A 111,726-nucleotide genomic window follows, 5' to 3' on the forward strand; every position below is an offset into this window, starting at 1 on the left:
GACCTGGATCGTGAGATGTCCCGTCTGGTGGAGAACAACATCCGCTATCGCTCCACCGTGGAGATGATGATGCGTAAGGTGGCGACCCTTCGGGATGCCATCGGTGAAGGGGTGAAATAAAGGAAGGGGAATGACCATGGATCTTCTGGGAGCCATTAAAGTCAGCAGCTCGGCTCTGACAGCCCATCGAACCAAGATGAATGTGGTGGCGGAAAATATTGCCAACTCTGAGACCACGCGTACCGCCGAGGGCGGTCCTTACCAGCGCAAGATGGTGGTCTACGAAAAGCAGACGCCTGAAAGTTTCGATTCGATGCTCAAAAACGAAATGACCCGGGGCGACAGGGTGAAGGTGACCGAGATCGTCAGCTCCCCGGATGACTTTCGCCTGGAGTACAACCCGGCCCATCCGGACGCGGACCCGGAAACGGGCTACGTGAAAATGCCCAACGTGGATATTCTCTCTGAAGTGGCCGACATGATGGTGGCCAGGCGTTCCTACGACGCCAGCGCAACGGCCGTCGAGAACTCAAAAAATATGATCATGAAAGCCCTGGAGATCGGGCGCTGATAGGTGAAAGGTTTTTAGATGAAGATTTCCCAGCTCACATCGGGCGCCTCCGCCCTGCAACCGTCGGACACCGCGTCTCCCCTGTCTGGACCCTCCTTTGAAGATCGCTTTAAAGGGGCCGTGGCAGAGGTCAACGCCAAGCAGCAGGTGGCCGATGGCGCCGTGGAGCAGGTCGTGGCCGGAAAAATGGGTATCCATGAAGGGATGCTGGCTCTCCAGGAAGCGGACATCTCCATGAAGGCTCTGCTTCAGGTCCGTAACAAGGTCATCTCCGCCTACAATGATGTGATGAAGATGCAGGTATAACCTCTCCTTCTGCTGTCTGGCCGCCCCTCCCGTGATGCTGTTCTATTCTGATCGAGGAGCCCGTTTTACGCCGTCTGCCACGAGGTAACCCGCAGATGTTCCAGTTTTTCCAACAGATTCGTTCCGTTCTCGATAAGATGCCCCTCTCGCGCAAGATTGCGGTGGGCGCCCTCCTTTTTTTAGTGATCAGCCTCTTTGCCGGGATTATTTTCTGGAGCAACATGGTGGAGTATCGCCCGCTTTACAGCGGCCTCTCCCCGGAAGATGCCTCCCAGGTGGTGACCCGTCTGAAAGATCTCAAAATCCCTTACAAGCTGGAGAATGGCGGCGCTGGTGTTTCGGTGCCGGAAGATAAGCTCTATGACCTGCGCCTGACCCTGGCTGCCGAAGGCCTGCCCAAGGGAGGTGGGGTGGGGTTTGAGATTTTCAATAAGACCGAATTCGGAACCACGGAATTTGTGCAGAAACTCAATTTCCAGAGAGCCCTTCAGGGAGAGCTGGCCCGCACCATCCGTGAAATTGACGAGGTGCGTGATGCCCGGGTGCTGATCGTGATGCCCAAGGACTCCGTCTTTGTGGAGGAGTCCAAGCCTCCTTCGGCCTCCGTCCTCCTCAAATTACGCAAGAGCCTGCCCCAGGGCCAGGTGGATGCGGTCGTGCATCTGGTGGCCAGTTCGGTGGAAGATCTGACGCCGGATCGGGTCACCGTGGTGGATTCTCGGGGAAAGATTCTCTCCAGTGGCACCCCGGAGGATGCCGACAAGCAGCTTCTGAATTCCCAGCTGTCATACAAACTCGCGTATGAGCGCAACGTGACCCAACGTATTCAAAGTATGCTGGAGCGGATTGTCGGCCAGGGAAAATGCATCGTTCGTGTGACGGTCGATATGGATTTCTCCCGTGTGGATGTCAGCGAAGAGCTCTTCGACCCCGATGGTCAGGTGGTGAGGAGTCGGCAAAATGTTGCGGAAAAGAGCGACAAGACCAACCTGGGTCCGGATAAGATCTCCAGCGTAAACCCTCTGGCGGATCTGGATCCCAATCGGCGTACCGAGAGCCGCGAGAAAAACGATGATACGATTAACTATGAGATCAGTCGGACCACCCGTCGGACCACCCGCCCCCTGGGGGAGGTGAAGCGTCTCTCCGTCGCGGCGGTTCTTGACGGAACCTATACGATTGAAACCGCAGAGGACAGCACCCGCAGTCGAAAATATCACGCAAGAACCCCGGAAGAGATGAAGCTCTTCTCCACCATCGTTCGTCAGGCCATGGGGTACAGTGAAGATCGGGAAGATCAGGTCTCGGTGGAGTCGATTCCCTTTACCATGGACGATGGCTGGGAGTTGGAAAAAGTACCGGCAACCGGTGTGGATAAGCTGGTGGAAGATTATGGCAAGGTGGGGCTCAATCTGCTGGCCATTCTTTTGGTCTTTCTCTTTGTGGTTCGCCCCTTGATTCGTGCCCTGCGGGAGGCGGGACAAGGGGATACCGATGAGTTGTTAGAGGAAGAGGATGACGGCGTCACGGTCTCCATCGGCGCCGAAGCCCTGGCTGAGTCAGGGGTTCGGGAAGGCACGGCCCAGGAGCGGGCCATGCGTCTGGTGCGTGAGGATGTGGACAAAGCGGCCAATATCATCAAGGGCTGGCTGGGGGAGGAGTAACAATGGCTGGAGAGAATGCACAAGTCGGTGAGAAGAAGATGGCGGGTCCCATGAAGGCCGCGATCTTTCTACTTTCACTGGGCGAAGGCCGCGCTGCCGAGGTGTTTAAAAAATTGAGTGATGCGGAGATTCGGCAGGTGGCGACGACCATGACGCAGATTCGAGAGATTCTGCCCGAAGACCTTGCCGCCGTGGCCGAAGAATTTATTGAACGTTTTGAAGGGGATACCAAGCTGATGGTCGAGTCCGGCGATTTCCTCCGGAATGTCATCAAAAATACCTTGCCCGCAGATCGGGCCGAGGAGATCTTGAAAGAGATCGAAGCCCTGCAGCGAGACAAGCCCTTTGGCTGGAGTCGTGACGTGAACGTCTCGGCCCTGTCCACGGCCCTGCTCCTGGAACACCCCCAGACCATCGCCATGATTATGGCCCATCTGCCCCCGGATATTGCCGCGGACGTTTTGATCTCCTTTCCCGAGGAGATGAAAGGGGATGTTGCCTTGAGGGTGGCCCGCATCGGCCAGATCCCCGAGGAGATCGTCCGAGACGTGGACGGTGCCCTTAAAGATGAACTCAAGAATATGGTCAGCTCCGGCGGCAAGGTCGGCGGGCTCCAGGTGCTGGTGGATATTATTGGTGGCGTGGACAAGGCCACCGAAGACACCGTGATGGAGATGATCGAAGAAGAAGACATGGAGATGGCCATGAACGTTCGGGACATGATGTTTGTCTTCGAAGACATGGTGGGCGTCGACGACCGGGGCATGCGCGAAGTGCTGAAACGGGTGGAAGGGGCACAGTTGACAATCGCCCTGAAGACCGCCAGCGAAGAGATGAAGAACAAAATCCTTGGCAACCTCTCTTCTCGAGCCGCCGAGATGATTCTGGAAGACCTCGAGGTGATGGGGCCAGTGAAGCTCTCCGAGGTGGAGGCATCGCAGCAGGCCGTGGTGCAGGCGGCCAAAGATCTGGAAGCCGAAGGCACCATTACCCTGGCCGGCAAAGGCAAGGACGATGTGTTGGTGTAAAGGGGCTCCTGCCAGTGGCGGGTAGACGGTTTGGGGACACGGTTCACGGGAAGGGAGGTCCTTCTCGGCCGGGTCCTGTGGCAGAGCATGGTGTCCCGTTGGGGATGGAATCATAAGACCTTTGAGGGGCTGCAAGGTCACCGGCAGGGTGTGGAGAGGGTATGGCAGAGGACGGATTTCGCCCCTTGGTGAATGTCTCTTCGGGCGGGTTTGAGAAAAAAGCCAACGCCGGGGGGGCCGATCGTTTTAACCGGCTGGAGTTCAAACAGGAAGAGTCCCCGGAGTTCAAGCAGGAAGCCCCACAGCCTGAGGCTTCGGAGGCGAGTGAGTCCGTCGAGACGGCTCCGGAACCCTGGGCCGATATGGTTTACGAAGAGGCCCCGTCTGCACCTGAAGAGGGGGCTCTCGTTTCTGAGCCGGGCTCTCCTGCGACTGAAGAGACGGGCCTGGCAGTGACCGATGCGGCCCCTGTCGAACCGGATCCCGGTATTCTTGAGGTGGAACGTCAGGCCTTTGAGATGGGGTTTGAAAAGGGCGAGCGGGAAGGATTCAGCAAGGGGGAAGAGCGGGCCATGGAGATGCTGGTTCGTTTGGAAAATCTGATCCTCGGTTTTGAAGGCGCATGGCGCCGGAGCTGTGAGAATCGTGAACAACAGCTGGTGAGCCTGGCTCTGGTGGTGGCTGAAAAAGTGGCCCTGGCCAAAGCCGATCGGGATGACGAAATGGCCGCTCGGGCTCTGGTGGAGGCTCTCGCTGCCCTGGAAAACCCGGGGACCTGTACGGTGCGCGTGCATCCCGACGATTTTGATTCGGTGGAACGCCTTCGAGGAGACCTCTTTCAACGGGTCGCAAATCTTCAGGAGATTACCATCCTCCCTGACAGCGCGGTAGATGAGGGGGAGGTTCGACTGGAAAGCGATAACGGCTGGCTGGAAACCGACGCCAGAAAACGCCTGGATGAGGTGCTTTCCCGCGTAGGGGAAGCGGCCGGACTCTCGAATTTTGGGGCCGGGGAGGCCACCGGTGGAGAATAACGCAGGGCCCTGGGAGGCCATGGAAGAGGCGGCAAAACAGACCCGTCTCTTTTCGTCGGAAGGCCGTGTCGAACAGGTCCTGGGGCTTGTGGTGGAAGGCCGCGGCCTCAAGGCCGGTATCGGGAGTCTTGTGACCATTCTCTCTTCCTCCGGTCACGCCCTGACAGGGGAAGTGGTGGGCTTCCGTGAGGGACGCGTCGTGGTCATGCCCTATGGAGATATCGCAGGGGTGTGTGAAGGGGACCGAATCCGCCTGTCAGAAGCGGAACCCGCAGCCAGTGTGGGCGATGGTTTTTTGGGCCGCGTGGTCGATGGCTTGGGACACCCCATTGATGGCAAAGGCCCCCTGGGGCCTTGTGTGGATTACCCTCTTTATGGCAAGCCCATCAACCCCATGCAGCGGCGTGCCGTGGATGAGTTCCTGGATGTGGGGATCTCCGCCATTAACCTGATGACCCCGGTGGGCAGGGGACAGCGAGTGGCCATTATGGCGGGCTCCGGCGTGGGTAAAAGTGTGCTCATGGGCATGATGACCCGCTACACCGAAGCCGAGGTTGTGGTCATTGGTCTCATTGGCGAGCGTGGCCGTGAAGTGAAAGATTTTGTGGACAAAACCCTGGGGAAAGAGGGGCTGGCGCGGGCCGTGGTGGTGGCCGCGACCTCAGACAGCCCGCCCCTGGTACGCATGCGTGGCGCGTATCAGGCCACAGCCCTGGCGGAATACTACCGCGATCAGGGCAAAGACGTGCTCCTGATTATCGATTCCATTACCCGTTTTGCCATGTCTTCCAGAGATGTCGGCCTCTCGGCCGGCGAGGCTCCCACCAACCGGGGGTACACCTCCTCTTTTTTTGTAAAAATTCCTGTGTTGCTGGAACGCGCCGGAGCCGTTGAAGGCAAGGGCTCCATCACCGGATTTTATACCACTCTGGTGGAAGGGGACGACATGAACGACCCCGTGGGGGACACCGTTCGATCCATCGTGGATGGCCACATCGTTCTCTCCCGAGACCTGGCCAATCGGGGGCATTATCCTGCCATCGAGGTTTTGGGCAGCGTCAGCCGTGTGGCAAACGATGTGGTGGGGCCGGATCACCTGGCCCTGAGGCGTCGGCTCCAGGGGCTTATGTCCACCTATCGGCAGTCGGAAGACATGATCGCCATTGGTGCCTACAACCAGGGCAGCAATGCCCAGATCGACGAAGCCATCGCCCTGAAACCGAAGATCGACGAGCTGCTCTGCCAGAACGTGGAGATGAAATGCAGCTATGGCGTCTCTCTGAATCGGTTGAAGGCCTTGTTTATGGCTTAGCGCCACAGGTTCGCGAATGCTCTCACCCTTCGTTTCCCAGGGTGATCACTTTCGTAGATGGCGCAGCCCGTGGCCCAAGAGGCCACCGCTTCGATGGCTGATTAAAACCTGTTTGTCAAACGTTTCAAAAGTTTGGCCCCCGGCAGGGCCGCCGGAGGCCTTTTTTATGAAAAAATTTACATTCAAGCTGGATTCGGTGCTTTCCCTGCGCCTTCACAAGGAGCGTCTTGTCATGCAGGAGGTGGGGGCGCTCACCCAGGAGCTGGCACGTGTGAAGGCTGTGATGGCGGCGCTGGAGAAGGAGCGGTTCGAGGTCGAAGGGAACCTGGCCCAGCGCATGAGCGGTGGGATGAGCGGTGCCGAGCTTCAGGGGGTTCAGGCTTACATTAAAGGGATTGCGGGGCAGTGGGGAGAGGAGCTGGCTCTGTGTGACAAGGTGCAGCTTTATCTTGATGCCAAGCGGGGTGAGTTGGCCCGATGCGCCGTGGACCGGAAAGCCATGGAGACCCTCCGGGACAGGCAGCGCGAGGCTTTTTTACGCGAGCAGGACGCGGAACAGCGCAAACAGGACGAAGAAACGGTCCTGGTGCATCGGGCTGCCATGGCCCGAAACAGGAAGTGAGACGTGATGAAGGCGATGAAACAGGTGATGATGGGTGTGGTGATTGTTCTGGGGCTTTTCGGCTCCGCGTGGGGGGCCGATTCTCCCCCGGAGGACACGGCCGGTGTGGAAGAAAAAGCCGCGGCTCCCGCTCCAGAGACTCCCGAGGTGCTTTTTCGGGGGCTTGAGGCCAAGCGTCTTGCCCTGGAAGAGCGGGCCGAAGCGATTCGCCTGGAGGAGAAGAAGCTCAAAGAGCTCAAGGCCGAGCTGGAGGAGAGCCGTGAGGCGTTGGAAACACTTCGGCAACAAATCGAGACCAGCCTGAGCCGACTCGAAGTGAAAGAGAAGGCCGTCAATGAAGTCCAGCGTTTGGAAGAGGCCAAGAGAATCAAGCAGCTCGTCAAGCTGTATTCCAGCATGAAACCCAAGCAGGCCGCGGCCATCGTGGACAAAATGGATATCGTCATTGCAGAGCGTCTCTTCATGAACCTGAAAGGGGAGGTGGCCGGTAAGATTTTAGCGTATGTCGAGCAGCCCAAGGCGGCCCGCATCAGCGAACGTCTGGCTGAAACCCTGGATGACCTTCCAGAGGTGAAGTAGGGATAGGCAAAAAACAATCTCTTTAAAAATAGTCAAAGGGTCGCGATTTTCGAAATCGGGACCCTTTTTTTATGCTTTTGATGGTGCCTTAGAGCTTAAAAGTGGAAGGTTTTGTCGATGGTTTTGATGTAGAGAATGTTGTTTTCCTTTTTGACGAAGACGTTGATTTGAAGATCCTGGCCCTTTTCTTTCAGGAGTTCTTCCAGTTGGAGTGTGGCCTTGTTGTCCGTGAGAAGGCGCTTGATCCGTTCCGAATCAGGAAATTGCAGAAGAATTTCTTCATGGGCGGCCGGTTCCACTTCGCCACAGGGGATGATCTTCCCGGAGTTGCCGATGAGCCGTCCCATCTCTTCTTCACTTGCGTTGGCGTAGATTTTAGCCACCAGGTAATCCACGGCACCCAGCCCGTATAACGGCAGTTCACACAGGGCGATGATAAACCCTCTGGGGCGTTTGCGTGAGACCTGAATCTTTTCGACGGTCTCCTTGCAGTAGGGCTGCCGAGTCAGGGTGTAGATGCCCTTCTCTTCTTCGAGCATGTAGACGACGTTGATACGATCGCCCATCCCTTTTTCCCCCTCAGTGATCTCCTCAACACGCGGTGCGACCATGGTGAGGCCAGACGCACATCCCATGGCAAAGAGGAGGCCTGCGAGGCAGATGAGGCTGATGATTTTTTTCAGTTGCATGGTGTTCTCCCGTTGTTCAGTTGTGGGATGAGGCTCAGGGATCAATCGACGAGGGGGGTGAGGCCCAGATGTTTCATGTTCTCCCGAACTTTTTCGGACAGGGAGTAGTTAAGGACTTCACGAATAACGCCAGAGGGCTGGCCACGGGTGATCAGGGAGAAGGTCTGCATGTAGGGGTATTTCTTGCTTGTGGGCTTCATGCCGTCGACGGAAAAGGTTTTTATGTTGCTGTACTTGGAGACCACGCTACGCGTGGCAAAGGAGATCGCCCCGGGAATGTGGCTCACCGCTTCCACGGCCGTGGAGGCTTTAGCGGCCTGGTAGTCGAATTTCATCTGTGAGGCCCCCATGGCTTGCCTGACAAAGTTGACATAGGCCGCCGTCTCTTGGATGGGCGTGATAATGCGGACCGGCAGGTCGGGTCCTCCCACCTCTTTCCAGTTGGTGATGTGGCCGCTGAAGAGCCGCCTCACCTCGGTGAGAGAGAGGTTGCTGACGGTGATCTCTTTGCAGGCGATGACCACCATGGGGTCTTTGCAGATGGGAATGGCCACGAGCCCGCTTTTTTTATCCTCGGGAGACAGCTTAAGGGCTGATGCGGCCAGTTCACAGAAACCGTTTTTCAATCGATTGACCGAGATCTGGGACGAGAACACGTGGAGGGTGACACCAAGGCCTGTGGTTTTTTTGAAGTCGTCTAAGACCACTCGGCCGAAGGCCTCGGCGATTTGTGAGGAACAGCTGGCGTTGACCACCCCCTGGGCAAGAACCGCAGGGGGCAGTGCACAAGCAAGGGCCGTAAGTAAAACGAAAAGAGCTTTTTTAGGGGTTGTCATGGCGTCTCTCTGGGTAGAAGGTTATGATTTTATAATTCTAAAAATGAAAATTCTTTTTGTGTGCGTGACCGGGAACAACGATACGTATAAACAGAGATAAGGTAAAGAGTCAATGTTTCGGCTCTGCTCATATGAGGAAAAAATGAGCAGAGCAGATCCCCTGAGGGGATCCATGTGTCATGCTCGTATACCACCTTGAACATCGATCACAGAGGAGATGGGTGGTCATACAATTTTGTTGACAGCAAAAAAGAGAACAGCCTATACTTTTTGGTAATGCTATACAGGGTTCGGCCATGACGAACAATCGTCGGTCTGGTCCGGGACCCATTTCATTTTCATACCTCGGGGACGGTTTTTTTTCGGATGCCCGGTACGTCGTGACGAGAGGGGGACCACCATGCAGGTTCGAGGAGGAAAGGCGTTGGTCAGTGAGGTCCAGGAAAAGGGCCTGTGCGTCGACTGTGGGGGCTGTGTGGGGCTCTGCCCCTATTTTCGAAGCCACCGGGGGCGTGTGGCCATGCTCTTTGACTGTGGCCTGGACGAAGGCCGGTGCCATGCACATTGCCCCAAGGTGGAGGTCGATTTGGATGCGGTCAGTCGACAGATCCCGGGCGTTCCCTATACCGAGGCACCTGCCGGTTATTTTCGCCGTATGGTCAAGACCCGTGCCGGGGAAAAGATGGTGGGACGGGCGCCCTATCAGAATGGCGGAACGGTCTCTTCTCTTTTGGCGCTGGCTTTTGATTCTGGATTGATTGATGCCGCTGCTTTAACCGATCGGGAGGGGCTGATACCTCGGCCCCGGGTGGTCACCGATGTGGCCGGGGTGCTGGCCTGTGCGTCATCGAAGTACATGGCCTCCCCCACGGTGTCTGCGGTTCATGAAGCGATTGCGGCAGGTTTTCAGCGCATCGCTTTTGTGGGGACCCCCTGCCAGGCGACCTCTGTGGGGCAGATGCGGTGCCAGATCCCTGGCCACAGCGAAAACGGCCCCATCGCCCTGACCATCGGCCTGTTCTGTACCTGGGCCCTGGACGCCAGGGCATTGACCTCCATGGCGTCAGCAGAGATGGATCTTCAGGCCATTACAGGGATGGATGTTCCCCCGCCCCCTGCCTCGGTTTTTTCCTTTAAAACTCAAAACGGGTCCGTGGATATCCCCCTTGAGCGCGTGCGGGAAGCGATTCCCGAGGGCTGTCGGATCTGCCCGGACATGACCGCCGAATTTACCGATCTGTCTGTGGGTGCGCTGGAGGGAGACACCACCTGGAACAGCCTCATCTGCCGAACGGCGGCCGGTGAAGCCCTTTTCGATGCGGCTCTTAAAAAGGGGTATCTGGAAGCGGCCCCCATGGATCCGGCCCAGGCAGCAGGGCTTCTCAAGGCCTCCGCCGTTAAGAAGGCCCGGGCCATGGCAAGGGCTCGGGAAGAGGGGCTGTTGAATAATGCAGAAGGGGCTTCGGCTCTCCGGGTGGAGCCCGCGGTTGTGGATCGGATTCTGGGAGGGACAGGCCAGTGAGCGGGGAACCCACCGCGTAAGTTTGCATCTCAGGAGGTGGTCTTACCGCCGAAGTTATTCCGATTAACACCCCTCTCTGAATTGAAACCGGCGTACCCACAGCCTGTGGGTGTGGGGCGCAAGTGGTCGGCCCTCAGGCTCCGCGCGAATGCGCAGGCAGTACCGCTCGAAGTAACGACGTCCCTGTCGCATTCGCAAACCCGCTTTCAAGGTGGCACACCTTGCCACCGGAGGCTGCTTTTTTCACGTCCATCAGGGAGGAGAGATGAGCCATCTGCATGAGGAGAAGCCGGGGAATCGCCGGCTCTGTATGGGAAACGAAGCCATCGTCAGAGGAGCCCTGGAGGCCGGTGTTGCGGTGGCGGCGGGTTATCCTGGGACCCCAGCATCCGAGATCATCGAGACGCTTTCGGCCCTGGCCGGTCCGATGAACCTTTATGTGGAATGGTCTGTCAACGAAAAGGTCGCTTTGGAGGTGGCGTCCTCCGCATCCTTTGCGGGGCTTCGAAGTCTGGCGGTTATGAAGCAGCCCGGGCTGAATGTCGCCTCTGATTACCTGCTTCATTTGTCGGGTTCCGGCACCCGCGGGGGGATGGTGCTGGTCTCAGCAGACGATCCCGGAGCGCTCTCCAGCGTGAATGAAGGGGAGACCCGCCCCTATGCCAAGCTGATGGAAGTGCCGCTGCTGGAGCCGGGGGATTTTCAGGAGGCCAAGGAGATGACCGTCTGGGCCTTTGAACTCTCTGAAACCATTCGGAATGTGGTGCTGCTGCGCACCGTGACCCGGCTCTCCCATGCCAGCGGGACCGTCGTGATGGGGGAACTGCCCGAGACGGAGAAGCAGGCACGCTTTAAGCACGATGGCTTTATCATCGACCCCATGGAAGGGGTGGTGATGAGCCCGCCGGTGGAGTGGAAACACAGCCAGCAGCAGGAAAAGCTGAAACAGGCTCAGGCTCTTTTTGAAACCTCTCCCTTTAATACCTACGAAGGCCCGGATGCCCCTGAATTGCTGATTATTACCAGCTCGGTCTGCACCCTCTACTGCAAAGAGGCCGTGGCGCTTCTGGATGTGGGGGAAAGGGTGGGGATCCTGAAACTCGGCACCACCTGGCCCCTGCCTGAAAAGTGGGTGAAGAAACACCTGGCCACATCCGACACGGTCCTGGTGGTGGAAGAGGTGCTCCCCTTCCTCGAAGGCGAGATCAAAATCCTTGCTGCTGAGTCCGTGGCTGAAATCGGCGCGAAAACGTTTTACGGCAAAAAAGAGGGAAGCCTTCCCACCACCGGTGAGATGAACCCGGATCGCGTGGTGGCCGCCCTCTCCACCATTCTGGGTGTTGAGTACATCGGCCAGGAGGCCGCCTATGCCCAGAGGGCCAATGAGATCTCTTTTGCGGGGGCGCCCAATCGGGAAGCCACCTTTTGCCCGGGTTGTCCCCATCGGGCCTCATTCTGGTCCATCAACACGGCTCTCTCCATGGACAACCGGAACGGGTTTGTCTGCGGGGATATCGGCTGCTACTCCATGGCGGTCCTCCCGGCAGGCTTCTCCACCCTTAAAACCCTCCACGCCATGGGCTCGGGCACCGGGGTGGCCAGTGGCTTCGGGAAACTCTCACCCTTCGGTATGGACCAATCCGTGGTCGCCGTCTGCGGGGACAGCACTTTTTTTCATTCGGTCCTGCCCCCCCTGGTCAACGCCATTCACCACCAGTCAGATCTTACCCTCATCGTCCTGGATAACAGCGGCACTGCCATGACCGGCTTCCAGTCCCATCCGGGCCTTGCTGCCAACGCCATGGGGGAGATTGCCGCCGTCATCGATATCCCGACCGTCTGCCAGGCCCTCGGCGCCAGGGTGAAGGTGGCCGATCCCTTTGAGGTCATGAAAACCCGGGAACTTCTCTTGGGACTGCTCGATGAGAAAGGCGTGAAGGTCCTGGTCCTGAAGCAGGCCTGCGCCCTGAGCCCTGAAAAGAAACACAGCAAAGCCTGGGAGATGACCATTGATGAATCCATCTGCCTGGGAGACACCTGCGGCTGTAACCGCTTCTGTACCCGCATCTTCGCTTGCCCCGGCCTTGTCTGGGATAAAGAAAAAGGCAAAGCCCACATCGATGAGGTGGTCTGTACCGGCTGCGGCGTCTGCGCCGAGATCTGCCCAGTGGGCGCTATCGGAAAAGGGAGGGCAGAGAAAAAGGGAAAAAAGCGTGCCTCCGGCGGCGAGGTGAGCCACCTCGAAAGCTGATTGCCCCTGCGCTTTCTCCTTCGTTCCTCAGGAAAAAGCGCAGGGGCGTTCGCCGCGGGCTGTGCCCGCCACCAAAGCGGGTGACTGTCCGGGCATTGTGACAAGCTCTGTGAGGGTGTGGACTCGGTGTCATCACTTAGTCGACATTGTTCGGAGTATGAAGTGCTCTCGGTGTTCCCCGGCTCATGCGCTTGTGACATACGTTGATTGGCCTCAAACTTAGCGCGAATGCGGACGCATTTCAGCCCGGAGTTACGACTCCCGATGCGCATTCGCAAACCAGCTTTCAAGGTGGCACACCTTGCCGCCGGAGGCAGGCTTTTACCCGGACAAGGAGACGAGAACCTATGGAGACCATTGGACTTCCTCATGATCCATACAATTTGATTATTACGGGTGTGGGCGGGCAGGGGAATGTGATGACTTCGCGGACCCTTGGGGGCATGCTGGCCTCCCAGGGGCTTTTTGTTACCATCGGGGAGACTTTCGGGGCGTCCCAGCGGGGCGGGTCGGTGATGAGTCATCTGCGTTTTTCCAGGCGATCGAGCTGGTCCCCGCAGATTCCTTTGGGGCAGGCGCATATGGTGGTCTCCATGGAGCCCTCAGAGGCCATTCGGGTGCTCAAGGATTTTGGGAACCGCGGGGTGAAGGTGATCACCAACACGCGGCCGTTTCTGCCGGTGGGGGTGATCTCGGGGCAGCTTAACTATCCGTCGGAGGATGAGATCCGGGACTGGGTCAATGAGATGACGGAGGCCGCCTGGTTTCTTAACGCCACGGAGGAGGCGGTCAAGATCGGGGCGCCGGTGCTGGGCAACGTCATCATGGCGGGTGCCTTGGCGGGATCAAAGGCGCTTCCCCTGCCGAGGGCCCTATTTGAAGGGGCGGTGCGTGAGCGATTTGAAGGGGAGAGACTGGCGCAGAACCTCGCAGCATTTGATGTGGGGTACGCGGCCGTTGCCGGCTGAGCACCCCGCATCATGCTGTGAACGATAGGAGAGTGTGATGAAGAAACTCCCTGTGTGGGGGAGTGGTTTGGTATATTACACGGACCGTGCCAGAAGAGGATAAAAAAAGGATAAGCCCGAAACACAGGGGTTTTATCGTATTTTCAAGGGAGGGTGCTGGCCAGGAAATGTGGCGGGGAAAAATCAGATGGATCCAAAAGAGTCATTGTGCGCCGGCCTGTGGGAGAAAATACCACACAGGCCGGTGTTTTGTTTTTTTATAACTATTCAGATAGTGCCTCCGGCGGCCCTGCCGGGGGCTAAATTTTTGCATAATTTTATAAAGAAGGGTTTAACAAACAGGTTTTAAAAAATTCTTCTTGAATGAATTTTGTTTTAAATGCGGATGTGATTTGACCCGAGGAACGAGGGGCAAAGCGCATCCGCAACCTGCTTTCAAGGTGGCACACCTTGCCGCCGGAGGCTTTTTTTGGAGCTGAACCGTTACGTTTTTTTTAACGGAATGAGGCCATCGGTGAAAACGGTCACAGCGCCAGGGTGCGCCCCACTTCAATGGGTTGGTAGGCATCACCAAAGACCTCGCGGAACCGATTCAGGCTCCAGTCACAGCTGTCATGGGGGGAGAGCCCCACGGCGGTGACACCGGCCTGTTGGATGGCATCCATGCCGCGCTGGACATCCTCTTCGGTAAGGCCGTTCCACGGCATGCGATCAGACCCTACAAGCTTTTGCAGATTGAGGGGGCCAAGCATCATTCGTCCCCCATGGATGGGGTAGTGCAGGCCACCGATCACAGCAAAGATGGGGTGGGGGAAAAGGGCCTGGCATCGTTCGAGGAGGCGTTCGATGGTGGGGTGCCCGCATCCGATGATCAGCGCCATGCCTTTGCCCTCAACGTGGATGGCCAGGGCCTGTTCTACAGTATAGCCCATAATAAAAAGGGACCGCCCCATGGGGCCCAGGGACCAGACACCCGGAGCGAGCTCGCGGGGTGCCGTGACGGTGACGGCATGGCACCCCGTTGGGAGGGCACCGGTCAGGGTCTCCGGGGTGTAGACGGGAAGGTCAGAGCAGGGGGAGGCTCCGGGCGAAAAGGAGAACCGTTTCTCTTTTTCTTCGGGGATGCCTCCCACATGATCCCGATGGAGATGGCTGAGCACGAGGGCGTCCAGACTGCCCAGGTCCACGCCGAGTTTTTTTGCGTTGGCGAGCAGGGGCGAGGGATCCTCGCATTTTTCGTTGGCGCCCACGTCAAGAAGGATCCGGGTGTCGCCCGCTGTTACGAGATAGGAGACTCCCGCCTCGGTGGCGAGGGTCTCATCGGCGGCGTGGAAATCCACCAGGGGGAGGATGGAGAGGGTGGGGACAGACCCTGAGGAGTCGAGTTCCGGGGGAAGGAAGGCTGCGTCTTCCTGCTCCTGGCGATGGATGCCCCGGACCAGTTTACGTTTGAGCAGCGACAAGGGGGCGATAATGACGAGGGCGAGAATCAACATGAGGTAGGCCATGGGTTTCTCCGGCTAAGGGTGGCAGTATCTGTAACAAAAAGTGCCTCCGGCGGCGAGGTGAGCCACCTCGAAAGCTCATTTGCGAATGCGTATCGGTTGTCGTTAATCTCAGCACCTCGCGTCCGCATTCGCGTGAAGGGTGAGGGGCTGCAACGTTCGTCACAAGTGCACGAATGGTCGGTGCTTCCTTGCCAACTCACGGGTTGACATTAACCGGAATAACTCCGGCGGCAAGGTGTGCCACCTTGAAAGCTGGTTGCGAATGCGCTTTGCCCCGCGCTTGTCGCGCCGGAGGCATGTTCGCTTTTTTCTTAGATCTTCACTACCTGATCCAGCTCGATTCCTTTGCGGCCCTCTTTGACGGTGGCCGCGGCGACGGTGGGGTCGTGTTCGAAAAAGAGCGTCCAGTTCTTGGCCACGGCTTGCTTGAGGACCCCTTCTTTTTCGGACATAATGAGCAGGGGCTGGTTGTCGTAGCCCATGTGCCAGGGGATGGGTATATGGGCTGAGGTGGGGATCAAATCGCCGCAAAAAAGAAGGGACTCGGTCTCTCCCGTGATAAGGGGGAGCTGCTGGCCGCAGGTGTGGCCGTCGGAGAAAAGCAGTTCAATGCCATCAATGGGGAGGTTGTTGCCGTCCAGGACCCTCAACTGTCCGTTTGTTTCCATGGGGGTCCAGTTTTCGGCAAAGAAGCTCGCCCGGTCCCGCAGGGTGGGATATTTGGCCCAGTTAAGCTGACGTTTCTGAATGTAGTAGGTGGCGTTGGGAAAGGTGGGGACGGCGTTTCCTTCTTTGAGAAAGGTGGTGCCCCCTGCGTGATCGAAGTGGAGATGGGTGAGGATGACGTCGGTGATCTCGGCGGTGGAGAGACCGTAATCGCGCAGCGCCTCATCGGGACTGCGGGTGGCGGTGACGCCGTAGATGGCCAGCTCTTTTTCGCTGAATTTCGTGCCGCAACCGGTGTCGATCAGGATATTGCGTCCGTGCCCGCAAAGCAGCAGGGAGCGTGACTTTAAAGGGATGCGATTCTTGGCATCCGACGGGATCTTACGGTCCCAGAGCGGCTTGGGAACCACTCCAAACATGGCCCCTCCGTCCAGAAGAAAATCACACATCTCCACCGCATGGCATTTGTATCCACCCACGTCCATTGTTGCCTCTCCCTCGTTGAAAGATGAACCCCAACATCCCGGCCCAAGCCTGCCACACTTTTTCTCAAGAACGGTATCCTACTTGATTTAACCTGTAAATACCTGAATATTCGAGGTGGACAATGTTACCGGAAGGGGCGGGAGAGAACGCGAGGTCTGTCTCCGGGATGTTTTTAAGCCGCCTTGCTCAGTTGGTCGATGCGTCGGTCTTTCTCTTCCCAGACGCCGTTGATCCAGCTCTGGAAGTGAGCGCGGAAGTCTGGGTCGTTTTCATAGGAGCCGATGATGTCGTCGGTGACCTCCATATGTTCTACATGAACTTTGACGGCATCGATCTTGCCGCAGAGGTATTCCCAGAAGCTTTTCGTTCCCTTGGGGTAGACGATGGTGACGTTGACGATCCCGGTCATCAATTCGCCCATGGAGCCGAGGACAAAGGCGACACCGCCGGCTTTGGGTTTGAGAAGGTGGGTAAAGGGGGAGTTCTGCCTGCTGTGTTTGCCCGGAGTGAATCGGGTGCCCTCGACAAAGTTGACGATGGAGACCGGAATGGTTTTGTATTTTTCGCAGGCCTTTCGGGTGACTTCGGTATCTTTTCCCCTGAGGTGGGGGTTTTTCTTCAGGAACTCTTTGGAGTAGCGCTTCATGAAGGGAAAATCCATGGCCCACCAGGCCAGCCCCATAATGGGCACCCAGATGAGTTCTTTTTTTAAAAAGAATTTGAGAAAGGGGATTTTTCGGTTGAGGACCCGCTGGAGGATGAGGATGTCGACCCAGCTTTGATGGTTGCTGATGACGAGGTACCACATCTCTTTGCTCAGGCCCTCGGTTCCGGTGATTTCGAGGTCGAAATCCTGCATGAGCCACATATTGAAGGTGTTCACGTCGATCCATGTGGTGGCGAGCACATCCAGGATTTTTCGGGAGATGAGTTGCCAGAAGGAGAAGGGGATCAAAAACTTGGTGACGGCGATGATCACAAGGGGGACAACGATGACAACGGAGTTGAGAAGGTAGAGCAGAAAGGCGAGCGCTCCCCTGACTGGACGGGGCAGAAAGGATCTCATGGTGGGTGATCTCCGTGCTTGTGTGATGAATGAAATAAATAACCGGTTTTGGAAAAGACGCCGTCCCCATTGTGACGGCCCCTGCGGTGGTGATGTTTGGGTCTGTCCGTTTTCTTAGCCGGTTGGTTTTGCGAAGATTGTAAGCAAACATCATGCCTGGATATAAAACAAGGCAAAAGTGGCTGTAACTACAGGCTTCTTGGTTTTTGTGGGGGAAGGCACCTTCAGGGAGAGAGGGCCGGGGTGTGCAAATCAAGCCCTCTGAATCGCATGATTTGTACATGGTCCCGCTGGTTTTGGCAGGCCCGTCGCAGGGCCCTTGCCGGGAGGCTGCCAGCGATCACAGGCGAGGCAGGCCTCACAACAGCTCCGGCAGGGGCGCCGGGGGGGACTTTTTTAAGCGCTTGGGGGCCTAACCCGGCTCGCCCGAAGGGTGAGAAAATCAGACAGAATACAGTGGATCACATTTTGCCTTTTTGAAACGACTGAAAATATGACTGCGAAGAACTGTCATTACAGATTATTCCTTGGCTCTGGTTGTTTTCTCATGAAATAGCCGGGCTAAGCGTTGTCACGCTGAGTCATCGCCTCGTAGGTGAGGGCGGTTCCACCGAAGATGTCCAGGGCACTGCCCACGGTAAAGTCGATGGCCCCTTTGCCCAAAAGCCCGATGGTGTCGATATCGGAGAGGGACCGAATCCCTCCGGCATAGGTTACCGGGTGCTGCCCCCACTGCCCTAAAAGGGCCACCAGAGGCTCTTCAATACCGGAGACCATGCCTTCTACGTCCACCCCGTGGATGAGGAATTCGTGGCAGGATGTGGCCAGTCGGTCGAGCAGGGGGAGGGTAATCACTTCCTTCGTCCATGTCTGCCATCGGTCGGTGACGATGCGGTAGCCCTCTGAGCTTCGCCTGCAGCTTAAGTCCAGGACGAGGCGCTCTTTTCCGACCGTTTTTACCAGCCGGGAGAGGCGCTCTTCATCAATTTTTCCGTCATGGAAGACGTGGGAGGTGACGATGATGGACGCAGCCCCCCGGTCGAGCCAGTCACCTGCATTTTCACAGGTGATCCCACCCCCGATCTGCAGGCCGCCGGGCCAGGCAGCCAGGGCCCCCCGGGCGGCGTCCTGGTTCCCGGCGCCCAACTGAATGATGTGACCGCCGGTGAGGTTGTCTTTTCTGTAGAGTTCGGCAAACCACGACGCCGGGTGGGTGGCAGAAAAGTTGGTGGTGGGCGCCGCGTCTCCGTCCGTTAACGTGCCGCCCACGATCTGTTTGACGACCCCCTGGTGGAGGTCGATGCAGGGTCTGAATTTCATGGTGTCTCGTCCCGAAGGCGTCTTCAGCCAGTGATGTAGGTGGCGCATGAGTTTTCAGATTCCCAGGCCGAGACACGGGAAATCCGGATGCCGTCCACGTCGATGCGGTGCTCCAACTCTTTGGCGATATACATGGCAATGTGCTCAGATGAGGCGGGGACATCTTTAAAGATCTCCAACTCATTGAGAAAGGTATGATCCAAGGTGTTGATGACCTCTTTGAGCTCTGTTTTGATGATCCCAAAGTCCATGAGGACCCCGCCTTTGTCGAGCTTTTCACCCTGAACGTAGACCTCAATGTGCCAGTTGTGGCCGTGGAGATTTTCACACTTTTTTCCCACCATGGTGAGTTTATGTGCCGCCGCAAAACGAGTGGTGACTTTCAATTCAAACATGCGCCCTCCTTTTTAGTAACCTGAACCCTTGAGTAGGTTTTTCAGCCTGTTGGTGAACTTTTCCGAGTCGAGTTTTTCAAACTCTCGAAGTAATTTCTCCTGCTTTTTGGAGAGTTTCTTCGGGGTGGTGATCTCCACCTGAATGATCTGATCGCCTCGTCGACCTCCTCGCAGGGAAGGAATGCCTTTGCCGGGGAAACGCAAAGTGTCTGCGTACTGTGTCCCGGCCGGGATCTTGAGGCTCTCCTCACCTTCCAGGGTGGGGATGGGGATGGTGGCCCCCAGGGCCGCCTGAGTGAAGGAAATTTCCACCAGGCAGATGATGTCGTTTTCGCTGCGCTGGAAGTGCTTGTGGGGACGCACGCTGATGAAGACGTACAGGTCACCGGCGGGGCCTCCGTTGGGGCTGGCCTCTCCTTCACTGGTGAGGCGCAGGCGGGAGTCGGTGTCCACGCCGGCAGGAATCTTTAAAGAGACGGTTTTGCTGACGGCGATCTGGCCACGGCCCCGGCATTCGGGACAGGGACTTTTAATGGACTTTCCAAGGCCCTGGCAGGCAGGACAGGTGGAACGCACCGTGAAAAATCCCTGGCTCTGGGTGTGCTGGCCTGTGCCTTTGCAGAGGTGGCAGACTTCGGGCTCGGTACCGGGCTTGCAGCCGTTGCCCTTGCACGTGGGGCAGGTCTGGCGTTTGTCCAGGTGGATCTCTTTTTCCGTGCCGAAGGCGGCCTCTTCGAAGGTGATGGTGAGATCGTACCGAAGGTCGGCGCCACGTTGAACACGACTTCTGCCGCGTCCCTGGCCCCGGCCACCGCCTCCTCCCATCCCGAAGAAGCCTTCGAAGATGTCCCCAAAGTTGGAGAAGATATCGTCAAATCCACCGGACCCGGAGAATCCATTGCCCTCAAGGCCCTGGTGACCGTGCTGGTCGTAGATCTGTCGTTTTTTGGCGTCGGTGAGGACATCGTAGGCTTCAGCAGCCTCCTTGAACTTGTCTTCAGCTTCCTGGTCGCCCGGATTTCGATCGGGATGGAATTTCAGTGCCAGCTTGCGATATTTTTTTTTCAGTTCCTCGGCACTTGCCTCGCGATCGACGCCGAGGATTTCGTAGTAGTCTCTTTTCGTCGTCATGTATATTTCCGATACGCTTCCAACAGGTTGTCACGATTGACCAATTGTGATATTTTTCATGGCTTGGTCCTGCGATGCGCCCCAGAGGGGCACGGGATCATTATTAAAGGCTGCCCAAAACATGCGGCAAGGCCATCGGCGTGGTTCCGCCACTACTTAAGGTGATGTTCATAAAGGGCGCACCCCTCCCATGTCGGCAGAACCATGGACTAAATTAATTCAGAATCTGGTGTTGTCAATGAATAATGTAGAGCTTCCCTTTATTCGGGAGATGTTTGACGCCATTGCCCCGAAGTATGATTTTTTGAATCGAAGCCTGAGTTTGTACCAGGATGTGATCTGGCGACGCCGGGCCATTGCCTCTCTCGGGCTTGGAAACGGGCGCGGAAAAAAAATGCTCGATGTGGCCTGTGGCACCTGCGATATGGCCATTGAAGCGGCCCGACGAACCCAGGGGCGACTCACCGTCACCGCCACCGATTTTTCCTTTAACATGCTGGCCTTAGGGAACATCAAGGTGGCCCATGAGCCCCATGGTAAGGCGATTTCCCTGGCCCAGGGCAACGGCCTGGCTCTCCCCAGCTTCGATGCGGCCTACGACGCCGTTACCATTGCCTTTGGTATCCGCAATATTATGGACCGCAAGGGCGCCCTCCAGGAGTTTCACCGTTGTCTCAAAAATAACGGCCGCGTGGCCGTTCTGGAACTCACCACCCCCACACATACATTGCTCCGGAGCCTCTATCTCCTCTATTTCCAGAAAGTCCTCCCCCTCATTGGCGGGCTCTTCTCCAAAAATCGAGGGGCTTACACCTACCTCCCCGAGTCGGTCCTTAAATTTCCCAGCCACGCCGAATTCAAGGCCATTATGACCGACGCGGGCTTCACCGAGGTTCAGGCCCGTCCCATGACCTTTGGAATCGTCACCCTCTTTACCGGGAAGAAAGCCTGAGAAGAGAGGCTCCCCTGATTCTTTCATGACGGTGTTGACTCAAAGAGTCGGAGACAGACGAAACGAGCCGTGGACAGATGTGTTCACGGCTCGTTTTGTTTCTATCGGTCGGTTTTGGGAGCGGTTTAGGGCCTCGTCAGCAGATTTTTAGCGGTGCTGATCTCCACAAAGGAAGCGCCATTGGTGGCGCCGAAGTGGCCGGCCAGGACGACGAGGAGGTCCTCTTCGGTGAAGGCGCCCTGGGCCATGAGGCCGGTCAGCGTTTTGTGGAGGAACTCGTTGGTGGTCTGGTTGAGTTTCATGTAGCTGCCGTGGACGCCAAAGGAGAGGGCGAGCTCGCGCATGGTGCGTTTGCTGTAGCACTGGGCGTAGATGGGGTTTTCTCCCCGGTAGGCGGCCAGGCCCCTTATGGTGCGTCCGGTGAGGGTGTCAGCGACAATGGCTTTGGTCGGAAGGCGCAGGGCGGCTTTGACGGCAGCCTTGGTGAGGTAGTCCGTGGTGACGCTCTCCGGGGTGTACGGGGTGTCGTTGAAGGTGCTTCGGCTCTCTTCGACTTCCAGGGCGATGCGGGTCATGGTCTGGACCGCCTCCACCGGGTATTTGCCGTTGGCCGTTTCTCCGGAGAGCATGATGGCGTCGGTGCCGTCAAGGCAGGCATTGCCCACATCGGAGACTTCCGCTCGGGTGGGGCGTGGGGCGTGGATCATGGAGTGGAGCATCTGGGTGGCAATGATCACGGGTTTTCTTTTCTCCACGCATTTTTTTACCAGTCTTTTCTGGATGAGGGGGATCCGCTCCGCCGGAATTTCGATGGCCAGATCACCCCGGGCGATCATGGCACCGAAGGCGCAGTCCAGGATCTCATCGATGTTGTCGAGCCCTTCCTGATTTTCGATTTTGGCAATAATCTTTGCCTGGCTTCCCTGGGCGTCCAGGATCGCCTGAACGTCCAGAATGTCCTCTTTCTTCCGCACAAACGAGTGGGCGATGAAGTCGACGTCCTGTTCGGCCGAGTACTTGATGAACGCGATGTCTTTTTCCGTGAGGGCGGGCAGGTTGATGGTCACATCGGGGATGTTGATGCTTTTTCGGCCCTTGATGGCCCCATCGTTTTCTACCCGGCAGTGGAGGGTTCGGTCTGTCTTTCCGATGACAGACAGGGCGATGTCGCCATCGTCGATGAGGAGCTGGCTTCCCACGGGGACATCGGTGGCCAGTTTGTCGTATGAGACGCAGAGGAGGCCGGGCTTCGAGGCGCCGGTGGCGTCACCTCGGACATCGATGGCATCTCCGGCGGTGACCGCCAGCTCGCCTTCCATGGGCACGGTACGAATTTCAGGGCCCTTGGTGTCGACCATGATGGCGAGGTGTTCAGAGACGGCACGCACATTGTCGATGACCTTCTGGGCATCGTCTGTGGTCATGTGGGCCGTGTTGAGGCGTACCACATTCATCCCGGCAGCAAAAAGCTCATTTAAAAAATCAACATCACATTTCAGGTTGGAAATAGTCGCTACGATTTTTGTCTTTTTTTCCAAGGGTCATCCGCCTTATTCGTCATCTGGGTTCCGCCGCAATCCGAGGCATCCAGCATCTTTTGGGATGATTGCAGATCGTCAAAGACGCGGTTGCGGCCGCCTTGATTCCATGGGTTACTCTACAGGAAGCGTTATCAAAATAAAACGGTTCATTCCGGCGGGACAGATTTGGGTTCCCGTGTGCGGCGGGGAGGTCTCGATGCCGGGATACCCTTCGGATTATGCTATGGGGCGCGCTCCAGGTATGATATAAAAAGAAGTGTGTTTATCGTTACTTGTGGAGAACCTCCCTTCCTTTTGTCTTGTTTTTGTTTCTTTTTGAGCCCTGGGCACACAGGGTTACCAGCGAAATATCCCAGAAAAAAAAGAGTTCGCAGGCATTGGCTCTGATGGCCGACTCCGGTGCCGCCTTTCACTTAAACAATCCAATCAGAGAGACAAGCCGATGAATGTATTGGTCGTGGATGATGAGATACTCTCCGTGGAACTCCTTAAACAGGCGCTGACCACCATGGGATATCAGGTAAGCGTTCGTGAAAACGGCAGTGAGGCCCTTGCCTACCTTCGGGATCATGGGGATTGCCGGATCATGATCACCGACTGGGAGATGCCGGACATCGATGGGCTGGAGTTGACCCGCCGGGTTCGTCAGGAGAGCCTGGGCCACTATGTTTACATCATCATGGTGACCAGTCGGGGGGGGACCGCCAACGTGGTGGAGGGGCTGGAGGCCGGGGCAGATGACTTTATGTCCAAGCCTTTTCATCCGGCCGAGTTGGAGGTGCGATTGCGGTCGGGGTTGCGCTTGATGGCCCTTGAGGCGAGCAACATGACGATTTTCGCGCTGGCCAAGCTTGCGGAATCCCGGGATCCGGAAACCGGGGCGCATCTGGAACGGGTCCGCGGCTACTCCCGGGCGTTGGCGGCTCATATGGCCTCGAACAGCCCCTGCCGTCACGAGATTGATGCTACCTTTATTGAAAATATTTATCTCACCGCCCCGTTGCACGATATCGGCAAGGTGGCGATCCCGGATCATGTGTTGCTCAAGCCCGGACGTCTGACCGATGCGGAGTTCGAAATCATGAAAAGGCATACCACCGAAGGAGCGGCCACGTTGAATTCGGTTCTGGAGGTCGCGCCCCATGCCTCCTTTCTCAAGGTGGCACGGGATATTGCCTTGTGTCACCATGAACGCTATGACGGCACCGGGTATCCACGGGGGCTGAAAGGGACGGATATCCCTCTTTCTGCCCGTATCTTCAGTGTGGCCGATGTCTATGACGCCTTGATCTCCAAGCGTGTCTATAAATCTGCCTTCAGCCATGACGTGGCGAAGAGTTTGATCATGGAAGGCGACGGGACCCAGTTTGATTCACAGGTTGTGGCGGCTTTCTTGGCTTTGGAAACGACCTTTCAAACCATTGTGAAAACTCAGGCGGAACCCTGACTCACCTCCCCTCTTCAAGATGTGTGATGAAGTGTTCGACGCCCTTTTCAATGGCGGCCACCTGCTCTCTGCTTGCCTCGATGTCACCGGCTTCCGAAGCGCTTTGGAGTCTGGTGGCCAGATGTTCCAGCCTTTTGGCAGAGATGTTGGCAAAGTATCCTTTCATTTTGTGGGCCTGGGCGCGGACGCGTTCGAGGTCGTTCTCTTCGACAGCCGCCCGTAACAGGCTGAGTTCGTGGGGGGTCTTGTCGATAAAGAGGGCGATGAGTTTGTCCAGAAGCCGGGTGTTTCCCTGGATGCGTGAAAGGAGTTCCTTTCGGTCAAACAGGGGGCGTTCTCCGGAGGGCTCGGAGGCTTTCGGGGAGGTTAGATCCTGGGCCTTTTCGGTGTGCGGTGTGGTGTCGGAGGGGCTGAGGAGATAGGTTTGCAGGGCCTGGTAGACCGCTTCGGGCAGGATGGGTTTGGCGATGTGATCGTTCATGCCGGCTTTCAGGCATTTTTCCCGGTCGCCTTCCATGGCATTGGCGGTCATGGCCACGATGGGGACCTCGTGTCGCTTTACGTTGGACAAGGGGTCCCGGACAATACGGGTGGCTTGAAAACCGTCCAATTCCGGCATCTGAAGGTCCATGAACACCAGGTCGTAGGCCGTCTTTTCCATGGCGAGGATGGCCTGTCGGCCGGTTTCCGCCACATCGGCTCGGAATCCGAAGCTCTCCAGAATGCCAAGGGCCACCTCTTGATTGATGGGAAAGTCCTCGACCAGGAGGATGCGGTGGGTTCGGCGTTTCATCTCTGCCATGGTGTGGCGGGTGATGAAGAGCTCCCGGGGTTCGGTCTGGATGGGCTCGGCTCCCCGCAGGGTGGCAATGCAGTTGTAAAGTTGGGACCGCTTGTAAGGCTTGGTGAAATAGGCGTCAAAACCGGCCGATTTATAACGGTTGGCGTCTCCCCGTTGCCAGAGAGTGGCCATGAAAATAAGGGACAAGGATTTAAAGGCCTCCTGCTTTCGAATTTTTCTTCCCAGGGTTTCACCATCCATGTCCGGCATGTCGCTGTCGATGATGGCGATGAGATAGGGGTCCCGGTTGGCGGCCGCTTCCAGGAGCATGCTGAGGGCCTCTTCGGCGCCGGGGGCCTCCCCGGTGCGGCAGTGCCAGGCCTCTATTTGAATTTTAAGGGACAGGCGGCTGCTTTTATTGTCGTCTACAAGAAGAATCCGGCTGCCCCGAATATCGGTGGCTGGTGTCATGCAGACGGCACCTTCCCGTGAGCCGCAGGCGAGTATGGCGGTAAACCAGAAGGTGCTGCCCCGTTCCACGCCACTCTCCACGCCGATTTCCCCCCCCATCAATTGGACCAGCTGTTTTGAAATAGAGAGCCCCAGGCCGGTGCCTCCAAAACGTCGTGTGGTGGAGACATCGGCTTGGGTGAAGGGTGAAAACAGGTGACGGGAGGTATCCTCGGCGATGCCGATGCCTGTATCGGACACGGAAAACCAGAGGGGGACCCTCCAGGGCGTGTCGGTTTCCCCTTCTTTGAAGCGGGTCACGTGGATCAGAATTTCCCCTGAGGCGGTGAATTTGATGGCATTACCGATCAGGTTTACCAGGATCTGCCGGAGGCGGGAGGGGTCCCCGGAAACCCGCAGCGGGACATCGTGATCCATGCGGAATATGTACTCCAGCCCTTTGGTCTGGGCCTTGATGGCCATGATTTCATTGATATTTTCCAGCATGGTCAGCAGATCAAAATCGAGGGTTTCCAGGTCCAGCTTGCCTGATTCTATTTTTGAAAAGTCCAGGATGTCGTTGATGATGGCAAGAAGGGCGTCGGCACTCTTTTGAATGATGTTGACCCGATGGGCTTGTTCTTCCGAGAGGGGGGTGCCCAGCAGGAGCCGGGTCATGCCCATGACCCCGTTCATGGGGGTACGGATTTCATGGCTCATGTTGGCCAGGAATCGGCTTTTGGCCCGGTTGGCCGCTTCGGCGGCCCGCGTGAGTGTTTTGGCATTGTTGATGGCATCCCGAAGGTGAAAGTTGGCGGCTTCGGTGGCGGCTTGGGCGTCTTTGAGATCCGCGACGGTCTGTCTGAGTTCGGTGGTGCGTGAGGCAACGTTCTCTTCCAGGTGCTCGTGTTGCCTGAGGAGCTCACCGTCGCGGCGTTGGATCTGGCCCAGCATTTCGTTGAAGCCTTCCATGAGAAGGCCAATTTCGTCGTCGGTCCGTTTTGTGGCCCGGACCGTGTAATTTTTCTCTCCAGAGACCTGGTTCATCATCCCCGTGAGTTCGAGGATGGGGCCGGAGACGATTTCCTGGAGGCGTGATGAAATGGTGTAGGCCGCAAAGATGGAGAGGACGAGAACGACTCCGGCCGCGGCAAGATAAAAGAGGAGGCGTCGGTAAATCTGGCTCATGTCGGCTTGGAGGTAGACCGTTCCGAGGGTCTCTCCGTCAAAGCGGATCTCTTCCAGCACTTCGATATGTGTATCAAGCAGAGGGATCCCTTCCAAAAGGCGGCTGGGGCGGTTGGTCGTGCCCCGGTGGTCGGGCTTGGGCAGAGGGTTCCGTTGGTTCCTGTACTGGGCAAACATGCTTCCGTCATGGCGGTAAATGCGGGCAAGGTTCAGGCTGGGCTCAACGGAGAGGCCCTCCAGGTTTTCCCGGGCCACCTCGGCGTCATTAAAGGTGAGGGGGGCCACGGAGTTGTACCCGATGATGCGAGCCAGCATGGAGAGGTTGTTGCTCATCTCCCGCCGGGAGGTGAAGGCCTCCGTCGCCACCAGAAGCAGGGTGGAGAGAATCAGGATCGTTCCCGAGATGAGCATCATGAGAGCGATGAGTTTTTGACGAAGGGGAAGAGCCTTGAAAAGTCGGAGCATGGCATCACCTGACTGAGGTTTAGGGCACCAACCGGGCGAGCTTAAGCAATCGGGAGCTGATGGTAAGCCCGGCCATTTGGGTGGTGGAGAGGTTGACTTCAAAACGGATTCTGTTTTCTGCCTTTATAAAGGTGAGCATGCCACCCCGCAGGGAGAAATCGGGCAAGCTGCTGACGGTCAGGATAGGGCGGCTTGCAAGGGCAGAAAGAACCTGCGGGAGATCCGGGGATTTAATTTCGCCGACAAAGAGCATGTGACAGGCAGGCAGGTCGGCAAGGGTGTCGATGTGTTGGATCACCAGGGGGCGGTCCTGGACCCGTTTGTATTGGATGGTGGGGAGAGCGGAGTCGATGGAATCTTCCCCCAGGACACAGAGCACAATGGGGGAGACGCTGCTTTCGAAGGCCACATCCGGCCAGGTCACAAACCGGGCAAAGTTCAAGAGGTAGGCGGCTTTGATCCGGCTTTCAGTGGCAGGCTCGGCGTGCAGAGGAGGCGGGACGCCGCCGTGCAGTGCGATGCTGAAAAGAAGCCCTGTGATGACGATGAGTCGCTTGATGGTCATGGTCCTTGGGTCGGATCGGAGGGTGAAGGCAGCGGGGCAGGGAGTGCCAGGCTGCCGGATGGGTTTAAAACGACAGCGTTGCCTGGGCGTGGACGGACCTCTCCACCTCGGTGGGTTCGATCCATACCAGGGTTTCAATGAACTCTGGGTGGCTTGTATGCAGAAGGTTTTGCCCGGTGAGGGAGAGCTCCAGCCCCTTGCTGGGTCTCCAGGCGATGCGGGCATCCAGTTCGGTGTAGGCATCGACGCGATTTTCCTGGATGTCGTCTACATAGCGGAGCCAGAGGTCCAGGGTGACCTGGCGGGGCAGGTCAAAGCCAGAGCGCAGGGAGAGCTGGTGGGTGGGAGCCGCATTGTCGGAGTATTGGGCGGTGGCATCGGCGTATCCGCTCTTAAAGGTTAAGTCGGCCTGAAAGAGGCTGTAGGCGCTCTGGAATCGCAGCTCGGGACGGGGGCTCCAGTTGGTGGCCAACTCCAGGCCCCAGGTGTTTCCTTCCATGAGGTTCTGGATGGTGCTGGCAAGAATGACCCGCGGGGGAACGGCGTCAAGATCGGGTTTCGGGGGGGAGGGGGCATAGCCGTAGAGATCATCATAGAAGTAATAAAACAGAGTGAGGTCCAGTGAGAAGGGGGATTCCGGGGTGAAACGGTACCCGGTTTCAAGGGCGATGAGTTTTTCAGACTCGAGGGTTTCTACGCCGACGAGGAGCACCTCAATGGGCAGCAGGGTCGGGTTGGCGGGGGATTCCGGTGGGATGATGCTGTTTCTCAGGCAGATCTGGGTTTCCCCCCGGTTGGGGGTCCGAACTGCTCGGGACGCGGCGAACCACAGGTTGTTGGTCTCATCGGGTTTCCAGAGGAGGCGGAGGTTGGGCTGTACCTCGGTCTGGGTGTAGTCGTTGTGTTCCACCTTGGTGCCAATGGTGAGTTGAAGGGTGGGGGAGAGGGCGATGTCATCCTGGAGGAAGGCGCTGATGAGGTGGTCTGTGGTGGTGGGTTTCTCAAAGACAAAGGCCTCGGTGACGTTCAGGGTGTCGGTGTAATAGCGATAACCCAGCCCCCAGATGACTTCGTGTCCGTTAAGGGGCTGGAGGCGATGCTGGAGATCGAGATCCACCAGGTCTCCCGTCGAGGAGAGCTGGGTCTCTTCTTTCATTGTCTGGTCGTAGTAGAGCTGCACGGAGAACTCGGAGGTGGGAGAGAGGGTGTGGGAGAGACGGCCCAGAAGGTTCATGCCCCGGGAGGTGTTCTCATGTTTGTATAAGGTGGCGTAAGGGGGGGTAAGGGAAGGGATATTCGTCTCTTCGTTGATGTGGCCGGTGTAGCCATCGCCTTGAAAGGTCCATTGTGTGTCAGGATTCGAGGCCAGGTCGGTACGGAATCCGGTTTGCAGGTGGTCCCAGGGGTCGGCTTGTTCCTCTCCGCTGGAATTTACCGAGGCCTCCCGGTCGCTGTACGTGGTGTAGACCCGGTAATGGCCAGTCTCCCCAACGGGTGCGCCATAGCGGACCCCCCCGTTGGTGCGGGTGAAGGTACCGATGCTGTTGGTGGAGAAGGCACCTTGGGTTTTCGCGGTTTGTTTGGTGATAATATTGATGATGCCGTTGACAGCATTGGCTCCCCAGAGACTGGCTCCGGGGCCCCGGATGACCTCGATGCGGTCGATGTCTTCCATCAGGGTGGCATGAGATTCCCAGAAGACACCGGAGAAGATGGGGGAGTAGAGGGTGCGTCCGTCCAATTGGACCAGGAGTTTGTTCGCGTACCGGCTGTTAAACCCTCGAGCGGAGATGGCCCACCGGTTTGAGGAGATCCGGCTCACCTGGATACCCGGAACCATGCGGAGGGCATCGGGAATGGAGGTGACCCCGGAACGCCGGATTTCATCGCCGGTGATGACAAAGATAGCCGTGGCGGAGTGGGAGAGCTTCTGGGGCTTACGTGAGACCGAGGTGACCTCGATGTTGGCCAGCTCTTCAATGGAGAGTTCGGTGAAATCCTCCATGGCTCGGAGGGGGGGCACCAGGCAGAGGCCACTGATGATGAGAATGGCTGCAAGGATGGCGGGGCCGTTCACGGGTGGTAAGATCGTCATGGGATTCTCCCGGTTGTCGATCAGAAAGGGGTGACAACCGCAGGAAGGGGATGGGCGTTGGGGCGCTTGGATGGGTCAGCGGGGGCGGGCTGAGAGAAGGGCACGAAGGGGTGGGTGGGCAAGCGCGCAATATTCTTGAATATATCATGATAAGCGGCGCGCGGCAACAGGTTGAGGGGGAGTGGGCATTGGCCCCATCTGCAAAAAAAAACGCCCTGCCCCTAAGTGTGGGACACGGCGTGATCTTTGTGTGGGTGGTACCCCCAGCAAGAATTGAACTTGCGCACATGGATTAGGAATCCAATGCTCTATCCACTGAGCTATGGGGGCATTAGTCGATATAGAGACGTTGACCCGGATAGATGGTGCTTCCCGGAGTCAAGTTGTTTACTTTAAGCAATCTCGCGACTGAAATATTATGTTTTGTGGCAATTGTAAAGGGATTATCACCTCGCTTGACATAATAAACGGATTTTTTGGCCGTGCGAGCCTTGGGCGCCTTGGGCTGAGGCAGGGAAAGAACCTGTCCAACCTTCAGGGTGTTGCTCGAGAGTCGGTTGACTTCTTTAATCTCTGTGGGGGTGGTTCCGTACTTGCGGGCAATGAGCCAGAGGGACTCCCCTTTGTGGACGACATGCCGGGTGGGGCGCTTGGTGCCGTTAAGGGGTGTGTTGGCGTAGTAGCCGCGTGTGGTGTAGCCACGCTGGGGGATTTTAATTTTTTTGCCGACCACGATGATATGGCGATTGGAGAGGCCGTTGGCCTTTGAGATCGTCTTTATGGAGGTGCGATAGCGTTTGGCCAGTGAGGAGAGGGTGTCTCCAGATTTTACCTTGTGGTAGACGAAGGCGCGTTGTGGGGGCAGGGAGACCCTCAGGGTTGCCATGGCGGCCTGAACCGCTTCGCCTTTACCCACAGGGACGCGGAGGGTGTAACTCTCCTTGGGAAGGATGGTGTAGCGCAATTCCGGGTTCAGCTTTTTCATGGTGGCGTGGGAGGCGCTGATGGCCCGAGCCACATCCGAGAGTTTGACCTGCTTTTGAACGGTGACGGTGTCGAAGAGATCGGGCGCGTCAGGGGTGACCTTGTCGAACCCATACTTCTTCAGGTTGTTGGCAATATGAAGGGTGGCGATGAACTTGGGGACGTAGCGGCGCGTTTCCGAAGGAAGCCGGGAGTAGAGGTCCCAAAAATTGTCCAGGTAGTTGATGTTCTGACGTCTGATGGTTTTCAGCACTCGCCCTTCGCCGCAATTGTATGCCGCCAGGACCGTGGACCAGTCTCCGAAAAGCTTGTGAAGCCTTTCAAGGTAAGCGATGGCCGCATCGGTGGCCTTTTCAGGATCGAGGCGCTCGTCGACAAAGGTGGTGCGTTTCAGCCCGTACATGTAGCCCGTAGAGGGGACGAACTGCCAGAGCCCCAGTGCCCGGGCGGAGGAGAGGGCTTTGACCTTGAACCCGCTCTCCACAAGGGGGAGCCAGGAGAGCTCGGCGGGCAGACCCGCTTCCTGGAGCTTCTGGAGCATCATGGGGCGGTATTTACCGGCCCGTTTCAGCGATTCGGAGAAGAAGCGGCGGTCTTTTTTGGTGAAGATGTCGATTTCACGCTGAACCTGCTGGTTGATGGTGATGGGAATGGCGTTGCGTGTAAAAGAGGCGGTGGTGGTCCGGGAGGTGTAAATCTCCAGAATTCGGCGTGAGATGGTGAACCGCAGATCCTCTTTCTGTTGAAGAAGCAGGGGGGCATTTTCGGTGTCGACCTGAAGGATAAGGCCATAGGCCTCGTCAAGGCTTGAAAGGGCTCCGTCCATATCTCCTTTCTCCCAGAAGGTCTGGGCTGCCTTACAGTATTCAATGGCACGATCGAACAGGGGCAGCTCTGCTTCGGTCTCTTCAGGGAGTTCCAGCGAGATGTTGCGGAGGTTGGTGGCGAAGTTGAACTCCACCGGTTCAGGGGCTGTCGCTTCGATCCCTATATAAGGATACCTCGGTGTTTTCGACGCGAGGGGAATCGTTGACGAGGTGCATGCGGATGTGAGCAGCACAAGGGCGCAGGAAAGAAATAAGGGCTGTTTCATAATGTATTGGCTTCTATATGTCTGTAAATTGTTGTTATCTGGATACAGGGGAATTACAGGCTTGGGCGAGAGGTGTCAAGTGATTTGGGGGCGGGGGCGAGGGCCGGTCCAAGGGGCGAGTGGCAAAAAATAACCCCGCAAACGGGAAAACATGAAATTAGATTTAAAGGGATTAAAAGATAATTTTGTGGTAATATCCGGGGATTAGCGTTTGAAACAGGTGCCTTCGAAGCTATGATTTTGAAAATTCGCATTTGAAAGAGATATCGAGAGCATTCAAGCGTAAAACTTGGGTTAAAGGGTGATATTTGGCTCTCATCGCCTGTAAGCGGTATTGATAAAAAATGGTCAGCTGGGTAGAAGAGGACGTTCTTTGACGACGGCAGTCATCAAATCGAGCCGGCATAGCTCAGTTGGCAGAGCTTCTCACTTGTAATGAGATGGTCCTCCGTTCGATTCGGGGTGCCGGCTCCAAAAAGAACATGTTCAAAAATGGTGGGGTTCCCGAGTGGTCAAAGGGATCAGACTGTAAATCTGACGGCTCAGCCTTCGGAGGTTCAAATCCTCCCCCCACCACCATCCCGGAATAGCAAGCTGGGTGTAGGAGGCCAAATGGCCATGACTACGCGGCTGCCTACAATTAACTTGCTTCCGGTGCACTGCGCCGGTAGGTCGGCGGGAGTAGCTCAGTTGGTAGAGCTTCAGCCTTCCAAGCTGAATGTCGCGAGTTCGAATCTCGTCTCCCGCTCCATTTGGCATTTGCCCGACCGCACATCAGCGATTAAGCCCATGTAGCTCAGTTGGTAGAGCGCATCCTTGGTAAGGATGAGGTTCATCAGTTCGACTCTGATCATGGGCTCCACGCTGATTTGTTGTTGCGCCTTCTTATATTACGGCAGGTGTAAGTAAGCAAGTCACACCATATTATATACAGACTACAATTGGGTAAAGCACCAAACGTACAGGGAGGTAGTTGACATGGCAAAGGAAAAATTCGAGCGGTCGAAGCCGCATGTGAATGTCGGTACCATCGGTCATATTGACCATGGCAAGACCACGCTGACAGCTGCGATTACAAAGCAGAACGCTCTTCGTGCAGGCATTGGCTCTGCCATTGCTTTCGACGAAATTGATAAGGCGCCTGAAGAGAAAGAGCGTGGGATTACGATTGCCACTGCGCACGTGGAATATGAAACTCCCAACCGCCACTATGCTCACGTTGACTGCCCCGGTCACGCCGACTACATTAAGAACATGATCACTGGCGCTGCCCAGATGGACGGCGCGATCCTGGTTGTGTCTGCTGATGACGGCCCCATGCCTCAGACTCGCGAGCACATTCTGCTTGCCCGTCAGGTTGGTGTTCCCCGTATTGTTGTCTTCCTTAATAAATGCGACATGGTTGACGACGAAGAATTGATTGAGCTTGTTGAGATGGAGCTCCAGGAGCTTCTCTCTAAATACGATTTTCCTGGCGACGACACCCCCATCATTCGAGGCAGCGCCCTTCGCGCCCTGGAAGCGGACAGCCATGAAGACGCTGCCGCCGCTTGCATCTTTGAGCTGATGGAAGCCTGTGACAGCTTTATCCCCGAGCCCGAGCGCGATACCGAGAAAGATTTCCTCATGCCTATTGAGGATGTTTTCTCTATCTCTGGTCGTGGCACCGTGGTTACCGGCCGAATCGAACGTGGCGTGGTCCACACCGGTGATGAAGTAGAACTTGTAGGGATCCGTCCCACCGCCAAGACCGTTTGTACCGGTGTTGAGATGTTCCGCAAGCTCCTTGATGAAGGGATGGCTGGCGACAACGTTGGTCTGCTTCTCCGCGGGACCAAGCGTGAAGAAGTCGAGCGAGGCCAGGTTGTGGCCAAGCCCGGATCCATCACGCCTCATACCCATTTCAAGGCAGAGATTTATGTCCTTTCTAAGGAAGAGGGCGGACGTCATACCCCCTTCTTCTCTGGATACCGCCCCCAGTTCTTCTTCCGTACAACGGATGTGACCGGTATTTTGAATCTGCCTGAAGGCGTTGAGATGATCATGCCTGGGGACAATACGAATATCATCGCAGAACTGATTCACCCCATCGCCATGGAAAAAGAACTTCGCTTCGCGATTCGCGAGGGCGGACGTACCGTCGGCGCCGGGGTTGTATCCGAAATCATCGAATAGATCGAGGAGCCGATAAGTGCGAACTTTAGTAACTCTCGCCTGCACTGAGTGCAAAAGGCGAAACTATACAACGACGAAAAACAAGCGTACGACGCCTGACAAACTTGAATTCAAGAAATACTGTCCCTTCTGCAAGAAGCATCTTGTCCACAAGGAGACGAAGTAATCAGGTCCAGAGCCGGGGTGGGCTTTAATCCACCCAGCCCGGTCGCTTGAAAAAGGTTTAGCGTGAAGGTCAGTAGCTCCAATTGGTAGAGCGTCGGTCTCCAAAACCGAATGTTGGGGGTTCGACTCCCTCCTGACCTGCCACAAACCTTGATTAGAGGGGCTCCCTGGGACCTCCCTATCGACAGATAAAGAAGGAGAGGTATGGGTCGTATACAGCGCAAAAAAACTGAGAGCCAGAAATTAAAGCTGAAAGAGAAGCAAAAGCTTCGCAAGGACACTCATGCTGACATTCTGGCTGACCAAGGGCCCTCGTCAAAGAAATTACCTGATCAGAAAAAGCAGATTCAGACTAAGGCTCATTATTCGGTAAAGACGACCGGAATCAATAATGAGCCTGGTTTGATTGAGAAGGTCAAGGCTTTCTTTAACGAGGTGAAATCAGAGACAAAAAAGGTCGTGTGGCCTGAAAAGAAGCAGACAATAGCTTCCACAGCGGTGGTGATTGTTCTGGTGATTATCATCTCATCCTTTTTGGGCTTGGTCGATGTGGGTTTAAAGGGCTTAATTAGTCTCGTCCTTCACTAAAACCGAGGAGATAGTTCAGTGGCTCTAAAATGGTATGTGGTTCACGTATACTCGGGCTTTGAAAACAAGGTCAAGGCTGCCTTGGAAGAGCGGATAGCCGTATCACCCTTCAAGGAAAAGTTTGAAGAGATCGTTGTGCCCACTGAGCAGGTCGTAGAGCTGGTCAAGGGGAAGCGGCGTGAGTCTTCAAGGAAATTCTACCCGGGCTACATCCTTATTCGAATGGAACTGAACGACAATACCTGGCACATCGTTAACAACACCGCTAAAGTAACTGGTTTTCTGGGTGGAAGGAACAGGCCTGCGCCGATCTCCGAGGAGGAGGCGGAAAAGATCCTGAACCGTATGGAGGCAGGCAAAGAGAAGCCCCAGCCGAAATTTCTATTCGAAACAGGCGACGAAATTCGTGTGACCGACGGGCCATTCACCAATTTCAATGGCACGGTAGAAGATGTCAATCCTGAAAAGGGAAAGATCAAAGTGCTGGTGAGCATCTTTGGACGTGCTACGCCAGTTGAACTGGACTTTGTTCAGGTAACGAAGTTATAGCATTCACTATCGGGAGTAAATAAGTACAATGGCAAAAAAAGTTATTGGACAAATAAAATTACAGGTACAGGCCGGCAAAGCCAACCCTTCACCACCCATTGGTCCCGCTCTTGGTCAGCACGGAGTGAACATCATGGACTTCTGCAAGGCGTTCAACGCACGAACCGCCAACGAAGAACCTGGCATGGTCATCCCGGTGGTGATTACCATTTTTGCCGACAGAACATTTAAGTTCATCACCAAGACCCCTCCGGCATCGGTGCTTCTGAAAAAAGTAGCCAAGCTTCAGAAGGGCTCTAGCGATCCCCTTCGCAACAGGGTCGCAAAAATTACCATGGATCAGGTGGAAGAGATCGCCAAGATCAAGATGGAAGACCTCAACGCCAACGATCTCGCGGCAGCCAGCAAAATCATCGCAGGCACGGCCCGAAGCATGGGGATTGACGTCGTCTAAATTGGATTTAGATAAGGAGCAATAGGGTACGATGCCAAAGCGTGGTAAAAAATACATAGAAGCTGGAAAAGACATAAAGCCTCTGCAGAGCTTTGAGTTGGCCGATGCAGTGTCGGCAACTGTCTCCAATGCATTCGCCAAGTTTGACGAAACCGTGGACGTCGCGATCCGTCTTGGGGTCGATCCCCGTCATGCGGATCAGATGGTGCGTGGCACCTGTATCCTTCCTCACGGACTCGGCAAAGAGGTGAAAGTTCTTGTGTTCTGCAAGGGCGAGAAAGAGAAAGAGGCGCTGGACGCCGGTGCCGATTTTGTCGGTAGCCAGGAGTTGGTCGAAAAGATCCAGGGCGGATGGTTTGGGTTCGATAAAGCCATCGCCACCCCTGATATGATGGGGGTTGTGGGAAAAATCGGGCGTGTGCTCGGGCCCCGTGGTCTGATGCCCAACGCCAAAACCGGGACCGTCACCTTTGACGTGGCCAAGGCCGTGGATGAGTTGAAGGCCGGTAAGATCGACTTCCGAGTGGAGAAAGCGGGGATTATTCACGCTCCCATCGGAAAAGTCTCTTTCGGTGCTGAGAAATTGACCGAAAACCTGGTTGCACTTCTTGAGGTGTTGGTTAAGCTCAAGCCCTCTGCAGCCAAAGGTGCCTATTTCAAAACCGTGACAGTCTCCTCTACCATGGGACATGGTCACCGTATTGATACAGCCACCCTGAAAGAAGTTGCGAAATAGATCTTGCTTTTGGGTGACTAAAGGTATATCTTATACCGATTTTTACTTTTGGGCATGATTCGTCCCCCCTTCTCTTTTGATGAGGCGGGGGCGGATTGAATATATGTCACAGACAGTAGGTGCACACGTTAGGTTCACCGTGTTTAATCGGCGAGGCCGGCCTACCGAGACACTCGTTTTGGTACAGTTGGCACCTCATGTAGAAAAATCTGCTTAAAGGAGGTGTGAAAGAATTGAATCTGGATAAAAAAAAGGCTGTTATAGATAGCCTGCATGAAAAGCTTGCGAAGTCCGCCATCGTCATTGCGACGGATTATAAGGGCCTGGACGTCGCCGCCGTGACTCAGCTCAGGGCGGAGCTTACCAAGGCTGGCGTGGAGTTTCAGGTTGCGAAAAACACCTTGCTCCGACGTGCTTCCGTGGAAACCGATGCAGCGCTTATTGCCGATTCCTTTAAGGGACCCACGGCCATCGCCATCAGTTTTGATGATCCGGTGGCTCCTGCCAAGATCCTGACCAAGTTTGTTGAAGACAATGACAAACTGCAGATCAAGGCAGCGGTTATGGAAGGAAAGCTTCTGGATATTGAAGGCATCAAGGCTTTGTCCTCACTGCCCTCTCGAGAGGTTCTCCTCTCCCAGCTGCTCGCCACCATGAACGCAGTGCCCACAGGTATGGTACGCGTACTTGCTGAAATGCCAAGGCAGATGCTCAACGTGCTTTCGGCCATCAAGGATCAGAAGGAAGCAGCGTAATTACCGCGGTTTTCAATCACGTAAAATCGACACTTATAGAATAAGATAAGTTTTTCTGGAGGTTATTAGACAATGGCTGATATTACCAAAGATGAAGTAATTGAGTTTATCGCAAACATGACTGTTCTTGAGCTTTCTGAGCTCGTAAAGGAACTTGAAGATAAATTTGGTGTTTCTGCTGCAGCTCCCGTGGCTATGATGGCTGCTGGTCCTGCTGACGGTGGCGCTGCTGCTGAAGAGAAGACTGAGTTTGACGTCATTCTCACTGCTTGCGGCGACAAGAAGATCAACGTGATCAAAGAGATTCGTGCCATCACTGGTCTCGGCCTCAAGGAAGCCAAAGCTCTCGTTGACGAGGCTCCCAAGGCAGTTAAAGAAGGCATCGCCAAAGACGAAGCAGAAAAAGTTAAAGCTCAGCTTGAAGAAGCTGGCGCCCAGGTTGAACTTAAGTAATTATACGCTTAATAAGCCTACCCATACCCAAATACTATCACCTTTGCGGATGAAAGGCGGGCACTTGTGCCTGCCTTTTAATCCGCTAATTCTGTTTCTGCAGTCTCAACAAACAATTTGGAGATGATATGACTGGAAGCCCCTTGGCGAAAAAGCGATTAAGGAAGAATTTCGGAGGGAAGCATAAAATCGCTGAGATTCCTGATCTTATCGGTATGCAGCGAGATTCTTACAACCGTTTTCTGCAGATGGACGTTCCGCCTGAGAAGAGGGAGGACATAGGTCTCCAGGCAGTCTTCAAGTCCGTTTACCCCATCAAGGACTTTACAGGTAGCGCTTCTCTTGAATATGTGTCGTACTCTTTCGGTGAAGTCAAGCATTCGATGGCAGAATGTATTCAGCGCGGGATGACCTATGAAATTTCTTTGAGAATTCGTGTTCGCCTTGTCGTTTATGATATTGACAAGGAAGCCGGTACCTCCAATATCCGGGACATTAAAGAGCAGGAGATCTATTTCGGCACCATTCCCCTGATGACGAAGCGGGGAACCTTTATCATCAACGGCACCGAACGTGTCGTGGTGAGCCAGTTGCATCGTTCTTCCGGTGTCTTTTTTGACCATGACAAAGGGAAGACCCACTCCAGCGGTAAGATCATCTATTCTGCACGGATTATTCCTGTGCGTGGTTCCTGGATCGATATGGAAGTCGATCCCAAGGATATCGTTTACATTCGCATTGATCGCCGCAGGAAATTTCCTGTGACTGTCCTCTTTAAGGCCTTTGGTTACACCAACGAAGACCTGCTGACCTATTTTTACTCTAAAGAGAAGATTCTTCTCGACAAGGGTGAGTTCAAACGAGTCTTTAATGAAGATTTCTTGAAAGGCCAGCGCGCAAGCGAAGACATCGTGGATTCCGACTCCGGCGAGGTCATCGTGAAGCAGGGGCGCCTGTTTACAAAACGGGCCATCAAGCAGCTGAAAGGGGTGGGCACTGAGACCCTTCCCATCAGCCCTGATGATATTGCTCAGCGTGGCCTGGCGACTCAGCTGGTGGATCCGGTGACGGGCGATGTTATTGCTCTGGCCGGCGAGCTGGTGGATGAGGAGGTTCTTGAGCGTATCTCCGAGTCCAATGTCACTGGTTTTGAACTTCTTTATCAAGATTCAGCCTACTCTTCGGATGCGGTCCGTAAGACCATTATGGTCGATAAAGTGTCTACCAAGGAAGAGGCTCTGGTTGAGATTTACCGACGTTTGCGTCCGGGTAACCCGGCGACCCCCGAGGTGGCTCAGGAGTTCATCGATCATCTCTTCTTTAAAGAGGCCTACTACGACCTTTCGGGTGTTGGCCGTCTGAAGATGAACCACCGATTGGGACTGAACACCGATATCAACATCAAGACCTTGCGTCGTGAAGATATATTGCTTACCGCCAAAACCCTGGTCCAGCTTCGTGATACCCAGGGGATTGTCGATGATATTGACCACCTCGGCAACCGTCGTGTGCGTGCTGTTGGGGAGCTCCTGGAAAACCAGTATCGTATTGGTCTGGTTCGTATGGAGCGTGCCATCAAAGAGCGCATGAGCATGCAGGAAGTGGATGCTCTGATGCCCCATGATCTGGTGAACCCCAAGCCGGTCTCGGCTGTGGTCAAGGAGTTCTTCGGGACCAGCCAGCTTTCCCAGTTTATGGATCAGACCAACCCGCTCTCCGAGACCACGCACAAGCGTCGTCTTTCCGCCCTGGGACCCGGGGGCCTCACCCGTGAGCGCGCCGGTTTTGAGGTGCGTGACGTGCATCCGTCTCATTATGGACGCATTTGTCCCATTGAGACTCCAGAAGGCCCGAACATCGGCCTGATCGTTTCTCTGTGTACCTACGCACGGGTCAATGACTTCGGGTTTATCGAAACCCCCTACCGTGTGGTGAAGGACTCCCATGTGACCAATGAGGTCCGCATGCTCAGTGCCTTCGAAGAGAAGGCGCTGCCTATTGCACAGGCCAACGCGCCCTTAGACGATAATAACAATTACGTCAATGCGTTGGTGACCTCCCGCGTGGAGGGCGAATTTGAGATGGTGGAGCGCGAAGAGATCGAGCTCATGGACATCTCTCCCAACCAGCTGGTGAGCGTCTCCGCGTCGCTGATTCCTTTTCTGGAAAATGATGACGCCAACCGTGCTCTCATGGGCTCCAACATGATGCGTCAGGCTGTGCCGCTGACTCAGAGCCGCGCCCCTCTCGTCGGTACCGGTGTCGAGGGCGTGGTCGCTCGTGACTCCGGGGTGGCCATTGTGGCCGAATCCGACGCCATTGTGGTGGAGGTCGACTCCGAGCGCATTGTGCTTCAGCATGAGGTAGAGATGGAAAAACCCGGGTTTAACCCGGTGACCATTTACAACCTCTCCAAGTTTATTCGTTCCAACCAGAACACCTGCTTTAACCATCGTCCCATTGTGGTCAATGGGCAGAAGGTCAAAAAAGGCGAAGTCCTTGCCGATGGTCCCTCCACAGAGAAGGGCGAACTGGCGTTAGGGCAGAACGTTACCGTGGCCTTTATGCCTTGGGGTGGCTATAACTTTGAGGACTCCATCCTCGTTTCTGAGGCCATTGTCCGTGACGGTGTTTATACGAGTATCCACATCGAAGAGTTTGAGGTGGTTGCTCGGGATACCAAGCTGGGCAAGGAAGAGATCACCCGGGACATTCCCAACGTGGGTGAAGAGGCTCTGAAGGATCTTGACGAAAGTGGGATTATCCGCCTGGGCGCGGAAGTGTGCCCCGGGGATATCCTTGTGGGCAAAATTACGCCCAAGGGTGAAACACAGCTCTCTCCCGAAGAGAAGCTGCTTCGGGCCATTTTCGGCGAGAAGGCCGGCGATGTGAAAGACACCTCTCTGCGGGTTCCCCCCGGCGTGATGGGGACCGTGGTGGATGCCAAGGTCTTTTCTCGACGCGGCGTGGATAAGGACGACCGGACCCGGCATATCGAAGACGACGAGATCGCAGGCTTTGAAAAAGATCGCAACGACAAGGTCTCTGTGATTGAAAAAACAGCCCGTGAAATGGTTGAAGCTCTGGTGGAGGGCAAGAGCTGCCCCACACCGCTGAGAAAAGCCAAGAAAGTCGTCATTCCTGCGGATACCCTCATCACACGTGAGCTCCTCGCTGAGATTCCTCTTTCTCAGATTGAAGGGATTATTCTTGATGACGATACGGTCACCGAGCAGGTGAACGAGATCCTCGATCGCAAGAATGAAGAGATTGATAAGATCAAGAAGACCTTTGAGGATCAGGTGGTTCGTTACGAAAAGGGCGATGATCTGCCTCCGGGCGTCATTAAGATGATCAAGGTCTATGTGGCGATGAAGCGTATGCTCTCCGTCGGTGATAAGATGGCGGGGCGTCATGGTAACAAGGGTGTGGTCTCCCGTGTTCTGCCTGTGGAGGACCTGCCCTATTTCGAAGACGGCACCATGGTCGATATGGTTCTGAACCCTCTGGGTGTTCCCTCTCGTATGAACGTGGGGCAGATCCTGGAGATTCATCTGGGGCGTGCAGCCAAAGGGCTGGGCAACCAGATTGCTGATCTCATCGATGAGAAGAAGGCCGATCATCTCAGAGCTAAATTGAAAAAAATCTTCACCGGAGAGACCGACCACGAGATGGTCGACAGCCTCGAAGGGGATGATATTTATACCTTTGCAGAAAATTATCGTCGAGGGGTTCATATGGCTACCCCGGTTTTTGATGGCGCTGAAGAAGAAGACATCAAGAATTACCTGACGGAGGCTGAGTACAAAACCTCCGGCCAGGCTCGTCTTTTCGATGGCCGGACCGGTGATCCTTTTGACGGCGAGGTGACCGTCGGTACCATGTATATGTTGAAACTCCACCATTTGGTGGATGACAAGCTCCACGCCCGATCCATTGGTCCTTACTCCCTCGTCACTCAGCAGCCTCTGGGCGGCAAGGCACAGTTCGGCGGCCAGCGTCTTGGCGAGATGGAGGTCTGGGCCATGGAGGCATACGGTGCGTCCCATGCACTTCAGGAATTTATTACGGTCAAGTCCGATGACATGGCCGGCCGTACCCGCATGTACGAGAAGATCGTGAAGGGTCAGGCCGTTCTTGAACCGGGGATGCCCGAATCCTTCCGCGTTCTGACCAAGGAACTGCAGAGCCTCGGACTGGACGTAACCTTATTGGAAGGCACTAACTAAGGAGCAGATATTGGAAACCCTATACGATTTTTTCGCCAAGCCGATAGATCCCAAGATGTACTCCGGCGTAAAGATTGCCCTGGCCTCTCCCGAGCAGATCATGCAATGGTCTCATGGGGAGATTAAGAAGCCAGAGACGATCAATTACCGTACGTTCAAGCCTGAGCGTGACGGCTTGTTCTGTGCCAAGATCTTTGGTCCCACCAAGGACTATGAGTGCAATTGCGGCAAATATAAGCGCATGAAGCACCGCGGTGTTGTGTGCGAAAAATGTGGTGTTGAGGTGATTCAGTCCAAGGTGCGTCGTGAGCGCCTGGCCCACATTGAATTGGCCACCCCCGTGGCCCATATTTGGTTTCTGAAGAGTTTGCCCAGTAAGATCGGCAACCTCTTGGACATCACCCTCAAAAACATGGAGAAGGTCCTCTATTTTGACAGCTACATCGTCACGGACCCCAAGGAGACCGGTCTCACCAAGTACCAGCTCCTCTCCGATGATAAATACATTGAAGCGTCCGAGCTTTATGGCAGAGAGGCGTTTGAGGTCGGCATCGGTGCCGAGGCGGTTCGAAAACTTCTCGAAGAGTTAAACCTCGAGCAGATTTACAACGATCTGCGTGAAGAGCTGAAAACCACCACCTCCCTGGCCAAGAAGCAGAAGCTCAGCAAGCGGCTGAAAATTGTCGACGCCTTCTACAACTCCGGTGTTGACCCGATCTGGATGATCATGAGCGTGGTGCCCATTCTTCCTCCGGATCTTCGCCCGCTGGTTCCTCTGGAGGGGGGGCGTTTCGCCACCTCAGATCTGAACGATCTTTATCGTCGGGTCATCAACCGGAACAACCGTCTGAGCCGTTTGATGGAGCTGAAAGCTCCTGACATCATCGTTCGGAACGAAAAGCGTATGCTCCAGGAGTCCGTGGACGTCCTTTTCGACAACGGCCGTCACGGCCGTGTGGTGACCGGCACCAACAAGCGTCCCTTGAAGTCTCTTTCTGATACGCTCAAGGGCAAGCAGGGTCGTTTTCGTCAGAACCTTCTCGGAAAGCGTGTGGATTATTCTGGACGTACTGTTATTACGGTGGGACCGAGCCTGCGTCTCCACCAATGCGGTCTGCCCAAGAAGATGGCTCTGGAGTTGTTCAAACCTTACGTGTATCATCGTCTGGAGAAGAAGGGGCTCGTTTCCACGGTCAAGAGCGCCAAGAAGATGGTGGAGCGCGAAGTCCCCGAGGTCTGGGATACCCTGGATGAGGTGGTGAAGGAGTATCCGGTGATGTTGAACCGTGCTCCCACCCTTCACCGCTTAGGTATTCAGGCCTTTGAGCCGGTTCTGGTGGAGGGCAAGGCCCTTCAGCTTCACCCCTTGGTCTGTACCGCCTTCAACGCCGACTTTGACGGTGACCAGATGGCGGTTCACCTTCCGCTTTCTATTGAAGCGCAGGTGGAGTGCCGTGTTCTGATGCTGGCCTCCAACAACACCCTCTCGCCTGCCAACGGTCAGCCGGTGATTGTTCCGACTCAGGATATTGTCCTGGGCCTTTACTATATTTCCCGTCAGGTGGCGGGTGCCCGTGGTGAAGGGTCGACGTTCGGCAGCTTTGACGAGGTTCGGACGGCTTATGACCACGGCGTGATGGGGCTTCATGCCTCCATTAAAGTCCGTATGGGGTCGTCCTACATGGAGACCACCGTGGGCCGGACTATTTTGTGGGACATTATTCCTTCCCATCCCGAGCTCAGCTTTCGCCGCATCGTGGTGAAGGATCGTGAAAAGGCTGAGACCATTCATGCCTCGCTCGTGTCTGGCACGCCTTTTGCCGATCTGGTTTCCCGTTCTGACTCGACTGACAGGAAGCGTGGCGGTGATATCGGGTACATGGATCACGAAGAGATGCGGAAGGTGTTCCGTCTGAATGACGACACCCTGGATGCCCTTTTTGCTCTGGAGATGGGGACGTTCAGTGAGGTGGTCGAAACCTCGAGCGGATACCACGTCTTTCATGTCACTAACCGGCGTCCGGGCATTCCTTTTGCCATGATCAACAAGGTCATGGATAAAAAAGCGTCCCGGGACCTGATCGACTTTGCGTATCGTTACATCAGCCCCAAGGCGACGGTGCTTCTCGCGGATCGCCTGAAGGACCTGGGCTACCGTTACTCCACCATTGGAGGCCTCTCCATTTCCATCGATGACATGGTGATTCCCGGCAACAAATGGGATATCATGCATGAATCCGAGGATAAGGTGCTGGAGATCAACCGCCAGTATGCAGAAGGTCTGATCACTCAGGGTGAAAAGTACAACAAGGTGGTGGATATCTGGGCCAAGGCCACGGACGACATCGCCAACGCCATGATGGATACCATGAGTGAACCCAAAGTGCCGGTTCTTCTCCCTGAAAAGGGGGAGCACGATATCCGTCTTGATACACGCAACGTGGACAACATCAACTCGATCTTTATGATGGCCGACTCCGGCGCCCGAGGGTCGAAAGACCAGATGCGTCAGCTGGCTGGTATGCGTGGCTTGATGGCCAAGCCTTCCGGGGAGATCATTGAGACGCCCATCCAGGCCAACTTCCGCGAAGGGCTTTCGGTGCTGCAGTATTTTGTCTCCACCCACGGTGCCCGTAAAGGTTTGGCGGATACGGCCCTTAAAACAGCCAACTCGGGTTACCTGACCCGTCGTCTGGCGGATGTGGCCCAGGATTGTGCGGTTATTGAGCCCGATTGCGGCACCACCATGGGGATTGAGGTGGAGGCCCTCATGGAAGGTGGTGAGGTCATTCAGCGCCTCGGTGAGCGTATCCTTGGCCGCACAACCCTGGAGAACGTCTACGACCCCTTTACCGATGAAGTGCTGGTGGAAGAGGGCGTCGAGATCGACGAAAAAATTCTTTCCATTATGGAAGATGCCGGGATCACCAGCCTTAAGATTCGTTCGGTTCTGACCTGCAAGACCCGCGGCGGGGTGTGTGCCAAGTGTTACGGTCGAGATCTCTCCCACGGCGATACCGTGGAGATCGGTCAGGCGGTGGGTATTCTGGCGGCTCAGTCCATCGGTGAGCCGGGGACCCAGCTCACCATGCGTACCTTCCATATTGGCGGGACGGCCAGTCGAAAGGTTGAAGTCGCAGAAATCAAGGCGCGAGTCGATGGCAACATCAAGTTCCTTGATGACCTGAAGGTGGTGAAGAACGAAGTCGGTGAGTTTATTGTCATGAACCGACGCGGCGGTGAATTTTCCATCGTCAACGACACCGGCCGTGAGCGTGAAAAGCATCACGTTATTTACGGTGCACACCTTATGGCACTGGATGGGGTGAGCGTTGAAAACGGACAGCTTCTCGCCTCCTGGGACCCCTTCACGGTTCCGATCATCACGGAAGTCTCCGGCAAGGTAAAGTTTGGGGACATTGAGTCGGGTAAGACGATGCAGGAAAAACTGGACCCCGTCACCGGGAAGTCCAGTCGTACCATCATCGAAAGCCGTCTGGGGGATGCGCGCCCTCGAATTTCCATTAAAGACGATGCCAACAAAACGGTTCAGCTGGGGGGCGGAGCACTGGCCCGCTACACACTGCCTGTTGAAGCGGTTATTCTTGTGGAAGAACACGATGAGGTCCGGGCGGGGCATATCATCGCCAAGCTGCCCCGTGCAACCACCAAGACCAAGGATATTACCGGGGGTCTCCCCCGTGTCGCCGAACTCTTTGAAGTTCGGAAGCCCAAAGAGACAGCGGTTCTGGCCCAGATTGACGGGTACGTTGCTATCTCCAAGGGGACCAAGGGCAAGCAGAAGGTCACCGTGACCAATGCGGAGGTCAACGAAAAACGTGAGTACCTGATTCCCAAGGGGCGTCATATTAACGTCTACGAGGGGGACTACGTCCGCGCCGGTGAGAAACTCACCGGAGGCAGCGAGAACCCGCAGGATATTCTCAACATCAAAGGGGAGGTGGCTCTGGCCAGCTACCTGGTGGATGAGGTTCAGCAGGTGTATCGACTCCAGGGTGTGCGTATCAACGACAAGCACATTGAGGTGATCGTTCGCCAGATGATGAAGCGGGTGAAGGTGACCGACTCTGGTGACTCCTCTTTTATTATGGAGGAGCATGTGGATCGTACCGATTTTGCCGATGCGAACCGAAGTCTCGTGGAAGAGGGCGCCCAGCCTGCACAAGGTGAGCCCTTGATTCTGGGGATCACCAAGGCCTCTCTCTCCACCGACAGCTTTATCTCCGCGGCATCCTTCCAGGAAACCACAAAGGTTCTCACCGAGGCCAGTATTCGTGGTAAGGTGGACACCCTGCGCGGTTTGAAGGAGAACGTGATCATGGGTCGATTGATTCCTGCCGGTACCGGGATTGATCGGTACCGAGACATTGAGGTCAAGAGCGACATGGAAGAGGTTGCTGAAGAGATCAACGTGATTGATCTTTAGAAAACAGGGCGGGTTTCCTGGGTTTTCTAAGGAAACCCGCCTTTGATACAAATAGGTAAGGAAAATAATTTCTTGACAGAACGGGATGGTATATGTATCATGCCGTATTTTGCGTTTTAGGAAAATGACAAACAATTAAAGGAGTTTGGTACGAAATGCCTACGATTAACCAGTTGGTCCGCAAAGGAAGAACGCGCGCACGAAAGAAGACCAGCACGCCAGCCCTGATGGGTGGACCTCAGAAGCGTGGTGTCTGTACTCGTGTGTATACTTCGACTCCGAAAAAACCAAACTCAGCACTCAGGAAGGTAGCCAGGGTTCGACTCACCACAGGTGTGGAGATCACTGCCTATATCCCCGGAATTGGTCATAACCTTCAGGAACACTCTGTTGTTCTTGTTCGTGGTGGTCGAGTGAAAGACCTTCCCGGTGTCCGTTACACGATTGTAAGGGGTACCCTTGATACGCTGGGTGTGGAAGACAGAAAACAGAGTCGCTCCAAGTACGGAGCTCGCAAGCCGAAGTAAGATGACTCTCCATCTGAATCGATAACCAAGATTTGTCAAAAGAGTGAGAAGCTATGCCAAGAAGAAGGGAAGTCCCCCATAGACCGGTTATGCCCGATCCTCGATACAACAGTGAGCTTGTCTCACGTTTCGTGGCGGCCATTATGCTCGATGGGAAGAAAAGTACCGCTGAGAAGATTTTCTATGGCGCTTTTGATATCATCAAGGAGAAGAGCGGTCAGCCTCCCCTTGAAGTGTTTGAAAAAGCCCTTGAAAATGTTCGTCCGGCCATTGAGGTGAAGTCTCGCCGGGTCGGGGGATCCACGTATCAGGTCCCCACCGAGATCCGTCCGTCACGTCGCCGGGCCCTGGCTATTCGCTGGGTGATCGAGTATTCCCGCAAGCGCTCCGAAAAATCTATGGCAGCCAAGTTGGCCGCTGAGATGATGGATGCGTCCGGTAACCGCGGTGCTTCTGTTAAGAAGCGCGAAGATACCCACAAGATGGCAGACGCAAACAAGGCATTCGCTCACTACAGATGGTAATCCGGATCCAATTTTATCGCGACCGATTGCACTGTGTGAATGAAGCCCGCTTTATGTCATCCTGTCACTAAGGAAACCTTTATCGTATTCCGGCCCGCCAGGCCGGAGGAGGAAACAAACCACCATGGCAAAAGAAAAATTTGAACGCAACAAACCGCATGTAAACGTTGGTACCATTGGTCACATTGACCACGGTAAGACCACGCTCACCGCTGCGATTACCAAGCAGAACGCCCTCCGAGCCGGAACCGCCGGTGCCATTGCCTTTGACGAGATCGATAAGGCACCGGAAGAAAAAGAGCGCGGCATCACCATTGCAACCGCACACGTGGAGTACGAGACTCCCAATCGACACTATGCTCACGTCGACTGCCCTGGTCACGCTGACTACATTAAAAACATGATCACTGGTGCCGCCCAGATGGACGGCGCGATCCTTGTTGTGTCCGCAGACGACGGTCCCATGCCCCAGACCCGTGAGCACATCCTGCTCGCTCGCCAGGTGGGTGTCCCCCGCATTGTTGTGTTCCTCAACAAGTGCGATATGGTGGACGACGAAGAGCTCATTGAGCTCGTTGAAATGGAACTCCAGGAGTTGCTCTCCAAGTATGAGTTCCCCGGTGACGACACACCGATTATCCGCGGCAGCGCCCTGCGTGCTCTGGAAGCTGACAGCCACGAAGACGAAGCGGCCAAGTGCATCTTCGAGCTCATGGATGCCTGCGACAGCTTCATCCCTGAGCCCGAGCGCGACACGGACAAAGACTTCCTCATGCCTATTGAGGATGTTTTCTCTATCTCCGGTCGTGGCACCGTCGTGACGGGTCGTATCGAACGTGGCGTGGTTCACACCGGTGATGAAGTGGAACTCGTAGGGATTCGTCCTACGTCCAAGACCGTTTGTACCGGTGTTGAGATGTTCCGCAAGCTTTTGGATGAAGGCATGGCTGGCGACAACGTGGGCCTTTTGCTTCGCGGCACCAAGCGTGAAGAGGTCGAGCGTGGTCAGGTTGTGGCCAAGCCCGGTTCCATTACGCCCCATACCAAGTTCAAAGCAGAAATTTATGTCCTCTCCAAAGAAGAAGGCGGCCGTCATACCCCGTTCTTTAAAGGCTACCGCCCCCAGTTCTTCTTCCGCACTACTGACGTAACCGGTATTCTTGGTCTCCCTGAAGGTGTTGAGATGATCATGCCCGGCGACAACACCGCCATTATTGCTGAACTGATTCACCCTATCGCCATGGAAAAAGAGCTTCGCTTTGCAATTCGTGAAGGTGGGCGCACTGTTGGCGCAGGTGTAGTTTCTGAAATTATCGAATAGGTAGGAAATCAAATCATGATGATCAATACCAAGATCAGGATCAGGCTCAGGGCATATGACCACAGGCTTCTCGACAAATCAGCACTTGATATTGTTGACACCGCCAAGAAGACGGGCGCAAAGATTTGCGGACCCATTCCGCTGCCCACACGTATCAATAAATTCTGCATTCTTCGCTCACCCCACGTGAACAAGAAGTCACGTGAGCAGTTTGAAATCAGAACCCACAAGCGTCTGCTGGACATCCTTGAACCGACTCAGCAGACCGTGGACGCTCTGATGAAGCTGGATCTTTCACCTGGTGTCGATGTAGAGATTAAACTGTAGTTAAGGGGTATATTACCAATGAGTAGAGGACTTTTGGGTAAAAAATTGGGGATGACAGGCGTCTACTCCTCAGACGGGAGGTACATCCCCGTCACTGTAGTACAGGTAGGCCCCTGCGTCGTAACTCAGATTAAGACCGTGGACACGGACGGGTACAATGCCGTTCAGCTCGGATTCGGAGATAAAAAAGCCAAGCACACGACCAAGCCCCTCCAGGGCCATTTCGCCAAGAGTGGCGAGAGCTTTTTTTCCGACGTTCGTGAATTTGAAGTGGCTAACCCAGCCGAGTATGCCCTGGGTCAGCAGATCACCGCTGAGATGTTTGCAGTGGGTGAACTTGTTGACGTAACCGGTACCTCCAAGGGTCGCGGTTTTTCAGGGACAATCAAGCGTCACGGATTTTCTCGTGGGCCTGAAACCCACGGTTGTCGTAACCATAGAGCCCCTGGCTCCATTGGTTGCAGTGCCTGGCCTGCCAAAGTTTTTAAAGGAAAGAAGCTTCCCGGACAGTACGGCGGCGTCAGAAAGACCGTTCGCAACCTGATCGTAGTGGATATCCGCGCAGAAGAGAATGTGGTCCTGATTCAGGGTTGCATCCCCGGCGCGAAGTCCGGTCTCGTTGAGATCAAGAAGCCGAAGTTTGGCAAGTAAACGATGAACATCAACGTGTGTCCAACCGCAGAAACCAAGCGAAGTGGATGCATGAAAATAAAAAACGAGGGAAGTTATGGCTGTCGTTGATGTACTGAATGTTACAGGAGATAAAGTGTCGCAGGCTGAACTTGCGGACGATATCTTCAATGTAGCCGTAAAAGGAAGTGTCCTTCACGAAGTGGTCAAGATGCAGCTGGCCAACCGGCGTGCCGGGACTGCATCCGTTTTGGGCCGCTCCGATATTACCGGTAGCACCAAAAAGCTTTACCGACAGAAGGGTACCGGCAACGCCCGTTCCGGCTCCGTGAAGTCTCCTCTGCGTCGTGGAGGGGGGGTGACCTTCGGTCCCCAGCTCAAGAGCTGGGCCTACAAAGTGCCCAAGAAGGTCCGCCGACTCGCTCTGAAAATGGCTCTTTCAAGCCGTTTCCAGGGGGAAAACCTGATGGTGGTCAACACCTTCGGTCTGGAAGAGATCAAGACCCAGTCCGTTGTAAAGGCGCTTGCTGATCTGAAAATTGAGAACGCACTGATTGTGACGGATGCGGAAGATATCAACTTCGAGCTTTCATCGCGCAATATCAAAGGCATCAAGGTGATTCGTACCGAGGGCCTTAATGTGTATGATATTCTCAAGTACAAGACGCTGCTCCTGCTCGAGTCTTCCATTAAGGGAATCGAAGGGAGGCTGTCAGCATGAACACATTCGATATCATTATCAAGCCGTTAAATACGGAAAAGACCACCATTCAGAAAGAGACGCTGAATCAGGTATCTTTTGAAGTTGCTCCGAAGGCCAACCGGATTCAGATCAAGAAGGCTGTCGAGAAGATCTTCAAAGTCGGCGTGGAAGATGTCCGCACGATCGTCGTGAAGGGCAAGGTCAAGCAGAAAGGCAAAATCGTCGGAAAACGCAAAGACTGGAAAAAGGCGATTGTGACGCTGGTGCCTGGAAGTACCATTGAATTCTTTGAAGGTGTATAGACCGGGAGCGATAAATGGCAGCAATTAGAAAAACCAAACCGACATCACCTGGCCGCAGGCACCAGGAATATTCGACGTTTGAAGGGATTACCACCGACAAACCCGAAAAAAGTCTGCTGCGGCCTCTGACGAAAAGCGGCGGTCGTAACGTGAACGGCCGGATTACTTGCCGTCACAAGGGTGGTGGTCATAAGAGACATTACCGGGTCATCGACTTCAAGCGTGATAAAGTCGGGATCCCTGCAAAAGTAGCTACGATTGAGTACGATCCCAACAGAACCGCACGGATCGCTCTCCTTCATTATGTCGACGGCGAGAAACGGTACATCCTGGCCCCCATCAACTTGAATGTGGGTGATCAGATCATGTCCGGCGCCGAGGCTGATATTAAGCCCGGGAACTGCCTCCCCCTGGAGAACATTCCCCTGGGTACTCAGATCCACAATATTGAGCTCAAGGTTGGCAAAGGCGGGCAGATTGTTCGCGGTGCCGGCACCTTTGCTCAGCTTATGGCCAAAGAAAAGGCCTATGCGATGGTTCGGCTTCCCTCCGGTGAAGTACGTATGGTTCTTGCCAAGTGCAAGGCGACCATCGGGCGACTTGGAAACACAGAGCACAGTAGCATCAACAAGGGCAAGGCAGGCCGGACCCGTTGGTTGGGCGTTCGTCCCAGCGTGCGTGGTGTGGCTATGAACCCTGTTGACCATCCCATGGGTGGTGGTGAAGGACGCTCTTCCGGCGGCCGTCACCCTTGTTCTCCCTGGGGCGTCCCTTCTAAAGGGTATCGTACCAGAAAGAATAAGACCACCAATCGCTACATCGTGAAGCGGCGCACGAAATAACAGGTTCACGTAAAAGCATGTACGGGTAATTGAAAGTTTAAGAACAGGAGACAAAATGCCACGTTCGCTTAAGAAAGGGCCGTTTGTTGATGCAAAGCTTGTCAAGAAAGTGCTCTTGGCTCAGGAAAACCGATCCAACCAGGTCATCCAGACGTGGTCGAGACGATCTACCATTTTTCCCGAAATGGTCGGTTTGACACTTGCAGTACACAATGGTCGAAAGTTTATTCCGGTATTCGTTACTGAGAATATGGTAGGACATAAACTGGGGGAATTCTCACCGACACGCACCTACTGGGGGCATGCGGCTGATAAAAAGACCAAGGGCAAATAGCGCCCCGCAACCTTTAAGTAGAGGATGATTTACAATGGAGGTAAAAGCTGTAGCAAGGTATGTGCGAATTTCTCCTCGGAAGGTGCGAAAGATCGTAGGCGCCGTGAAGGGGAAGCCCGTCGAGACGGGTATTAATTCGCTCAAATTTATGCCTCAGAAAGCTGCTGCAATCGTCGTAAAGACTCTGCAGTCAGCTGTTGCCAACGCCGATCACAACAACGAGCTTGACGTTGACGCGCTCTTTATTAAAAATATCACTGTTGATCAGGGGCCGAGTCTGAAAAGATTTAGGGCCAGAGCGCGCGGCAGAGGATCACGCATTCTGAAGAAAACCAGTCACATCACAGTCGTCGTGGCTGATGAGGCGTAACCAAAAGGAGATAATAAGTTGGGCCAGAAAGTAAATCCAATAGGACTTAGACTCGGAATCAACAAGACCTGGGATTCCCGCTGGTACGCCGACAAGCAGTATGCGGATTTCGTCATGGAAGATTTCCAGATTCGCAAGTTTCTCAAAAAGCGACTGTACCATGCCGGTATTTCCAAGGTAGAGATTGAACGATCCTCTAAGAGGATCCGGCTCCGCATTCACACTGCCCGTCCGGGGATTGTTATCGGAAAGAAGGGTTCCGAGATTGGTCTTTTGAAGACCGATCTGGTGAAGCTCATCTCCTCTGGTGGTGATAAACGTGATGTGATGATCGATATTCAGGAGATCAAACGCCCTGAACTCGATTCTCAGATGGTGGCGGAAAACGTGGCTCTCCAGCTGGAGCGTCGTGTTGCTTTCCGTCGTGCCATCAAACGTTGCGTTTCCTCGGCCATGCGTTTCGGTGCTTTGGGCATCAAAATTATCTGTGCCGGCCGTCTCGGTGGTGCAGAAATGGCTCGTACCGAATGGTACCGGGAAGGCAGGGTTCCCCTTCATACCCTCCGTGCGGATATCGACTACGGTTTTGCCGAAGCCCATACGACCTATGGGATCATTGGCATCAAAGTGTTTATTTTCAAAGGAGAGATCCTGAACAAGGATTAATTTTGCCTTGTTTTGTCAGGATAATGAAGGAGTTTCCAAATGCTGAGTCCTAAAAAGGTCAAATACAGAAAACAGCAGCGTGGAAGAATGACGGGGAAAGCCTATCGTGGCTCTTCCCTCAGCTTCGGTGAGTTTGGGCTTCAGGCCCTGGAGTGCGGGTATGTCAACGCACGCCAGATTGAGGCCGCCCGAATTGCCATGAACCGCCACGTGAAGCGTGGTGGGAAGATGTGGATCCGGATTTTTCCGGCCAAACCCATCACTAAGAAGCCTGCCGAAGTCCGAATGGGTAAAGGTAAAGGTTCCACTGAGGCATGGGTCGCTGTTGTTAAACCCGGTAAGGTTCTTTATGAACTTGAAGGCGTTCCCAGAGAGCTGGCTCGTGAAGCGATGCGTCTTGCTTCCCACAAGCTGTCCATAAAAACTCGATTTGTTGAGAGGGGCGACTACTAATGAAGATCCAAGATATTCGTGCCATGGGCAAGGACGATCTGAAGGCAAAGCTTCAGGACCTGAAGGAAGAGCACTTCAACCTGCGCTTTCAGCATGGTGTCGGTCAGCTTGAAAAGACCTCCACACTGAAAAATGTGCGCAGAGACATTGCCAGGGTCGAGACCGTCATTCGGGATAACTGAACTTTCTAAAGGTAGAGAATAGTTAGCGCTATGAAAAAACGAGGAATGAAAAGACAGCTGCAGGGAACTGTGGTGTCCGATAAGATGGATCGAACCGTCGTCGTTCTTGTTGAAAGGTTGGTTAAGCATCCTATTTACAAGAAGTATATCAAGCGCCATAACAAATATGCAGCCCACGATGCTGAAAACGCTTGCGGGATTGGCGACAAAGTGGTCATCTGCGAATGCAGACCGCTGAGCAAAAGCAAACGGCACCGCGTGAGTAAGATTGTTGAAAAGGCGGTTTGATAAAGAAGGAAGACAACGATGATTCAGACAGAAACTAGATTGACCGTGGCAGACAACTCCGGTGCCAAGGAGCTGTACTGCATCAAGATATTGGGCGGTTCCAAAAAGCGATATGCAGGTGTCGGCGACATCATCGTCGTGTCTGTCAAGGAAGCCATTCCCAACGCCAAAGTGAAAAAGGGCGATGTGATGAAGGCTGTGATTGTACGCACGAAAAAAGCCATCAAACGTGCCGATGGTTCCTATATTCGTTTTGATGAGAACTCCGCGGTACTGGTTAATCAGAACCAGGAGCCTATTGGAACTCGTATTTTCGGCCCGGTTGCAAGGGAGTTGAGGGCAAAGCGGTTTATGCGTATCATCTCACTGGCTCCTGAAGTACTTTAATTCCGGAAAAGATCCCGGTCGCTATTTTGGAGACGAACGATGAACAGTGAAAAATCTCATATCCGACGAGATGATAAAGTTAAGGTTCTTACCGGAAAGGACAGGGGCAAGATTGGAAAAGTCCTCAAAGTCATCCGGAAAGAAAACCGGGTTGTTGTGGAGAACATCAACAAGGTGAAACGACACCAGAAGCCTAACTTCAAAAATACCCAGGGTGGTATTATTGAATCTGAGGCACCGATTCACCTTTCTAATGTTCAATTGATGTGTAACCACTGCCTCAACCCCATCCGAATAAAGATGAAGGTCTTGGAAGATGGTAAGAAGGTTCGTGTTTGCAGAAAATGCAATGAAACCATCGAAGCTTAGGGCCGAGGCGGAGGATGTAAATGTCAGACATTAAGAAACAGTATCAGGAAGAAGTTGTTCCCAAGCTGATGGAAGCCTTCGGGTATAAAAACCTCATGGAGGTTCCCAAGGTTGAGAAGATCGTTTTGAACATGGGTTTGGGCGAAGCCATTAAAAATGGTAAGCTCCTCGATTCGGCTGCGGCTGAGTTGGCGACCATTACAGGTCAGAAACCCGTCATTACCAAAGCGAAGAAGTCTATCGCGGCGTTTAAGCTGCGTGAAGGCATGCCCATCGGATGTATGGCGACTCTACGGAAAGAGAAGATGTGGGATTTCCTTTATAGGTTGATCAACATCTCTCTTCCTCGTGTTCGTGACTTCCGTGGTATCTCCGGTAAGGCTTTTGACGGCAGAGGCAACTACTCTTTGGGCGTTCGTGAGCAGATTATTTTCCCTGAAATCGATTACGATAAGATTGATCAGATCAAGGGCCTGAATATCACGATCGTGACCACTGCTAAGAACGACTCGGAAGGCAAAGAGCTTCTTAAGCTCCTTGGGATGCCTTTTCGGAATTAGAGGAACAAGATCTGACTTCATGAAGGGGGCGTAAGGGAGACCGAGTCCCCATAAGGGAAGTCTGCAAGGAGAAAGCTGTGGCGAAGAAATCAATGATGGTGAAGGCCGAACGCAAGCCCAAGTTTAAAGTCCGTGCGAACAACAGATGCCCGATGTGCGGGAGGCCCAGGGCTTTTATGCGAAAGTTCGGTATCTGCCGTATCTGTTTCAGGAACCTTGCATCGCACGGCAAGTTACCCGGTGTTACTAAGTCGAGCTGGTAGGACAGACCTACCCTCGATACTGGTATAAACCTTTACAGTACTATTCAACGGAGTAAATCATGACGATGAGTGATCCTATTGCGGACTTGCTGACACGCATCCGCAATGCCGGCAAAGCCAAGTTCCCCCATGTCGATATCCCCGGATCTAAAATTAAGATCGAGATCGCGCGGGTTCTTCAGGAACAGGGCTTCATTAAGAACTACAAGTTTGTTGAAGACGGAAAGCAGGGCATGCTGAGGCTGTACCTTAAGTATGATCAGGAAGGTACCCACGCCATTTTCGGAATCACCAGAGTGAGCAAGCCCAGCCGACGCGTGTATGCCAAGCACAAAGAACTTAAGCCGGTGCTCAATGGACTCGGCGCGGCCGTGGTCTCAACCTCCAAGGGTGTCATGACCGATAAGCAGGCCAGATCGGAAAAACTTGGCGGAGAGATTCTCTGCAATATTTGGTAGCAAGGGAGTGACATAATGTCTCGAATTGGAAAAAAGCCCATTGTGCTGCCTGAATCCGTCAAGGCTGCCTATGTGGGAAGAAAACTTGTAGTAGAGGGCCCTAAAGGCAAGCTGGAACAGGAGATTCATCCTGTTGTGGACCTGAAGATTGAGGACAACGTCATATCCGTTGAAATCATCGACAATGTTCGTGATGCGGGAGCGTATCACGGGATGGTCCGAGCCATTGCCGCCAACATGGTGACCGGCGTCAGCACGGGATTTGAAAAGGCCCTTGAGGTCAATGGTATCGGCTACAAGGTTGAAGTCAAAGGTCAGACGGTCATCCTGAACGTCGGATACTCACACGCTGTCAGCTATGAGCTTCCCAAGGGCATCACTGCCATTGTGGCGAAGAATATTCTCAAGATTGCCGGTGCCGACAAGCAGATGGTGGGCCAGGTTGCCGCCAACATCCGTGACGTTCGTCCTCCCGAGCCTTTTAAAGGCAAGGGGATCAAATATGTCGACGAGCACATCCAGAGAAAAGCTGGGAAGACAGGAAAATAATAAGACTGACATTGTGTCACCAGCTATGGTGCCGGCGGGATCTGACTCATTGGGTCCCGTCAAGTTTCAGCTTATCATATACAGGATAAAGATATGGGTACTACAAACTCTCGCAAAGAGAAGCGACTCAAAAAAAAGATCAGGATCCGTAAGAAAATTATCGGAACTCAGGAACGTCCTCGTCTCTGTGTGTTTCGCAGCGCCAAGCATATCTATGCGCAGCTTGTTGACGATTCAGCCGGTGTGACACTTGCATCTGCGTCTACCGTCGACAAGGGCTACAGCGCCGTAGAGGGTGGCGACAAGTCTGCCAAGGCCAAGTTGGTCGGCAAACTTGTAGCGGAAAGGGCTATGGAAAAAGGTGTAAATAGCATCGTTTTCGATCGCAGCGGTTACATCTACCATGGTCGTGTCAAGTCCCTTGCTGAAGGGGCTCGAGAAGCAGGACTTGAATTTTAATCTGAAGGAGGCGTCCTTTGTTTAAGAAAGACACAGAAGATAACGGATTGATTGACAAGGTTGTCTATATCAACCGCGTTGCCAAGGTCGTCAAGGGTGGTCGCAGATTCAGCTTCAGTGCCATTGTTGTCGTTGGTGATGGAGCGGGAAGCGTCGGCTACGGACTCGGCAAAGCCGGTGAGGTCCCCGAAGCCATTCGTAAAGGTGTGGAAACCGCCAAGAAGAATATGGTCAAGGTAAACCTGGTGAACGGAACGATTCCCTCTGAGGTAATCGGGAAGTTCGGCGCCGGTCGCGTGATGCTCAAGCCCGCGTCTGAAGGTACTGGCCTCATCGCCGGTGGTGCGGTTCGCGCCGTCCTCGAAGCGGTGGGTGTTCACAATATTCTGACCAAATGCATGGGTTCCAACAACCCCCATAACGTAGTCAAAGCTACCATTGCAGGCCTGAAAGCTAATCAGAGCCGAGCACAGGTGGCCCGACGCAGGGGTCTGAGACCTGAAGATCTGTAATCGGGGGAGTTAGCAAATGTCACAGAAGCTGAAAATCACTCTTGTCAAAAGTATGATCGGCCGACCCGAGAAGCACCGTAAGGTACTCAGAGGCATGGGCCTGACCAAGATGAACAAAACAGTAGAGCTGGAAGACACCCCCTCTATTCGGGGCATGGTCACCAAGGTCGTTCATCTTGTGAAAGTTGAGGAGAACGCCAATGAAGCTTAATGAACTGTCACCGGCCGAAGGCTCGGTAAAAGCGCGCAAGCGTATTGGCCGTGGTGTGGGATCCGGTTGGGGTAAAACCTCTGGCCGTGGTACCAAGGGCTTTAAAAGTCGCTCCGGCGGCAATGTCCGTCCCGGGTTTGAAGGCGGTCAGATGCCTATCCACCGACGGTTGCCCAAACGTGGTTTTACCAATATTTTCAAAAAAGAGTTTGCCATTTTGAACATCAAAGACCTTGTTCGTTTCGAAGACGGACAGGTCGTGGATGAGGCGGCTCTCGTAGCGGTTGGTCTTGTAAAAGGTAACCGGGACGGCATTAAGATCCTTGGAAACGGGGATCTCACCATGAAACTCACGATCAAAGAGTGTCTGGTGTCCAAGAGTGCCCGAGAGAAAATTGAAGCAGCAGGTGGAACAGTAGAGGCCTAAGACCATATGACGACCAGTGGATTCCAGAACCTATTCAAACTGCCGGAACTGAAGAAGCGGATCGTGACCACCCTGATGCTGTTGCTTGTCTACCGCATCGGTGTGCACGTTCCCACACCCGGGATCAATGCCGATGCACTTGCCGATATTTTTTCTAAATATGGCGGGGGCATCGTGGGCATGTTCAACATGTTCTCCGGGGGCGCCCTGGAGCGCCTCTCGGTCTTTGCCCTGGGTATTATGCCCTATATCAGTGCATCCATCATTCTTCAATTGATGACCGTGGTGGTACCCCACCTTGAGCAGTTGAAGAAAGAAGGGGAGCAGGGACAGAAGAAAATCACTCAGTACACACGGTATGGTACGGTGCTTCTGAGCGTGATCCAGGGCTTCGGTATCAGTGTGGGCCTGGAAGCCATGCATGTTGTGGGGCACCCCGGTTGGGGGTTTCGCATTATGACTGTCATTACCCTGACGGCCGGTACGGCTTTTATCATGTGGCTGGGTGAGCAGATTACCGAACGCGGCATCGGCAATGGGATTTCTCTCATTATCTTTGCAGGCATTATTGCCCGCATGCCTTCCGCGGTGATCAGCACGTTCCGGCTCATTTCTTCAGGTGAAATGAACTTGTTCAGCGCCTTGCTGCTTGTTGCCATGATGGTCTCTGTTATGGGCTTTATTATCTTCATGGAGACGGCTCAGCGCCGCATCCCCGTGGAGTACGCCAAGCGCGTTGTGGGGCGTAAGGTCTACGGGGGGCAGAGTTCGCATCTACCCCTGAAGATCAACACCTCGGGTGTCATTCCGCCCATCTTTGCTTCGTCCATCATCGTTTTTCCGACGACCATCGCGTCGTTTTTTCCGCATATTCCGGTGATGAATACGATCAGTAACCTGATGGCGCCAGGCAGCCTGCTCTACTCGTTAATCTTTGTTGGATTTATTGTTTTCTTCTGTTTCTTTTATACCGCCATCCAGTTCAACCCTACGGATGTTGCGGAGAACATGAAGAAAAATGGTGGATACATTCCAGGTATTCGACCTGGCAAGCGTACTGCCGACTACATCGACCGTGTGTTGACCCGCATTACGGTCGTGGGAGCTGTTTACGTCTCTGCTATCTGTGTCCTTCCGACGATACTGATAACCAAGGCGCATGTTCCCTTTTATTTTGGTGGCACAGCACTGCTGATTGTCGTGGGTGTTGCCATCGATACTGTGGCCCAGATGGAATCGCATCTTGTGATGCGGAATTACAGCGGATTTCTGGGTGACGGGAAAGCGATAAAAGGTCGACGTTAATTTCTAAAACGTATGTGGATGCACAACCCTTTCGCCTTCCTCTTGTGGAGGGCGGCTAAAAAAGGGTTGTTATCCATTTGCGAGTGTAGTATCACATCATGCTGGTTTTGTTTTGTTTCGTGGCCACCTCTCCATGGGACTGCCGGTTGAGTTGCAATGTTAAGATACTCGATATTTGGATATCATTCGTAAGGTAAACTCTGCAATCTGGTCGAAAGCGGTGTGAGCCGTTTAACCCATTGGACCAGACAGATGCAATTATCGTGGGAGGAGAGTTATGGCAAAGGAGGAACCCATTAAAGTACAGGGGACTGTACTTGAGACTTTGCCCAACGCAATGTTTAAAGTGGAACTGGAAAACAAGCATCAGATCCTGGCTCACATTTCGGGTAAAATGCGAATGCATTTTATCAAAATTCTGCCTGGGGACAAGGTGACGGTAGAGCTGTCACCTTATGACTTGACCAGAGGAAGAATCACCTACCGATCCAAGTAGGTATCCTTACGATATTTGAAGGATAAGACGAGGGAGTATAACCCATATGAAAGTCAGAGCTTCAGTAAAAAAAATATGTCCTAAGTGCAAGGTTGTACGTCGTCACGGCGTTGTACGGGTTATCTGCGAAAACAAACGCCATAAGCAGAGACAGGGATAGAGGAGGTTAAATTTTGGCAAGGATTGCAGGGGTAGACTTACCCAGAAAAAAAAGAATCGATATCGCATTGACCTACATCTTTGGTGTGGGCCTTTCCACTTCTAAAGATATTCTTGGGAAGAACGATATTGACCCGAGTACCAATACTCAGGATTTAACCGAATCTGACGTCAACCTTATCAGGAAAACAATTGACGCAGATTGTCGTGTAGAAGGCGAGCTTCGCACCGAGATCTCCATGAACATCAAGCGTTTGATGGACCTGGGTTGCTACCGCGGACTTCGTCATCGTAAATCCCTCCCTGTCAATGGACAGAGAACCAAAACCAATGCACGTACCCGCAAAGGCCCCAGACGAGCTGCTGTCAAGAAGAAGAAGTAAGTGCAGCTTGGGACACCTGGTCACGATTAAAGGAGGCTTTTAAGCGTCATGGCGAAGACACGCGCAAGACAGAAGAAAAAGGTCAGAAAGAATATATCAAGTGGAGTGGTTCATATCCAGTCCACATTTAACAATACCATTGTCTCTGTTACCGACACCAATGGTAACGTTATTTCTTGGTCCAGTGCCGGCATGCACGGCTTCAAAGGATCCCGGAAGAGCACCCCTTTTGCTGCACAGCTTGCGGCAGAAGATGCGGCCAAAAAGGCTCAGGAACACGGCATGAAAACCGTGGAAGTTGAGGTGAAGGGACCCGGAGCTGGTCGAGAATCCGCTCTTCGTTCTCTTCAGGCAGCGGGCTTTGTGATTACCAAGATCAGGGACGTTACCCCTGTGCCTCATAATGGCTGTCGCCCCCCGAAAAAGAGAAGAGTTTAAAAAAGATTATTTGGAATGATACGATATATATTTTGAGTATCAAAGGAGGAGGATTTGGCTAGATACAGGGGTTCCGTCTGCCGTCTCTGCAGACGCGAAAACATGAAACTTTTCCTTAAGGGCGATCGGTGCTACTCAGACAAGTGCAGTTTTGATCGTCGCAGCTATGCACCTGGTCAGCACGGCCAGCGTCGCAGCAAATTTTCCGATTACGGTATCCAGCTGCGGGAAAAGCAAAAAGTAAGACGCATTTACGGTGTTTCCGAAAAACAGTTCCGTATTATTTTCAAAAAAGCGGATCAGAAGAAGGGAATTACCGGTACCAACCTGCTTCAGGCTTTGGAATGCAGACTTGACAACGTTGTTTACCGACTCGGTTTTGTCAACTCTCGTACTCAGGGTCGTCACTTTGTCCGTCACGGACATTTTCAGGTGAACGGTCGCAAGGTGGATATTCCTTCATGCCTTGTCAAAAAAGATGATGTGGTTGAGATCCGTGAGAAGAGCAAGAAGGTTCAGTTTGTTCAGGATGCCATTGACGCCGTTGTTCGCAGAGGCGTGCCCCAGTGGCTGGAACTTGACAAAGATAACATGAAAGCCAGAGTTGTAAATCTTCCTGTACGTGAAGACATCACCCTGCCGATTCAGGAACAGTTGATCGTCGAGCTATACTCCAAGTAGTGGAGCATATTAACGTGAGCATACTGTTGTTCTTGGCACAATTCTGGAGATCAATATGACATCAAACGAAATGATATACAGGAACTGGCGTGAGATGATCAGCCCGGACAAAGTTCTTTTGTCCGGCAGCTCAACTTACGGTAAGTTTGTATGTGAACCTCTTGAAAGGGGATACGGTATTACCATTGGTAATACCCTCCGGAGGATCATTCTTTCATCCCTTTATGGTGCCGCCGTTGTGTCGGTCAAAATTGAGGATGTATTGCATGAGTTCTCTCCGATCCCCGGGGTTCTTGAGGATGTCTCTGAGCTGATTCTCAACGTCAAAGAGATTAAGTTGAAGGTGGATGACACCGAAACGCGGGCACTGGAGCTAAGGGCCGAAGGTCCGGGTGAAGTGTTTGCGGGAGACCTCATCAGTCCCGATGGCCGGGTGGAGATACTCAATCCTGAGCTTCATCTTGCGACCCTGAACGAAGGGGGCAAGCTGAACGTGGATTTCACCGTTAAGGTGGGTCGTGGGTATGCTTTGGCCAGGGATAATAAAGACGAGGACGCACCGGTCGGAACCATCGCCATCGACTCCGTCTTTTCTCCCATCAAGAAGGTCAATTACACGGTTTCCAACTCCCGTGTGGGTCAGAAAACTGACTATGACAAGCTGACCCTTGAGGTGTGGACGGACGGCAGCCTGCTTCCAGAAGATACTGTGGCGTATGCTGCAAAGATCATTAAGGAGCAGATGAGTCCTTTCATCAACTTTGATGAGGATATCGAGCCTGAACACGACAGCGTCAGTGAAGATGGTGGGGACAGAGATTTCAATGAGAACCTCTACAGAAATGTAGATGAACTTGAACTCTCGGTACGAAGTGCCAACTGCCTCAAAAATGCCGACATCATCAAGATCTATCAGCTTGTTCAGAAAACGGAAGCCGAAATGCTCAAAACAAAAAACTTCGGTCGCAAGTCTTTGAACGAGATCAAAGAGGTCTTGACTGAGATGGGGCTTTCCCTCGGACTGAAACTTGACGGTTTCAATCCGAAGGAGGAAGACGGAGCTGAAGGGGAGTAAGACGAAATGAGACATAAAAAAGCAGGCGTTAAGCTGGGCAGAACCTCTGCCCATCGTAAGGCGATGTTTCGTAATATGGTGACCTCTCTGTTCAAGCATGAGAGGATCAAGACCACCGACGTGAAAGCCAAAGAGTTACGTCGTTGGGCTGATAAAATGATCACTCTGGCCAAGCGTGGAGATCTTCACGCCCGACGTCAGGTGATGGCTGTTATTATCGAAAAAGACGTGGTGCACAAGCTTTTCGAAGAAGCTCCTGCACGCTTCGGCGGTAAAAACGGCGGATACACCCGAGTGACCAAAATCGGTTTTCGTGCCGGTGACGCAGCGTCGATGGCTATTGTGGAGTTTACCGCTCCCAAGGTCGAAGCCTCTGCAGCAACTGACGCGTAAAATCGGGGAGGGCTTTGCCCTTCCGGTCTCTGCATGAGCAGTTAGTAACAGCCAAGGAGCATTTGCTCAGGAGGTGGCTGTGACCTGTTGCACATAAAAGCCCACGGCATTTCATGCCGCGGGCTTTTTTTGTTCTCTTTTCACCGAAGGCTCTAAGGCCTGTGGCGACGGGCTATGCCGTTCGTTTTTTGTTGCGATACAGTGCCTTGTCGGCATGCTTCAGCAGGGAGGGATAGCTGTGGGACTTTTCGACCTGCAGGGAGGCGATCCCGTAGCTGATCTGCTGGTAAAGCGTGTGGCTATTGATGGCGATGGGGGTTGACGCCATCTCCTCCTGAATACGCAGCATCATGGACTCGGCCTGTGACACGGGGGTCTCTGGAAGAACCAGGACAAATTCGTCTCCGGCGAAACGGCAGAGGATATCGCTTTCCCGTGTATAGCGAGAGAGGATTTTGGCTACATCCATGAGCACTTTATCCCCCGCATCGTGGCCGTATTGGTCGTTGACGAGCTTGAATTTGTCGAGATCGATAAAGGACACAGAGAGCTCCCTGTTGTAGCGTATGGCTCGATTGAACTCTTGCTTCAGGGCATGTTCCATGGATCGCCGGTTGAGCAGTTCGGTCAGGGGGTCGTTGAAGGCGAGGAGCCGTAATTTTTCGTGTGCCGTGACATTGGAGAGGCACAGGGAGAACTTGAGGGCGAGTTGCGCGAGAAGGACAGGATCGAGTTCGGGTGAGAATCGGTCAGCCGTGACATCTCCCTGGTTGAGGCAACCGATGATATCCCCGTCCAGACTGATGGGAGCCACTGACATGGAGCGAATCAGCCAGTTGCTTTTCTTGGGGATTAAAGCGCGGTAGGTGCTGATATCTTCGTTGATGAGGGTGGGGGTGCTGCCGGTCCCTAGAAGGCCCTGGAATTGGGAGCGTGTTGTGAGGTTGACGCGCTCAGGAAGTAGCTCCGAAGAGCCGAACGCCTTGAGCAGAAGCCTCGATGTGTCGCTGCCTTCAACCAAAGTAATCCAGACATATGGAATGCTGAACTGTTTTGATATTTCCGAAAGAAGGGTTTCGAAGAGATCTTTGAAATTTAGGATTGTCAGGATTTTTGCTTCAACTTTGTTGAATTTACGAGATGTTATTTCGTTTTCCCTGACTCGATTTAGGAGTTGTTGGAATGTCAGCATATGCCTAATTTTTACGATGGGTTATTAAAAAAAATAAAAGAAGCTTAAAAAAAATAGTTTAAATCCGATAATAAAGTCAAGAGAATAGATATAAACGCCTTAAAGCGGGGGTACGAGGGCATGGTCGTCAGGGAGAGCGGATTTTCCGGAATTGCCGAGAAATACAAGAAGAAGCAACTGAAGGATTTGAAGGAAGAAGAGATTTTGACCGATATCTTCCAACTTCTTGAAGGGGTTTCGGTACGAGAAAAGGAAATCAGCTGGGCGAAGCGACGTATCAAGGACCTGGAGCGTGAGAAAAAGGGCGAGAGTAAGGTCGGGCGGACTCGTTCCGCCATGTGGGCCATCCGCGGGTTTACGATCGAAAATCGGCTTTACGTGAAAATGGCGGGGGAATTTGATTACAAAGGGGCCAAGCAATTCTCAAATCATATTCTTTCGGTTCTGGACTCGTTGCGCAGTGGCTGCGATGTCATTGTAGATGTCAGTCGCATCCAGGAGAATGGAGACAAAAAGAATGCGTTTCATATCCGAAAAGTGGCCTGTACCCTGGAGCAACTGAATGTGTCTCGAATCATTTGTATTGCAGATGGGCTCCCCAAGCCTGTCAAGGAGAGAGTCAACGCTATTTTTGAAGAGATTGGCCTGACGATTCTGGAGGTTCCTACCTTGGATGCTGCCTCCGACCTCTTGAGAAAAGAGAAACATCATTTGCGGGTTTGATGAGTCTTCGTCTTCGGTTTCGGCCCCGTGATTTATTTTGATTCCTGTGATGACGCACAATACTTAAGCTGACATGGTCAGTACTCCATGACCGGTTTTTTTAGTCGAAGGATCAGGCCGCTTGGGATGCTCCCTGTTCACCGTAAAGCCGCTCGTTTCTATGGGCCTCCCCCTTCATTTCTTACCCTTTGGGTTCCTCCTTGTTTTTCTTGTAATTCAGAGGATAAGGTACTACAACCGGAAGGTGACCAGGCGGATGATCTCTTCCGTTTATCCTTTGAACGGACCTTTTGTCAGCCCGGAAAACGTAACGATCGAGTGGGGTGCGACGCCATTGGACTGTAGTCTGTGTCCGTTGACGCCGACCCAGTGGCGATAAGTATAAGCAAAAAAGGTAGACAAGAAAATGTCAAGACGAGTTGTTGTCATCGGCGGCGTGGCCTTGGGGACCAAGGCTGCCTGCAGAGTGAAGCGCATCGATCCCACAACCCATGTTACTCTCATCGACAAAGACGACTACATCTCCTATGGAGGCTGTGGCATTCCCTATTACGTCTCTGGAGATGTGGCGGACCATACGGCCCTTCAAAGCACAGCCTATCATATGGTGCGTAACGAAGAGTTCTTTAAAACCATCAAGGGTTTTGAACATCTCGTTACGGGGACCCTCGTGACCCGTATCGACCGTGAAGCCAAGGTGGTCTGGGCCCAGGGCAAGGATGGGGTTGAGAAGAGTTATCCTTACGACAAGCTGGTCATCGGCGCGGGCAGTCGCACCCGGGATCTTAAGATCCCCGGCCAGGAGCTTGCCAATATCCATGCTGTGGGCAACCTTGAAGATGCCATGGCGATCAAGAAGCTGGTTGCTGCGGGGCAGGTGGAGAAGGCGGTGATTGTCGGCGCGGGCTTCATCGGCCTGGAGATGGCAGAAGCCCTGGCGGACATGTGGGGGATCGAAACCTCCGTGGTCGAGATCGGTGATCAGATCATGCCCGGCTTCGTGAGTCAGCAGATGGCCCATATGGCTCAGCGTTCCATGGAAGAGAACGCCGTGAACTTTTGCCTCGGTGAGACCGTGAAAGCGTTTGAAGGGGAGAACGGGGCCGTGGGTCGCGTTGTCACCGACAAACGAACTCTGGAGGCCGATCTCGTCATTATGGCCGTGGGCATTCAGCCCAACGGCGAGCTGGCCCGCGATGCCGGGCTTGAGGTGGGATCCTCCGGCGGGATCCTGGTGAACGAGAAGCTTGAAACCTCCGATCCGGATATTTATGCCGGAGGGGACTGCATTGAACTCACCCACGCTGTGAGCGGCAAATCCGGGGTCTGGCCCCTGGGGTCTCTGGCGAACCGTCAGGGTCGCGTGATTGGGACCAATATGGCCGGGGGTTCAGCCACCACTGAAGCGCCGGTAGGCAGTTTTGTGGTGAAGCTTTTTGATAAGTCTCTGGCAGGCAGTGGCCTGACCTTGAAGGGGGCAGAGGCCGCTGGTTTTGATGCCATCAGTGTTGCCATGTGTCAGCTGGACCGGGCCCATTTTTATCCGGAGAAAGAGCTGATGTTCCTGGAACTGGTGGTGGAGAAGGCCACCAAGCGGGTGCTCGGGATTCAGGGTTTTGCAGGAAGCGGGGACGCCATGGTGGGGCGCATCAACACGGTGGCGGCTACCTTGAAGTACAAGCCCACCCTGCTTGATATCAGCAACATGGAGTTTGCCTACTCCCCACCCTTCAGTTCGGCCATGGATATCGTCAACTCTCTGGGCAATGTGGCAGACAACGCGGTGGACGGCCTCCTTCATTCCATTCCCGTTGAGACCTTTGAGGGACTCTGGGAGGAGGGGGACTGTGTGTTTATCGACTGTCGCGAACGACCGGACTCTACCCCCTTTTGCACCAAGTTCCCCGGTAAGTGGAACAGTATTCCCCAGGGAGAGATTAAAACCCGTCTCGACGAGGTTTCCAAAGACAAGTTGGTGGTTCTTGTCTGCAACACCGGCGTGCGCTCCTTTGAAGCCCAGCTTAACTTGCGTGAAATGGGTATCACCAATACCGTGAGCGTTCAGGGTGGCATGGCGACCCTCAAGACCTGGGGGGCCAAGGTGACCCTTTAAGGCGAAAGATGATTCGTGAGGCCGCCTCGGGTCATACCCCGGCGGCCTTCATCACTGATTGCCATTGCGATGTGCCTCGAGTTCCACGGGCTTCATCGCCGTGGCTTTTTTTTTGCACTCGGGTTACGGCTTAACACAGGGAGGACTCTACGCCTCGGAGAGCCGGCAGTTCTGGGGACTGGAGAGGGCTTCTTTTTGCTCTTGGGTTCTGTTTATGGTTTAATGACGTCCATGAAATTACGACAAAAATCGGATGCCGGGGTGGTGTTTGGCCTGTTGGGGCTTTGGGCCATCGGGTCCCTTGCCGTTTGCGGGGTGCTGGGGCTCTTTCCTGAGCGTTTCGGGCACTCGTTGGGGGTCTCTTTGGCCTTTCTGGCCTTGACCCTCTGGGCCCTTGTTCTCGTGACGGAGCAGTGCGTGCTGCGTGTGGCCGTCCCGGAGGTGTCTACCGGGACTCGCTGGGGCGTGCTTGCCATCGGATGTGGGGTGACGGTTGTCAGTTGGCTGGCCGTTCGTTTTGGGCTGCCTCTGCGAGGGCTCTGGGAGGGGACGATCACCTGTGGGCAGATCCTTATTGTGGGGGTGGGGGCGGGGTCTCTCTCGCGGCTGGTGAAGCACCCCGCAGAGTTGTGGCCCCTGGTGAGTGTGATGGTGTGTGCGGATGCGGTCAGCTTCCTTGCCGGCCCCACCCACTTCATCGCAAATGATGTGGCTGCTTATTACCTGGCCGGGCGGGAGGGCCTCTATCCGATCTCCGAGATGCTGCTCATGAAGTTTCCCATCCCAGGGTCCTTCGACCTTTACCCTCTCTTTGGCATGGCCGACTGGTTTATGGTGATTTTCTTAGGGGGGGCTTCCCGTTTTTTCCATATAGACGATCGGGTGATGGGGATTCCCCTGGCGGTCCTCGGTCTTTTTTTGGCTTCCGCCTCGGCCCGGATCTTCCAGGTGTTCATTCCGGCCTTGCCGGTTCTGGCCATTTTTTACCTCACCGGCATGGTTCTACGGCATCGGTCCGTTTTCAGGCCTGGCCGCCGTGAGGTGCTGTTGTTTCTGTTTCCTCTGGTGGCGTCCCTGGCTCTCTTTTTATTGATGGGGGAGCCGTGACCCCGATGAGACGATGAATCAAAAAAGGCCACCCTGATATGGGGTGGCCTTTTTTTTTATGAAATGGGGCCGGCTCCGATCAGGCAGGCGGCGCAAGAATGGCTACTCTTCGAGCTCATGGATCTCGGGGTGAGTGGAGAGGGCACGGAGGAACTGCTCGGTGCGCCGATCCAGGCGCCCAGCCATCATCTGGACCAGTTTTTTGTAAACCAGGAATCCCAGATGGTGGTCTGCTTCCATGGCGTTTAAAAGCGCGGAGCCGTCGATCACAACGACCTCGGAGGGTTCGGGGCTCACGGCGGTGGTGCTGAAGGAGACTTCTTCCATCAAAGAGGAGTAGCCGAAGCACTCACCGGCATTCAGGGTGGCCACGGTAACGGTCATGTGCTGGGTCATCTCCTGTTCGATGAGGATCGTTCCGGATCGGACCAGATAGAGGACCCCGGCCTGTCCCCCCTTGGTGAAGATCACTTCTCCCTCTTCGAAGGACCGAGGTTTGGCGATGGCAATGATGCTGTCGACTTGATCATCGGAAAGGGCGGTAAAGATAAAGGCGTTTTTTATATCGTCTCGTGAGATCATGAACTCTGTCCTCGTTATGCGTATGGCTGAAAATGCATTGTTTTGTTTGTCTTCTGTTGCCCTTTGGGACGTCATGCCCTCCAGGCAACTTCGTTGCCGTCAGGGCTTACCCCCTGACAGCATAGAGAAGAAAAATAAAGAGCACGGCGACAAAGGCGCCCACCCCCGAGGGGACGGTCCCCGTTTGAAAGGCCTGTTTGATCCGTTCGGAAAGGTCCGCCTGGTCACTGTGTCCTTTGCTGGACAGGTGAGACAGGGGGGCCATGAGGGCGATGGCAAGGGATTGCGGTGCTTTCTGGGCAAAGTGATTGATCCGCCCTGTCAGGCCCTTGACCAGGAGAAGATCACAGGCCGCGTTAATCCCGTTGAGTGATTTATCGGCCACCCAATGGAAGAGTCGCCCGGCCCCGGCATAAAACCAGTCGGTGTCGAGGAAGGTGACTTTTTCCAGGCGGGGCAACAGCCCTTTGGCCAGAAGGAGCAGAAAGGCAAGGGTGCCGAAGAACTGGAGCTGGAGTTGCCCCACCACGTGGCCGAAGGTATACGGCTCATAGTCGGCGGCAAAGGGCAGCATGTTGTAGAGCACCTCATGGTTGGTGCCGACATAAACGCAGCCCAGGGCGGTAAAGCCCATGGCAATCCGCATGTTCCAGGGTGCCTCTTTGGGGCGCAGGCCAGAGTCTTTGTGGAAGAAGGTGAGGAAGGGGACCCGGATTCCCACATAGGCAAAGACCCCCACCGCTGCAAATTGCAGGGCAAACCAGGCCAGGGTGAGGTGTTCGTGGGCCGCTGCGGAGATGATCATGGACTTGCTGACAAAGCCGCAGAAGAGGGGGGTAGACATGGAGAGCCCCCCGACGATGCAGAAGGTGGCGGTCCAGGGCATGGCCCGGAAGAGTCCCCCCAGCTCGCTCAGGTTCTGTTTGCCGGTCTGCTGGATCACGGCGCCTGCGCTCATGAAAAGCAGGGATTTGTAGAAAATGTGGCAGACGGCATGGGCCGCCACCCCGTTTAAAGCCAGGTTTGAGCCGATACCGATTCCCACGATCATGAAGCCCACCTGGTTGATCAGGCTGTAGGCGAGCACGCGCCTGATATCATTTTCAATGACGGCGTAACACAAGGGGATGAGCGCCATGGCAAGGCCTAAGGGGATCAGGATATCCGCTCCGGCAAAGATTCGGGCCATGGTGTAGACGGCGCTTTTGGTGGTGAAGGAGCTTAAGAAGACAGCGCCGGTGACCGTGGCTTCCGGGTAGGCGTCTTTGAGCCAGGCGTGCATGGGGTAAACCGCTGCGTTGACGGCCACACCGCAAAAGATGAACCAGGAGGCAGGAGACGCCAGTTTGATGGCCGAAAAGGCGAGGGTGCCGGTCTCTTGAATCTGAAGGACAATACCCGCCATGAGGCAGAGCCCTCCCAGGATGTGAATCATGATGTACCGGAAGGCCGCCTTCTGGGATTTTTCCGTCCTTCGGGCCAGGATCAGGAAGGTGGAGGCCACTGCCATGAACTCCCAGAAGACATAAAGGGAGAAGAAGTCACCGGCAAAGGTGACGCCCACAGCGCTTCCCGCATAGATCATGGCAGAGGTATGGGCCAGGGCATCGTCTTCGTGCATGGCATAGATGCTGCCGGCAAAGGCGGCGATGCAGAAGATGGTACCAAAGACGCGGGAGAGGGCGTCCACCCGGCCGAAGATGAGTTGATAGTCCAGGAAGGGGACCGTCCAGTGCGTGCCGTTGGGAACCGAGAGCAGGGTCACCAGGGCGACAAGGGGCAGGGCCGTCATCCAGAGGGCCCTGCCGCGTCCCTTCAGGATGGGCAGGGCCAGGGCCCCGATCACCATGATGAGGGCGGGGGGCATATCAATAAACGGTATATGAAGTGGCATGGAATCGAATGTCTCCTGTAAAAATGACCTGTTATTCTCCGCTTTTCACCAAAAACGAAAGGCCCAGGGCCAGGACGGGAAGCGCCAGACCGGAGAGAAACCCGAAAAGAGGGTTGAACTCGGGCCATCCGTCGACGGTAAAGGACGCATGGGGGTGAATGAGAAAGTCGGCCCCCAGCAGGCCCCCCAGAAAGATCGCGCCAAGCACGATCAGGGTTTTCAGAGTCTTTGGGCTGTCAAAAAGAGTGTTTTTTGTCGTCATATGTCACCTTAAGCCTAGGGCATGGGAGCGCCAATAATGGTCGCCACGGCCAATTTCGCCAGTTGCAGGAACGGCTGGGGATAGAAGAAGAAGATCACGGAACAGGTGGCTGTCATACACAGAGGAATCAGGCACCAGGTAGGCACTTCGTCGACTTTTTTCTCAAACATCGCCTCTTCATCGGTGCAGAAGAAGGCCTTATAAGAGATGGGCAGAAAGTACGCGGCGTTCATGAGGGAACTGGCCAGAAGGACAAAGAGAAAGAAAATCTGTCCCGACTCCAGGGTGCCGATCACCAGGTTCCATTTGCTGATAAAACCACCCAGGGGCGGCAGCCCGATGACAGAGAGCGAGCCCAGGAGAAAGGCGGTCATGGTGTAGGGCATGCGGCGACCGATACCCACCATCTGGCTGACGTTCTTGATGCCCGATGCGGCAAAGATGGCCCCGGCGCAGAAGAAGAGGGTGATCTTGCCGAAGGCGTGCATGGCGATGTGGAGCATACCGCCTGTCATCCCCGAGGGGGAGAGCAGGGCGATACCCAGGATGATGTAGGAGAGCTGGCCGATGGTAGAGAAAGCCAGCCGTCGTTTCAGGCCGTCCTGGGAGAGGGCGATCATCGAGGAGACGATGATGGTAAACGAGGCGACGTAGCAGACGAGGGTGCCCAGCCCAATGGAGGCCAGCATCTTGGTACCGAAGACCCCGGTGATGACCCGGGCCACACAAAAGACCCCGACTTTGACCACCGCGACGGCGTGGAGCAGAGCAGACACCGGGGTGGGGGCCACCATGGCGGCCGGTAGCCAGGAGTGGAACGGCATGACGCCTGCCTTGGCAAACCCGAAGACGAACATGAGAAGCAGCACCGCCGTGGCGGGTTGAGAAAAGTGCCCGTTCATGAATCCCTGGGGGGCAAACTCGAAGGTGCCGGTCTGGCTGTAAATGACCAGCATGGCCGGCAGCACCAGGCCGATGGAGGCACCCAGGATGTAGGTGATGTATTTGCGTCCCGAGCTCCTGGCTTCCTGATCCTGATGGTGAGTGACCAGAGGATAGGTGGCAAAGGAGAGCATCTCGTAAAAGAGATAGAGGGTGAAGAGGTTACCGGCAAAGGCAACGCCCAGGGTGGCGGAAAGGGAGAGGGCAAAACAGGCATAATAGCGCGTTTGTCCGTGCTCGTTCAGGCTTCGCATGTACCCGATGGAGTACATGGAGGTCACGATCCACAAGCTGGAGGAGACCAGAGCGAAGAGCATGCCGAAGGCATCCACCTTGAACTCGATGGCCAGCCCCGGCAAGACTTCGACCAGGGTGTAGGCGATTTGACCTCCCTTTAAGACAAAGGGAAGCATGGAGAGAACGATGGCGAATTTTAAAATGGCTGCGACAAAGGTCCACGCCTCACGCACGTTCTCCGACCGGCTGGAGAAGATGATGGGCACCACAAAAAAGGAGACGAGAATCGCAGCAAGGGGTTTGGCTGAATAAAGCATTTCCATATCTATGCAATCCCTGCCGGTAAGGCCAGCTGAATGAGTTTCGTGACAATGTCACCGGTATAGAGTCCCAGGGCGATCAGTGAGAGGGCCGCAATAAGGAGCGGTGCCACCATGGTGACGGGGGCTTCATTGAAGACAGGCCCGTGGTCGTGATGGCCGTGGCCTTCTGCAAAGGGCTCGAAGAAGGCGATCTCAAAAATGCGGAAGAAGAGCACCGCGTTGACCAGGCTGCTGAAGAGCAGCGCGGCGACAAATCCCCACTGGCCGGCGTTGATTCCGCCGGTGATGAGGTACCATTTGCTGAAGAAACCGCAGGTGGGGGGGATCCCGATGACGGCCAGGGCCGCGATGACAAACCCGATCATGGTGAAGGGCATCTTGCCGAAGAGCCCCTGGAGGTCTTCAAATTTATCGCTGCCCAGCTTCCAGATGATGGCGCTCACCGCCATAAAAAGGGTGAGGGTCATGGCCGCATCGTTGATGATATGCAGGGTGGCACCCGTGACGCCGGCTTTATTGCCCAACCAGAAGCCCCCGACCATGTAGCCCACTTCCGCCACAATGATGTAGGTGAACATGCGGGAGAGGCGCCGTTGCATCAGAGCCAGCAGAGAGCCGCTGACAATGGCCGCGATCGCCAGCCAGACAATGGCTTCGGAGAGCAGGGGCCGGGCGAAGGTGAACGCCGGGGTAAAGACGGTGAGACCGACCCGCACCATCGCGTAGATCATCACTTTGGTGGTCAGGGGGGCGATGAGTCCGGCAGAGGCGGACGGCGCGTTGCTGTAAGCGTTGGGCAGCCAGCCATGCAGGGGAAAGAGGGCCATTTTCACAAAGAGGCCGGCCATGCAGATGATCAGGGCCAGGAACAGGGTGCCTGAGCCTTCGAGCTGCGGGACCAGGAGGGCGATGTCCGCCATGTTCAGGGTGCCGGTGGCGATGTAGATGTAGCCGATCCCCAACAGGTAAAAGGAGGCGCCGATGGTTCCCATGAAGAGATAGTTGAGACTCGACAGGGGGGCTCGCTCCTTGCCCAGGCCGATGAGGGCGTAGCCGGTCAGGGAGCCGATCTCCAGGAGCACATAAAGGTTGAAGGCGTCACCGGTGGCAACGATCCCCACCATACCGGAGAGAAAGAGGAGGTAAAGGCCGAGGTAGGCCCCCATTTTGTCCTCAAAATCTTTTTCAATCCAGACTTTGGCGCTGATGAGGTTTAAGAGCGCGACGGCCAGGATGACGACAAGGACCGGGGCGTTCAGGTAGTCAATCACGTAGACGATGCCGATGGGTGGGCGCCATCCTGCCATTTTATAGACAATAGGGCCTGCTGCCATGACGTGGGCTGCCAAGCCGATGGAGACGGCCAGGGCCCCGGCCAGGGACGCAACGGCCAGGGGAAAGCACCAGCGCCGGTCGATCCACCCCATGGCGGAGACGAGGAGCGCCGACAGCAGCGGTATGATAATCAGGAGTGCCGGAAAATGCTGTGTCATTCTTACTGTCCTGCCTGCATTCGAATCTGGTGGTTGATGTCATCCTCTTCCAGGGTACCGTACTGGCGGTAGATCTTGATGGCCAGGGCCAGAGCCACGCCGAGGGTGGCCACGGAGACCACGATCGCCGTCAGCATGAGGCAATGGGGAAGGGGGTTGATATAGTCCGCCGCGTGGACGGCCGCGTGGCCTCCCCCGTGGGCGTCTCCCATGATGATGGGAAGGGTCCCCCCCTTTTTGTAGGCGATGGAGACGTAGAAGAGGATGATGGAGGTCTGGAAGATGTTCATGCCGATGATTTTTTTTACCAGGTTGTTTTTACCGATCATGGCGTAGAGCCCGAGCATCATTAAGACGATGTAGATCCAGTAGTTGTATTTGTCCGCAATGAGCGGCAACAGGTCGTTCATGGTATCAGAGCCCCTCGTCGTGTTTCCCTGCCGAGGACAGGTTGTAGTAAATCCAGATAATCACCGCCATGACGGCAAAGGCGACGCCGATTTCCACGATGAGAATTCCGTGAGAACGGGCCATGACGGGGCTTACGCCCAATAAGGGGGCCAGGGCCTCGTAGTTGAGGAAGTTGGCTCCGAACAGGAGGCACAAGACCCCGGTGCCCGCGTAGATCAGGACGCCCATGGAGCCAAAGAGGGCGGCTACTTTTTCAGGGAATCGCCGGATGGCACGACGCAGGTCGTGGCTGATGGCGTAGAGAATGAAGGATGCCGCCAGGAGGACACCGCCCTGGAACCCGCCGCCGGGGCTGTAGTGACCGTGGGCCACCACATAAAGGGCAAAGATCTGAATAAAGGGGATGACGATGCGGCAGGTGTTCTTGATAATAATCTGGTGGGGGACAAACTCGGAGTCCAGGCGCCGGAAGACCGCGGAGTCCTCGGCGGGAAGGGTGCCGCCCTCTTTGATATGCAGTGTCACGCCCGTGGGCAGGTGACGGTACATTCGCGGGGTGTCTCCGGGTTTTTGCTTCCGGCGGAGCAGGAAGAAGCAGGCCAGGCCCGCGGCAAAAACCACGGTGGTTTCAAACATCGTGTCGTACCCTCGGTAATCGGCCAGGACGCTGGTGACCACGTTGGGTGCGTGGGTATCCGCCTGCCCGTTTTCCAGATAGTAGGGGGAGAGATAGGTGTTTGCCGGTGAGTTGGCATCGCCGAAATCGGGAAAGGCCCCCGTGTGAAAAATGAGAAGCCCTCCTGTCAGGACGACGGCGATCATGGCTAAAAATTTCAATCTTTGGTCCTCCGTGTGGTGTGAAAGACGGCGGCCACGCAAAAGACCGTGCTGACGCCTGCCCCGACGGCTGCCTCGGTGAAGGCCACGTCCACGGCCCCCATGGAGGCCCAGGCCAGGCACATGAGAAAGCTGTAGGCGCTGAAGACGATGGAGGCCCCGAGGAGGTCCTTCACGGCCAGGGCGCCGATACCGCTGATGACCACAAGGGTGAGGATCGCAAGATCAATGGGAAGGGTCATCGCTGCCTCCGTTTTTCTTTTTTGTCCACGGTGCCAGTCCTGCGCGGATACCGGCATCGACGATGGCGTGGGTGGCGGTGGGGCTGGTGAGGTAGACGAAGATGACGATCAGGATGATCTTGATGGCCGTCAGGATGTTCGTCCCCGTGAGGCCGTGGTGGGAGAGCACATAAAGGGCCAGGCCGCTCATGGAGAGCAGCAGTCCCATGGAATCAATCATCCCGGCGGGATGAAGCCGGGAATAGAAGTCTGGGAATCGGATCACGCCCACGGCACCCGCAAAGAAGAAGAAAATGCCGCCGGCGATGATGAGGAGGCTTACAAAGATCATTTTTTTGTCTCTCCTTATTTCTGGGTGAGGGATTCGCCGTGAAGCCCCTTCTTTTTATGGAAGTATCGGGCCGAGGCCAGCACCGTCATAAAGTTCAGGAGGGCATAGGCCAGGGAGATGTCCACAAACATGTCTACCCGATCAAAGAGCAGCCCGATGATGATGAGAAGGACGGTGGTCTTGGTGCCCAGGGCGTTGATGCCGATGATGCGGTCCAAAATGGTGGGACCGGCAATGGCTCGGTACAACGAGATCAGCGAGATCAGGCAGATTGCGATGGCTGCGCTGAGAAAAAAGTTATCCATGGGCCTCTCCGAATACGGTTGCGACACGTTTTTCCATCTCGCCGGGCAGGGACTCGGCAGAGGCGTCGTCAATGGCGTGTACCACATAGTCTCCGAAGACGGAGAGGGAGACGGTGATGGTTCCGGGTGTCAGGGTAATGGAATTGGCAAAGGTCACCAGGGCCATGTCATCTTCCATTCGGCTTCTAAATTCAATGATCTGGGGGTTGATTTCCTCAAGAAGCCGGGGGTGAAAGACCAGTTTTAGAAGATGGATGTTGGCCAGGATGATCTCTTTAATGAGCCATGGCATGTACAGGAGGAAGCGAAGCCAGAGGCCGGGCATTCCCTTAAACGTGGAGGTGGTGATGAGAAGATCGGATGAGATGAGAGAGACGATCACACAGGAGATGACGCCCAATGAAAGGTGGAAGATGTCGAGTTTTCCCGATAACGCCACCCAGGTTGCCATCATGACGACAAAGGTGACCACAAAGGGGACCGGCTTGAAGCCTCCTCCTGCTTCAGGGGGGTCGGGTTGCGGCCTAGGAGAGTTCATTTTTCTTGTCACAGTTGCTACCTTCCTCAGTATTGACACTGTCGCTGAGACAGCTCAGGGGATGATCTGAGCCGGTTTCAGAGGTTCGGCGAAAGAACCGGGTCGGGTATGGGCACAAGCCTAAGGGGCTGGTTTTGTGTCCTGTCCGGTGGCTTTTACGCTAATTCATCACACATTTTTTACGGGTGACGTTGTGTGCAAACGGCTTGTTGGTGGCCCTGTCAATGGCCCGAAACACACGATAAAAATTACAGGTTGACCTGCCCGATAAAAGGGAACACCTGCGGATAAATGGTTATTCTGCAAAAGATCATATGGGGTGTCAAGGGGTTTTGGAGATTGATCGAAATGGTCAATTAAATTTATTTATTAGCCATGGGGCAAACGGCGCAAATAACTGAACCGTATAGCTATCATCTGAGAGATGTCGTTTAGTTATTCAACGGGGATATCTCTCTTTATTTCTGCAGGATATTGATTTGATTGTCCGGGATGAGCGAAGTGCTCACCCCGGAGTCGTGCCTCTATTTCGTGTTTATGGAAGTAAAACCGGCATGCCCATCATGGGCCAGACAACGAGAATAAAGAGGCCGGTGATGACCATGAGGATCAGGCTGGAAATGAGGCCGTAGGAGAAGAATTCTCCGGTGGTAAATTGGCCTGAATCGTAAGCAATGGCGTTGGGCGCTGCGCCAACAAGCAGGAGGAAGGGCATCCCCGCCGGAACCAGAGCGGCAAAGAGGATCACCTCAGGGGCTACGCCCAGATACGGGGCGATGACCAGGGCCACGGGCAGGGAGATGGCGATGGCTGCCACGTTCATGATGAAGTTGGTCATCACCATGACGAAGAAGGAGATGCTCATGATAAAGACAAACCAGTGGGCTTCCTTGAAGAGGGTTAGCCAGTTGACAGCAAGCCATTGGGCCGCCCCGGTCTCCCAGAGGCAGAAGCCGATGCTCATGGCACCGCCGAACAGGAGGATGATATTCCAGGGGATCGCCTCCAGGTCTTTGATGTCCAGAATGTTGAGGATAAAAAAGAGGATGGTGGAGACGAGGATGATGGCGGTCTTGTTGACGCCGCCCAGGGCGGGGATGAAGGAACGCATGGAGAGACAGAAGATGCAGCCGAAGATGATCAGGGCCGAGATGACCTCGGTTCGGCTCATGGGGCCCATCTCTTTAAGCATATAGGCCGAGCGCTCTTTGATGCCCTCAATACGTTTTTTCTCGGGCTTGAAGAAGACCATGACAAAGGCCCAGAGGATGAAGACCATGCTCCAGCCGACGGGTGCCATGAAAAAGGAGAGCTCGAAAAAATCGATCTCTCTTCCCACGATGTCCTTGAAGAAACCGACGGCCACCGCGGCCCGGGCGGAGCCCAGCAGGGTGATGATAGAGCCGGCCCCGGCCACCCAGGCCATGCCGATGAAGAGCCCTTTGCCGAATCGTGTGGGCTCGCGGTCTTCGGCGTACATGGAGTGGATGGTGAGAAGCAGGGGGTACATGGTGGCGGCCACGGCCGTGTGGGCCATGATGTGGGTGAGAGCGGCCGTTACCACAAAGCTGCCTAAGTAGATCATGCTGGTGCGTTCACCGACGATGGAGAGCATCTTGTAGGCGATGCGCCGGGTGAGTCCCGTCTTGGTGAACACCATGCCGATGACCAGGGAGGCAAAGATAAAGAGGACCGATGGATCCATGAAGTCTTTAAAGGCACTGTTGGCAGGCCTGACCATGAACATCACCTGCAGGACACCGATGGTGAGGCTGGTGATGCCGATGGGCAGGACCTCAAACACCCACCAGATTCCCGCCAGCAGAAAGATGGCAATGGCCCCCTTGGCTTGGGGAGACAGGGCAAAATGCTCTCCGTTGGGGTCGATGGCGTCGGGCCAGGCCGAGCTGTAGTTGACCAGGGCAAAAAGCCCTAGCCCGAGGGCGAGAAAGAAAATGCGTTTCCAGTCAATGGGCCGACTTTCGGCCTGTAGGGTTTCCGTTACCATGTATAAACCTCCATGCAGGGAGTCTTCAGTCTCTGGATTGCACCCCGACTCCGGGGTGGGACAGGGGGTTGCGGGGGGCGCTTTTCACCAGCCTTTTCGGTTGATGAGGTTGTTGATCTCCGCGTCTCGAATTCGGGCCTCGTGGTCACACTTGAGCTTGTAAGCCCCTTCCAGCTTCTCGGCGATGACGCCGATGTCACAGGGCTTCATGAGGAAGTCGAGGGCCCCGGCTTTCATCCCGGCGATGGCGCGTTCCACCGTGGCCTCACCGGTAAGCATCAGGACCGGGATCAGGGGGAGATCGGTCTTGATCTGGGCCAGGGTTTCGCAGCCGTCCATCCCGGGCATGAGGACGTCTAAAATCACAAGGTCAATGAGACCCTCGGCGAGGATGTCCAGGGCCTCCTGGCCGGAATAGGCCACCTTGGTCTTGTAGTTCCTCAGCTCCAGTCGCTTGGCCAGGGTGTTGGCAAACTCTTTCTCGTCATCCACAACGAGTACATGGGGTTTGTATGTCATCGCTCTCTCTCCTGAAATGGGCTGGTTGGGCGGGCGTGGTTCGCGCTGCCTTGCGCGGTACGCTCTTTCCTAAGCCTTTGCCGAAGGCTCTTCGGCTCGGTTTGACTGTATCTTTTCATAGGCCGCCTTCATGGTTTCCGTGAGGCGGTCAATATCCGCGGGTTTCTGAAGGTAGGCAAAAGCACCCATGGCCAGGCATCGCTTTCGGTCCTCTTCCGAGCCATGGCCGGTGAGGATGATCACCTCAACGTGGGGCCGTTGATCCTTCATGTTTTTCAGCACATCGTATCCGTTGACGCCGGGCATCTTCAGGTCCAGGACCATGACGTCGGTCTCTTCCTGGTTGGCGATGGCCAGGGCCTCCTCTCCGCCATAAGCCACGGAGGTGGTCATTTCGCGCATTCGGAGCCGTTCCGAAAGGGTCTGGACGAACTCTTTTTCATCGTCCACCAGAAGAATACGGGGTGGTGTGGGCAGGTCGAAGTCGTACATGACGTTGGCTTTGTAAAATCCTTTTCCGATGCGGGTCGTTACGGAGAGGACCCCCTTGATCCGGCCGGCCTCAGATTTTACCTTCTGTTTGAATTTACTCAGCATCAAGACGTTTTTGTTGATGGTCACGGTGACATGCCCATCCTTGGCCTCTGCCGTGAGTCCTTCTCCTGTCTCAATGAGGACCTGCTCAACCTGGCAGGCCAGGGTGAAGTCCGCCATGAGGCGCTGGGATTCTGAAGGGGCCACTTCGATACGGGCCAGGCTTCGGGTGATCAGGGCCAGGGCGTCCTCCACGGGGGTTTTGTCGGTGGGGATGACCAGGTCGTAGAGTTTAGGGTCCCAGGCGCTTTTTCCATGGAGGCTGCTGCACCAGAGGAGGGCGGCTTCGTCCAGGTCGTGAATTTTGGCACTGGCCTCTTTGTCAGAGATGTTCCGCGTTTCCCGGGCGCAGGCAATCCGCCTTTTTTTGTCGGTGATGATCAGGGCGCGCAGGACCGGGGTGAGGCTTTCGGGGATCAGGTGTCCGCTTAAGCCGTGGAGGATGATATCGTTGGATGAGAGCAGGGTGGCCAGGGTGAGTTTGACGGCGGCCAGGCTCTTTTCCCTCTCCTTGGTGAAGGTGTTGAATGTCGGGGTTTGCCCTTTAAGAATCTTCGAGAGTGAGGCCTCTTTGAGGTGCTCTCTCTCGGCGGTGAGGGCGATGATCTCTCGGTCGGTGTAAACTTTCATGTCGGAGGCACTGCTGAGGGCGTCCACAATGGCTCCGGCCTGGCTGAATGCGCCGTTTGTAATGGTAATGGATGGCATATGTGGCTCCTTGTAATTGCGAAGATTGATGAAAGAATTCATTTATATTGATGTTCTGCAAGGGCTATGCCAATAGCTGGATAGTCATGTAAAACAAGGGGTTTGTGTTTCTGAGGCGGGGGAAGAAAAAAGAAACGAGACGAAATGAACTAAATTGAAACGCACAAAATGAAACAAAATGAAACTTTTGGTGGATAGAAAAAGGGGCGTGGCGTGTCGCGTGGGAGGGGGCAGAGAGAGGGGGGCCGGAGACCCCCTGACGCCGGTGGCTGCTTTGTTCCCCGGCGGGTGAGGGAAGCCGTCACAGGGGACGGTTTCCTGTCGGTTTCAGTCTGTGATTTTCAGGGAGAGGGTGTGGGTGTGATGGTGGCTGGTGAGGAGAGCGCCGATCTCTTCGGCGAGGGGGTCGGGGTGTTCTAAGGGCCGGTGGCCCTCAAGGGTGATGTCCAGGGTGGCCCCTTGGGATGTGACGGTCACGAGGGTCTCTTCCTGCTGTGTTGGGTGGCAGGCGGCTTCGAGGAGCCGAAAGATTAAAAGGCGCACCCTGACGGGGTCGCAGGTGACGATGCCGGAGGAGGCGGGGGCGGCCAGTCTGGCGTGGAACCGTCGCTGGGTGAGGGCCACGATCTCTTCGGTGACGAGGCCAACATCCACGGGGCTCGGGTTGGGGTCTGGGGCATGGGCGAGGCGATTGAGGTGGGTGAGAAGGGTTCTCCCCCGGGTCACTTGGGTGGCGATGGCCGCAATGCCTTTTTCGAGGTGCTCTGGGGTGAGGGCCTCGGGGCCCCCGAATTGAAGCAGGTCGGAGAGAAGTCCTGCGTGTTCGTTGATGATGGCCAGCACGTTCATCAGATCATGGGTGGCCGGGGCGGTGACAGACCCCATGAGGGCCGTGGTTGTAAGGTCTGAGGCGGGAGTGCTCATGATGCGAGGGCCTCCTTGATTTTTTCCAGGAGGTCTTCGATGGCCAGGGGCTTCATGAGATAATCCACCGCTCCCAGGCGCATGCCATCCATGCCTTCTCGGGTCGACCCATGGCCGGTGAGAAGAATCACGGGCAGGTCGGGGGCCAGATGGCGAATATGTTTCAAGGTCTCCAGGCCATTCATTCCCGGCATGAGCAGGTCTAAAATCACCACATCAAAGGTTCCCTTGCGGATCAGGGCGAGGCCGGTCTCTCCGTCCTCTGCCGTGGCGGTGGAAAACTCGCGGATTTCCAGCCGCTCGGCCAGGGTGGTGACAAATTCTTTTTCATCGTCGATAAGCAGAACGCGTGGGTTCATGGGGTTGGGTCTCCCTTGGTTTTGTCGGCAGGAGGGTTTTTCGGCAGGGTGACCGTGAAGGTGGTGCCCTCCCCTTGCCGTGTGTTCAGTGTGATGGCACCGCCCAGTTTTTTGATGATGCCGTAGGTGATGGAAAGCCCCAGTCCGGTGCCGTTGCCCTTCTTGGTGGAGAAGAACGGATCGAAGATGCGTTTGGCCACATCCTCGGTCATGCCGCAGCCGTTGTCCTGGACCGTCACCGAAAGGCCGCCGTCCGGGGCGGGGGCGGAGGCGATCAGGACCGTGCCCCCGTCATCCACGGCAGAAAAGGCATTGGTCAGGAGATTGAGAAACACCTGCTGAAGCTGTCCCCGGTCCGAGAGAATGGGGGCCAGCGTCGGGTCGAGGTTGAGGCTGACGTCCATCTGGCGGTAGAGGGCCTCACGCTCCAGAAAGCCCATGACCTCTTTTAAGATCTCATTGATGTCGAGGCTTTCCATCAGGGTGTCAAGTTTTCGGGCAAATCCCAGAAGGCGATGGGTGATGGTCTTGCAGCGGGAGACCGAGGCGATGATGGCGGCGGTCAGCTCAGAGAGACGCTCCTTATGGGGGAAATCATCGCTGACCATCACCAGGTCACTCATGAGGCCCGCTTTTTCGTTGATGATGGCCAGGGGGTTGTTGATTTCGTGGGCCACCCCGGCGGCCAGGCGTCCGATGGAGGAGAGCTTCTGGTTGTGCTGCAGCTCTGTCAGGGCCGTTTCACGTCGTTCGTCGGACTCCTTGATGCGCCTGACGAGGGTGCCGGTCATTTTGACCACCATGAAGATGATGACCAGCAGGCTCAGGGTATAGACCAGCAAGGCATCTGATTTCAGGGCATACCAGGATCTCAGGACTACGGAGCGGGGTTTGGCGATGACTAAAACGTAGTCGGCATTGGTGAAGCCTGAGCAGGCCAGGAGGAGTTGGCGATTGTCGGGGTCGGTGGTTTCCGTGACAAAGGTGCTGCGCATGCCGCTGGGGATTGTCAGGCGGCATGTTTCCAGGGTTTTTCCGTAGAAGGTGGAGTTGGTTTGCAGGATATTATCGGAATTGACCAGGAAGGCATCGCTCTGGGGAGAGAGCCCCAGGGTGCCGAGGAGTTTGTAGAAACGATCGGTGTCGATGGTGGCTCGAACGATCCAGCTGGTCCCCTCATCGGTGTAGCGTTGAACCGCCACCACAATATGGGGCAGCTTGCGATGGCCCATGAAGACGTTGCTGATGTAGGATCCCTTTACCAGGACTTCCTGGAAGGAGCGCTGGCTGGCGTAGTTTTTTCCCAGAAGGTTGTAAGGACCGGCGTAGTTGACCAGATCCCCGTCGTCGTTGATGATGGCCAGATCCACAAAGCCGCCCAACTCGGTCTTGAGAATTCGGAGAAGGCGGTGGAGGGTCTTGTCGTCCAGAAGTTCCTCGTAATCATAGGCGTTGGCGATGAACCGAACGGTGGAGAGCCGCTCCTCAAAAAAAAGCTCAAAGGAGTGCTTGGCCTTGTTTGCGGTGTTGGCAAGGGGGGTAATCAGCTCGTTTTGGAGGTGGCGGCCGTATTGAAAGTGGTTGAGAATCCCCATGACGGTTAAGGGGGTGATGGTGACCACCAGCATGGTGATGATGATGTTTCGGGTGAGAATGCGGTAGTGGCCCGGAGCATCGGCGCTTCGGCTGAAAAGGTTATCGATGTGGGTGATCAGGTTATGGATGGTCCACATGGCGTCCCTCCACACTGCGGTCGCAGAGAATCTCCCCGGAGGAGAGGTCTCCCTTGAGGTGAAGGATGAGGGCTTTCTCCCAGGATCCGGCCACGGCATCGATCACGGTGATTTTTTTCCAGGAAAGAAACTCGAAATACTCTTCCTCAATGGCTCCGCAGATAACGCAGGAGATATTCTCTGTCAGGATCAGGTGGCAGAGTTTTTCGGCGGAGGCCTGGGGCAGTACGACGGTTTTATCTTCCGTCTCGCCACTCTTCAGGCCCGTGACGATATGCACTTCGGCGGCCAGATCGAAGCGGGGGGCCACCTCGTCACCGGCGATGGGGATGAGGATTTTCTTTGACATGAGAAAAACAGTAGCATGATGTTTTAAATTGTTTCAAGCGTTTATTCCGAGTTGTTTCATTTTGCGCCATAGCGTGCTTCTTCCCCAGCCGAGGCGTTCTGCCGCCTCCTGACGTCTGCCCCGAGCCTCCCGCAGGGCTTCCAGGATCATTTCACGTTCGGTGGCGGCCCAGGTGCGAGGCGCTTGGGTCTCGGGCAGGGGGGCGGGCAGGGGCCCGGGGTGAAAGGGGGAGGCGGGAGGTGCTTCCTGCATGAGGGGCAGGGGCGCTTCCAGAAGGTAGGCCGGCAGGTCATTCACGCCGATGGTGGCTTCGGTGGACATGCTGGCTGAAAATTCGACGATGTTTCGCAGCTCCCGGATATTGCCGGTAAATCGGTAGTGGGTGAGGAAGGAGATGGCCTCCCTGGAGAAACCGCTGATGCGTTTGCCCAGCTGGCCTCGGTAGATCTCCAGGAAATGGTCGAGGAGGATTCGGATGTCCCCTTTGCGTTCTCGTAAGGGGGGGAGGTGAATCCGGGCGACATTGAGGCGGAAGAGAAGATCCTGACGAAAATGCCCGTCGGCCACCATCTGTTCTAAGTTGCGGTGGGTGGCGGCAATGACGCGGACATTGGCATGGAAAGGGCGGGTATCCCCCAGGGGGTAGATCACCTGATCGTCGAGAAAGGTGAGCAGTTTCACTTGCAGGGACAGGGGAAGATCTCCGATCTCCGTGAGAAAGAGGGTGCCGTTGTGGGCCATTCGGAACCGGCCTGGCTTGCTCTCCACCGCGCCGGTGAAGGCGCCCTTGGCGTGCCCGAAGAGTTCACTTTCCAGAAGGGTCTCGGGAAGGGCGCCGCAGTTGATCTTGATAAAGGGGCCCCCTGCGCGCAGGGAGGTCTGATGGATCGCTTCGGCCACCACGTCTTTGCCGGTGCCTGTCTCTCCCGTGATCAGGACGGAGGCATCGCTCTGGGCGAGGATGGGCAGGGTCTGAAAGATTTTTTCCATCTTCTCGCTGCGACCGATAATCCCTTCGAAGCTGAAGGCCTGGTTTTTTTTGCTGTCGAGTTCCTGAACCGCCCGAAGATCCTCAATGGTTTCCATATACCCGGTGAGACGTCCTTCGGCATTGGTGAGGGGGGCCAAGGTGAGCTTGATCGGCAGGCGGACGCGGTCCCGGTTGATCAGGTCACTCTGGCAGGGGGCCGAGGCGCTGAGGTCTCCCTTTTTCTTGGGACAGTTTTCCACGCAGGCACGGCTTCGGACGATATAGCGACAGGGGACCCCGTAAGCGTCGCTTCGGGAGAACCCCGTGAGGGTTTCAAAGGCGCGGTTGAGCCAGACGATGTGCAGGTCTCTGTCCAGAACCGCCATGGCCAGGGGGACCTCATCCATGAGCTGGTCAAAGGAGAGCTCGTTGGAGAGAAGGTGGGCGATGGCTGGGGAGGGCACGGGCATGGGGTCTCCTTCATCTGGGGCCTGATTGTTGCTGGCTGGCGGGTGTTTACTCCCGTCTTTGAGGCTGACGCGTTGCCAGTCTCTATCTTTTGCTTACCCGGGCGATGGTGTCAAGAGGCAAAGTGCGTCGTGATCACGGTCGGGCGCCGTTGAAACCGAGGGCGTCGGGAACCATGACAGAGACCTTCTTGGGATGGTTTGAGATGAGGATTCTTATATTATTAAGGCGTCAGGAATCTTTACACTGTGTAAGTTTTGATTGTCGGGGGGCTTTTTTTAGGACAGGATCATAAAGGATTTCAGGTGGGGTAGGTTGGCATGGGTTTTGCTATGTTTTTTAAAGTAACATGCCGCCATGGGCGTAAATATGGATCCCTTGGGCAGCGGAGGTAGTGAATGTGTGCAGGAGGCCGACGGGTCGGTGCGTGGGCTCCCTGAAATGATGGTAACGCCGATTGCAAGGTTTGGAGGGTGACAGCGGATATGACAGCCATTGTGATTTCAGGGGGCGAGAGTGGGCATGTTCAGGAGCTGGTTCGTATTCTTGAACGGGACACAGGCAGCGCTTCTATGGATGATGAGGCCCTCATTAATATGGCGGTTGAAGGGGGCGGTGGGAACATCACCCTTTCATGGGCACTTTTTGGAGCCCATCCCCTGGCGGACCGCATGGTGAAGGAGCGCAAATGCGCACGGGCTCAAATGTGCCAGGCCATGGCCACCGCCCTGGGACGTGGGGTGAGGATTTTTTACGGAGACCTGGGGCACTTGCTGCAGCGTTTTCCGGTGGCGGTTTTTCGGGTGCTTTTCTCGGAGCCTGAACGTAAAGGGGATCACGGGTGGGATCGCGGGTCGGAACGACGTCGCAGGCGCCTGTTCGGACAAAGTTTTCTCGATCATACCCTCTACGATATGTATCTACCCGGAGGGAAGGAACCTGTGGATGAAGAAGCCAGGGCGATTCTGGAACGGACGGCCGTCGCCTTTGGGGACCCCGGGCGCCCCTTGGGAGGAGACCGTTTGCAGCTGGCGTCGGATATGGCAGAGGCTGAGTTTGATCTGGTCCGTCGCGGTGTGGATGTGGAATTTTGGACCCAGGAGGGTGGGTTGACGGTGTGGAACCGTTCCGCTTTGGAAAATGGCGATCTGGAGGAGCGGTTGCGTCGCAACTACGGCCTGGGATCGGTCTCCTGCAGGCGGGGCGCTCCCCCGGTGTTGTTTGAAGAGCGGGTTCCCTACAGCCTGTGTATGCGGCTCGAGGGAGATCGTGGACTTGAGGAGGTTGCCGCGTCCGTGGCGGGTCGAAACGGGGCGCGACTGGGCCCGGCAAAGACCGAGGTGGTGCTTCACGGCGGTCTGGGCTGGCAGGGACGGCTTTTGGTGGATCTTCCCGAGACTCTGGCCGATCCCGAAGAGGCGATTTGGCGTCTGATGGCGCTCTATCCGGGGCGCCGACTGGTTCTCCCGGCGTCGAGGTACGCATGGCTGGTTGCCCGCATGGGGCTTGAGACGGGGAATGAAGGTTCCCCCAACGGAGTGAGGAGGTGAGGATGCCAGGCTTTTTGAGCCTTCGCACAAAGACGACGACGATTGTGGCCCTGATGGTGGCGGTGACCCTGGGCTGCGGTGGGGTGATGATATGGAATACCTACCGGGTGGATCGTCTGATCGAGGTCATGGTTAGCGATACGGTCAATGCGTATCAGGCCGCTGAAGCCCTGGAAACGGCTCTTGTGAATCAAAAGGGGTTCATGTCGTATTATATCATGGACCGAAATCCCGAGTGGCTTCAGCGCCTGGGAGAGTATCGGCAGCTTTTTCGCATGCGCCTCGAACGGGCCATGGGGTTTGCCAGGACGGAGGACGAGCGGGACACGCTGGAGAAAATCGGCGAGAGGTATGATCTTTACGTGGCCGCCAAGGACAACGCCCTGGGCCTGTACATTCAGGGAGACGAAGAGGCCGGTGGTGCGGCCCATGCCCAGGTGAGGACCCAGTTCTTTCAGCTCCTCGGTCATTGTGAAACCTATAAAAAAGCATATGAAAAGCAGCTCTTTGAGGCCCGCTCATCGGTGCACGTCCGGGCGGTGAGGTTGCGGTGGGTCACGGCTCTGGCGCTTTTTTGCGTGGCGGGTCTGGGCGGTATCCTCACCATACTCCTGGGACGTCAGGTATTGACCCCCCTGCGCCTTCTGGCTCGAGAAGAGGCGGGGGAACTCGCCTTGATAGAGCCCAACGAGGTGAAGGCGGTCACCCATCGGATTGAAAATCTGATCCGCAGTGCCGGCGAGGCCCATACCGAGCTCGCGCGGAGCCGCGAGAATCTTCTCATGGCCGAGAAGATGGTTCTGGTAGGGAAGCTGGCCGCCGGTATGGCCCACAGTATTCGAAATCCACTCACCTCAGTCAAAATGCGTCTTTTTTCCCTGAACCGGTCCCTGCCCCTCACCCATGAGCAGGAGGAGGATTTTCAGGTCATCACCCGGGAGATCGGGCAGGTGGATACCATTGTTCAGAATTTCCTTGAGTTTTCCCGGCCTCCGCGTCTGGCCATGCAGCTGGAGAGTCCTTCCCGGGTGGTGGACCGGGTGCTTCAGCTCCTGTCTCATCGGTTGCGTTCCTACGAGGTGGTGGTGGAGGTGCAGCGGACGGCAGCGCTTCCCCAGGTGACCTGTGACCCGGAGCAGCTGAAGGAGGCCTTTGTGAACTTCATGGAGAATGCCTGCAAAGCCATGAAGGGCGGAGGGCGTATTGTCATCAGCGAGCGGGTCGTTCACGAGACCGATGGCGCCGGTTTGGCCGAAATTGCCTTTGCCGACACCGGATGCGGCATCCCCGAAGAGGAACTGGAACAGGTGTTCCAGCCCTTCTTCACCACGAGGGAGGACGGCACGGGGCTGGGCCTTCCCATCTCACAGCGGATTATTGAAAACCACGGCGGCTGGATCGACGTGGACTCGGTAGCGGGCAAGGGGACGATGTTTATCGTCTATCTACCCATGGATGGCGACGAATAGAGGCGGGTTGCACCCCCTTAGCAAAGGAGACATATGATTACCATTCTCATTGTGGACGATGACGACTCCCTGCGGGCTTCATTTGAGAAGTTGCTGGCAGCCGAAGGGTACCGCGTTCACAGCGCGGCCAATGGGCTGGCGGGGATCGATCTGGCCGAGCGCCTTCATCCCGATCTGGCCATCATTGATATGAAGATGCCCGGCATGGGAGGGTTGGAATTGTTCGGGCGCCTCAAAGAGGTGGCGAGTCTCATGCCGGTCATCGTCATGACCGCTTATGGCACCACGGAAACCGCCATCAAGGCGACGAAAATGGGGGCCTTTGACTACGTGCTCAAGCCCTTTGATATTCCGGCTCTGCTGCGATTGATTGCCCAGGCCGCCGAGGCCGGGCGTTTCATGAAGTCCACCGTCACCATGGGGGGCACCGGGGCGGGGGCGGTTCACGGGAGTGATGAAGAGAGCATCGTGGGCATCAGCCCGGTCATGCAGGAGGTGTACAAGTCGATAGGACGGGTGGCCGCCAGCGATGCCACGGTCCTGATCCGGGGGGAATCCGGCACCGGCAAGGAGCTGGCCGCGCGGGCCATTTATCAGCACAGCAACCGGAGCCGACGCCCCTTTGTGGTGATCAATTGCGTGGCGATTCCAGAGACCCTTTTGGAGAGTGAGCTGTTCGGATACGAACGGGGGGCCTTCACCGGCGCCACCCACCGGAAGGTCGGGAAGATCGAGCAGGCCCATGGGGGGACCCTTTTTCTTGATGAGATCGGCGATATGCCCCTGGAGCTGCAAACCAAGATTCTTCGTCTGCTTCAGGAACGCAGTATCGAGCGCATCGGGGGGCGGGAGACCATTCCTGTGGATGTGCGGATTGTCGCCGCGACCAACCGAGACCTTGAAGGCGCCATCAAACAGGGGCGATTTCGTGAGGATATCTATTACCGTCTCAAGGTGGTGACCCTTTTGCTGCCCCCCTTGCGTGAGCGCAAAGGAGATATCTCGCTTCTCACCGATTATTTTCTCAGGCGTCATGCCCAGGAGCTGGGCATGGCCAACCCCGGCATCAGCAAAGAAGGCCTTCATCTTCTGGGAGGGTACGAGTGGCCCGGCAACGTGCGAGAGCTCTCCAACGTGATCCAGAAGCTTTTGATTTTTCATCGGGGGGGGGCCATCACCCAGGAGAGTATTGCGAGAAGTCTGGGGCAGGATGGGGTGGCCGAAGAGCCCAGGAAGGACCCGGAGGACATCATAAGGCGCTGGGTCCGTGGGTGTCTGGAGCGTAAAGAAGACGATTTGTTTGAGCGACTCCTCGACGAGTGCTCACGGGTGATTTTGTCTGAAGCCCTGGCCACCACAGAGGGCAATCGGTCCCAGGCCGCCCGACTTTTGGGTATTTCCCGTCCCACACTCCATGCCCGCATGGACAAATACGGGATCACCGTGGGGGCTCGAATCAACGGCGCCGAGTCGGACGCCCAGAAAGGCAAGGGATAATGGCAAATAAAACACACGATCGAAACATTGGACGGTTTATTCTGGGGAACATGACCCTTGTGCCCCTCGTGCCTTTTCTGGTGCTGCTGGTGGTGGGGGCCATTCTCTTTTCCGGCGCCATGGAGAAGAGCATCATGGAACGGCTCTCTCAGACAGCCCGTGACCACGGGGCGATGGTGGATACCTTTTTAAAGGAGAGACGCTCCGATCTGGCTTTGCTGGCCTCTGTCTCTTCGTATGAGGCCCTTTCCACCTCCGAAAACCTGGAGGTCGCCTTCGGGCATCTCAAGGCAAGTTCCGGTGCCTTTATGGATCTGGGTGTTTTTGACGAGGCCGGGGTGCATGTGGCGTACACCGGTCCGTATCGGCTTGAGGGCATAGATTATCAGGAGGAGTTCTGGTTTCGAAAGACCATGGCCACCGGCTCCTGGATCAGCGATGTTTTTTCTGGCTTTCGAAAGACCCCTCATGTGGTTGTGGCCGTCCGCGTTCAGGGTGCGGGGCGCCCCTGGGTGCTGCGTGCCACCATTGACACCGATTTGTTTCAATCCCTGACGAGCCGGGTGCACATTGGCGTAACGGGACAGGCCTTTTTATTAAATGATGAGGGCATTTACCAGAGCCTGCCAGCCTCTCGAGGGAAGCTGATGGAGAAGGACCCGGACAGCGATGCCTACGTCACGGGGGACGGGTGGGCAGGGGCTCGGGTGATTGCCTGTCGCGATGGGGTGAAGCGGGTTTTTGCCACGACACGGCTGACCGAAAAGGCGTGGCGTCTGGTGGTGGTACAGAACAAGCACGAGGCCTTTGAGAGCCGTCTGCAGATCTATCTTGTGATTTTTGCCGTCATGGTGGCAGGGGGCGGGGCGCTTCTGGCGGTGGGGTATGGCCTGACGGTCCGGATTGTTTCTCGGATCCGTCGCAGCGATGATCAGGCGGTGCATCTGGAAGAGCAGCTCTACCGGGCGGCCCGGCTGGCAGAGCTCGGAGAGATGGCGGCAGGCTTTGCCCATGAGATCAACAACCCCCTTCAGGTGATGCAGAGCGAATTGGCTTATATGGGCGAAACCATCGGCGATGTGGAAAGAGGGGAGGGAGATTTTGAGGTGGTCCGTGAGTCCCTGGACCAGATGCGACTCCAGATCGGTCGGTGTTCGGAGATTACCCGCTCGGTGCTTAATTTTGGACGTAAGAGCACCTCAAAGGACCAGGACGTTGCCATGGGTGATTTTCTCTCTGATGTGGTCAAGATGGTTCGGAAGCGGGCGGAGGTGAGCGGTGTAATTTTACAGACGGAGATACCAGAAAATGGCGCCTTGGTCTGGGGCGATCCCTCTCGACTTCAGCAGGTTTTCCTGAACCTTATTAATAATGCCCTGGATGCCGTGGATGCCCGCCATGGAAGCTGCGGAGGTTTGATTCAGGTCTCGGTTCGAGAGGAGCCGGAGACGGTGTCTATCGACGTGGAGGACAACGGGGGAGGCATGAATGAGGAGACCCAGGCCAAGATCTTTTCCCCCTTTTACACCACCAAGCCCCCAGGATCGGGAACGGGCCTGGGGCTCTCTGTCTGCTTTAGTATCGTAGAGAGCATGGGGGGGCACATTGACGTGACCAGCACCCCAGGGGAGGGGACCTTGTTTACCATCGTTTTGCCGTGTCAGCCTCCCCGCTGATCGGATGGGTTTTCCCTTTGTCTGCAAGACGCCGCTTTTCAGTGTGAAGGCGGCGTGGAGTGACAAAAACCCCGGCCATCGCCCTTTCGTCACGGGTCGATGCCTGGGGTTTTTGTGTCTGTGGCCACCCTTCACTCTCTTCTGACACCTTGTAAACAGCGTTGACAATTCAGAATTACTCTGAATAAGCAATCCGCAAATAATTTCTTTAAAACCAGTGGGTTATATTTTTAATATTCTTGGCATGTCCCGTGCATTTGCTCATAGAGCAATACTCCAATACATGCGTATGAGAATGATGAATCTATAATTATTAGGAGGAGTGAATGGAGACTCTCTATGTTTTGCTCGTGGACGACGAGCCCCGCTATCTTGAGACCACCTCACGGCTTTTGGCTCGTAAAGGCTGTTCGGTTGCCACGGCCGCATCCGGGGTGGAGGCCCTGACTCAGCTCTCCAAAGAGCCGGTGCACGTGGTGGTTTTGGATGTGAAGATGCCTGGAATGGATGGCCACGAAACCTTTCGGGCCATTCGAAAAACCTACCCCCTGGTGGAGGTGATTCTGTTAACGGGTCACGGAACCGTGGACTCGGCTGTGGCGGGTCTGAAAGCGGGTGCTTTTGACTACCTGGTGAAGCCGGCCGATATTGACCTGCTCTGGGGCAAGGTCAGTGAAGCCTGGGATTCCTATCGGCGGCATGCAGAGAAGATACGCCTTGCCATGCTTGAGCGAAGTATGCAGAGCCCGAGGGACATCATGAAGCAAAAGGGGTCGGACATCGACGCCTAAGGAGGGGGGACAGCTATCATGGGAAAGCGTGGCAAGCAAAAGTTGACCGGGTATGACAAGTATGTGGACTGGAAGATTTTTTCCATTCCGGTTGTTCTTTTTTTTCTCATCCTCCTGATGCCGACACCGGGCGGTATGATGGACGTTGGGACCGAGTACAAGGTGGGGCCGAAGGCGGTCACCAACTATCTGAGTCAGGAACTCTTTGGGGTTGGAAGTACGGAAGTACCCCAGTGGCAGCTCCTGACGGTCAAGATGATGGAACGAAACCTGAGGATGGGCGCTCTCACGAAGACGCGGTTTTTAAAACGCAACGAGAAGTGGTGCAAAAAGTATAAGATCGCCGTGGATGCGCCCAACTTCAAACGGGCTCATGCCTTTGTCAAGGATCAGGTGGACGATGCTCGATTTCTTGCTCTCATGGAGGGCGGATTGAAGCAGAGGCGTGACACCCTTCGCTATGAAGACCTTACCGGAAGGGATAAGGCCGCGGCGGACAAAGGCGGGTGGCACATCAAGGTGGCCATCGCCATGGTGGCCTTTGTGGTGATCTGTTTTGTCACCGAGTGCATTCCACTGCCCGGGGTGTCTTTTTGTATTGGTCTGATCCTGGTCTTCACCGGGGTGGTCAGCCGACAGCAAGTGGCCATGCTCTACTGGTCGGACGCCTGTTGGTTCATCATGGGCTCCCTGATGTTTGCCGCCGCCTTTGTCAAAACCGGGGTGGACAAACGGGTCTGCCTGCTGATGTTTGAAAAGTTGGCGGTACCCAACGTCCGTTGGATTACCCTGATCTTCTTTTTGATCATCACGCCCCTGGCCGCCTTTATCTCCGACCACGCCCTGGCTGCCATGTTTCTCCCCATCGGGATGCTTCTTTACCAGAACAGCCTCACCCCGGAGGTGCCGGAGGACCCTGAACTTGCGAAAATGCTCATGATCGGTATCGCCATGGCGTGTAACATCGGCGGGCCTGGCGCCCCTTCCGGCGGTGCCAGAAACGTGATCATGATGACCTATCTCACCGATATGTTCGGTTTTGATATTGGGTATTTTCAATGGATCACTTACTGCTTTCCCTATCTGTTTGTCATGATTCCCATCACCTGGTTGATTGTGAACTGGCGGTTTAAGCCGCGTATCACCAGCCTGGCCCCAGCCATGGATCATCTTCGTGTCGAGATTCACAAAATGGGGCCCTGGAACCGCAAGCAGATCATCGCATTGATTGTGTTTGTGGTGATGGTGTTCGGGTGGTTTACAGAAAAAGCCTTTTACAACATGGGGATCTACCCCATTCGCCTTGGCATCGGCGTGATTGCCGTGGCAGGGGCCGTGGCCTACCTGCTGACCGGGGTGGTGAACTGGCGGGATTACCATGAGAAGGTGGACTGGGGGGTTGTCTGGCTCTATGCCGGGGCCATTATTTTTGGCCGCACCTTAGACACCACGGGCGCCGCTTACTGGCTGGCCCGGACGGTCATCGATTTTCTGGCTCCCTTCGGCATGGATTCCGGTCTTCCGCTCATGGCCGTGTCCAATGGCCTGACCGCGGTGCTGACCAACCTCATGGCGGATGGACCGGCGGCAGCGGCCGTGGGACCCATCACCCTGAACATGGCGGGTCTGGTGCATCCGGGGACCTCCTTTTTGCCCTTTATGGCCATGAGTACGGCCATCGCCTCAAGCTTTGCTTATTGCCTGATCATCGGCACGCCTCCCAACGCCATTGTGTATGCGTCGGGTTATCTGGAGCCCAAGGATTATCTCAGGGTGGGGCTTCCCCTGTGGTTTGTTGCAAACGCCGTCCTTTTGCTTCTCACCGGGGCGTATTGGGTTCTGCGCGGGTTTAACGCCCTGCCGGGTTTCTAATCATAAAAGGAGTGGATGCCTGTGAAGGGTCGTAAAGCGGTAAAATGGGAGAACGGACGTCTCTTCTTCTCTGCGGAGACGGAGCGTCGTGTTTGCTTCGTGCTGACTCTGTTCATGCTCCTTTATGGGGTGGTGATCTGGGTTATGGGGGGCTGATCCATGACACTGAGCCTGGAAGGGGGCCTGGCCCCTGACATCAAGAAAATTGGGGTGAGGGCTGTGTTGCTTTCACCTTCACAGGTCTATCGTACACTGAAGCAGCGGGGCACTCTCCATCGATTGTTGTGGGGATTTTCTGGCGCGGTGCTTCTGAATGGCCTCATGGCCGGCATGATAGGTCCAGAAGGGGGGCTGACGGTTCTCGGAGCCGTTGCGGTTTTCAATTCTCTGGGCATGGCGTTTCTCTCCTCGCTGATGGGCTGGCTGGCCCTGTGGCTGGTGGGGAGGCGCCGACCGGGGGCTTCCGTCGTGGTGCCCTCTGTGGCCTACGGGTTTGGGGTGACCCTGCTCGTCTCATGGATTCCAGGTTCCTTTGTGTACACGGAACCTTGGAAATGGGGGGTCATCTGGGTGGGTTTCCGAGAGCTCGGAGGCGTCAGTGGCCGCCGGGCCCTGGGGGCGGTTTTTCTGACCCTGGTCTCCCTGATGCTGCTTTTCAAGGGGCTCTTCATGCTGCAGGGCATGTGAGAACGGCGTGTGCCAGCAAATTCGCATTGCACTGGACTGATGTGAAAGGAGAAGAACAAGATGATTAAAAAAATACGTGTGATGATCGTGGATGATGAGGAACGTTTTCGCGTGGCCACTTCCAAGGTGCTGGAGCGCCGAGGGTTTGAGGTGCTCACAGCGGAATCGGGGGAAGAGGCCCTGGATTGTCTTGATCAGGGCCCCCATGTGGTGGTGCTGGATATCCGGATGAAAGGAATGGACGGGTTGATGGCCCTGGGGTTGATTAAGGAGCGCAAGCCCAAGCTGCCGGTGATCATGCTGACCGGGCATGGGACCGGAGAGTCGGCCGAGGAAGCGCTGGCCGCCGGGGCCCATGATTATCTGGCGAAACCCTGTGATATCGATCTCCTGGCGACAAAGATCTACGAAGCCGGGGTGGTCTCGGGATTCGACTCCGAGATGGAAAAAACGGTGGGAGAGGTGATGATTCCTCTGGCGGATTACGAAACAGCCCGCCCCAACCAGACCCTGTCTTACGCCGTTCGAGCCTTGCGGGCCTCCTTTTCACCGCGCACCCTTTCCGGCTCCCTCATTGAGTCGGGGCAGCGATCCCTGCTTGTGATCTCAGATGGTGAGGTGAAGGGGGTGTTTTCCGTCGGGGGGTTGCTTGAGGCTTTGCTGCCCGATTACACACAAGCCGATCTTCCCAGTACCGCGTCCACGATTCGATACTCGCCCATGTTCTGGAAGGGACTTTTTACGGCCGAGTCGAAAAAGCTGATGGAGCTTAAGGTCTCGGATGTGATGACGGAACCTCCCCATGAGGTGGATATTGATGCCAATATCATGGAAGCGGCCTATTTGATGGTGTCTATGAATCAGCGTCGGCTGGCCGTGATGGCCTGGGGTCAATGTCAGGGGATTGTGAGAGAGGAAGAGCTTTTCTTTGAGATTGAACGCATCGCTTCGAAAGGGGCGTGAGGCAGAGAAGAGGGCTCGGGGTGATCTTCCCTCGATAAGGTCTTCGAGGAAAAAAAGGTAAAAAAAAAGGGCCGGATCGGTAACGATCAGGTCCTTTTTGTTTTTTATATTTTGTGTTTTGGTCGGGGCGAGAAGATTCGAACTTCCGACCCCTTGACCCCCAGTCAAGTGCGCTACCAGGCTGCGCTACGCCCCGCCAAAAACAGGTGGGTTATACCCCCATGTTTCGATTGATGTCAAGCACTCTTTGACAAAAAAAAAGCCCACCCCCATAATGGCGCAAAAAACGTGGAGGGGCTGTGGCAGGTGCCCACAGAACCAAAGGCTGAAATCAAGGGGTTGAAGGCAGAGGGCGGGTTTATGTTTCCACTGGGAGAAAATGCGAAGATCGGTGTGGCGGCCCCGTCGGGGGTGGTTGATCCCGTTATGTTTGCAAAGGGGATGGCCCGGATTCGTGGGGTGGGATGGGCCGTGGAGGCCGATGAGGCGGTGCTGGGGGCGATGCGCTATCTGGCCGGGGATGAGGCGGTGCGCAAGGCGTCCCTCTTGCGTCTGGCCAGGAGGCAGCCGGACCTGATTATCGCGGCGCGTGGCGGATATGGAGCCATGCGGCTTTTGGACCACCTCTCTTGCGAGGAGCTTGCCGGGCTTCCTCTGTTTATGGGGTTCAGTGATGCCACGGCCCTTCTGGTCCGTCTGGTGGGGTTGGGGGCCTGCGCCATTCACGGCCCCACGGTGCAGGCGCTGGCCACGGCCTCGTCAGAGACCGTGGACGCCCTTGCGGGGTTGTTCACTCAAGGTTTTTTTCCCTCTCCCCTGGGGGCTGCCTGGGAGGCTCTGGTGCCCGGAGAGGGGGGCGGTGTGTTGACCGGGGGCAATCTGACCACCTTGGCTCACCTCTGCGGGACGCCTTTTCAGCCCGATTTCTCGGGATGTATTCTCGCCTTGGAGGATGTGCATGAGGCGCCCTATCGCATGGACCGGGCATTGACCCAGATGCGGCTGTCCGGGGCCCTGTCCGGCGTGGCCGGGGTGATGGTGGGGGAGTGCCTCCACTGTGGGGAGACGATGGCCCGTGACGCCGTGTTTCAAGATATTTTTGCCCCCTTGGGCATTCCGGTGGTGACCGGGGGCCGGTTTGGTCACGGTGCCACCAACCTGCCCATGCTCTTTGGCGTGCGGGTGGAGCTTTCGTCGGATACGGGGTTTCGGTATGTGTGATCCTCTGGAACAAAAAATGAACGAGGGGGTGGCGGGCGGTGTGTTCTCCTGCGGCCAGTTGGTGGTGATGCGTGAGGGGAAGGTGGTGGCGGAATATTGCGTCGGCACCCTTTATTCAAGGAACACCGGGGTGACGCCGGAGACACTCTTTGACCTGGCATCGCTGACCAAGCCCCTGGCCGCTGCGACCCTTGCCATGCGGTTGGTGCAGGCCGGACAGCTGGATGTTGAGGCCCCTGTCTGCCGTTATGTCCCCTGGTTTTCAGGCGGGCATCGAGAAGCGGTGACGATTCGTCAGCTCCTGGACCACTCCTCGGGGCTTCCAGCCTGGCGCCCCTTTTACGAAACCCTGGCACCCCTTGCGGCGGCACAGCGGGGGGAGGAGCTGAGGCGGCTGATTCAGGGGTGTCCTCTGGAGCGAGCGCCCGGGGCGGCCGTGTGCTACAGCGATATCGGTTTTATGCTCCTTAAAGAGGGGGTGGAGGCCGTGGCCGTGGTCGATGTGAGGCATCAGTTTAACGAGGTCGTGCGCGCCCCTCTGGGGCTTTCTGATCTCATGTACGCCATCGATATTCCGGGGGACAGGGCGGTGGCTGCCACGGAAACCTGCCCCTGGCGTGCCCGGACTCTGTGCGGGGAGGTGCATGACGACAATGCCTGGGCCATGGGCGGTGTGGCCCTCCATGCCGGTCTTTTCGGGACGGCGCGGGCGGTGGGGCGCCTGGTCTGGCACCTGGTGGCGCATCATCGCGACGGTGTCCCTGGTTCCCCTTTTCGTCGGGAGGTTGTGGGCTCTTTTCTCCAGGAGTCACAGGGCAGGGGCCGGGGGATGGGTTTTGACCTGCCATCGCCGGAGGGGTCGGCCAGCGGGCGTTATTTCGGGCCGGGCAGCGTGGGGCATCTGGGTTTTACCGGGACCTCTTTCTGGGCCGACCCGAGCCGCGGGATGGTGGTGGTTCTTCTCACCAATCGGGTGTATCCCTCGCGCGCGAATCTGGCGATCCGTTTGTTTCGTCCTGAGGTGCATGATCTGGCGATGGAAATCTATGGTCCGGGCGTTGTCGGCCCGTGATCGCCGCCGCTTTTTAAGTTGTCAATTGGCATGATTTCTGATAGCGGTGGAGGGTGATTATTGCGCTTGTTTTTGTCCTGCAGGCCCGGAACACGTTCCATGATGAGGATAACGTCAGCATGGAGCCCCTTTGTCTCGCGGGATGTTTTGTGCAATCGATTACCGTAACGATGACTTCAGACGGAACAGACGCGAGCTGCGGGAATCCGACCCTTGTGGCAGACCGATTTTCCTATATTATCAGGCCATTACATATTATTGGGAACAAAGGCTGACTATGAACCTTCTTGACTCGCTGCTGGGGCTTTTCTCCAGTGACCTGGCCATCGACCTGGGAACGGCCAACACCCTTGTCTATGTGAAAGGCAAGGGCATTGTGCTCAGCGAACCGTCCGTGGTGGCTGTTCGCACCGACAACAGATCCAAGAACAAGGTACTGGCCGTGGGCGCCGAGGCCAAGGCCATGCTTGGCCGGACACCGGGGAACATTGTCGCTATCCGTCCCATGCGGGATGGGGTGATCGCTGATTTTGAAGTGACGGAAGCGATGCTCAGTCACTTCATTAAGAAGGTCCACAACAATCGCCAGAAGTTTGTTCGACCCCGCATCATCATTGCTGTTCCTTCCGGCATTACTCAGGTGGAGAAGCGCGCGGTGAGGGAATCTGCTGAGTCTGCCGGGGCTCGTGAAGTGTTTCTCCTGGAAGAACCCATGGCGGCAGCCATTGGCGCGGGGCTTCCCATTACCGAGCCCACCTGTAACATGGTGGTGGATATCGGTGGCGGCACCACAGAGGTGGCGGTGATCTCCCTTGCCGGGATCGTGTACTCCCGTTCCCTGAGGGTGGCCGGCGATCGCATCGATGAGGCGATCATGCAGTATATTAAGCGTCGCTATAACCTTCTCATCGGGGAGCGGACCGCCGAAGTGATCAAGACCACCATCGGCAATGCCTATCCCGATACAGAGAATATCGAAACCATCGAGGTCAAGGGCCGCGATCTGGTCTCCGGGATTCCCAAAATTCTTACCATCGACTCGGAAGAGATTCGTGAGGCCATCAGCGAGCAGATTGACGCCATTGTGGAGTGCGTGAAGATTGCCCTTGAGCAGACCCCACCGGAGTTGGCGGCAGACATTGTGGACCGTGGGATTGTTCTCACCGGGGGCGGGGGGTTGCTTAAAAACCTCGATAAGTTGCTCAAAGAGCATACGGGGCTTCCCATTACCGTCGCTGATGATCCTCTCTCGACGGTGGCCAAAGGGGCCGGCATGTCTCTGGACAGCATCGAAATCCTGCGACAGGTAGTCATCAGGTAGCCTATGTTTTCACGGCGTATGGTCTTGGTTGTGGCGGTTTTGGGACTGCTTCTGCTCAACATTGCCGCTTTAACCGTTTCAAGCAGTCGTCCCGATTCCGCCGAAGGTGCAGCCCCCCTGGCTCTGCATTTAACGGCGCCCTTTCAGAAAGGCCTGACGGCTACCCTCGGGTGGATTCGTTCCATCTGGCACGGGTACTTCAATCTTGTCACCACGGCAGAGGAAAACGAGGTCCTCCGTAGTGAGGTGGCCCAGCTCCGAGAGCAGCTTAACGGGTACAACGAGCTTAAACTGCTCAACGGGAGAATGCGCAGCCTTCTCTCCTTTAAAGAGGCTAAGGCCCGAAATATGGTGGCCGCCATGGTCACCGGCAAGGATGCCTCTCTCTGGTATCGCACCCTTATTATAGACAAAGGCACAGAAGACGGCGTGGCCAAGGGGCAACCCGTGGTGGTTCCCGAAGGCATCGTGGGGCAGGTCATTGAAGCCTCAGGGCGATACGCCAAGGTTCTTCTCATTACGGATCGCAACAGCTCCGTGGATGCTCTGGCTCAGGATACCCGGGCCAGGGGCGTTCTGAAGGGCGGTGGGGCCGCGGAATGCCGATTTGCTTATGCCAATCGAAACGATACCATCAAGACCGGTCAGCGTATCGTCTCCTCGGGTCTGGACGGTGTGTTCCCCAAGGGCTTTTTCATCGGAACGGTGAGTGAAGTGCACAAGGGGGTGTCCGGAATCTTCCAGGAGGTGGCGGTGACCCCTTCCGTGCCTTTTGATAAGTTGGAGGAGGTGCTTGTGGTGCTTGGTCCCGAGGCGGGAAGCTGATGGCGGTCATCGGATATATCCTGGCCTCCATTTTGCTGATTCTTGTCCAAACGGCCTTTTTGCCCCAGATTCCCGTGCGCGCCCCCTTTGATTTGATGGTGGTCCAAGTGGTCTACACGGCCCTTGCGTTGCCTCGCCTGAAGGGCTGCGGCGTGATTCTTGTGACGGGGGTTCTTGTGGACGGCCTTTCGGGCAGTCCCTTTGGCTTTTATCTCACCAGTTATTTCTGGCTTTTCTTCTCTCTTCAAATTGCGATTCAGGTTTTGCACGTGTATAGCCGTGTCTTGATCTATGTTGCCGTTCTGGTAGGGATTTTGCTCGAAAACCTTGTGGCGCTTCTTGCGCTCAGTGTCTCCGGGGTCAACGCCGCCACCATGGTGTGGGCCGTCGAGCAGGGGGTCGAGCAGCTTCTCTGGGGGGCTCTGCTGGGGCCCTTGGTGTATGTCCTGCTGGCCGTGGGATACCGGATCGGAGGGGGGCTGACTCGTGGGATCGTTTGCCAGCTGGAAGGGGGCGACGGTGTGTAGTTCTGGCGGTAACCCGGAGAGCAAAAGAACCAAAGCCATGTGCGGCTATCTGGACAGCCCTGATGGGGAGTGGTTTAACCGTCGGCTCAAGGGGACCATGATCCTCATTTTTATCGCCTTTTCCGTTATATTGGTGCGTCTCTTTTATCTTCAGGTCGTTCAGGGGCATGTTTATCGTGAGTTGTCTACCAACAATCGCATTCGTCTTCAGAGCCTGCCTTCCTCCCGGGGGTTGATTTACGACAGCGAGGGCAAGCTCCTTGTGGACAACCGACCTGCTTTTGACCTCCTTATTGTCCCTCGGGATGCCAAGCCTTTGTCGGAGACCCTTGAGCGTCTTTCCCGTTTTACAGGCGTTCCTGTGGCAGAGATGATGGAGAGGATTGCCAAGAAAGGGGGGGAGGGGTCTTCTCGTCAGATTGTGCTCAAACGGGGGATTGGACGCGATGTCCTGGCCCCGGTGGAGGTTCACAGCTTTGACCTGCCCGGTGTGGTGGTGAAGGTTCGTCCCAAGCGATTTTATCTCAACCCAGGCATGGCGGCTCACCTCCTGGGTTATCTGGGGGAGATTAACGCCCGGGAGCTTTCAAGCGGCAAGCATCCCGAGGCCTCCGGCGGAGATTTCATCGGAAAGTTTGGGGTTGAGAAGGTGATGGAGCCTCTTTTGCGCGGATCGCAAGGCGGCCGGCAGGTTGAGGTGGATGCCCACGGCCGTGTGATCCGTGAGCTTAAGCGGGTGGAGGCGGATCCCGGTAAGAATATTTATCTCACGGTCAACACGAAACTTCAGAAAAAAGCCGAGGCCCTGCTGAAGGGAGATGTCGGTTCCGTGGTGGCCCTTGATCCCAGAACCGGTGCGGTGTTGGCCATGGCCAGCAGCCCCACCTTCGATCAAAACGATTTTGTCAGCGGGCTCTCTTACGCCAAGTGGAATTCCCTTAAAAATAATCCCGGGCGTCCCATGGAGAACAAGGCCACTCAGGCCCTTTATCCTCCTGCGTCCATTTATAAAATCGTCTCTTCCATGGCGGCCCTGGAGGAGAAGGTGGTGGATGCCAGGACCCGGTTTTACTGTTCGGGCCGTCATGCCTATGGAGACCGAACGTATCGGTGCTGGAAACGTACCGGCCATGGCTCGGTGGATGTGGTGGACTCCATCGCCCAGTCCTGTGATGTGTTCTATTATGAGGTGGGGGAAAGGATTGGGGTCGACCGCCTGGCCTTTTATGCGCGTGGCTGCGGCCTGGGGCGTCCCACCGGGGTTGAACTGGCTGGCGAGGCTGCCGGGCTTATTCCCACGGCTGAATGGAAGCGGCGCAAGCTGGGGCAGAGTTGGCTCAGTGGGGAGACCCTGTCTCTGACCATCGGGCAGAGCTACAATCTTGTGACGCCGATTCAGATGGCGATGCTCATCGCTTCGGTGGGTAACGGGGGGACGATTTACAAACCCCATATTCTCGGGAAGATTGAAACGGCCGACGGCTCCTTGGTTAAAGAGACCCGGCCCGTCGTGAAGGGGCATCTTCCCGTCGGGAAAAAAAATCTGGGGCTGATTCAAAAGGGGCTTTGGGGGGCGGTGAATGACCATAAGGGGACCGCGAGACGTGCCCGTATCAACGGGGTGACGTTGGCGGGAAAGACTGGGACCGCGCAGGTGATCAGTAAGGGGGAGAGCGGCGTCAAGAAAAAAAAGAGGATTCGTAAATTTCGGGATCATGCCTGGTTTGTGGCTTATGCTCCGATGGAAAACCCAACCATCGCCGTGGCGGTGATCGTGGAACATGGTGAAGGCGGATCCACCAAGGCGGCTCCCATTGCCAGAAAAGTGATCGAGACCTATCTGGGAAAAGGAGAGGACGTCCGTGATTGATCGCCGTGTGGTGGAACATTTTGATTGGGGCCTTTTGCTGATTACCCTGATTCTCGCAGGCCTGGGGCTGGTGGCTCTTTACAGTGCTGTCTACGCAGGGAACGATCCCTCTTTGCGCCCGCTTTTCGTGAAGCAATTGATTTGGCTGGGAGCGGGCATGGGGGTGATGATTGCGACGTTCTGCCTGGGCCCCAAGGAGTTTGAACGATGGACTCCCGGGATTTATACAGGATGCATGATTCTTCTTGTGGCGGTGCTCTTTGTGGGGCGCATGGTGGGCGGTTCAAGGCGCTGGTTGGTCTTGGGGCCCTTCACCCTTCAGCCTTCAGAGCTGGCCAAGATCGGTGTGATTCTCATGCTGGCCCGCTTTTACGCGCGAAATGCCACAACACGTGGGCTTGGTTTTCGAGAGTTGATTAAGCCTGCGGCTATCGTGCTGTTGCCCTTTGTCTTGATTTATCTTCAGCCCGACCTGGGGACCGGTCTCCTGATCGTGATGATCGCAGGGATCATGACCCTCTTTGTTAAAATTGAGCGCCGTACGCTGACGATGCTGGTGTGTGCGGGGCTGGGTCTTGCGGTGGCGGCCTGGCTTTTTTTTCTTAAGGCGTATCAGAAGCAGCGTGTGCTGACCTTTCTTAATCCCGACCGGGATCCTCTGGGGGCAGGGTATCACATCATTCAATCTAAAATTGCCATCGGGTCCGGGATGCTTACGGGTAAAGGGTTTCTCAAGGGGACTCAGAATACCTTGAGTTTTCTTCCTGAGCGGCATACCGACTTTATTCTCTCGGTCCTGGCCGAAGAGTGGGGCTTTCTCGGCACGGTGTTTCTCGCGTTTATGTATTGCACCCTTTTTGTCTGGAGCCTGAATATCGCCCATAAAAGCAAGAACACCTTTGGAACCATCACGGCTGTGGGGGTCACGGCCATGCTCTTCTGGGAGGTTTTTATCAATATGGGTATGGTCATGGGGCTGATGCCTGTGGTGGGGGTTCCTCTTCCCCTGGTGAGTTACGGCGGTTCGTCGGTTGTTACCAGTCTGATGTCGATTGGGCTCTTGATGGGTGTCAGCATGCGTCGGTTCAAAAAATAGAAGCCAACCCTTCGCGTGTGTTCACGGGGAACAGAAGGCCCATCGTTTCGTGGGCGCTGTGGTGCCGACTGAAAGTGGGCGTAATTACCGGCGCTTTTACTCTTTTTGTGCTGTATATGAAAAGCCTTTTAATGCTTAGAATCGTATTGATAGGGGGCAAAAGTTCTCTAACAGTATACTGCTTGTGGGTAAAGCATGGAGGCCTTTGTGTGGCAGGGGCTGGCGTGTGATGGAAAAACTTGATATCACTTGTTAAACATGGAAGGTTTTTCTAAAACAGGTTGACATAAAAAGATAAAAATTGGTATAGGTTTAGTGCTAAAATGAGGGAATTTCTAAGACTTGTAACAGTCTTAGTTTGTGTCGCTAAGGTTAGATCTGGCATTCTTATTAACTTTTGTTGGAGGGTCACCAATGGTCAGTGTGGATTATTCCTTATTGGTGCAGATTGTCAACTTCATCCTCTTGATCCTTATTTTGAACATCGTCTTGTATAAGCCGATCCGGGGAGTCCTTTCGAAACGTCGAGAGGCCATCGACGGGCTCAATGCGAGCATCGATGAGTCATCCGTCGGGGTACAAGAGAAAGAGGAGACGTTTGCAGCTGGAATCAAGGAGGGACGTGCCAAGGGCGTTCAACTGAAGGATGCGCTTATTGATGAGGCGTCTCAGGAAGAGAGACGTATCGTCGGAGAGATCACCAACCGTGCCCAGGATGATCTGGCCGCTGTTCGTGAAAAAATTTCTCAGGAGATGGTTGCGGTGCGGGAGAGTCTGCGGAGCGAGGTGGATGATTTTGCAAAAGCAATTGGCGAAAAAATTCTGGGGAGGGCTCTGTAATGCTTTGTATGAGTAACGCGTCCAAAAGGCGCAGGCTGCTTTCTTGGAGCCTTTTTGCTGTGCTCAGTCTGACGGCCGGCGTGGCCTTTGCCTCGGGCGGAGGTGAGCATGTGGCGGAAGCCAAGCATTGGATTACCACGGATACTGCACGTGTCTTGAACTTTGTGGTGCTGATGTCGCTTTTGTTCTTCGTGCTTCGAAAACCAGTTTCCAATGCCCTTTCCGGACGTATCGACAGCATTCGTGATGAGCTGGATACCCTTGAAAAGCAGAAGGCAGACGCCGAAAAAACCCTGGCCGAGTACGAAACCAAGATTGCCACACTGGACAGTGAGGTGGAGGTGATTCTGGGGCAGTACAGGGAGCAGGGCGAAACGGCTAAAAAGCGCATATTTGCAGAGGCCGAGCTTCATGCTGCGAAACTTGAAGAACAGGCCAAACGTAACATTGACCATGAATTCAAGGCCGCTCGTGTGGATCTTAAAGCCGAGATCATGGCTCTGGCCCTCGAAAAGGCTGAGGAGCTGATCCAGGAGCAGATCACCGCGGACGATCAGGATAAGCTGGTGGATGATTATCTGAACAAGGTGGTGGCGTAATGAAAGATATCGCAATATCGAGGCGTTATGCCAAAGCTCTGCTGCTCATCGGGAAAGAGGATGGCAATGCGGAGGCCTACCGGGGAGAACTCAGTGGCCTGGCGTCGTTTCTTGCCAAGGAAGTGGAACTCTCCAGTGTGATCATTAATCCGGTCTATGAATTGGACGGTCGGCGAGGTGTGTTGAAGGTGGTGGTTGAGAAGCTGAACCTCTCTCCTGTGATCGCGTCCTTTACCCTGCTTCTATTTGACAAGGGCCGTTTCGGTCATTTTGGGTCCATCGACGAAACCTATCAAGCCTTGGTGGACGAGTTCAACGGCGTGGCCCACGCGTATGTGGTTTCTGCTGTGGGATTGTCGGAAGATGCTGTGGAGAAGATCAAGGCGTCCCTTTCCGCCTTGACCGGCAAAGACGTCATTTTGAATCTGGAAAAAGACCCCGGGCTTATTGGGGGCATTGTTACGAAGATAGGCGACCTCGTACTTGACGGCAGTGTGCGCACACAGCTGCAGAACATGAAAGAATCTTTTAAAAGGGGTGAGAGTGTCTAATGGAAATCAGAGCTGAAGAAATAAGCCAAATAATCAAGGAGCAGATCAAGGATTTCGACAAGAAGGTCGAACTTTCCGAAACCGGCGTCGTTCTCTCCGTAGGTGACGGCATTGCAAGGGTCTACGGCCTCGAAAAAGTTATGGCCCAGGAGCTTGTGGAATTTCCAGGTGGCATTATCGGCCTTGCCCTTAACTTGGAAGAGGACAACGTGGGGATCGCCATTATGGGCGATGACACCCATATTAAAGAAGGCGATATCGTCAAGCGAACCTCACGTATCGCAGAGGTTCCTGTCGGTGAGGCTGTCCTTGGCCGTGTGGTCGACACCACAGGCGTGCCCATCGACGGCAAGGGCGCGATTGAGACCGATCATTTTCGTCGGCTTGAGATGGTAGCCCCCGGGGTTATCCAGCGTAAAGGCGTTCATGAACCCTGCTACACAGGCATCAAGGCCATCGACGCCATGACCCCCGTGGGCAAGGGCCAGCGTGAGCTCATCATCGGTGACCGTCAGATTGGCAAGACCGCCATCGCCGTTGACGCGATTCTTGCTCAGAAGGGCCAGAACGTGATGTGCATCTATGTGGCGTGTGGTCAGAAGAAGTCCACCGTCGCCCAGGTCGTTTCTGTTCTTGAAGCGCATGGTGCCATGGAGTACACCACCGTGGTGTCTGCCTGTGCCTCTGATCCCGCCGCCCTTCAGTTCCTTGCCCCCTATGCCGGTTGTGCCATGGGTGAGTACTTCCGTGACAAGGGTGAGCACGCCCTCATTATTTACGATGACCTCTCCAAGCAGGCGGCTTCTTACCGACAGGTCTCTCTGCTGCTTCGTCGTCCGCCAGGACGTGAAGCGTACCCCGGAGACATTTTCTATAACCACTCCCGTCTTCTGGAACGTTCAGCCAAGCTCTCCGACGATCTGGGCGCTGGTTCCCTGACAGCCCTTCCCATTATTGAAACCCAGGAAGGTGACGTCTCAGCTTTTATTCCCACCAACGTTATCTCCATTACCGATGGTCAGATCTATCTCGATAAGGCGATGTTCTTCGCCGGTATGCGCCCTGCGGTCGACGTCGGTCTTTCTGTTTCCCGAGTTGGGGGATCCGCCCAGGACAAGGCCATGAAGCAGGTGGCCGGTACCTTGCGTCTTGATATGGCCTCCTTTCGCGAGTTGGAGGCCTTTGCGGCCTTTGGCTCTGACTTGGATGCGGGCACCCAGAGGCAGCTTACCCGTGGTCAGCGTCTCGTGGAGGTTCTCAAGCAGCCTCAGTATGCGCCTCTGCCCCTTGAAAAGCAGGTTCTTATCCTTTTTGCCGGGACCAAAGGGTACATTGATGCGTATCCCCGTGCGAGTGTCACCAAATACGAAGCGGGTCTCTATCCTTTCGTGGAAGGTCGCTTTCCCGGAATTCTCCCTGCCCTTGCAGAGAGCAAGAAGATTACCTCTGAGATTGAAGCCGATATTGTCAAAGCCCTTGAAGCGTATGCTGAGGAGTTCAAAGACACTATCAAGTAGCTTGCTGAAAGAGCAAATCTATTAATTTGAGATACGTAAAGGTAAATGGCATATGGCAACGTTAAAGGAAGTACAATTAAAGATCTCAGGGGTCAAAAAGACCAAGCAGATCACCAGCGCCATGAAAATGGTGGCGACTTCCCGCTTGCGTGGTGCTCAGTTAGCCATGGAGGCCTTCCGGCCCTATGCGGAAAAATACGCAGAGGTGCTGGGAAGCCTTGCTCAGAAGGCAGGTGAAGGAGCCAGTCCGCTCCTTGAAGCACGCGAAGAGGTGAAGAAGGTCCACATCGTTCTCCTGACATCAGACAGGGGGCTGTGTGGCGGTTTCAACGTAAACCTGATCAACAAAGCAGAAGCGCTGATTAAAGAAAAAGAGGGCGATGAGGTCGAGATCTCCATCACCAACTTTGGCAAGAGGGGCCGAGACTGGGCTCGTAAAGAGGGCCAGGCCCGGGTGGATGAATACCTCGGTGTGGTGGGTGCAAACGTCGGTTTTGGTATTGCGTCCACCGGCGGACAGAAGCTGATTAACGGCTTTCTTGCGGGTGAGTACGACGAAGTTTACCTTGTCTATGCGGAGTTTGTCAGCATGGGCAGGCAGGTGCCTGTGGTTCAGCAGCTCCTTCCGATTCCACCCATTGAGATGGTGGAGGAAGAGGAAGCGACGGCCTTTCAGGCGGAGCACATCTGTGAACCCAGTGCGGGCCTGCTTCTTGGCGAGATGCTCCCGAAAAATGTTTATATTCAGATTTATCGGGGCCTTTTGGAGACCTCAACCAGTGAGCATGCGGCACGCATGTCGGCCATGGACAACGCCACGAAGGCATGTTCCGACATCATCACTGATCTTCAACGGGTATATAATAAGGCACGACAAGCCGCAATTACAGCGGACCTAATGGACATCGTCGGTGGTGCAGAAGCCTTAAAGGGCTGATAGTCACTCGCCTATCGCATAGACAGCACAGATTTTGGTACATAGGAGGTACTTCAATGGCTGACAATATCGGAAATATCACACAGGTCATGGGGCCTGTTGTTGACGTCGAGTTCGAACCCGGAAAACTGCCGGCGATTCTTTCTGCCCTGACCATTACCAACCCGGCTATTAATGATGATGAAGATAACCTGGTCGTGGAAGTGGCTCAGCACCTGGGTGACAACGTGGTGCGTACTATCGCCATGGACGTTACCGACGGCTTGGTACGCGGCATGAATGCGAAAGATACGGGCAGCCCCATTTTGATGCCTGTGGGCCGATCGTCTCTCGGACGTGTCCTGAACGTTGTGGGACGTCCCGTGGATGGCCTGGGGCCGGTGAGTATGGAGAAGACCATGTCCATCCACCGTCCTGCCCCTGAATTTACCGAGCAGGATACGTCCGTGACGGTTCTTGAAACGGGCGTCAAGGTGATCGACCTTCTCGTTCCTTTCCCCCGTGGCGGCAAGATGGGTATGTTCGGTGGTGCAGGCGTCGGTAAAACCGTTATCATGATGGAGATGGTTAACAACATCGCCATGCAGCACGGCGGCATTTCCGTTTTTGCCGGCGTGGGTGAGCGAACGCGTGAAGGCAACGACCTTTATCATGAGATGAAAGACTCCGGTGTTCTTGAAAAATGTGCCCTTATTTACGGGCAGATGACGGAACCTCCGGGAGCCCGTGCCCGTGTTGCTCTCTCGGCTCTGACCTGCGCGGAGTACTTCCGTGATGAAGAAGGCCAGGACGTTCTGATCTTTATTGACAACATTTTCCGCTTTACCCAGGCGGGTTCTGAGGTGTCGGCTCTCTTGGGTCGTATGCCTTCAGCGGTAGGTTATCAGCCCACGCTGGCGGTGGATATGGGTGCTCTTCAAGAGCGCATTACCTCCACAACCAAAGGCTCTATTACCGCGGTTCAGTGTGTTTATGTCCCTGCGGATGACCTCACCGACCCGGCTCCTGCCACGACCTTTGCTCACCTTGATGGCACCGTGGTTCTCTCTCGTGCCATTTCGGAGTTGGGTATCTATCCTGCGGTGGACCCCCTTGACTCCTCTTCTCGTATTCTTGACGCTGCTTATATCGGCGAAGAGCATTACGCGGTGGCTCGTCAGGTGCAGACCGTGCTTCAGAAATACAAGGAGCTCCAGGACATCATCGCGATCCTCGGTGTGGATGAACTCTCCGATGAAGATAAGGTGCTCGTCACGCGAGCGCGCCGTATTCAGCGTTTTCTCTCCCAGCCTTTCCATGTGGCCGAGATCTTCACCGGCCTCAAGGGCAAGTACGTGAAGATTGAGGACACGATTCGAAGTTTCAAGGAGATCTTGGAAGGCAAGCACGATGATCTTCCCGAAGGCGCCTTCAACCTGGTAGGGACCATCGAAGATGCGGTGGCCAAGGCCAAGGAGATGGGCGATCAATAAGATGTGAACGGGGGGGAGGCGTGGTTTGCACTCGCCTTTCTTCCTTCAAAACTATAAGGGGTTGATATGGCAGATACTATCAGACTCGAAATCGTGACGCCTGAAAAGCGTGTGGTCAGCGAGAACGCTCAGATCGTCATGGCCCCCGGTTCGGAGGGTGAGTTCGGTGTGCTCGACGGGCACACTCCGTTTCTCACCTCACTGAAGGTGGGGATGGTCCGTTTCAAGGATGACAACGGCAACGAGTGCGGTGTCTTCGTGAGCGGCGGATTTGCCGAGGCGTTGGGGGACAAGGTCACCATTTTGGCTGAATCGGCAGAACGTCGTCGTGATATTGACGCCGATCGCGCCAAGGCAGCCATGGAGAGAGCGGAAAAACGCCTCGCCGGGAATCGTTTAGAGATTGATGAGGCCCGTGCCAAGGTAGCTCTTGTACGGGCTATACACCGTCTTCAGGCGGTGGAAGGACGGTAAGGTCTTTGTGTGGGGCAGGGGGGCAAAGGTTCATGCGCCCCTTGAGCTGCTTGGATCGTATCGAGAGCAATCGAGTTTCAAAGGGGCGGCCCCGGTGGGTTTGCCCCTTTTTAATACCCGAACGAGAGGGGCCTTTTGAGTGCTTGTTTCGTGCACCGCATGAGGCGGGGGATATCATGTTTTTTGGGGTGTCAGTCAGGCCCTATTGCAACCAGGGGGAAAATTGAGTAAAACCACAGGAAAAACGGCGGTGGTTGTTCTTGCTGCTGGCAGGGGTACCCGTATGAACTCGGACAAGGCCAAGGTGCTCCATGAGGTTTTGGGGCGTCCCATGGTCGACTATGTGGTGAGTTCGGCTTCCGAGATTGCCGGAGATGATGTGGTGGTGGTGGTAGGGCATCAGGCAGAGGCCGTACGCGCCTCGCTGGCGGACCGTAGGGCTGTTTTTGCACTGCAGGAGAAACAGCTGGGGACGGGCCATGCCGTGATGTGTGCCCGAGATTTTATAGGTGCGGCCACCCGCCACGTGGTGATCCTTTGTGGGGACGTTCCTTTGGTCAAATCGGAGACCCTTCGATGCCTGGTCGAGGCTCACGAAATCGCCGGGCGAGCCGTGACGGTTTTGGCGGTTCATTTTGATGAGCCGACCGGGTACGGCCGGATGGTCACCGCCGAGGATGGCAGGTTGCTTCGCATCGTGGAAGAGAAGGATGCAAGCGGTAAAGAGAAGGCTATCAAAGTGGTCAACAGCGGCATCTACTGTGTGGATGCGGGCTTTCTCTTTTCCGCCCTTGACAAGGTGAAATCGGATAACGCGCAAGGGGAGTACTATCTCACCGATATCGTGGAGATAGCCGTTCAGGAGGGGGCCGGAGCCGGTGTTGTAACCGGTGGATCGGGCAGGGAAGTTACGGGTGTAAATACCGTAAATGACCTTGAAACCGTACGCCAAATGCTGGAATAACGGCCCACATGAATTCCCTTGACTTTATTGAAAATTGAAGACTATAGTGATTTGAATTTCGAGAGGTGCTAAATTGGATGACGAAGCAATAGTTGGTCAAATTGATTATATAGAAGAACAGGTAGATTTTCTCATTGAGCTCTGCAACAGCCTGAAATCAGAGAAAGCGGAACTCAAGGGCAGGGTCGAAATACTTGAAGGTCAACTTCAGGAAAAGACTCAGTCAGAAGCTGCCTTTGTGGAGCAGAGGGAGAACATTCGAGGTAAAATTGACGGGTTGATGGATCGACTCAACAATTACATCGATGTGGCACCCTGATCTCTAACCGAATGACAAAAGCGAATGCGCAATCATTGGAAGAGATTCTAACAGTCGACCTATTTGGAGAAACGTATAAGTTCAAGACCGACGCTGATCCGAGCGAAGCCTCGGCCATTGTCAGAGGTGTTGTGGATGAAGTGACTCGTGCGGGTGAAGGGATGAAAGGTCCTTTGACTGAGAATCGCAAGTTTATCCAACTTCTGGTGGCCACGTTGAATATCGCTAAGGAACTGGTTGAGGTTAAAAAGAACCATGCGGAGCTCCATGAGACGCTTGCCCGAAAGTCGACCACCCTCATTGAAAAATTGGGGGGGTGTCAACCGTAACGTTAGTGCAGAAAAGGCTGTTCTGTGCCGATGAAATACGATACAATTTGAATAAAATATCCCTGCCGTGTTCGTGATTGGAGTATATCCTTTGACCCAATGGCAATATCACGGGAGCCTCCTCTGGCTTTGGTGCGCATGTTCTGCCTGACAGAAAAGCCTGAAGAAGTTACAGAGGCACCCCCCTTTGAACAATCGGTTCAAAGACCATAATTCAACACGGCACCCGGGTGGGGATATTTTCATATCAATTTTCCCCCTTCTGTCTGCACCATCCTTCCAACCACCACCCCTCGAATCCGACGACTCTGTCAAGGGTCTCCGACATCCAAAAAGTTATTTCATGCCCCGTGTCGATGCGGTATCGTCTCCGTGTTATGACTCTGAAGCGTCGCATTGGCTGAACGTCGGATGCGCTTGTCCGCTCGTATAATACCCCGCTGCGGTCTTTGGGTATGCAAAT

The 111,726-nt window shown here is 55.2% G+C and carries 117 protein-coding genes, 7 tRNA genes and 1 other RNA gene; 90 read left to right on the plus strand and 35 right to left on the minus strand.

Annotation, left to right across the window (positions count from 1 at the left end):
* Nucleotides 1–130: 130 nt before the first annotated feature.
* The 8 genes from flgC (at nt 131) to Q1Q75_RS02615 (ending at nt 7,116) form a co-directional block, all read left to right on the plus strand.
* Nucleotides 131–571: a flagellar basal body rod protein FlgC gene (gene flgC, locus Q1Q75_RS02580; RefSeq protein ID WP_300667453.1), complete on the plus strand. Its 441-nt coding sequence runs from the start codon at nt 131–133 to the stop codon at nt 569–571.
* A gap of 18 nt (nt 572–589) precedes the next feature.
* Nucleotides 590–877: a flagellar hook-basal body complex protein FliE gene (gene fliE, locus Q1Q75_RS02585; RefSeq protein WP_300667454.1), complete on the plus strand. Its 288-nt coding sequence runs from the start codon at nt 590–592 to the stop codon at nt 875–877.
* A 95-nt stretch (nt 878–972) separates the two neighbouring features.
* Nucleotides 973–2,541: a flagellar basal-body MS-ring/collar protein FliF gene (gene fliF / locus Q1Q75_RS02590; RefSeq protein ID WP_300667455.1), complete on the plus strand. Its 1,569-nt coding sequence runs from the start codon at nt 973–975 to the stop codon at nt 2,539–2,541.
* Nucleotides 2,542–2,543: 2 nt separating this feature from the next.
* Nucleotides 2,544–3,569, plus strand: coding sequence for a flagellar motor switch protein FliG (gene fliG, locus Q1Q75_RS02595; RefSeq protein WP_300667456.1), 1,026 nt, complete (start codon nt 2,544–2,546; stop codon nt 3,567–3,569).
* A 161-nt stretch (nt 3,570–3,730) separates the two neighbouring features.
* Nucleotides 3,731–4,603: a FliH/SctL family protein gene (locus Q1Q75_RS02600; RefSeq protein ID WP_300667457.1), complete on the plus strand. Its 873-nt coding sequence runs from the start codon at nt 3,731–3,733 to the stop codon at nt 4,601–4,603.
* Nucleotides 4,593–5,915, plus strand: coding sequence for a FliI/YscN family ATPase (locus Q1Q75_RS02605; protein ID WP_300667458.1), 1,323 nt, complete (start codon nt 4,593–4,595; stop codon nt 5,913–5,915). Before Q1Q75_RS02600 ends, Q1Q75_RS02605 begins: the two co-directional genes overlap by 11 nt.
* A 166-nt stretch (nt 5,916–6,081) precedes the next feature.
* Nucleotides 6,082–6,537, plus strand: a complete 456-nt coding sequence (gene fliJ / locus Q1Q75_RS02610; RefSeq protein WP_300667459.1) for a flagellar export protein FliJ — start codon at nt 6,082–6,084, stop codon at nt 6,535–6,537.
* A 3-nt stretch (nt 6,538–6,540) separates the two neighbouring features.
* Nucleotides 6,541–7,116, plus strand: coding sequence for a hypothetical protein (locus Q1Q75_RS02615; protein WP_300667460.1), 576 nt, complete (start codon nt 6,541–6,543; stop codon nt 7,114–7,116).
* A gap of 95 nt (nt 7,117–7,211) precedes the next feature.
* Here the strand turns inward: Q1Q75_RS02615 and Q1Q75_RS02620 are convergent, their stop codons facing one another.
* Entirely contained in the window at nt 7,212–7,805 is a 594-nt protein-coding gene (locus tag Q1Q75_RS02620; RefSeq protein WP_300667461.1) for a hypothetical protein, read from the minus strand.
* 41 nt (nt 7,806–7,846) lie between these two features.
* Nucleotides 7,847–8,641 (minus strand): substrate-binding domain-containing protein, encoded by a 795-nt coding sequence (locus Q1Q75_RS02625; RefSeq protein WP_300667462.1) that lies wholly within the window; start codon nt 8,639–8,641, stop codon nt 7,847–7,849.
* A gap of 400 nt (nt 8,642–9,041) precedes the next feature.
* Between Q1Q75_RS02625 and Q1Q75_RS02630 the strand changes: the two genes are divergently transcribed.
* From Q1Q75_RS02630 to Q1Q75_RS02640, 3 genes are all read left to right on the plus strand, one after another.
* The gene (locus tag Q1Q75_RS02630) at nt 9,042–10,163 is read left to right on the plus strand and encodes a Coenzyme F420 hydrogenase/dehydrogenase, beta subunit C-terminal domain (RefSeq protein WP_300667463.1); all 1,122 of its coding nucleotides are present in this window, start codon (nt 9,042–9,044) and stop codon (nt 10,161–10,163) included.
* A gap of 265 nt (nt 10,164–10,428) precedes the next feature.
* Complete coding sequence (locus Q1Q75_RS02635; RefSeq protein ID WP_300667464.1) at nt 10,429–12,414, plus strand: indolepyruvate ferredoxin oxidoreductase subunit alpha; 1,986 nt, start codon at nt 10,429–10,431, stop codon at nt 12,412–12,414.
* Between the two features lie 347 nt (nt 12,415–12,761).
* The gene (locus Q1Q75_RS02640) at nt 12,762–13,382 is read left to right on the plus strand and encodes an indolepyruvate oxidoreductase subunit beta (RefSeq protein ID WP_300667465.1); all 621 of its coding nucleotides are present in this window, start codon (nt 12,762–12,764) and stop codon (nt 13,380–13,382) included.
* A gap of 524 nt (nt 13,383–13,906) precedes the next feature.
* Here the strand turns inward: Q1Q75_RS02640 and Q1Q75_RS02645 are convergent.
* The 6 genes from Q1Q75_RS02645 to dnaJ all read right to left on the minus strand — a co-directional run bounded on the left by Q1Q75_RS02645 (nt 13,907) and on the right by dnaJ (nt 19,954).
* Nucleotides 13,907–14,890 carry an MBL fold metallo-hydrolase gene (locus Q1Q75_RS02645; RefSeq protein WP_300667466.1) on the minus strand — a complete coding sequence of 328 codons (984 nt, stop codon included), beginning with the start codon at nt 14,888–14,890 and terminating at the stop codon, nt 13,907–13,909.
* Between the two features lie 311 nt (nt 14,891–15,201).
* Entirely contained in the window at nt 15,202–16,041 is an 840-nt protein-coding gene (locus Q1Q75_RS02650; RefSeq protein WP_300667467.1) for an MBL fold metallo-hydrolase, read from the minus strand.
* A gap of 173 nt (nt 16,042–16,214) precedes the next feature.
* Nucleotides 16,215–17,108 carry an acyltransferase gene (locus Q1Q75_RS02655; RefSeq protein ID WP_300667468.1) on the minus strand — a complete coding sequence of 298 codons (894 nt, stop codon included), beginning with the start codon at nt 17,106–17,108 and terminating at the stop codon, nt 16,215–16,217.
* A 561-nt stretch (nt 17,109–17,669) separates the two neighbouring features.
* The gene (gene hisA, locus Q1Q75_RS02660) at nt 17,670–18,428 is read right to left on the minus strand and encodes a phosphoribosylformimino-5-aminoimidazole carboxamide ribotide isomerase (RefSeq protein ID WP_300667469.1); all 759 of its coding nucleotides are present in this window, start codon (nt 18,426–18,428) and stop codon (nt 17,670–17,672) included.
* Nucleotides 18,429–18,451: 23 nt separating this feature from the next.
* Nucleotides 18,452–18,823 (minus strand): 6-carboxytetrahydropterin synthase QueD, encoded by a 372-nt coding sequence (gene queD, locus Q1Q75_RS02665; protein ID WP_300667470.1) that lies wholly within the window; start codon nt 18,821–18,823, stop codon nt 18,452–18,454.
* Between the two features lie 12 nt (nt 18,824–18,835).
* A complete protein-coding gene (gene dnaJ / locus Q1Q75_RS02670; protein ID WP_300667471.1) occupies nt 18,836–19,954 on the minus strand; it encodes a molecular chaperone DnaJ in 1,119 nt (372 codons plus the stop codon).
* A gap of 238 nt (nt 19,955–20,192) precedes the next feature.
* On the opposite strand from dnaJ, the gene ubiE reads away from it, so the two are divergent.
* Nucleotides 20,193–20,906 carry a bifunctional demethylmenaquinone methyltransferase/2-methoxy-6-polyprenyl-1,4-benzoquinol methylase UbiE gene (gene ubiE, locus Q1Q75_RS02675; RefSeq protein ID WP_300667472.1) on the plus strand — a complete coding sequence of 238 codons (714 nt, stop codon included), beginning with the start codon at nt 20,193–20,195 and terminating at the stop codon, nt 20,904–20,906.
* 125 nt (nt 20,907–21,031) lie between these two features.
* Here ubiE and pyk read toward each other — a convergent pair whose 3' ends face one another.
* Nucleotides 21,032–22,444, minus strand: coding sequence for a pyruvate kinase (gene pyk / locus Q1Q75_RS02680; RefSeq protein WP_300667473.1), 1,413 nt, complete (start codon nt 22,442–22,444; stop codon nt 21,032–21,034).
* A gap of 445 nt (nt 22,445–22,889) precedes the next feature.
* Between pyk and Q1Q75_RS02685 the strand changes: the two genes are divergently transcribed.
* Nucleotides 22,890–23,894 (plus strand): HD domain-containing phosphohydrolase, encoded by a 1,005-nt coding sequence (locus tag Q1Q75_RS02685; RefSeq protein ID WP_300667474.1) that lies wholly within the window; start codon nt 22,890–22,892, stop codon nt 23,892–23,894.
* 1 nt (nt 23,895) lies between these two features.
* Here the strand turns inward: Q1Q75_RS02685 and Q1Q75_RS02690 are convergent, their stop codons facing one another.
* The 5 genes from Q1Q75_RS02690 to Q1Q75_RS02710 form a co-directional block, all read right to left on the minus strand.
* Nucleotides 23,896–26,778, minus strand: coding sequence for a response regulator (locus Q1Q75_RS02690; protein WP_300667475.1), 2,883 nt, complete (start codon nt 26,776–26,778; stop codon nt 23,896–23,898).
* A 19-nt stretch (nt 26,779–26,797) separates the two neighbouring features.
* Nucleotides 26,798–27,343 (minus strand): YfiR family protein, encoded by a 546-nt coding sequence (locus tag Q1Q75_RS02695; protein ID WP_300667476.1) that lies wholly within the window; start codon nt 27,341–27,343, stop codon nt 26,798–26,800.
* Between the two features lie 64 nt (nt 27,344–27,407).
* Nucleotides 27,408–29,438 (minus strand): TonB-dependent receptor, encoded by a 2,031-nt coding sequence (locus tag Q1Q75_RS02700; protein WP_300667477.1) that lies wholly within the window; start codon nt 29,436–29,438, stop codon nt 27,408–27,410.
* A 255-nt stretch (nt 29,439–29,693) separates the two neighbouring features.
* Nucleotides 29,694–29,768 (minus strand) — tRNA-Arg (locus Q1Q75_RS02705).
* Nucleotide 29,769: 1 nt separating this feature from the next.
* Nucleotides 29,770–31,515 carry a LysM peptidoglycan-binding domain-containing protein gene (locus tag Q1Q75_RS02710; RefSeq protein ID WP_300667478.1) on the minus strand — a complete coding sequence of 582 codons (1,746 nt, stop codon included), beginning with the start codon at nt 31,513–31,515 and terminating at the stop codon, nt 29,770–29,772.
* A gap of 398 nt (nt 31,516–31,913) precedes the next feature.
* Here Q1Q75_RS02710 and Q1Q75_RS02715 point away from each other — a divergent pair.
* The 47 genes from Q1Q75_RS02715 to rplQ all read left to right on the plus strand — a co-directional run bounded on the left by Q1Q75_RS02715 (nt 31,914) and on the right by rplQ (nt 62,660).
* Nucleotides 31,914–31,989 (plus strand) — tRNA-Thr (locus tag Q1Q75_RS02715).
* 20 nt (nt 31,990–32,009) lie between these two features.
* Nucleotides 32,010–32,094: transfer RNA gene (locus tag Q1Q75_RS02720), tRNA-Tyr, on the plus strand.
* A 96-nt stretch (nt 32,095–32,190) separates the two neighbouring features.
* A tRNA-Gly gene (locus tag Q1Q75_RS02725) sits at nt 32,191–32,266 on the plus strand.
* 34 nt (nt 32,267–32,300) lie between these two features.
* Nucleotides 32,301–32,377, plus strand: a tRNA-Thr gene (locus tag Q1Q75_RS02730).
* 116 nt (nt 32,378–32,493) lie between these two features.
* Complete coding sequence (gene tuf, locus Q1Q75_RS02735; RefSeq protein ID WP_300667479.1) at nt 32,494–33,690, plus strand: elongation factor Tu; 1,197 nt, start codon at nt 32,494–32,496, stop codon at nt 33,688–33,690.
* A gap of 16 nt (nt 33,691–33,706) precedes the next feature.
* A complete protein-coding gene (gene rpmG, locus Q1Q75_RS02740; RefSeq protein WP_300667480.1) occupies nt 33,707–33,856 on the plus strand; it encodes a 50S ribosomal protein L33 in 150 nt (49 codons plus the stop codon).
* A 66-nt stretch (nt 33,857–33,922) separates the two neighbouring features.
* Nucleotides 33,923–33,999: transfer RNA gene (locus Q1Q75_RS02745), tRNA-Trp, on the plus strand.
* A 60-nt stretch (nt 34,000–34,059) separates the two neighbouring features.
* Nucleotides 34,060–34,443 (plus strand): preprotein translocase subunit SecE, encoded by a 384-nt coding sequence (gene secE / locus Q1Q75_RS02750; protein ID WP_300667481.1) that lies wholly within the window; start codon nt 34,060–34,062, stop codon nt 34,441–34,443.
* Between the two features lie 18 nt (nt 34,444–34,461).
* Nucleotides 34,462–34,992: a transcription termination/antitermination protein NusG gene (gene nusG, locus Q1Q75_RS02755; RefSeq protein ID WP_300667482.1), complete on the plus strand. Its 531-nt coding sequence runs from the start codon at nt 34,462–34,464 to the stop codon at nt 34,990–34,992.
* Between the two features lie 28 nt (nt 34,993–35,020).
* Nucleotides 35,021–35,446: a 50S ribosomal protein L11 gene (gene rplK / locus Q1Q75_RS02760; RefSeq protein WP_300667483.1), complete on the plus strand. Its 426-nt coding sequence runs from the start codon at nt 35,021–35,023 to the stop codon at nt 35,444–35,446.
* 31 nt (nt 35,447–35,477) lie between these two features.
* On the plus strand, nt 35,478–36,182 hold the full coding sequence (gene rplA, locus Q1Q75_RS02765; protein WP_300667484.1) for a 50S ribosomal protein L1: 705 nt from the start codon (nt 35,478–35,480) through the stop codon (nt 36,180–36,182).
* Nucleotides 36,183–36,406: 224 nt separating this feature from the next.
* A complete protein-coding gene (gene rplJ, locus Q1Q75_RS02770; protein WP_366945142.1) occupies nt 36,407–36,937 on the plus strand; it encodes a 50S ribosomal protein L10 in 531 nt (176 codons plus the stop codon).
* A gap of 81 nt (nt 36,938–37,018) precedes the next feature.
* On the plus strand, nt 37,019–37,390 hold the full coding sequence (rplL, locus tag Q1Q75_RS02775; RefSeq protein WP_366945144.1) for a 50S ribosomal protein L7/L12: 372 nt from the start codon (nt 37,019–37,021) through the stop codon (nt 37,388–37,390).
* 128 nt (nt 37,391–37,518) lie between these two features.
* On the plus strand, nt 37,519–41,619 hold the full coding sequence (gene rpoB / locus Q1Q75_RS02780) for a DNA-directed RNA polymerase subunit beta (RefSeq protein ID WP_300667486.1): 4,101 nt from the start codon (nt 37,519–37,521) through the stop codon (nt 41,617–41,619).
* A gap of 55 nt (nt 41,620–41,674) precedes the next feature.
* On the plus strand, nt 41,675–46,066 hold the full coding sequence (gene rpoC, locus Q1Q75_RS02785; RefSeq protein WP_300667563.1) for a DNA-directed RNA polymerase subunit beta': 4,392 nt from the start codon (nt 41,675–41,677) through the stop codon (nt 46,064–46,066).
* A gap of 155 nt (nt 46,067–46,221) precedes the next feature.
* The gene (gene rpsL, locus Q1Q75_RS02790; protein WP_300667487.1) at nt 46,222–46,593 is read left to right on the plus strand and encodes a 30S ribosomal protein S12; all 372 of its coding nucleotides are present in this window, start codon (nt 46,222–46,224) and stop codon (nt 46,591–46,593) included.
* A 53-nt stretch (nt 46,594–46,646) separates the two neighbouring features.
* A complete protein-coding gene (rpsG, locus tag Q1Q75_RS02795; protein ID WP_300667488.1) occupies nt 46,647–47,117 on the plus strand; it encodes a 30S ribosomal protein S7 in 471 nt (156 codons plus the stop codon).
* A 124-nt stretch (nt 47,118–47,241) separates the two neighbouring features.
* Nucleotides 47,242–48,438, plus strand: a complete 1,197-nt coding sequence (tuf, locus tag Q1Q75_RS02800) for an elongation factor Tu (protein ID WP_300667489.1) — start codon at nt 47,242–47,244, stop codon at nt 48,436–48,438.
* Nucleotides 48,439–48,456: 18 nt separating this feature from the next.
* A complete protein-coding gene (rpsJ, locus tag Q1Q75_RS02805) occupies nt 48,457–48,765 on the plus strand; it encodes a 30S ribosomal protein S10 (protein ID WP_180138952.1) in 309 nt (102 codons plus the stop codon).
* 18 nt (nt 48,766–48,783) lie between these two features.
* Nucleotides 48,784–49,416 carry a 50S ribosomal protein L3 gene (gene rplC / locus Q1Q75_RS02810; RefSeq protein ID WP_300667490.1) on the plus strand — a complete coding sequence of 211 codons (633 nt, stop codon included), beginning with the start codon at nt 48,784–48,786 and terminating at the stop codon, nt 49,414–49,416.
* 76 nt (nt 49,417–49,492) lie between these two features.
* The gene (gene rplD / locus Q1Q75_RS02815) at nt 49,493–50,116 is read left to right on the plus strand and encodes a 50S ribosomal protein L4 (RefSeq protein ID WP_300667491.1); all 624 of its coding nucleotides are present in this window, start codon (nt 49,493–49,495) and stop codon (nt 50,114–50,116) included.
* A complete protein-coding gene (locus tag Q1Q75_RS02820; protein WP_300667492.1) occupies nt 50,113–50,400 on the plus strand; it encodes a 50S ribosomal protein L23 in 288 nt (95 codons plus the stop codon). The genes rplD and Q1Q75_RS02820 overlap by 4 nt, the downstream gene beginning before the upstream one ends.
* Before the next feature lie 14 nt (nt 50,401–50,414).
* Entirely contained in the window at nt 50,415–51,242 is an 828-nt protein-coding gene (gene rplB, locus Q1Q75_RS02825; RefSeq protein WP_300667493.1) for a 50S ribosomal protein L2, read from the plus strand.
* A gap of 55 nt (nt 51,243–51,297) precedes the next feature.
* Nucleotides 51,298–51,576 (plus strand): 30S ribosomal protein S19, encoded by a 279-nt coding sequence (gene rpsS / locus Q1Q75_RS02830; RefSeq protein ID WP_300667494.1) that lies wholly within the window; start codon nt 51,298–51,300, stop codon nt 51,574–51,576.
* Between the two features lie 34 nt (nt 51,577–51,610).
* Nucleotides 51,611–51,946, plus strand: a complete 336-nt coding sequence (rplV, locus tag Q1Q75_RS02835) for a 50S ribosomal protein L22 (RefSeq protein WP_300667495.1) — start codon at nt 51,611–51,613, stop codon at nt 51,944–51,946.
* A gap of 18 nt (nt 51,947–51,964) precedes the next feature.
* A complete protein-coding gene (rpsC, locus tag Q1Q75_RS02840; protein ID WP_300667496.1) occupies nt 51,965–52,612 on the plus strand; it encodes a 30S ribosomal protein S3 in 648 nt (215 codons plus the stop codon).
* Nucleotides 52,613–52,651: 39 nt separating this feature from the next.
* A complete protein-coding gene (gene rplP / locus Q1Q75_RS02845; protein WP_300667497.1) occupies nt 52,652–53,065 on the plus strand; it encodes a 50S ribosomal protein L16 in 414 nt (137 codons plus the stop codon).
* Nucleotides 53,065–53,247, plus strand: coding sequence for a 50S ribosomal protein L29 (rpmC, locus tag Q1Q75_RS02850; protein ID WP_300667498.1), 183 nt, complete (start codon nt 53,065–53,067; stop codon nt 53,245–53,247). The genes rplP and rpmC overlap by 1 nt, the downstream gene beginning before the upstream one ends.
* Nucleotides 53,248–53,292: 45 nt before the next feature.
* On the plus strand, nt 53,293–53,535 hold the full coding sequence (gene rpsQ / locus Q1Q75_RS02855; protein WP_300667564.1) for a 30S ribosomal protein S17: 243 nt from the start codon (nt 53,293–53,295) through the stop codon (nt 53,533–53,535).
* A gap of 18 nt (nt 53,536–53,553) precedes the next feature.
* Nucleotides 53,554–53,922 (plus strand): 50S ribosomal protein L14, encoded by a 369-nt coding sequence (rplN, locus tag Q1Q75_RS02860; RefSeq protein ID WP_092214380.1) that lies wholly within the window; start codon nt 53,554–53,556, stop codon nt 53,920–53,922.
* A gap of 39 nt (nt 53,923–53,961) precedes the next feature.
* The gene (gene rplX, locus Q1Q75_RS02865) at nt 53,962–54,291 is read left to right on the plus strand and encodes a 50S ribosomal protein L24 (RefSeq protein ID WP_300667499.1); all 330 of its coding nucleotides are present in this window, start codon (nt 53,962–53,964) and stop codon (nt 54,289–54,291) included.
* A 20-nt stretch (nt 54,292–54,311) separates the two neighbouring features.
* Nucleotides 54,312–54,851, plus strand: coding sequence for a 50S ribosomal protein L5 (rplE, locus tag Q1Q75_RS02870; protein ID WP_300667500.1), 540 nt, complete (start codon nt 54,312–54,314; stop codon nt 54,849–54,851).
* A gap of 77 nt (nt 54,852–54,928) precedes the next feature.
* Nucleotides 54,929–55,114 carry a type Z 30S ribosomal protein S14 gene (locus Q1Q75_RS02875; protein WP_092214376.1) on the plus strand — a complete coding sequence of 62 codons (186 nt, stop codon included), beginning with the start codon at nt 54,929–54,931 and terminating at the stop codon, nt 55,112–55,114.
* A gap of 59 nt (nt 55,115–55,173) precedes the next feature.
* Nucleotides 55,174–55,572, plus strand: coding sequence for a 30S ribosomal protein S8 (gene rpsH / locus Q1Q75_RS02880; protein ID WP_300667501.1), 399 nt, complete (start codon nt 55,174–55,176; stop codon nt 55,570–55,572).
* A 15-nt stretch (nt 55,573–55,587) separates the two neighbouring features.
* Nucleotides 55,588–56,121 (plus strand): 50S ribosomal protein L6, encoded by a 534-nt coding sequence (gene rplF / locus Q1Q75_RS02885; RefSeq protein WP_300667502.1) that lies wholly within the window; start codon nt 55,588–55,590, stop codon nt 56,119–56,121.
* A gap of 93 nt (nt 56,122–56,214) precedes the next feature.
* Entirely contained in the window at nt 56,215–56,580 is a 366-nt protein-coding gene (gene rplR / locus Q1Q75_RS02890) for a 50S ribosomal protein L18 (protein ID WP_300667503.1), read from the plus strand.
* 17 nt (nt 56,581–56,597) lie between these two features.
* Nucleotides 56,598–57,092 carry a 30S ribosomal protein S5 gene (gene rpsE / locus Q1Q75_RS02895; RefSeq protein WP_300667504.1) on the plus strand — a complete coding sequence of 165 codons (495 nt, stop codon included), beginning with the start codon at nt 56,598–56,600 and terminating at the stop codon, nt 57,090–57,092.
* 16 nt (nt 57,093–57,108) lie between these two features.
* Nucleotides 57,109–57,303, plus strand: coding sequence for a 50S ribosomal protein L30 (gene rpmD, locus Q1Q75_RS02900; RefSeq protein ID WP_300667505.1), 195 nt, complete (start codon nt 57,109–57,111; stop codon nt 57,301–57,303).
* Nucleotides 57,293–57,730: a 50S ribosomal protein L15 gene (rplO, locus tag Q1Q75_RS02905; RefSeq protein ID WP_300667506.1), complete on the plus strand. Its 438-nt coding sequence runs from the start codon at nt 57,293–57,295 to the stop codon at nt 57,728–57,730. The genes rpmD and rplO overlap by 11 nt, the downstream gene beginning before the upstream one ends.
* A 6-nt stretch (nt 57,731–57,736) precedes the next feature.
* Nucleotides 57,737–59,035 carry a preprotein translocase subunit SecY gene (secY, locus tag Q1Q75_RS02910; protein WP_300667507.1) on the plus strand — a complete coding sequence of 433 codons (1,299 nt, stop codon included), beginning with the start codon at nt 57,737–57,739 and terminating at the stop codon, nt 59,033–59,035.
* Nucleotides 59,036–59,312: 277 nt separating this feature from the next.
* Nucleotides 59,313–59,531 carry a translation initiation factor IF-1 gene (gene infA / locus Q1Q75_RS02915; protein WP_092214362.1) on the plus strand — a complete coding sequence of 73 codons (219 nt, stop codon included), beginning with the start codon at nt 59,313–59,315 and terminating at the stop codon, nt 59,529–59,531.
* 46 nt (nt 59,532–59,577) lie between these two features.
* On the plus strand, nt 59,578–59,691 hold the full coding sequence (gene rpmJ / locus Q1Q75_RS02920; RefSeq protein WP_092214360.1) for a 50S ribosomal protein L36: 114 nt from the start codon (nt 59,578–59,580) through the stop codon (nt 59,689–59,691).
* A 13-nt stretch (nt 59,692–59,704) separates the two neighbouring features.
* On the plus strand, nt 59,705–60,073 hold the full coding sequence (rpsM, locus tag Q1Q75_RS02925) for a 30S ribosomal protein S13 (RefSeq protein WP_300667508.1): 369 nt from the start codon (nt 59,705–59,707) through the stop codon (nt 60,071–60,073).
* Between the two features lie 48 nt (nt 60,074–60,121).
* Entirely contained in the window at nt 60,122–60,511 is a 390-nt protein-coding gene (gene rpsK / locus Q1Q75_RS02930; RefSeq protein WP_092214356.1) for a 30S ribosomal protein S11, read from the plus strand.
* 54 nt (nt 60,512–60,565) lie between these two features.
* Nucleotides 60,566–61,192 carry a 30S ribosomal protein S4 gene (rpsD, locus tag Q1Q75_RS02935; protein ID WP_300667509.1) on the plus strand — a complete coding sequence of 209 codons (627 nt, stop codon included), beginning with the start codon at nt 60,566–60,568 and terminating at the stop codon, nt 61,190–61,192.
* 55 nt (nt 61,193–61,247) lie between these two features.
* Nucleotides 61,248–62,267, plus strand: coding sequence for a DNA-directed RNA polymerase subunit alpha (locus Q1Q75_RS02940; RefSeq protein WP_366945143.1), 1,020 nt, complete (start codon nt 61,248–61,250; stop codon nt 62,265–62,267).
* Between the two features lie 6 nt (nt 62,268–62,273).
* Nucleotides 62,274–62,660 carry a 50S ribosomal protein L17 gene (gene rplQ, locus Q1Q75_RS02945; protein ID WP_300667510.1) on the plus strand — a complete coding sequence of 129 codons (387 nt, stop codon included), beginning with the start codon at nt 62,274–62,276 and terminating at the stop codon, nt 62,658–62,660.
* A gap of 172 nt (nt 62,661–62,832) precedes the next feature.
* On the opposite strand, the gene Q1Q75_RS02950 is transcribed toward rplQ, so the two are convergent.
* Nucleotides 62,833–63,681, minus strand: coding sequence for a GGDEF domain-containing protein (locus tag Q1Q75_RS02950; protein ID WP_300667511.1), 849 nt, complete (start codon nt 63,679–63,681; stop codon nt 62,833–62,835).
* A 291-nt stretch (nt 63,682–63,972) separates the two neighbouring features.
* On the opposite strand from Q1Q75_RS02950, the gene Q1Q75_RS02955 reads away from it, so the two are divergent.
* From Q1Q75_RS02955 to Q1Q75_RS02965, 3 genes are all read left to right on the plus strand, one after another.
* Nucleotides 63,973–64,575: a hypothetical protein gene (locus Q1Q75_RS02955; protein ID WP_300667512.1), complete on the plus strand. Its 603-nt coding sequence runs from the start codon at nt 63,973–63,975 to the stop codon at nt 64,573–64,575.
* A 406-nt stretch (nt 64,576–64,981) separates the two neighbouring features.
* Nucleotides 64,982–66,688 (plus strand): FAD-dependent oxidoreductase, encoded by a 1,707-nt coding sequence (locus tag Q1Q75_RS02960; protein ID WP_300667513.1) that lies wholly within the window; start codon nt 64,982–64,984, stop codon nt 66,686–66,688.
* A gap of 231 nt (nt 66,689–66,919) precedes the next feature.
* Nucleotides 66,920–67,795 (plus strand): hypothetical protein, encoded by an 876-nt coding sequence (locus Q1Q75_RS02965; protein ID WP_300667514.1) that lies wholly within the window; start codon nt 66,920–66,922, stop codon nt 67,793–67,795.
* Between the two features lie 102 nt (nt 67,796–67,897).
* Here the strand turns inward: Q1Q75_RS02965 and Q1Q75_RS02970 are convergent, their stop codons facing one another.
* From Q1Q75_RS02970 to Q1Q75_RS03060, 19 genes are all read right to left on the minus strand, one after another.
* A complete protein-coding gene (locus tag Q1Q75_RS02970; protein ID WP_300667515.1) occupies nt 67,898–68,377 on the minus strand; it encodes a Crp/Fnr family transcriptional regulator in 480 nt (159 codons plus the stop codon).
* A gap of 106 nt (nt 68,378–68,483) precedes the next feature.
* Entirely contained in the window at nt 68,484–70,271 is a 1,788-nt protein-coding gene (locus tag Q1Q75_RS02975; RefSeq protein WP_300667516.1) for a Na(+)/H(+) antiporter subunit D, read from the minus strand.
* Nucleotides 70,272–70,302: 31 nt separating this feature from the next.
* On the minus strand, nt 70,303–70,533 hold the full coding sequence (locus Q1Q75_RS02980; RefSeq protein WP_300667517.1) for a hypothetical protein: 231 nt from the start codon (nt 70,531–70,533) through the stop codon (nt 70,303–70,305).
* Nucleotides 70,534–70,547: 14 nt separating this feature from the next.
* On the minus strand, nt 70,548–72,035 hold the full coding sequence (locus tag Q1Q75_RS02985) for a monovalent cation/H+ antiporter subunit D family protein (RefSeq protein WP_300667518.1): 1,488 nt from the start codon (nt 72,033–72,035) through the stop codon (nt 70,548–70,550).
* A gap of 2 nt (nt 72,036–72,037) precedes the next feature.
* Nucleotides 72,038–73,528 carry a monovalent cation/H+ antiporter subunit D family protein gene (locus Q1Q75_RS02990; protein WP_300667519.1) on the minus strand — a complete coding sequence of 497 codons (1,491 nt, stop codon included), beginning with the start codon at nt 73,526–73,528 and terminating at the stop codon, nt 72,038–72,040.
* A gap of 2 nt (nt 73,529–73,530) precedes the next feature.
* Nucleotides 73,531–73,938, minus strand: a complete 408-nt coding sequence (locus tag Q1Q75_RS02995; RefSeq protein WP_300667520.1) for a cation:proton antiporter subunit C — start codon at nt 73,936–73,938, stop codon at nt 73,531–73,533.
* A gap of 4 nt (nt 73,939–73,942) precedes the next feature.
* Complete coding sequence (locus Q1Q75_RS03000; protein ID WP_300667521.1) at nt 73,943–74,776, minus strand: Na(+)/H(+) antiporter subunit B; 834 nt, start codon at nt 74,774–74,776, stop codon at nt 73,943–73,945.
* Nucleotides 74,773–75,018: a hydrogenase subunit MbhD domain-containing protein gene (locus Q1Q75_RS03005; protein WP_300667522.1), complete on the minus strand. Its 246-nt coding sequence runs from the start codon at nt 75,016–75,018 to the stop codon at nt 74,773–74,775. Before Q1Q75_RS03005 ends, Q1Q75_RS03000 begins: the two co-directional genes overlap by 4 nt.
* Nucleotides 75,002–75,349: a monovalent cation/H(+) antiporter subunit G gene (gene mnhG, locus Q1Q75_RS03010; protein WP_300667523.1), complete on the minus strand. Its 348-nt coding sequence runs from the start codon at nt 75,347–75,349 to the stop codon at nt 75,002–75,004. The genes Q1Q75_RS03005 and mnhG overlap by 17 nt, the downstream gene beginning before the upstream one ends.
* A 14-nt stretch (nt 75,350–75,363) precedes the next feature.
* On the minus strand, nt 75,364–75,654 hold the full coding sequence (locus Q1Q75_RS03015; RefSeq protein ID WP_300667524.1) for a monovalent cation/H+ antiporter complex subunit F: 291 nt from the start codon (nt 75,652–75,654) through the stop codon (nt 75,364–75,366).
* Entirely contained in the window at nt 75,647–76,204 is a 558-nt protein-coding gene (locus Q1Q75_RS03020) for a Na+/H+ antiporter subunit E (protein WP_300667525.1), read from the minus strand. Before Q1Q75_RS03020 ends, Q1Q75_RS03015 begins: the two co-directional genes overlap by 8 nt.
* A 523-nt stretch (nt 76,205–76,727) precedes the next feature.
* Nucleotides 76,728–78,200 (minus strand): SLC13 family permease, encoded by a 1,473-nt coding sequence (locus Q1Q75_RS03025; RefSeq protein ID WP_300667526.1) that lies wholly within the window; start codon nt 78,198–78,200, stop codon nt 76,728–76,730.
* A gap of 84 nt (nt 78,201–78,284) precedes the next feature.
* Nucleotides 78,285–78,719, minus strand: coding sequence for a response regulator (locus Q1Q75_RS03030; RefSeq protein WP_300667527.1), 435 nt, complete (start codon nt 78,717–78,719; stop codon nt 78,285–78,287).
* Between the two features lie 69 nt (nt 78,720–78,788).
* Nucleotides 78,789–80,021: a response regulator gene (locus Q1Q75_RS03035; RefSeq protein ID WP_300667528.1), complete on the minus strand. Its 1,233-nt coding sequence runs from the start codon at nt 80,019–80,021 to the stop codon at nt 78,789–78,791.
* Between the two features lie 327 nt (nt 80,022–80,348).
* Complete coding sequence (locus tag Q1Q75_RS03040) at nt 80,349–80,945, minus strand: hypothetical protein (protein WP_300667529.1); 597 nt, start codon at nt 80,943–80,945, stop codon at nt 80,349–80,351.
* Nucleotides 80,942–81,304: a response regulator gene (locus Q1Q75_RS03045; RefSeq protein ID WP_300667530.1), complete on the minus strand. Its 363-nt coding sequence runs from the start codon at nt 81,302–81,304 to the stop codon at nt 80,942–80,944. The genes Q1Q75_RS03040 and Q1Q75_RS03045 overlap by 4 nt, the downstream gene beginning before the upstream one ends.
* Nucleotides 81,301–83,037 carry a PAS domain-containing sensor histidine kinase gene (locus tag Q1Q75_RS03050; RefSeq protein ID WP_300667531.1) on the minus strand — a complete coding sequence of 579 codons (1,737 nt, stop codon included), beginning with the start codon at nt 83,035–83,037 and terminating at the stop codon, nt 81,301–81,303. The genes Q1Q75_RS03045 and Q1Q75_RS03050 overlap by 4 nt, the downstream gene beginning before the upstream one ends.
* Complete coding sequence (locus Q1Q75_RS03055) at nt 83,021–83,386, minus strand: hypothetical protein (RefSeq protein WP_300667532.1); 366 nt, start codon at nt 83,384–83,386, stop codon at nt 83,021–83,023. Before Q1Q75_RS03055 ends, Q1Q75_RS03050 begins: the two co-directional genes overlap by 17 nt.
* 33 nt (nt 83,387–83,419) lie before the next feature.
* Nucleotides 83,420–84,826, minus strand: a complete 1,407-nt coding sequence (locus Q1Q75_RS03060; RefSeq protein ID WP_300667533.1) for a sigma 54-interacting transcriptional regulator — start codon at nt 84,824–84,826, stop codon at nt 83,420–83,422.
* Between the two features lie 483 nt (nt 84,827–85,309).
* Here Q1Q75_RS03060 and Q1Q75_RS03065 point away from each other — a divergent pair, with 483 nt between their 5' ends.
* The 9 genes from Q1Q75_RS03065 to Q1Q75_RS03105 all read left to right on the plus strand — a co-directional run bounded on the left by Q1Q75_RS03065 (nt 85,310) and on the right by Q1Q75_RS03105 (nt 95,329).
* Nucleotides 85,310–86,374, plus strand: a complete 1,065-nt coding sequence (locus tag Q1Q75_RS03065) for a hypothetical protein (RefSeq protein ID WP_300667534.1) — start codon at nt 85,310–85,312, stop codon at nt 86,372–86,374.
* A gap of 2 nt (nt 86,375–86,376) precedes the next feature.
* Nucleotides 86,377–87,843, plus strand: a complete 1,467-nt coding sequence (locus tag Q1Q75_RS03070; RefSeq protein ID WP_300667535.1) for an ATP-binding protein — start codon at nt 86,377–86,379, stop codon at nt 87,841–87,843.
* 33 nt (nt 87,844–87,876) lie between these two features.
* Nucleotides 87,877–89,340, plus strand: coding sequence for a sigma-54 dependent transcriptional regulator (locus Q1Q75_RS03075; protein WP_300667536.1), 1,464 nt, complete (start codon nt 87,877–87,879; stop codon nt 89,338–89,340).
* Entirely contained in the window at nt 89,340–91,016 is a 1,677-nt protein-coding gene (locus tag Q1Q75_RS03080) for a sensor histidine kinase (RefSeq protein ID WP_300667537.1), read from the plus strand. The genes Q1Q75_RS03075 and Q1Q75_RS03080 overlap by 1 nt, the downstream gene beginning before the upstream one ends.
* A gap of 326 nt (nt 91,017–91,342) precedes the next feature.
* The gene (locus tag Q1Q75_RS03085) at nt 91,343–91,807 is read left to right on the plus strand and encodes a response regulator (RefSeq protein WP_300667538.1); all 465 of its coding nucleotides are present in this window, start codon (nt 91,343–91,345) and stop codon (nt 91,805–91,807) included.
* An 18-nt stretch (nt 91,808–91,825) separates the two neighbouring features.
* The gene (locus Q1Q75_RS03090; RefSeq protein WP_300667539.1) at nt 91,826–93,679 is read left to right on the plus strand and encodes a DASS family sodium-coupled anion symporter; all 1,854 of its coding nucleotides are present in this window, start codon (nt 91,826–91,828) and stop codon (nt 93,677–93,679) included.
* A 21-nt stretch (nt 93,680–93,700) separates the two neighbouring features.
* On the plus strand, nt 93,701–93,835 hold the full coding sequence (locus Q1Q75_RS03095; protein WP_300667540.1) for a hypothetical protein: 135 nt from the start codon (nt 93,701–93,703) through the stop codon (nt 93,833–93,835).
* A gap of 3 nt (nt 93,836–93,838) precedes the next feature.
* Complete coding sequence (locus tag Q1Q75_RS03100) at nt 93,839–94,366, plus strand: hypothetical protein (RefSeq protein WP_300667541.1); 528 nt, start codon at nt 93,839–93,841, stop codon at nt 94,364–94,366.
* Nucleotides 94,367–94,426: 60 nt separating this feature from the next.
* Nucleotides 94,427–95,329, plus strand: coding sequence for a response regulator (locus Q1Q75_RS03105; protein ID WP_300667542.1), 903 nt, complete (start codon nt 94,427–94,429; stop codon nt 95,327–95,329).
* 119 nt (nt 95,330–95,448) lie between these two features.
* On the opposite strand, the gene Q1Q75_RS03110 is transcribed toward Q1Q75_RS03105, so the two are convergent.
* A tRNA-Pro gene (locus Q1Q75_RS03110) sits at nt 95,449–95,525 on the minus strand.
* A 110-nt stretch (nt 95,526–95,635) separates the two neighbouring features.
* On the opposite strand from Q1Q75_RS03110, the gene Q1Q75_RS03115 reads away from it, so the two are divergent.
* From Q1Q75_RS03115 to ssrS, 18 genes are all read left to right on the plus strand, one after another.
* Nucleotides 95,636–96,550, plus strand: a complete 915-nt coding sequence (locus Q1Q75_RS03115; RefSeq protein ID WP_300667543.1) for an LD-carboxypeptidase — start codon at nt 95,636–95,638, stop codon at nt 96,548–96,550.
* On the plus strand, nt 96,543–97,622 hold the full coding sequence (locus tag Q1Q75_RS03120) for a serine hydrolase (protein WP_300667544.1): 1,080 nt from the start codon (nt 96,543–96,545) through the stop codon (nt 97,620–97,622). The genes Q1Q75_RS03115 and Q1Q75_RS03120 overlap by 8 nt, the downstream gene beginning before the upstream one ends.
* 277 nt (nt 97,623–97,899) lie before the next feature.
* Nucleotides 97,900–98,943, plus strand: a complete 1,044-nt coding sequence (locus Q1Q75_RS03125; protein WP_300667545.1) for a rod shape-determining protein — start codon at nt 97,900–97,902, stop codon at nt 98,941–98,943.
* 3 nt (nt 98,944–98,946) lie between these two features.
* Nucleotides 98,947–99,768, plus strand: a complete 822-nt coding sequence (gene mreC / locus Q1Q75_RS03130; RefSeq protein ID WP_300667546.1) for a rod shape-determining protein MreC — start codon at nt 98,947–98,949, stop codon at nt 99,766–99,768.
* Nucleotides 99,768–100,295, plus strand: coding sequence for a hypothetical protein (locus Q1Q75_RS03135; RefSeq protein ID WP_300667547.1), 528 nt, complete (start codon nt 99,768–99,770; stop codon nt 100,293–100,295). Before mreC ends, Q1Q75_RS03135 begins: the two co-directional genes overlap by 1 nt.
* A complete protein-coding gene (mrdA, locus tag Q1Q75_RS03140) occupies nt 100,288–102,165 on the plus strand; it encodes a penicillin-binding protein 2 (RefSeq protein WP_300667548.1) in 1,878 nt (625 codons plus the stop codon). Before Q1Q75_RS03135 ends, mrdA begins: the two co-directional genes overlap by 8 nt.
* A complete protein-coding gene (gene rodA, locus Q1Q75_RS03145; RefSeq protein WP_300667549.1) occupies nt 102,158–103,261 on the plus strand; it encodes a rod shape-determining protein RodA in 1,104 nt (367 codons plus the stop codon). Before mrdA ends, rodA begins: the two co-directional genes overlap by 8 nt.
* A 414-nt stretch (nt 103,262–103,675) precedes the next feature.
* Nucleotides 103,676–104,101, plus strand: coding sequence for an ATPase (locus Q1Q75_RS03150; RefSeq protein ID WP_300667550.1), 426 nt, complete (start codon nt 103,676–103,678; stop codon nt 104,099–104,101).
* 59 nt (nt 104,102–104,160) lie between these two features.
* Complete coding sequence (gene atpF / locus Q1Q75_RS03155; RefSeq protein ID WP_300667551.1) at nt 104,161–104,700, plus strand: F0F1 ATP synthase subunit B; 540 nt, start codon at nt 104,161–104,163, stop codon at nt 104,698–104,700.
* Complete coding sequence (gene atpH, locus Q1Q75_RS03160; protein WP_300667552.1) at nt 104,700–105,251, plus strand: ATP synthase F1 subunit delta; 552 nt, start codon at nt 104,700–104,702, stop codon at nt 105,249–105,251. Before atpF ends, atpH begins: the two co-directional genes overlap by 1 nt.
* Nucleotides 105,251–106,768, plus strand: coding sequence for a F0F1 ATP synthase subunit alpha (gene atpA, locus Q1Q75_RS03165; protein ID WP_300667553.1), 1,518 nt, complete (start codon nt 105,251–105,253; stop codon nt 106,766–106,768). Before atpH ends, atpA begins: the two co-directional genes overlap by 1 nt.
* A 52-nt stretch (nt 106,769–106,820) precedes the next feature.
* A complete protein-coding gene (atpG, locus tag Q1Q75_RS03170) occupies nt 106,821–107,705 on the plus strand; it encodes an ATP synthase F1 subunit gamma (RefSeq protein WP_300667554.1) in 885 nt (294 codons plus the stop codon).
* A 56-nt stretch (nt 107,706–107,761) separates the two neighbouring features.
* Nucleotides 107,762–109,177: a F0F1 ATP synthase subunit beta gene (gene atpD / locus Q1Q75_RS03175; RefSeq protein WP_300667555.1), complete on the plus strand. Its 1,416-nt coding sequence runs from the start codon at nt 107,762–107,764 to the stop codon at nt 109,175–109,177.
* 66 nt (nt 109,178–109,243) lie between these two features.
* Nucleotides 109,244–109,651, plus strand: coding sequence for a F0F1 ATP synthase subunit epsilon (locus tag Q1Q75_RS03180; protein ID WP_300667556.1), 408 nt, complete (start codon nt 109,244–109,246; stop codon nt 109,649–109,651).
* A gap of 223 nt (nt 109,652–109,874) precedes the next feature.
* Nucleotides 109,875–110,615, plus strand: a complete 741-nt coding sequence (locus Q1Q75_RS03185) for a sugar phosphate nucleotidyltransferase (protein ID WP_300667557.1) — start codon at nt 109,875–109,877, stop codon at nt 110,613–110,615.
* Nucleotides 110,616–110,688: 73 nt separating this feature from the next.
* A complete protein-coding gene (gene zapB / locus Q1Q75_RS03190; protein WP_300667558.1) occupies nt 110,689–110,934 on the plus strand; it encodes a cell division protein ZapB in 246 nt (81 codons plus the stop codon).
* 11 nt (nt 110,935–110,945) lie between these two features.
* Nucleotides 110,946–111,263, plus strand: coding sequence for a cell division protein ZapA (gene zapA, locus Q1Q75_RS03195; RefSeq protein ID WP_300667559.1), 318 nt, complete (start codon nt 110,946–110,948; stop codon nt 111,261–111,263).
* A gap of 56 nt (nt 111,264–111,319) precedes the next feature.
* A non-coding RNA gene (ssrS, locus tag Q1Q75_RS03200) (6S RNA) lies at nt 111,320–111,504 on the plus strand.
* Nucleotides 111,505–111,726 lie beyond the last annotated feature (222 nt).

The sequence above is a fragment of the Desulfoluna sp. genome, assembly GCF_030145185.1.
Lineage (GTDB): Bacteria > Desulfobacterota > Desulfobacteria > Desulfobacterales > Desulfolunaceae > Desulfoluna.

What these genes read in the sequence shown, in the direction of transcription:
- flgC (WP_300667453.1), top strand. Translation starts at nt 131, where the DNA reads ATGACCATGGATCTTCTGGGAGCCATTAAAGTCAGCAGCTCGGCTCTG.
- fliE (WP_300667454.1), top strand. Translation starts at nt 590, where the DNA reads ATGAAGATTTCCCAGCTCACATCGGGCGCCTCCGCCCTGCAACCGTCG.
- fliF (WP_300667455.1), top strand. Translation starts at nt 973, where the DNA reads ATGTTCCAGTTTTTCCAACAGATTCGTTCCGTTCTCGATAAGATGCCC.
- fliG (WP_300667456.1), top strand. Translation starts at nt 2,544, where the DNA reads ATGGCTGGAGAGAATGCACAAGTCGGTGAGAAGAAGATGGCGGGTCCC.
- Q1Q75_RS02600 (WP_300667457.1), top strand. Translation starts at nt 3,731, where the DNA reads ATGGCAGAGGACGGATTTCGCCCCTTGGTGAATGTCTCTTCGGGCGGG.
- fliJ (WP_300667459.1), top strand. Translation starts at nt 6,082, where the DNA reads ATGAAAAAATTTACATTCAAGCTGGATTCGGTGCTTTCCCTGCGCCTT.
- Q1Q75_RS02620 (WP_300667461.1), bottom strand. Translation starts at nt 7,805, where the DNA reads ATGCAACTGAAAAAAATCATCAGCCTCATCTGCCTCGCAGGCCTCCTC.
- Q1Q75_RS02625 (WP_300667462.1), bottom strand. Translation starts at nt 8,641, where the DNA reads ATGACAACCCCTAAAAAAGCTCTTTTCGTTTTACTTACGGCCCTTGCT.
- Q1Q75_RS02630 (WP_300667463.1), top strand. Translation starts at nt 9,042, where the DNA reads ATGCAGGTTCGAGGAGGAAAGGCGTTGGTCAGTGAGGTCCAGGAAAAG.
- Q1Q75_RS02635 (WP_300667464.1), top strand. Translation starts at nt 10,429, where the DNA reads ATGAGCCATCTGCATGAGGAGAAGCCGGGGAATCGCCGGCTCTGTATG.
- Q1Q75_RS02640 (WP_300667465.1), top strand. Translation starts at nt 12,762, where the DNA reads ATGGAGACCATTGGACTTCCTCATGATCCATACAATTTGATTATTACG.
- Q1Q75_RS02645 (WP_300667466.1), bottom strand. Translation starts at nt 14,890, where the DNA reads ATGGCCTACCTCATGTTGATTCTCGCCCTCGTCATTATCGCCCCCTTG.
- Q1Q75_RS02650 (WP_300667467.1), bottom strand. Translation starts at nt 16,041, where the DNA reads ATGGACGTGGGTGGATACAAATGCCATGCGGTGGAGATGTGTGATTTT.
- Q1Q75_RS02655 (WP_300667468.1), bottom strand. Translation starts at nt 17,108, where the DNA reads ATGAGATCCTTTCTGCCCCGTCCAGTCAGGGGAGCGCTCGCCTTTCTG.
- hisA (WP_300667469.1), bottom strand. Translation starts at nt 18,428, where the DNA reads ATGAAATTCAGACCCTGCATCGACCTCCACCAGGGGGTCGTCAAACAG.
- queD (WP_300667470.1), bottom strand. Translation starts at nt 18,823, where the DNA reads ATGTTTGAATTGAAAGTCACCACTCGTTTTGCGGCGGCACATAAACTC.
- dnaJ (WP_300667471.1), bottom strand. Translation starts at nt 19,954, where the DNA reads ATGACGACGAAAAGAGACTACTACGAAATCCTCGGCGTCGATCGCGAG.
- ubiE (WP_300667472.1), top strand. Translation starts at nt 20,193, where the DNA reads ATGAATAATGTAGAGCTTCCCTTTATTCGGGAGATGTTTGACGCCATT.
- Q1Q75_RS02685 (WP_300667474.1), top strand. Translation starts at nt 22,890, where the DNA reads ATGAATGTATTGGTCGTGGATGATGAGATACTCTCCGTGGAACTCCTT.
- Q1Q75_RS02690 (WP_300667475.1), bottom strand. Translation starts at nt 26,778, where the DNA reads ATGCTCCGACTTTTCAAGGCTCTTCCCCTTCGTCAAAAACTCATCGCT.
- Q1Q75_RS02695 (WP_300667476.1), bottom strand. Translation starts at nt 27,343, where the DNA reads ATGACCATCAAGCGACTCATCGTCATCACAGGGCTTCTTTTCAGCATC.
- Q1Q75_RS02700 (WP_300667477.1), bottom strand. Translation starts at nt 29,438, where the DNA reads ATGACGATCTTACCACCCGTGAACGGCCCCGCCATCCTTGCAGCCATT.
- Q1Q75_RS02710 (WP_300667478.1), bottom strand. Translation starts at nt 31,515, where the DNA reads ATGAAACAGCCCTTATTTCTTTCCTGCGCCCTTGTGCTGCTCACATCC.
- tuf (WP_300667479.1), top strand. Translation starts at nt 32,494, where the DNA reads ATGGCAAAGGAAAAATTCGAGCGGTCGAAGCCGCATGTGAATGTCGGT.
- secE (WP_300667481.1), top strand. Translation starts at nt 34,060, where the DNA reads ATGGGTCGTATACAGCGCAAAAAAACTGAGAGCCAGAAATTAAAGCTG.
- rplK (WP_300667483.1), top strand. Translation starts at nt 35,021, where the DNA reads ATGGCAAAAAAAGTTATTGGACAAATAAAATTACAGGTACAGGCCGGC.
- rplA (WP_300667484.1), top strand. Translation starts at nt 35,478, where the DNA reads ATGCCAAAGCGTGGTAAAAAATACATAGAAGCTGGAAAAGACATAAAG.
- rpoB (WP_300667486.1), top strand. Translation starts at nt 37,519, where the DNA reads ATGACTGGAAGCCCCTTGGCGAAAAAGCGATTAAGGAAGAATTTCGGA.
- rpoC (WP_300667563.1), top strand. Translation starts at nt 41,675, where the DNA reads ATGTACTCCGGCGTAAAGATTGCCCTGGCCTCTCCCGAGCAGATCATG.
- rpsL (WP_300667487.1), top strand. Translation starts at nt 46,222, where the DNA reads ATGCCTACGATTAACCAGTTGGTCCGCAAAGGAAGAACGCGCGCACGA.
- rpsG (WP_300667488.1), top strand. Translation starts at nt 46,647, where the DNA reads ATGCCAAGAAGAAGGGAAGTCCCCCATAGACCGGTTATGCCCGATCCT.
- tuf (WP_300667489.1), top strand. Translation starts at nt 47,242, where the DNA reads ATGGCAAAAGAAAAATTTGAACGCAACAAACCGCATGTAAACGTTGGT.
- rpsJ (WP_180138952.1), top strand. Translation starts at nt 48,457, where the DNA reads ATGATCAATACCAAGATCAGGATCAGGCTCAGGGCATATGACCACAGG.
- rplC (WP_300667490.1), top strand. Translation starts at nt 48,784, where the DNA reads ATGAGTAGAGGACTTTTGGGTAAAAAATTGGGGATGACAGGCGTCTAC.
- rplD (WP_300667491.1), top strand. Translation starts at nt 49,493, where the DNA reads ATGGCTGTCGTTGATGTACTGAATGTTACAGGAGATAAAGTGTCGCAG.
- Q1Q75_RS02820 (WP_300667492.1), top strand. Translation starts at nt 50,113, where the DNA reads ATGAACACATTCGATATCATTATCAAGCCGTTAAATACGGAAAAGACC.
- rplB (WP_300667493.1), top strand. Translation starts at nt 50,415, where the DNA reads ATGGCAGCAATTAGAAAAACCAAACCGACATCACCTGGCCGCAGGCAC.
- rpsS (WP_300667494.1), top strand. Translation starts at nt 51,298, where the DNA reads ATGCCACGTTCGCTTAAGAAAGGGCCGTTTGTTGATGCAAAGCTTGTC.
- rplV (WP_300667495.1), top strand. Translation starts at nt 51,611, where the DNA reads ATGGAGGTAAAAGCTGTAGCAAGGTATGTGCGAATTTCTCCTCGGAAG.
- rplP (WP_300667497.1), top strand. Translation starts at nt 52,652, where the DNA reads ATGCTGAGTCCTAAAAAGGTCAAATACAGAAAACAGCAGCGTGGAAGA.
- rpmC (WP_300667498.1), top strand. Translation starts at nt 53,065, where the DNA reads ATGAAGATCCAAGATATTCGTGCCATGGGCAAGGACGATCTGAAGGCA.
- rpsQ (WP_300667564.1), top strand. Translation starts at nt 53,293, where the DNA reads ATGAAAAGACAGCTGCAGGGAACTGTGGTGTCCGATAAGATGGATCGA.
- rplN (WP_092214380.1), top strand. Translation starts at nt 53,554, where the DNA reads ATGATTCAGACAGAAACTAGATTGACCGTGGCAGACAACTCCGGTGCC.
- rplX (WP_300667499.1), top strand. Translation starts at nt 53,962, where the DNA reads ATGAACAGTGAAAAATCTCATATCCGACGAGATGATAAAGTTAAGGTT.
- rplE (WP_300667500.1), top strand. Translation starts at nt 54,312, where the DNA reads ATGTCAGACATTAAGAAACAGTATCAGGAAGAAGTTGTTCCCAAGCTG.
- rpsH (WP_300667501.1), top strand. Translation starts at nt 55,174, where the DNA reads ATGACGATGAGTGATCCTATTGCGGACTTGCTGACACGCATCCGCAAT.
- rplF (WP_300667502.1), top strand. Translation starts at nt 55,588, where the DNA reads ATGTCTCGAATTGGAAAAAAGCCCATTGTGCTGCCTGAATCCGTCAAG.
- rplR (WP_300667503.1), top strand. Translation starts at nt 56,215, where the DNA reads ATGGGTACTACAAACTCTCGCAAAGAGAAGCGACTCAAAAAAAAGATC.
- rpmD (WP_300667505.1), top strand. Translation starts at nt 57,109, where the DNA reads ATGTCACAGAAGCTGAAAATCACTCTTGTCAAAAGTATGATCGGCCGA.
- rplO (WP_300667506.1), top strand. Translation starts at nt 57,293, where the DNA reads ATGAAGCTTAATGAACTGTCACCGGCCGAAGGCTCGGTAAAAGCGCGC.
- secY (WP_300667507.1), top strand. Translation starts at nt 57,737, where the DNA reads ATGACGACCAGTGGATTCCAGAACCTATTCAAACTGCCGGAACTGAAG.
- infA (WP_092214362.1), top strand. Translation starts at nt 59,313, where the DNA reads ATGGCAAAGGAGGAACCCATTAAAGTACAGGGGACTGTACTTGAGACT.
- rpmJ (WP_092214360.1), top strand. Translation starts at nt 59,578, where the DNA reads ATGAAAGTCAGAGCTTCAGTAAAAAAAATATGTCCTAAGTGCAAGGTT.
- rpsK (WP_092214356.1), top strand. Translation starts at nt 60,122, where the DNA reads ATGGCGAAGACACGCGCAAGACAGAAGAAAAAGGTCAGAAAGAATATA.
- Q1Q75_RS02940 (WP_366945143.1), top strand. Translation starts at nt 61,248, where the DNA reads ATGACATCAAACGAAATGATATACAGGAACTGGCGTGAGATGATCAGC.
- rplQ (WP_300667510.1), top strand. Translation starts at nt 62,274, where the DNA reads ATGAGACATAAAAAAGCAGGCGTTAAGCTGGGCAGAACCTCTGCCCAT.
- Q1Q75_RS02955 (WP_300667512.1), top strand. Translation starts at nt 63,973, where the DNA reads ATGGTCGTCAGGGAGAGCGGATTTTCCGGAATTGCCGAGAAATACAAG.
- Q1Q75_RS02960 (WP_300667513.1), top strand. Translation starts at nt 64,982, where the DNA reads ATGTCAAGACGAGTTGTTGTCATCGGCGGCGTGGCCTTGGGGACCAAG.
- Q1Q75_RS02965 (WP_300667514.1), top strand. Translation starts at nt 66,920, where the DNA reads ATGAAATTACGACAAAAATCGGATGCCGGGGTGGTGTTTGGCCTGTTG.
- Q1Q75_RS02970 (WP_300667515.1), bottom strand. Translation starts at nt 68,377, where the DNA reads ATGATCTCACGAGACGATATAAAAAACGCCTTTATCTTTACCGCCCTT.
- Q1Q75_RS02975 (WP_300667516.1), bottom strand. Translation starts at nt 70,271, where the DNA reads ATGCCACTTCATATACCGTTTATTGATATGCCCCCCGCCCTCATCATG.
- Q1Q75_RS02980 (WP_300667517.1), bottom strand. Translation starts at nt 70,533, where the DNA reads ATGACGACAAAAAACACTCTTTTTGACAGCCCAAAGACTCTGAAAACC.
- Q1Q75_RS02985 (WP_300667518.1), bottom strand. Translation starts at nt 72,035, where the DNA reads ATGGAAATGCTTTATTCAGCCAAACCCCTTGCTGCGATTCTCGTCTCC.
- Q1Q75_RS02990 (WP_300667519.1), bottom strand. Translation starts at nt 73,528, where the DNA reads ATGACACAGCATTTTCCGGCACTCCTGATTATCATACCGCTGCTGTCG.
- Q1Q75_RS02995 (WP_300667520.1), bottom strand. Translation starts at nt 73,938, where the DNA reads ATGAACGACCTGTTGCCGCTCATTGCGGACAAATACAACTACTGGATC.
- Q1Q75_RS03005 (WP_300667522.1), bottom strand. Translation starts at nt 75,018, where the DNA reads ATGACCCTTCCCATTGATCTTGCGATCCTCACCCTTGTGGTCATCAGC.
- mnhG (WP_300667523.1), bottom strand. Translation starts at nt 75,349, where the DNA reads ATGATCTTTGTAAGCCTCCTCATCATCGCCGGCGGCATTTTCTTCTTC.
- Q1Q75_RS03015 (WP_300667524.1), bottom strand. Translation starts at nt 75,654, where the DNA reads ATGGATAACTTTTTTCTCAGCGCAGCCATCGCAATCTGCCTGATCTCG.
- Q1Q75_RS03025 (WP_300667526.1), bottom strand. Translation starts at nt 78,200, where the DNA reads ATGGTAACGGAAACCCTACAGGCCGAAAGTCGGCCCATTGACTGGAAA.
- Q1Q75_RS03030 (WP_300667527.1), bottom strand. Translation starts at nt 78,719, where the DNA reads ATGACATACAAACCCCATGTACTCGTTGTGGATGACGAGAAAGAGTTT.
- Q1Q75_RS03035 (WP_300667528.1), bottom strand. Translation starts at nt 80,021, where the DNA reads ATGCCATCCATTACCATTACAAACGGCGCATTCAGCCAGGCCGGAGCC.
- Q1Q75_RS03040 (WP_300667529.1), bottom strand. Translation starts at nt 80,945, where the DNA reads ATGAGCACTCCCGCCTCAGACCTTACAACCACGGCCCTCATGGGGTCT.
- Q1Q75_RS03045 (WP_300667530.1), bottom strand. Translation starts at nt 81,304, where the DNA reads ATGAACCCACGCGTTCTGCTTATCGACGATGAAAAAGAATTTGTCACC.
- Q1Q75_RS03050 (WP_300667531.1), bottom strand. Translation starts at nt 83,037, where the DNA reads ATGTGGACCATCCATAACCTGATCACCCACATCGATAACCTTTTCAGC.
- Q1Q75_RS03055 (WP_300667532.1), bottom strand. Translation starts at nt 83,386, where the DNA reads ATGTCAAAGAAAATCCTCATCCCCATCGCCGGTGACGAGGTGGCCCCC.
- Q1Q75_RS03060 (WP_300667533.1), bottom strand. Translation starts at nt 84,826, where the DNA reads ATGCCCGTGCCCTCCCCAGCCATCGCCCACCTTCTCTCCAACGAGCTC.
- Q1Q75_RS03065 (WP_300667534.1), top strand. Translation starts at nt 85,310, where the DNA reads ATGACAGCCATTGTGATTTCAGGGGGCGAGAGTGGGCATGTTCAGGAG.
- Q1Q75_RS03070 (WP_300667535.1), top strand. Translation starts at nt 86,377, where the DNA reads ATGCCAGGCTTTTTGAGCCTTCGCACAAAGACGACGACGATTGTGGCC.
- Q1Q75_RS03075 (WP_300667536.1), top strand. Translation starts at nt 87,877, where the DNA reads ATGATTACCATTCTCATTGTGGACGATGACGACTCCCTGCGGGCTTCA.
- Q1Q75_RS03080 (WP_300667537.1), top strand. Translation starts at nt 89,340, where the DNA reads ATGGCAAATAAAACACACGATCGAAACATTGGACGGTTTATTCTGGGG.
- Q1Q75_RS03085 (WP_300667538.1), top strand. Translation starts at nt 91,343, where the DNA reads ATGGAGACTCTCTATGTTTTGCTCGTGGACGACGAGCCCCGCTATCTT.
- Q1Q75_RS03090 (WP_300667539.1), top strand. Translation starts at nt 91,826, where the DNA reads ATGGGAAAGCGTGGCAAGCAAAAGTTGACCGGGTATGACAAGTATGTG.
- Q1Q75_RS03100 (WP_300667541.1), top strand. Translation starts at nt 93,839, where the DNA reads ATGACACTGAGCCTGGAAGGGGGCCTGGCCCCTGACATCAAGAAAATT.
- Q1Q75_RS03105 (WP_300667542.1), top strand. Translation starts at nt 94,427, where the DNA reads ATGATTAAAAAAATACGTGTGATGATCGTGGATGATGAGGAACGTTTT.
- Q1Q75_RS03120 (WP_300667544.1), top strand. Translation starts at nt 96,543, where the DNA reads ATGTGTGATCCTCTGGAACAAAAAATGAACGAGGGGGTGGCGGGCGGT.
- Q1Q75_RS03125 (WP_300667545.1), top strand. Translation starts at nt 97,900, where the DNA reads ATGAACCTTCTTGACTCGCTGCTGGGGCTTTTCTCCAGTGACCTGGCC.
- mreC (WP_300667546.1), top strand. Translation starts at nt 98,947, where the DNA reads ATGTTTTCACGGCGTATGGTCTTGGTTGTGGCGGTTTTGGGACTGCTT.
- Q1Q75_RS03135 (WP_300667547.1), top strand. Translation starts at nt 99,768, where the DNA reads ATGGCGGTCATCGGATATATCCTGGCCTCCATTTTGCTGATTCTTGTC.
- Q1Q75_RS03150 (WP_300667550.1), top strand. Translation starts at nt 103,676, where the DNA reads ATGGTCAGTGTGGATTATTCCTTATTGGTGCAGATTGTCAACTTCATC.
- atpH (WP_300667552.1), top strand. Translation starts at nt 104,700, where the DNA reads ATGAAAGATATCGCAATATCGAGGCGTTATGCCAAAGCTCTGCTGCTC.
- atpA (WP_300667553.1), top strand. Translation starts at nt 105,251, where the DNA reads ATGGAAATCAGAGCTGAAGAAATAAGCCAAATAATCAAGGAGCAGATC.
- atpG (WP_300667554.1), top strand. Translation starts at nt 106,821, where the DNA reads ATGGCAACGTTAAAGGAAGTACAATTAAAGATCTCAGGGGTCAAAAAG.
- atpD (WP_300667555.1), top strand. Translation starts at nt 107,762, where the DNA reads ATGGCTGACAATATCGGAAATATCACACAGGTCATGGGGCCTGTTGTT.
- Q1Q75_RS03180 (WP_300667556.1), top strand. Translation starts at nt 109,244, where the DNA reads ATGGCAGATACTATCAGACTCGAAATCGTGACGCCTGAAAAGCGTGTG.
- zapA (WP_300667559.1), top strand. Translation starts at nt 110,946, where the DNA reads ATGACAAAAGCGAATGCGCAATCATTGGAAGAGATTCTAACAGTCGAC.